Origin of the sequence: Pseudomonas sp. PDM24, assembly GCF_019218905.1 — a bacterium.
In the GTDB taxonomy this organism is placed as follows: Bacteria; Pseudomonadota; Gammaproteobacteria; order Pseudomonadales; family Pseudomonadaceae; genus Aquipseudomonas.
The window spans coordinates 398,936-514,278 of the sequence record NZ_JAHUWR010000001.1 but is presented as its reverse complement, the minus strand read 5'-3'; the positions used below and the strand labels follow the sequence as shown (position 1 = coordinate 514,278).

At 59.6% G+C, this 115,343-nt stretch carries 89 protein-coding genes and 1 other RNA gene (2 of these 90 running past the window's edge); 43 read left to right on the top strand and 47 right to left on the bottom strand.

The genetic code is table 11. The features are described from left to right. A protein-coding gene (locus KW837_RS02385; RefSeq protein ID WP_218394368.1) for a DEAD/DEAH box helicase crosses the window boundary here: on the top strand, positions 1-2,487 show its 3' portion. The gene continues 204 nt to the left of window position 1, outside the view; the window shows 2,487 of its 2,691 coding nt (coding positions 205-2,691); its start codon lies off the left edge, out of view; the stop codon is at positions 2,485-2,487. A 135-nt stretch (positions 2,488-2,622) separates the two neighbouring features. On the opposite strand, the gene KW837_RS02380 is transcribed toward KW837_RS02385, so the two are convergent. The 3 genes from KW837_RS02380 to KW837_RS02370 all read right to left on the bottom strand — a co-directional run bounded on the left by KW837_RS02380 (position 2,623) and on the right by KW837_RS02370 (position 5,248). Next, positions 2,623-3,360, bottom strand: coding sequence for an S-methyl-5'-thioinosine phosphorylase (locus tag KW837_RS02380; protein ID WP_218394367.1), 738 nt, complete (start codon positions 3,358-3,360; stop codon positions 2,623-2,625). 11 nt (positions 3,361-3,371) lie between these two features. Next, positions 3,372-4,370, bottom strand: coding sequence for a beta-N-acetylhexosaminidase (gene nagZ / locus KW837_RS02375; RefSeq protein WP_218395138.1), 999 nt, complete (start codon positions 4,368-4,370; stop codon positions 3,372-3,374). Positions 4,371-4,540: 170 nt separating this feature from the next. Next, positions 4,541-5,248, bottom strand: a complete 708-nt coding sequence (locus tag KW837_RS02370) for a TetR/AcrR family transcriptional regulator (protein WP_007907768.1) — start codon at positions 5,246-5,248, stop codon at positions 4,541-4,543. 229 nt (positions 5,249-5,477) lie between these two features. Here KW837_RS02370 and lexA point away from each other — a divergent pair, with 229 nt between their 5' ends. After that, positions 5,478-6,086, top strand: a complete 609-nt coding sequence (gene lexA / locus KW837_RS02365; RefSeq protein ID WP_007907770.1) for a transcriptional repressor LexA — start codon at positions 5,478-5,480, stop codon at positions 6,084-6,086. A 10-nt stretch (positions 6,087-6,096) separates the two neighbouring features. Continuing rightward, positions 6,097-6,570, top strand: coding sequence for an SOS-induced cell division inhibitor SulA (gene sulA / locus KW837_RS02360; protein ID WP_123496491.1), 474 nt, complete (start codon positions 6,097-6,099; stop codon positions 6,568-6,570). Positions 6,571-6,663: 93 nt separating this feature from the next. Here sulA and KW837_RS02355 read toward each other — a convergent pair whose 3' ends face one another. The 7 genes from KW837_RS02355 to KW837_RS02325 all read right to left on the bottom strand — a co-directional run bounded on the left by KW837_RS02355 (position 6,664) and on the right by KW837_RS02325 (position 15,212). Further along, positions 6,664-6,897, bottom strand: coding sequence for a hypothetical protein (locus tag KW837_RS02355; protein ID WP_007907774.1), 234 nt, complete (start codon positions 6,895-6,897; stop codon positions 6,664-6,666). Positions 6,898-7,038: 141 nt separating this feature from the next. Next, positions 7,039-7,563, bottom strand: coding sequence for a DUF6586 family protein (locus KW837_RS02350; protein WP_008073064.1), 525 nt, complete (start codon positions 7,561-7,563; stop codon positions 7,039-7,041). Between the two features lie 140 nt (positions 7,564-7,703). Continuing rightward, positions 7,704-10,331 (bottom strand): type I DNA topoisomerase, encoded by a 2,628-nt coding sequence (gene topA / locus KW837_RS02345; protein WP_218394366.1) that lies wholly within the window; start codon positions 10,329-10,331, stop codon positions 7,704-7,706. Between the two features lie 114 nt (positions 10,332-10,445). Further along, the gene (locus KW837_RS02340; protein WP_007907781.1) at positions 10,446-10,682 is read right to left on the bottom strand and encodes a DUF1653 domain-containing protein; all 237 of its coding nucleotides are present in this window, start codon (positions 10,680-10,682) and stop codon (positions 10,446-10,448) included. A gap of 98 nt (positions 10,683-10,780) precedes the next feature. Continuing rightward, positions 10,781-11,956, bottom strand: coding sequence for an acetyl-CoA C-acyltransferase FadA (gene fadA / locus KW837_RS02335; RefSeq protein ID WP_008007076.1), 1,176 nt, complete (start codon positions 11,954-11,956; stop codon positions 10,781-10,783). A 30-nt stretch (positions 11,957-11,986) separates the two neighbouring features. Next, positions 11,987-14,134: a fatty acid oxidation complex subunit alpha FadB gene (gene fadB / locus KW837_RS02330; RefSeq protein ID WP_218394365.1), complete on the bottom strand. Its 2,148-nt coding sequence runs from the start codon at positions 14,132-14,134 to the stop codon at positions 11,987-11,989. A gap of 640 nt (positions 14,135-14,774) precedes the next feature. Next, positions 14,775-15,212, bottom strand: a complete 438-nt coding sequence (locus KW837_RS02325; protein ID WP_123496483.1) for a hypothetical protein — start codon at positions 15,210-15,212, stop codon at positions 14,775-14,777. A gap of 104 nt (positions 15,213-15,316) precedes the next feature. Here KW837_RS02325 and KW837_RS02320 point away from each other — a divergent pair, with 104 nt between their 5' ends. After that, positions 15,317-15,754, top strand: coding sequence for a universal stress protein (locus KW837_RS02320; RefSeq protein ID WP_030128421.1), 438 nt, complete (start codon positions 15,317-15,319; stop codon positions 15,752-15,754). A gap of 195 nt (positions 15,755-15,949) precedes the next feature. On the opposite strand, the gene KW837_RS02315 is transcribed toward KW837_RS02320, so the two are convergent. Beyond that, positions 15,950-17,869: an ATP-binding cassette domain-containing protein gene (locus tag KW837_RS02315; RefSeq protein WP_218394364.1), complete on the bottom strand. Its 1,920-nt coding sequence runs from the start codon at positions 17,867-17,869 to the stop codon at positions 15,950-15,952. Between the two features lie 213 nt (positions 17,870-18,082). On the opposite strand from KW837_RS02315, the gene KW837_RS02310 reads away from it, so the two are divergent. Then, positions 18,083-20,011, top strand: a complete 1,929-nt coding sequence (locus KW837_RS02310) for a transglycosylase SLT domain-containing protein (RefSeq protein ID WP_218394363.1) — start codon at positions 18,083-18,085, stop codon at positions 20,009-20,011. A 55-nt stretch (positions 20,012-20,066) separates the two neighbouring features. Here KW837_RS02310 and KW837_RS02305 read toward each other — a convergent pair whose 3' ends face one another. After that, a complete protein-coding gene (locus KW837_RS02305) occupies positions 20,067-21,854 on the bottom strand; it encodes an ABC transporter transmembrane domain-containing protein (RefSeq protein ID WP_218394362.1) in 1,788 nt (595 codons plus the stop codon). Between the two features lie 257 nt (positions 21,855-22,111). On the opposite strand from KW837_RS02305, the gene KW837_RS02300 reads away from it, so the two are divergent. Then, positions 22,112-22,291 carry a PA1571 family protein gene (locus KW837_RS02300; RefSeq protein WP_095634240.1) on the top strand — a complete coding sequence of 60 codons (180 nt, stop codon included), beginning with the start codon at positions 22,112-22,114 and terminating at the stop codon, positions 22,289-22,291. A gap of 188 nt (positions 22,292-22,479) precedes the next feature. On the opposite strand, the gene pdxB is transcribed toward KW837_RS02300, so the two are convergent. Continuing rightward, positions 22,480-23,622, bottom strand: a complete 1,143-nt coding sequence (pdxB, locus tag KW837_RS02295; protein ID WP_192342550.1) for a 4-phosphoerythronate dehydrogenase PdxB — start codon at positions 23,620-23,622, stop codon at positions 22,480-22,482. A 303-nt stretch (positions 23,623-23,925) separates the two neighbouring features. Here pdxB and KW837_RS02290 point away from each other — a divergent pair, with 303 nt between their 5' ends. Beyond that, a complete protein-coding gene (locus KW837_RS02290) occupies positions 23,926-25,335 on the top strand; it encodes an MATE family efflux transporter (protein ID WP_218394361.1) in 1,410 nt (469 codons plus the stop codon). 205 nt (positions 25,336-25,540) lie between these two features. On the opposite strand, the gene tusA is transcribed toward KW837_RS02290, so the two are convergent. Then, complete coding sequence (gene tusA, locus KW837_RS02285) at positions 25,541-25,792, bottom strand: sulfurtransferase TusA (protein WP_007907805.1); 252 nt, start codon at positions 25,790-25,792, stop codon at positions 25,541-25,543. Between the two features lie 175 nt (positions 25,793-25,967). Beyond that, positions 25,968-27,041, bottom strand: a complete 1,074-nt coding sequence (gene rlmM / locus KW837_RS02280) for a 23S rRNA (cytidine(2498)-2'-O)-methyltransferase RlmM (protein WP_123496472.1) — start codon at positions 27,039-27,041, stop codon at positions 25,968-25,970. Between the two features lie 222 nt (positions 27,042-27,263). Here rlmM and acnA point away from each other — a divergent pair, with 222 nt between their 5' ends. The 3 genes from acnA to KW837_RS02265 all read left to right on the top strand — a co-directional run bounded on the left by acnA (position 27,264) and on the right by KW837_RS02265 (position 32,723). Continuing rightward, entirely contained in the window at positions 27,264-30,005 is a 2,742-nt protein-coding gene (acnA, locus tag KW837_RS02275; RefSeq protein ID WP_218394360.1) for an aconitate hydratase AcnA, read from the top strand. Positions 30,006-30,261: 256 nt separating this feature from the next. Continuing rightward, positions 30,262-31,053, top strand: coding sequence for a CPBP family intramembrane glutamic endopeptidase (locus tag KW837_RS02270; protein ID WP_192342546.1), 792 nt, complete (start codon positions 30,262-30,264; stop codon positions 31,051-31,053). A 104-nt stretch (positions 31,054-31,157) separates the two neighbouring features. Continuing rightward, a complete protein-coding gene (locus tag KW837_RS02265) occupies positions 31,158-32,723 on the top strand; it encodes a PAS domain-containing methyl-accepting chemotaxis protein (RefSeq protein WP_218394359.1) in 1,566 nt (521 codons plus the stop codon). A 176-nt stretch (positions 32,724-32,899) separates the two neighbouring features. On the opposite strand, the gene KW837_RS02260 is transcribed toward KW837_RS02265, so the two are convergent. Beyond that, positions 32,900-33,577, bottom strand: a complete 678-nt coding sequence (locus KW837_RS02260; protein WP_218394358.1) for an alpha/beta family hydrolase — start codon at positions 33,575-33,577, stop codon at positions 32,900-32,902. A 109-nt stretch (positions 33,578-33,686) separates the two neighbouring features. Here KW837_RS02260 and ccoN (KW837_RS02255) point away from each other — a divergent pair, with 109 nt between their 5' ends. The 8 genes from ccoN (KW837_RS02255) to ccoP (KW837_RS02220) all read left to right on the top strand — a co-directional run bounded on the left by ccoN (KW837_RS02255) (position 33,687) and on the right by ccoP (KW837_RS02220) (position 40,606). Next, positions 33,687-35,111 carry a cytochrome-c oxidase, cbb3-type subunit I gene (ccoN, locus tag KW837_RS02255; protein WP_074875101.1) on the top strand — a complete coding sequence of 475 codons (1,425 nt, stop codon included), beginning with the start codon at positions 33,687-33,689 and terminating at the stop codon, positions 35,109-35,111. Between the two features lie 10 nt (positions 35,112-35,121). After that, positions 35,122-35,730 carry a cytochrome-c oxidase, cbb3-type subunit II gene (gene ccoO / locus KW837_RS02250; RefSeq protein WP_074875099.1) on the top strand — a complete coding sequence of 203 codons (609 nt, stop codon included), beginning with the start codon at positions 35,122-35,124 and terminating at the stop codon, positions 35,728-35,730. A 9-nt stretch (positions 35,731-35,739) separates the two neighbouring features. Then, positions 35,740-35,952, top strand: a complete 213-nt coding sequence (locus KW837_RS02245; protein ID WP_305729659.1) for a CcoQ/FixQ family Cbb3-type cytochrome c oxidase assembly chaperone — start codon at positions 35,740-35,742, stop codon at positions 35,950-35,952. Further along, positions 35,949-36,902 carry a cytochrome-c oxidase, cbb3-type subunit III gene (ccoP, locus tag KW837_RS02240; protein WP_192342542.1) on the top strand — a complete coding sequence of 318 codons (954 nt, stop codon included), beginning with the start codon at positions 35,949-35,951 and terminating at the stop codon, positions 36,900-36,902. The genes KW837_RS02245 and ccoP (KW837_RS02240) overlap by 4 nt, the downstream gene beginning before the upstream one ends. Positions 36,903-37,384: 482 nt before the next feature. Continuing rightward, positions 37,385-38,827, top strand: a complete 1,443-nt coding sequence (gene ccoN, locus KW837_RS02235; protein WP_007905436.1) for a cytochrome-c oxidase, cbb3-type subunit I — start codon at positions 37,385-37,387, stop codon at positions 38,825-38,827. After that, entirely contained in the window at positions 38,827-39,435 is a 609-nt protein-coding gene (gene ccoO / locus KW837_RS02230; protein ID WP_009042961.1) for a cytochrome-c oxidase, cbb3-type subunit II, read from the top strand. The genes ccoN (KW837_RS02235) and ccoO (KW837_RS02230) overlap by 1 nt, the downstream gene beginning before the upstream one ends. 5 nt (positions 39,436-39,440) lie before the next feature. Next, on the top strand, positions 39,441-39,626 hold the full coding sequence (locus KW837_RS02225; RefSeq protein WP_003175465.1) for a CcoQ/FixQ family Cbb3-type cytochrome c oxidase assembly chaperone: 186 nt from the start codon (positions 39,441-39,443) through the stop codon (positions 39,624-39,626). After that, a complete protein-coding gene (ccoP, locus tag KW837_RS02220; protein WP_192342541.1) occupies positions 39,623-40,606 on the top strand; it encodes a cytochrome-c oxidase, cbb3-type subunit III in 984 nt (327 codons plus the stop codon). The genes KW837_RS02225 and ccoP (KW837_RS02220) overlap by 4 nt, the downstream gene beginning before the upstream one ends. A gap of 55 nt (positions 40,607-40,661) precedes the next feature. Here the strand turns inward: ccoP (KW837_RS02220) and KW837_RS02215 are convergent, their stop codons facing one another. Next, positions 40,662-41,666 carry a metallophosphoesterase gene (locus KW837_RS02215; protein WP_218394357.1) on the bottom strand — a complete coding sequence of 335 codons (1,005 nt, stop codon included), beginning with the start codon at positions 41,664-41,666 and terminating at the stop codon, positions 40,662-40,664. Between the two features lie 473 nt (positions 41,667-42,139). Between KW837_RS02215 and ccoG the strand changes: the two genes are divergently transcribed. From ccoG to KW837_RS02175, 8 genes are all read left to right on the top strand, one after another. Next, complete coding sequence (ccoG, locus tag KW837_RS02210; protein WP_218394356.1) at positions 42,140-43,555, top strand: cytochrome c oxidase accessory protein CcoG; 1,416 nt, start codon at positions 42,140-42,142, stop codon at positions 43,553-43,555. A gap of 11 nt (positions 43,556-43,566) precedes the next feature. Then, complete coding sequence (locus tag KW837_RS02205) at positions 43,567-44,106, top strand: FixH family protein (RefSeq protein WP_123360013.1); 540 nt, start codon at positions 43,567-43,569, stop codon at positions 44,104-44,106. A 159-nt stretch (positions 44,107-44,265) separates the two neighbouring features. Then, on the top strand, positions 44,266-46,716 hold the full coding sequence (locus KW837_RS02200) for a heavy metal translocating P-type ATPase (protein ID WP_218394355.1): 2,451 nt from the start codon (positions 44,266-44,268) through the stop codon (positions 46,714-46,716). Positions 46,717-46,738: 22 nt separating this feature from the next. Next, entirely contained in the window at positions 46,739-46,957 is a 219-nt protein-coding gene (gene ccoS, locus KW837_RS02195; protein ID WP_008075166.1) for a cbb3-type cytochrome oxidase assembly protein CcoS, read from the top strand. Further along, complete coding sequence (locus tag KW837_RS02190) at positions 46,950-47,633, top strand: sulfite exporter TauE/SafE family protein (RefSeq protein WP_007933361.1); 684 nt, start codon at positions 46,950-46,952, stop codon at positions 47,631-47,633. The genes ccoS and KW837_RS02190 overlap by 8 nt, the downstream gene beginning before the upstream one ends. Positions 47,634-47,824: 191 nt before the next feature. Further along, the gene (gene hemN / locus KW837_RS02185) at positions 47,825-49,207 is read left to right on the top strand and encodes an oxygen-independent coproporphyrinogen III oxidase (RefSeq protein WP_218394354.1); all 1,383 of its coding nucleotides are present in this window, start codon (positions 47,825-47,827) and stop codon (positions 49,205-49,207) included. A 93-nt stretch (positions 49,208-49,300) separates the two neighbouring features. Then, positions 49,301-50,035, top strand: coding sequence for a fumarate/nitrate reduction transcriptional regulator Fnr (fnr, locus tag KW837_RS02180; protein ID WP_218394353.1), 735 nt, complete (start codon positions 49,301-49,303; stop codon positions 50,033-50,035). 79 nt (positions 50,036-50,114) lie between these two features. Beyond that, positions 50,115-50,663 (top strand): adenine phosphoribosyltransferase, encoded by a 549-nt coding sequence (locus tag KW837_RS02175; RefSeq protein ID WP_008075170.1) that lies wholly within the window; start codon positions 50,115-50,117, stop codon positions 50,661-50,663. A 137-nt stretch (positions 50,664-50,800) separates the two neighbouring features. On the opposite strand, the gene KW837_RS02170 is transcribed toward KW837_RS02175, so the two are convergent. The 5 genes from KW837_RS02170 to KW837_RS02150 form a co-directional block, all read right to left on the bottom strand. Beyond that, entirely contained in the window at positions 50,801-51,949 is a 1,149-nt protein-coding gene (locus KW837_RS02170) for an acyl-CoA dehydrogenase family protein (RefSeq protein WP_218394352.1), read from the bottom strand. 189 nt (positions 51,950-52,138) lie between these two features. Next, positions 52,139-52,741, bottom strand: a complete 603-nt coding sequence (recR, locus tag KW837_RS02165; protein WP_218394351.1) for a recombination mediator RecR — start codon at positions 52,739-52,741, stop codon at positions 52,139-52,141. Between the two features lie 210 nt (positions 52,742-52,951). Continuing rightward, on the bottom strand, positions 52,952-53,290 hold the full coding sequence (locus KW837_RS02160) for a YbaB/EbfC family nucleoid-associated protein (RefSeq protein ID WP_007905413.1): 339 nt from the start codon (positions 53,288-53,290) through the stop codon (positions 52,952-52,954). A 67-nt stretch (positions 53,291-53,357) separates the two neighbouring features. Then, positions 53,358-55,445: a DNA polymerase III subunit gamma/tau gene (gene dnaX, locus KW837_RS02155; protein ID WP_218394350.1), complete on the bottom strand. Its 2,088-nt coding sequence runs from the start codon at positions 55,443-55,445 to the stop codon at positions 53,358-53,360. Positions 55,446-55,567: 122 nt separating this feature from the next. Further along, positions 55,568-57,289: a bifunctional diguanylate cyclase/phosphodiesterase gene (locus tag KW837_RS02150; RefSeq protein WP_218394349.1), complete on the bottom strand. Its 1,722-nt coding sequence runs from the start codon at positions 57,287-57,289 to the stop codon at positions 55,568-55,570. Between the two features lie 397 nt (positions 57,290-57,686). On the opposite strand from KW837_RS02150, the gene KW837_RS02145 reads away from it, so the two are divergent. Further along, positions 57,687-58,013: a helix-turn-helix domain-containing protein gene (locus KW837_RS02145; protein ID WP_007905395.1), complete on the top strand. Its 327-nt coding sequence runs from the start codon at positions 57,687-57,689 to the stop codon at positions 58,011-58,013. A gap of 169 nt (positions 58,014-58,182) precedes the next feature. Here KW837_RS02145 and ffs read toward each other — a convergent pair. The 6 genes from ffs to KW837_RS02115 form a co-directional block, all read right to left on the bottom strand. Further along, an RNA gene (ffs, locus tag KW837_RS02140) (signal recognition particle sRNA small type) lies at positions 58,183-58,279 on the bottom strand. 201 nt (positions 58,280-58,480) lie between these two features. Further along, a complete protein-coding gene (locus KW837_RS02135) occupies positions 58,481-59,644 on the bottom strand; it encodes a putative zinc-binding metallopeptidase (RefSeq protein WP_218394348.1) in 1,164 nt (387 codons plus the stop codon). A gap of 208 nt (positions 59,645-59,852) precedes the next feature. Next, the gene (gene ligA / locus KW837_RS02130; RefSeq protein ID WP_218394347.1) at positions 59,853-62,210 is read right to left on the bottom strand and encodes an NAD-dependent DNA ligase LigA; all 2,358 of its coding nucleotides are present in this window, start codon (positions 62,208-62,210) and stop codon (positions 59,853-59,855) included. Positions 62,211-62,347: 137 nt separating this feature from the next. Then, positions 62,348-63,199, bottom strand: a complete 852-nt coding sequence (gene zipA, locus KW837_RS02125) for a cell division protein ZipA (protein ID WP_008067907.1) — start codon at positions 63,197-63,199, stop codon at positions 62,348-62,350. Positions 63,200-63,457: 258 nt separating this feature from the next. After that, positions 63,458-66,946: a chromosome segregation protein SMC gene (gene smc / locus KW837_RS02120; RefSeq protein ID WP_218394346.1), complete on the bottom strand. Its 3,489-nt coding sequence runs from the start codon at positions 66,944-66,946 to the stop codon at positions 63,458-63,460. A 2-nt stretch (positions 66,947-66,948) separates the two neighbouring features. Further along, positions 66,949-67,608, bottom strand: a complete 660-nt coding sequence (locus KW837_RS02115; protein ID WP_218394345.1) for a GntR family transcriptional regulator — start codon at positions 67,606-67,608, stop codon at positions 66,949-66,951. A gap of 266 nt (positions 67,609-67,874) precedes the next feature. Here KW837_RS02115 and xdhA point away from each other — a divergent pair, with 266 nt between their 5' ends. From xdhA to guaD, 4 genes are all read left to right on the top strand, one after another. After that, entirely contained in the window at positions 67,875-69,329 is a 1,455-nt protein-coding gene (gene xdhA / locus KW837_RS02110; RefSeq protein WP_218394344.1) for a xanthine dehydrogenase small subunit, read from the top strand. Beyond that, entirely contained in the window at positions 69,322-71,721 is a 2,400-nt protein-coding gene (gene xdhB / locus KW837_RS02105) for a xanthine dehydrogenase molybdopterin binding subunit (protein WP_218394343.1), read from the top strand. The genes xdhA and xdhB overlap by 8 nt, the downstream gene beginning before the upstream one ends. Positions 71,722-71,854: 133 nt before the next feature. Continuing rightward, positions 71,855-72,700: a xanthine dehydrogenase accessory protein XdhC gene (xdhC, locus tag KW837_RS02100; protein ID WP_218394342.1), complete on the top strand. Its 846-nt coding sequence runs from the start codon at positions 71,855-71,857 to the stop codon at positions 72,698-72,700. A gap of 23 nt (positions 72,701-72,723) precedes the next feature. Then, positions 72,724-74,028: a guanine deaminase gene (gene guaD / locus KW837_RS02095; RefSeq protein ID WP_218394341.1), complete on the top strand. Its 1,305-nt coding sequence runs from the start codon at positions 72,724-72,726 to the stop codon at positions 74,026-74,028. A 153-nt stretch (positions 74,029-74,181) separates the two neighbouring features. Here the strand turns inward: guaD and KW837_RS02090 are convergent, their stop codons facing one another. Then, positions 74,182-74,946 carry a GntR family transcriptional regulator gene (locus tag KW837_RS02090; RefSeq protein ID WP_218394340.1) on the bottom strand — a complete coding sequence of 255 codons (765 nt, stop codon included), beginning with the start codon at positions 74,944-74,946 and terminating at the stop codon, positions 74,182-74,184. A 356-nt stretch (positions 74,947-75,302) separates the two neighbouring features. Here KW837_RS02090 and KW837_RS02085 point away from each other — a divergent pair, with 356 nt between their 5' ends. After that, on the top strand, positions 75,303-76,493 hold the full coding sequence (locus tag KW837_RS02085) for a benzoate/H(+) symporter BenE family transporter (protein ID WP_218394339.1): 1,191 nt from the start codon (positions 75,303-75,305) through the stop codon (positions 76,491-76,493). A 168-nt stretch (positions 76,494-76,661) separates the two neighbouring features. Here KW837_RS02085 and KW837_RS02080 read toward each other — a convergent pair whose 3' ends face one another. Continuing rightward, positions 76,662-77,006 (bottom strand): YggL family protein, encoded by a 345-nt coding sequence (locus KW837_RS02080; protein WP_007896965.1) that lies wholly within the window; start codon positions 77,004-77,006, stop codon positions 76,662-76,664. A 234-nt stretch (positions 77,007-77,240) separates the two neighbouring features. Here KW837_RS02080 and dacB point away from each other — a divergent pair, with 234 nt between their 5' ends. Then, positions 77,241-78,701, top strand: coding sequence for a D-alanyl-D-alanine carboxypeptidase/D-alanyl-D-alanine-endopeptidase (gene dacB / locus KW837_RS02075; protein WP_218394338.1), 1,461 nt, complete (start codon positions 77,241-77,243; stop codon positions 78,699-78,701). 136 nt (positions 78,702-78,837) lie between these two features. Here dacB and KW837_RS02070 read toward each other — a convergent pair whose 3' ends face one another. Beyond that, the gene (locus KW837_RS02070; RefSeq protein ID WP_218394337.1) at positions 78,838-81,228 is read right to left on the bottom strand and encodes a GGDEF domain-containing protein; all 2,391 of its coding nucleotides are present in this window, start codon (positions 81,226-81,228) and stop codon (positions 78,838-78,840) included. A gap of 142 nt (positions 81,229-81,370) precedes the next feature. Beyond that, positions 81,371-83,641 (bottom strand): bifunctional 23S rRNA (guanine(2069)-N(7))-methyltransferase RlmK/23S rRNA (guanine(2445)-N(2))-methyltransferase RlmL, encoded by a 2,271-nt coding sequence (gene rlmKL, locus KW837_RS02065; protein ID WP_063343018.1) that lies wholly within the window; start codon positions 83,639-83,641, stop codon positions 81,371-81,373. A gap of 531 nt (positions 83,642-84,172) precedes the next feature. On the opposite strand from rlmKL, the gene rmf reads away from it, so the two are divergent. After that, positions 84,173-84,388, top strand: coding sequence for a ribosome modulation factor (rmf, locus tag KW837_RS02060; RefSeq protein WP_003223300.1), 216 nt, complete (start codon positions 84,173-84,175; stop codon positions 84,386-84,388). Between the two features lie 246 nt (positions 84,389-84,634). On the opposite strand, the gene KW837_RS02055 is transcribed toward rmf, so the two are convergent. Beyond that, positions 84,635-85,654: a quinone-dependent dihydroorotate dehydrogenase gene (locus KW837_RS02055; RefSeq protein ID WP_218394336.1), complete on the bottom strand. Its 1,020-nt coding sequence runs from the start codon at positions 85,652-85,654 to the stop codon at positions 84,635-84,637. 230 nt (positions 85,655-85,884) lie between these two features. Here KW837_RS02055 and KW837_RS02050 point away from each other — a divergent pair, with 230 nt between their 5' ends. The 8 genes from KW837_RS02050 (at position 85,885) to cobA (ending at position 97,600) form a co-directional block, all read left to right on the top strand. Next, a complete protein-coding gene (locus tag KW837_RS02050) occupies positions 85,885-87,096 on the top strand; it encodes a CmpA/NrtA family ABC transporter substrate-binding protein (RefSeq protein WP_218394335.1) in 1,212 nt (403 codons plus the stop codon). A 15-nt stretch (positions 87,097-87,111) separates the two neighbouring features. Further along, on the top strand, positions 87,112-87,687 hold the full coding sequence (locus tag KW837_RS02045; protein WP_008006986.1) for an ANTAR domain-containing response regulator: 576 nt from the start codon (positions 87,112-87,114) through the stop codon (positions 87,685-87,687). A gap of 360 nt (positions 87,688-88,047) precedes the next feature. Continuing rightward, positions 88,048-89,259: a NarK/NasA family nitrate transporter gene (locus KW837_RS02040; protein WP_192342518.1), complete on the top strand. Its 1,212-nt coding sequence runs from the start codon at positions 88,048-88,050 to the stop codon at positions 89,257-89,259. A gap of 7 nt (positions 89,260-89,266) precedes the next feature. Beyond that, positions 89,267-90,937: a bifunctional protein-serine/threonine kinase/phosphatase gene (locus KW837_RS02035; protein ID WP_218394334.1), complete on the top strand. Its 1,671-nt coding sequence runs from the start codon at positions 89,267-89,269 to the stop codon at positions 90,935-90,937. A 403-nt stretch (positions 90,938-91,340) separates the two neighbouring features. Then, a complete protein-coding gene (nirB, locus tag KW837_RS02030) occupies positions 91,341-93,794 on the top strand; it encodes a nitrite reductase large subunit NirB (RefSeq protein ID WP_218394333.1) in 2,454 nt (817 codons plus the stop codon). Beyond that, entirely contained in the window at positions 93,791-94,108 is a 318-nt protein-coding gene (gene nirD / locus KW837_RS02025; protein WP_007902067.1) for a nitrite reductase small subunit NirD, read from the top strand. The genes nirB and nirD overlap by 4 nt, the downstream gene beginning before the upstream one ends. Then, complete coding sequence (locus KW837_RS02020) at positions 94,108-96,822, top strand: nitrate reductase (RefSeq protein WP_218394332.1); 2,715 nt, start codon at positions 94,108-94,110, stop codon at positions 96,820-96,822. Before nirD ends, KW837_RS02020 begins: the two co-directional genes overlap by 1 nt. A 10-nt stretch (positions 96,823-96,832) precedes the next feature. Continuing rightward, complete coding sequence (cobA, locus tag KW837_RS02015; protein ID WP_218394331.1) at positions 96,833-97,600, top strand: uroporphyrinogen-III C-methyltransferase; 768 nt, start codon at positions 96,833-96,835, stop codon at positions 97,598-97,600. Between the two features lie 170 nt (positions 97,601-97,770). Here the strand turns inward: cobA and KW837_RS02010 are convergent, their stop codons facing one another. From KW837_RS02010 to ppsA, 8 genes are all read right to left on the bottom strand, one after another. Beyond that, positions 97,771-98,805, bottom strand: a complete 1,035-nt coding sequence (locus KW837_RS02010; RefSeq protein ID WP_218394330.1) for an OmpA family protein — start codon at positions 98,803-98,805, stop codon at positions 97,771-97,773. A gap of 107 nt (positions 98,806-98,912) precedes the next feature. After that, positions 98,913-99,503 carry an RNA polymerase sigma factor SigX gene (sigX, locus tag KW837_RS02005; RefSeq protein ID WP_032830573.1) on the bottom strand — a complete coding sequence of 197 codons (591 nt, stop codon included), beginning with the start codon at positions 99,501-99,503 and terminating at the stop codon, positions 98,913-98,915. A gap of 86 nt (positions 99,504-99,589) precedes the next feature. Continuing rightward, the gene (locus KW837_RS02000) at positions 99,590-100,414 is read right to left on the bottom strand and encodes a mechanosensitive ion channel domain-containing protein (RefSeq protein ID WP_007902078.1); all 825 of its coding nucleotides are present in this window, start codon (positions 100,412-100,414) and stop codon (positions 99,590-99,592) included. Positions 100,415-100,416: 2 nt separating this feature from the next. After that, positions 100,417-100,665 (bottom strand): hypothetical protein, encoded by a 249-nt coding sequence (locus KW837_RS01995; protein WP_007902080.1) that lies wholly within the window; start codon positions 100,663-100,665, stop codon positions 100,417-100,419. Positions 100,666-100,728: 63 nt separating this feature from the next. Beyond that, positions 100,729-101,724, bottom strand: coding sequence for a zinc transporter ZntB (locus KW837_RS01990; protein ID WP_123496401.1), 996 nt, complete (start codon positions 101,722-101,724; stop codon positions 100,729-100,731). A gap of 25 nt (positions 101,725-101,749) precedes the next feature. Next, positions 101,750-102,241 carry a ribonuclease E activity regulator RraA gene (gene rraA / locus KW837_RS01985; protein ID WP_007902085.1) on the bottom strand — a complete coding sequence of 164 codons (492 nt, stop codon included), beginning with the start codon at positions 102,239-102,241 and terminating at the stop codon, positions 101,750-101,752. 174 nt (positions 102,242-102,415) lie between these two features. Beyond that, complete coding sequence (locus KW837_RS01980) at positions 102,416-103,405, bottom strand: alpha/beta fold hydrolase (RefSeq protein ID WP_192342513.1); 990 nt, start codon at positions 103,403-103,405, stop codon at positions 102,416-102,418. Between the two features lie 193 nt (positions 103,406-103,598). Further along, positions 103,599-105,974: a phosphoenolpyruvate synthase gene (gene ppsA / locus KW837_RS01975; RefSeq protein ID WP_218394329.1), complete on the bottom strand. Its 2,376-nt coding sequence runs from the start codon at positions 105,972-105,974 to the stop codon at positions 103,599-103,601. Positions 105,975-106,148: 174 nt separating this feature from the next. Between ppsA and KW837_RS01970 the strand changes: the two genes are divergently transcribed. Further along, complete coding sequence (locus KW837_RS01970) at positions 106,149-106,967, top strand: pyruvate, water dikinase regulatory protein (protein WP_123496393.1); 819 nt, start codon at positions 106,149-106,151, stop codon at positions 106,965-106,967. 135 nt (positions 106,968-107,102) lie between these two features. Here the strand turns inward: KW837_RS01970 and prpD are convergent, their stop codons facing one another. The 6 genes from prpD to KW837_RS01940 form a co-directional block, all read right to left on the bottom strand. After that, positions 107,103-108,587: a 2-methylcitrate dehydratase gene (gene prpD, locus KW837_RS01965; protein ID WP_218394328.1), complete on the bottom strand. Its 1,485-nt coding sequence runs from the start codon at positions 108,585-108,587 to the stop codon at positions 107,103-107,105. A 209-nt stretch (positions 108,588-108,796) separates the two neighbouring features. Then, positions 108,797-109,987: a 2-methylaconitate cis-trans isomerase PrpF gene (prpF, locus tag KW837_RS01960; protein ID WP_218394327.1), complete on the bottom strand. Its 1,191-nt coding sequence runs from the start codon at positions 109,985-109,987 to the stop codon at positions 108,797-108,799. Positions 109,988-110,057: 70 nt separating this feature from the next. Further along, a complete protein-coding gene (gene acnD, locus KW837_RS01955; RefSeq protein ID WP_192342509.1) occupies positions 110,058-112,652 on the bottom strand; it encodes a Fe/S-dependent 2-methylisocitrate dehydratase AcnD in 2,595 nt (864 codons plus the stop codon). Positions 112,653-112,857: 205 nt separating this feature from the next. Further along, a complete protein-coding gene (prpC, locus tag KW837_RS01950) occupies positions 112,858-113,985 on the bottom strand; it encodes a 2-methylcitrate synthase (RefSeq protein WP_218394326.1) in 1,128 nt (375 codons plus the stop codon). A gap of 138 nt (positions 113,986-114,123) precedes the next feature. After that, on the bottom strand, positions 114,124-115,014 hold the full coding sequence (gene prpB / locus KW837_RS01945) for a methylisocitrate lyase (protein ID WP_007902093.1): 891 nt from the start codon (positions 115,012-115,014) through the stop codon (positions 114,124-114,126). After that, a protein-coding gene (locus tag KW837_RS01940; RefSeq protein ID WP_177319500.1) for a GntR family transcriptional regulator crosses the window boundary here: on the bottom strand, positions 115,011-115,343 show its 3' portion. Its footprint extends 387 nt past the window's final position; 333 of the gene's 720 nt are visible here — the last part of the coding sequence; its start codon lies beyond the right edge, outside the window; the stop codon is at positions 115,011-115,013. Before KW837_RS01940 ends, prpB begins: the two co-directional genes overlap by 4 nt.

The following is a 115,343-nucleotide window of genomic DNA, read 5'->3' as shown; positions in this document are numbered from 1 at the left end:
ACGTTGCTGATAATCGACGCCACGTGCACCTGCCCGGTTCATAGCAACTGCAAACATTGCGCGGCGGTGTTGCTGCAAGTGCAGGAAACCCTCGCCTACCCGGCGGCGGCGAAAGACGCCGAACTGCTGGAAAAACTTCAGGCCGTACTGGAAAACCGTAGCCCGAAAGCGCCGCCGCAAGTGCTGGTGGATAATGTGCAACCGGTGCCGCGCCTGTGGCTGGCAAGTATCGAATTCAGTGCCTTTGAACCACGCAACGGCAAGATGCAGCGTTACATCCAGCATCGCGCGGCGCTTTCCTTCAGTTATCTGGACGAATACGTCAGCGGACAGAAAAACACTGACATCCTGATTCGTCAGGAGACACAGACGCTGCGGATAAAACGTCATCCGGAAGTCGAGCAGGCCTACAGGGAACAGCTGCGAATCCTCGGTTTCAAGATCGCCACCCGACAAAGCAAAGCCTTGCCCGAAAGTGCCGGCGAACTCTACGAGATGGTCAACGACAGCGCCTGGCTGACTTTCACCCTCAACGAGCTGCCGAAGCTGCGCACCCAAGGGTGGGAGTTGCAGATTGACGAGGACTTCGGCTTCGACCTGACCGCAGTTGAAGACTGGTACGCCACCGTCGAGCAGGCACCGGAGCGCGACTGGTTCGACCTGGAATTGGGGATCATCGTCAACGGCGAACGGCTGAGCCTGTTGCCGATCCTGTTAAACCTGATGCGCTCCCATACCGAGCTTCTCAACCCGGAACGCCTCGCCCGACGCCGCGACGACGAATTGATTCTGGTGAACATCCCGCAGCGCCGCAGCACCGACCAAGGCCCGCTGCAGGTCGCCCTGCCCTTCGGCCGCTTAAAACCGGTGCTGGCCACTCTCGGCGAGTTTTACCTGCAAGAGCCCGGTGAAACCACGCTGCGCCTGAGCAAGGCCGACGCCACGCGACTGAATCCGCTGGAAGGCCTGCCGTTGCTCTGGGAAGGTGGCGAGCAGATCCGCACCTTTGCCCAACGCCTGCGTGACATCAAAGACCACACCGCAGTGGCACCCGAAGGGTTGAATGCCACCTTGCGCCCGTATCAGCTGGAAGGCCTGAGCTGGATGCAGTCGTTGCGGCAACTGGAAGTCGGCGGGATTCTCGCGGACGACATGGGCCTGGGCAAAACCCTACAGACCCTGGCGCATATTCTCAGCGAGAAGAACGCCGGGCGCCTCGATCGGCCGTGCATGGTGGTCATGCCCACCAGCCTGATCCCCAACTGGCTCGACGAAGCCGCGCATTTCACGCCTCAGCTCAAAGTGCTGGCGCTGTACGGCGCCAGTCGCAAGAAGCACTTCGGTGATCTGGCCGACTACGACCTGATTCTGACCACTTATGCGCTGCTGCCCAAGGACGTCGAACGCCTCGCCGCGCAGCCATTGCACGTATTGGTGCTGGATGAAGCGCAGTACATCAAGAATCCCAACAGCAAGGCCGCCCACGCCGCCCGCGAGCTGAATGCTCGCCAGCGCCTGTGCCTGAGTGGCACGCCACTGGAAAATCACCTCGGTGAGCTGTGGTCGCTGTTCCACTTCCTGCTGCCCGGCTGGCTCGGTGACGTGAAAAGCTTCAACCGCGATTACCGCGTACCGATAGAAAAGCGTGCCAGCGACGTAAGACTTCAGCACCTCAACGGTCGGATAAAACCGTTCCTGCTGCGCAGAACCAAGGAACAGGTGGCCACCGAACTGCCGCCGAAAACCGAGATCGTCCATTGGGTCGAGCTCAACGAAGCGCAGCGCGACGTGTACGAAACCATGCGCCTGGCCATGGACAAGAAAGTCCGCGACGAGATCACTCGCAAAGGCGTGGCGCGCAGCCAGATCATCATTCTTGAAGCCCTGCTGAAGCTGCGCCAGGTGTGCTGTGATTTACGCCTGGTCAACGATGCTGCCCTGCCCGCGCGCGGTAGCACCTCCGGCAAGCTTGATAGCCTGATGGAAATGCTTGAAGAGTTGTTCGAGGAAGGTCGGCGGATTCTGCTGTTTTCGCAGTTCACCTCAATGCTGTCGTTGATCGAGGACGAGCTGAAAAAACGCGGCGTGGCGTATGCGATCCTGACCGGACAAACCCGCGACCGACGCACGCCGGTGAAGGAATTCCAGAGCGGCAAGCGGCAGATCTTTCTGATCAGCTTGAAGGCCGGCGGTGTGGGGCTGAACCTGACCGAAGCCGACACGGTGATTCACTACGATCCATGGTGGAACCCGGCGACGGAAAATCAGGCGACGGATCGTGCCTATCGCATTGGTCAGGAGAAGCCGGTATTCGTCTACAAGATGATTGCCAGGGGCACGGTGGAAGAGAAAATTCAGCATCTGCAGAAGGAAAAATCCGATCTGGCCGCAGGCGTGCTGGATGGGCGCAAAACCGGAGACTGGAAGTTGCAGAGCGATGATATCGAGGCGCTGTTTGCGCCGCTGCCGGAAAAAATTGATAAGTAGCAGCGACAGGTAGATCGCTTTCGCGGGCAAGCCTCGCCCCTACAGAAATGTGTGCGGTCACAATGGTGTGATCAACATAAAATGTGTAGGAGCGAGGCTTGCCCGCGAAAGGAACAACTCGGTAATGAGCCAGACTCAGCCCTTCAACACCCGCGCCAACGTCGACTTCACCTTACCCATCCCGTCACGCAATGCCTGCTCGATCTCGGCCATGGTGATCACCGCTGTCGACTTTCCCGCCGCCGGGTTCACCACCAGCGCCAGACAGGCGTAATCCAGTTCCAGCTCGCGGGCCAACGCCGCTTCCGGCATTCCGGTCATGCCGACAATGTCGCAACCGTCACGTTCCAGCCTCGCAACTTCAGCCACTGTTTCCAGACGCGGGCCCTGAGTGCAGGCGTACACGCCTTGGCTGCTGTAGCCAACGCCTTCAACCGCCAACGCCGCGATCAATTGCTGACGCAGGGGTTCGCTGTAGGGATAGCTGAAGTCGATGTGTGTGACCTGTTCCAGGTCATCGGCGAAATAGGTGTGTTCGCGGCCGCTGGTGTAGTCGATCAATTGATGTGGCACGCAGAAATGTCCGGCGCCCATCGCAGTGTGAAGCCCGCCCACGGCGTTGACCGCAAGAATCGCTTCGGCGCCGGCCTGCTTCAAGGCCCACAGGTTGGCGCGGTAGTTCACCTGATGCGGCGGGAAACGGTGTGGGTGCCCATGACGCGCGAGAAACAGCACTTCCTTGCCGGCATACTCACCGATCTGCACTTCGGCCGAAGGCGTGCCGTAAGGCGTGTCCACCGCCAATGACTGACGAATGCTCAAGCCTTCGAGTTGAGTCAGGCCGGTGCCACCGATAATCGCGTAAACCGTCATGACGAAAATCCTCAATCAATCAATTGAGCTTCTTTGAGCGCGCCGATGGCCGCTAGCCAGCGCGGGTCTTGACGGTATTCGGTGCTGGCATACGCCTGCCCGCGCATCCGCGTAATACGCGCCGAAGGTTTGACCTTCAAACGCTGGGCGGCGCTCAAGGCCAGCTCGGCAGCTGCGCGATCGTTGCACACCAGACCCATGTCACAACCGGCGGCCAATGCCGCTTCGATGCGACTGGCGGCATCGCCGACCACATGGGCACCGGCCATCGACAGGTCATCACTGAAGATCACGCCATCGAACTGCAGCTCCCCACGCAGGATATCCTGCAACCAGCGACGGGAGAAACCTGCAGGCTGGGAATCGACTTGTGGATAAATAACGTGGGCTGGCATTACGGCGGCCAGTTGCTTGCTCAATCGCGCAAACGGCACAAGATCGTTGGCGCGGATTTCGTCGAGACTGCGTTCGTCGTTGGGAATCGCGACATGAGAATCGGCCTCGGCCCAGCCATGCCCGGGGAAATGCTTGCCAGTGGCGGCCATTCCCGCGCTATTCATGCCACGGATGAACGCCCCGGCGAGCAAGGCTGCGCGCTCGGGATCACCTTCGAACGAACGGGTGCCGACCACCGCACTGCGCTGGTAATCCAGGTCCAGCACGGGGGCGAAGCTCAGGTCGAGACCGACCGCGAGCACTTCGGTCGCCATGATCCAGCCACACTGCTCGGCCAGGTCTTCGGCATTCGGGTTATCGGCGATGGCGCGCATGGCTGGCAACCGCACGAAGCCCTGACGAAGCCGTTGAACCCGACCGCCCTCTTGATCCACCGCCAGCAGCAGATCGGGACGAATGGCGCGGATCGAAGCGCTCAATTCGCGCACTTGGCGCGGGTGTTCGATGTTGCGGGCAAAAATGATCAGGCCGCCCACTTCGGGCTGGCGCAACAATTGGCGATCTTCAGCCGTCAGCCAGGTACCGGCGACGTCCACCATCAACGAGCCTTGCAGGCCAGCAGTCATAGAGATTCCTTGATTACGATAAACCCGGCTCGCACGAATTCGCCGCCATGGGCTGTGCCCGGCGGGTCGGCGATTTCAATGAGGAGCGGGTTCAGAACGAGAGTCGGCATGGGCGGCTAGCTTAGCGGATGTCAGCTGCCGCGCCCACCCGTGTGCGGTTAAACCTTGGCGGCGACCGGGGCCGATTTGCTGCGCGGACGCAACTGCGCGGTGGCCATGGCAGTGTCAGTGACGCCGGTTTCTGCCCGCATGCCAGCGGCCAGGAACGGCACCATCAGACGCATCACCTGTTCGATGGAAGTGTTGACGCCGAAGTCGGTCTCGGCAATCGCACGCAAGGCCTTGATCCCCGACATACTGAATGCCGCGGCACCCAGCATGAAGTGCACACGCCAGAACAGTTCGATCGGGGGAATGCGCGGCGCGGCCTCGTTGACCAGCATCATGTAGCGGCGGAACACCTTGCCGTACATATCTTCCAGATAACGACGCAAGTGCCCTTGGCTCTGACTGAACGCCAGCCCCAGCAAACGCATGAAGATGGACAGGTCGTTGCCGCTGCGTGGCTGCACCACCAGAGCTTGCTCGACCAGAATCTCCAGCAACTCTTCAAGGGTCGGCTTGTTCTCGGGTTTGGCCTGACGGCGCTCCAGCTCTTTATCGAGACTGAGGCAGAATGGCCCGAGAAAACGCGAGAAGACCGCCTGGATCAGCGCCTTCTTCGAGCCGAAGTGATAATTCACCGCCGCCAGATTGACACCGGCCTTGCTGGTGATCAGACGCAACGAGGTTTCAGCAAAACCTTTTTCCGCGAACAACTGCTCGGCAGCATCGAGAATGCGTTCAACGGTTTCCGACTGGGCCATGGCTACTCCGCCTGACAAACACTTGTTTGAAACATACGTTTCAGCCCTGGCATTGTCAAGTCTGGCGGTTCGTTTTGGGAATGGTCGGTCAGGTATTTAACCATACAACAGCAGCGCATCAATCAGCGAGCGAAATGACCGTCCAGCGCCCGGCGAAAAAAGGGGCATTGCCAAGACCGGTTCACTGTATATAATCCCAGTCACTGTATAAAAAGACAGAGCGATCAATATGCTAAAGCTGACGCCACGCCAAGCAGAGATTCTGGCCTTCATCAAACGTTGCCTTGAAGACAACGGCTACCCGCCGACCCGCGCGGAAATCGCTCAGGAACTGGGTTTCAAGTCGCCCAATGCGGCGGAAGAACACCTCAAGGCGCTGGCCCGCAAGGGGGCGATCGAGATGACTCCGGGTGCCTCCCGCGGCATCCGCATCCCCGGCTTCGAAGCCAAGGCCGACGAGTCCAGCTTGCCGATCATTGGCCGGGTGGCTGCCGGTGCGCCGATCCTCGCCCAGCAACACATCGAAGAATCCTGCAACATCAATCCTTCATTCTTCCATCCTCGCGCTGACTATCTGCTGCGGGTCCATGGCATGAGCATGAAAGATGTCGGCATTTTCGACGGCGACCTGCTGGCCGTTCATACCACCCGCGAAGCTCGCAACGGCCAGATCGTGGTGGCGCGAATCGGTGACGAAGTGACCGTCAAGCGCTTCAAGCGCGATGGCAGCAAGGTCTGGTTGATTGCCGAAAACCCTGAATTCGCCCCTATCGAAGTCAACCTGAAAGATCAGGAGCTGGTCATCGAAGGCTTGAGTGTCGGCGTGATTCGCCGCTAAAGGAGACTTTATGCAGTTCCCACATACTCCACAGCAAGCCCAACTGCCGTTGTTTGAGGCGTTCATGGCGCAGCCATTGGCGCCGATCCTGAAGGACGTAGTCGAATCGCCCTGGAGCGCCGAGCCCGAAGTCTTCAGCGAGCTGTCACTGCGCGGCGCGGCCGGGAACTGCCTGAACCTTCTGGCACCGATTCTCCGGGAACTGAGCCAGGATCAGGATGCACGCTGGCTGACACTCATCGCCCCGCCTGCCAGCCTGACACAAGCCTGGTTACGGGACGCCGGCCTGAACCGTGAGCGCATTCTGCTCCTGCAACCGCGCGGCACGCAGAGCGCTCAGCAGTTGACCTGCGAAGCCTTGCGACTTGGCCGCAGCCATACGGTCGTCAGCTGGCTTAACCCGCTGAGCACAACGTCGCGGCAACAGTTGATCAGCGCTGCCCGTATCGGGGATGCGCAAAGTCTGAATATTCGACTGGGTTAACTGACAAACACGGTGCGCGCTGAACAGCGCGGGGCTTCTCCAGGGATAGAGAAGCCAATCTGTAGAGGTATTCGAAGAATCCGACGGGCGGGATCAATGAAGAACCCGTGGCCCCTCTTCCTTATCAAATTCGCCTTCAACCAGGCGTCCTGCCATCTGAACACCGACGCTCAACATCGCCTTGGCGACTTCCACATGCTGGCCTTGCAGGAAAACCTTGGCATCCTCGGAGAAATCCAAAGTAACCAGAGAACCCTCGTCCTCGGCCCTGCGCAGCTCGATTCGGCCGTCTGGTAACTCGACAATTTCTAGAAAGGACGTTGGCATAAAGGTCTGTTCTCCACGAAAGGCGGGGATTATATAGGCATCAGCCAAGCTTCGCTCGGGATCTTGACCAAATGCCATCACGAAGAGAAATTTCTGACATCACTCTTCCTTGAGCGGACCCGTCCCTAAACACTCAATCTTTCAGCACTCGTTCAACCCTTCGCGAAACCGAATCGCCAGACCTTTAAGGTTCTGACGCCAGCTCTCCAGCTCTTCCCGACTCAGCTCTTCCGGCGCCTCTTCTTCATCCAGATTAACGGCCTGGATTAGCGGCTGCGTCACATCACCCTTGGGCTTATGCGGCGCGCGAGGCGGCTGAAACAGTGCGGCATGTGCCGACAGCAATTTGGCCAGCCAGGTTTCAGGGTTTTGGGCCAGTTCGACCATCTCGGCCATTTCCGGAATAGCGATGGTTTCGAGCACTTCGCGGGTCAGCAGCATCTCTGCCCGCGGCGCATTGGCCTGAGGCAGGCGATAGAAACCGGCGATTTCATGGCACAGCCCCAACAGCGCACCGTACAGGTGAAACAACGCCGATTCGCGCCCGGCCTGAATCAGCGCGAGGGAGTTCATCGCCCGGCCCTCTTCGGCTTTGGCAAGCGCTTCCAGCGACAGGCCGGCGAAATAAATCTTCTGGTTGGTACGGGTATAGAGTTCGTGGGCCATGACGGCAGCCTCCACAACGAAATAATTGCTTCACGCAGGTCAGACAGTGTCGTGGATCACCTGAGCTTCCCGCAAGCCCAAAACAAAAGGCCGCATGAAAACCCGTGGGTTGTCTCATGCGGCCTTTTGCGTACAGCCTTTTAAGCCTTGGCTGATGGACGCTTGTCTTCAACCATCCACTTGCCGCCGTCGTAATACGCCTTCCAGCCAGTCGGTTTACCGTCAACCTCAGTCTGCACGTATTGCTCTTTGGTCTTGCGGCTGTAACGAATTACCGAAGGAAGGCCGTCCGGATCTTTCTTCGGCGCTTCGCAGAGGAAATGGTACTTCGGATCGATCTCATCCTTGTGCGGCACGATCTCCATGACCAATGGAGCACGGGTCTCGCGGTTTTTCGGGAACTGGCTGGCCGCCAGGAACAAGCCGGAAGCACCGTCGCGCAAGATATAGGTGTCGTTGACCTTTTCGCATTTGAGCTCAGGCATCTTCACCGGGTCCATCTTCGGCGGCGCCGCGTCACCGCTTTTCAGCAGCTTGCGGGTGTTCTTGCAGGTGGCGTTGGTGCAACCGAAGAACTTGCCGAAACGGCCGGTCTTGAGCTGCATCTCGCTGCCGCACTTGTCGCACTCCAGGCTCGGACCTTCATAGCCTTTGATGCGATAGGTGCCCTCTTCGATTTCGTAGCCAGAGCAATCCGGGTTGTTACCGCAGATGTGCAGCTTGCGCTTCTCGTCGAGCAGGTAAGCGTCCATGGCCGTGCTGCAGATCGGGCAGCGATGCTTGCCACGCAGGACCAGCGATTCGGACTCACCCTCGTCGTCCGCGGCGATTTCATCGCCCGGCACCAGGTTGACGGTGGCCTTGCAGCGCTCTTTCGGCGGCAGGCTATAGCCCGAGCAACCGAGGAACACGCCCGTCGAAGCAGTACGGATCTGCATCGGACGACCGCACAACACGCACGGAATGTCAGTCATCACCGGCTGATTGGCGCGCATGCCGCCTTCGGCACTTTCGGCTACTTCGAGTTTCTTCTTGAAGTCGCCGTAGAACTCGTCGAGCACGTTTTTCCAGTCGCGTTCGCCCTGAGCCACGTCATCGAGGTTCTCTTCCATGCCGGCGGTGAAGCCGTAGTCCATGAGATTGGAGAAGCTCTCGGCCAGACGCTCGGTGACAATGTCGCCCATCTTTTCCGAATAGAAACGACGGTTGTGCAGCGCCACGTAGCCGCGGTCCTGGATGGTCGAAATGATCGCGGCATAGGTCGAAGGACGACCGATGCCGCGCTTTTCCATTTCTTTAACCAGGCTCGCTTCCGAGTAACGCGCCGGCGGCTTGGTGAAGTGCTGGGTCGGATCAAGCTTGATCAGCTTCATCGCGTCGCCCTGGGCCATGTCCGGCAGCACGTCGTCATCGCCAGGCTTGGCAATTTGCGGCATGACGCGGGTGTAACCGTCGAACTTCAGAATGCGCCCCTTGGCACGCAACTCGAAGTCGCCGGCACCAACGGTGACCGTGGTCGACAGGTATTGCGCCGGCAGCATCTGGCAAGCGAGGAACTGGCGCCAGATCAGCTCGTAGAGCCGTTCTGCATCACGTTCCATGCCCGATAGCTTGCTTGGCTCGGTATTGGCGTCAGACGGACGAATCGCTTCGTGAGCCTCTTGTGCGCCTTCCTTGCTGCTGTAGACGTTCGGGTTTTCCGGCAGGTATTTCTTGCCGAACTCGCCTTCAATATAGGTACGCGCCATCGTCACGGCATCGGCCGAGAGGTTGGTGGAGTCGGTACGCATATAGGTGATGTAGCCGGCTTCGTACAAACGCTGGGCCATCATCATGGTTTTCTTCACACCGAAGCCGAGGCGGTTGCTCGCGGCCTGCTGCAGGGTGGAAGTGATGAACGGTGCCGACGGCTTGCTGCTGGTCGGTTTGTCTTCACGCTTGACGATGCTGTAGCTGGAAGCCTTGAGCTTTTCCAGCGCGGCCATGGCCTGGGTTTCATTGAGCGGCTTGAAGGCTTCGCCTTTCTCGCGGGCCACGTCGAAGCGCACGGTCGCGCCCTTGGCTGTGCCGAGGTCAGCGTGGACTTCCCAGTACTCTTCCGGGTTGAACGCGCGGATTTCACGCTCACGCTCGACCACCAGCTTCACGGCAACCGATTGCACGCGACCGGCGGACAGGCCACGAGCGACCTTGGCCCACAGCAGCGGCGAAACCATGTAACCCACCACGCGGTCGAGGAAACGACGCGCTTGCTGGGCGTTTACTCGATCGATGTCCAGCTCGCCCGGTTTGGAGAAGGCTTCCTGGATCGCTTTCTTGGTGATTTCGTTGAACACCACGCGCTTGTAGCGGCTGTCGTCACCACCGATGGCTTCGCGCAGGTGCCAGGCAATGGCTTCCCCCTCGCGATCCAAGTCGGTTGCGAGATAGATGGTGTCAGCATCTTTGGCGAGCCGGCGCAGCTCTTCGATGACTTTTTCCTTGCCCGGGAGGATCTCGTACTTGGCTTTCCAGCCATGATCGGGATCGACACCCATGCGCGAGACCAGCTGCTTGCGCGCTTTCTCTTTCGGCGTGAGCACCGGACCTTCACCTGCGGCGGCCTTGCCGCGCTTGGCGGCAGGCTCTTTGCTGGCGCTAGCCGAACCGCTGGTGGGCAGGTCTCGGATATGGCCGATACTCGACTTCACCACGTATTGGTTACCCAGATACTTGTTGATGGTCTTGGCCTTAGCCGGGGATTCCACAATGACCAGCGATTTGCCCATGGATCAGAAAATTCCTGAATTCTAGAAGTGAAAGGCGGTTGGCGCCTGACGCGGCACCGCTATATATAGTGGCTACAAGGTGAGGTCAAGCGCAGGGTTCTGCGCGCACTCCCCTTATGGCTGTGGAAAAACGCTCGGTTCGGCTTGCACCAAAGCAAAGCGTGGCACCTGTTCGCCGTCAACCTCGACCGACTCCAGGAACATGCTCAAGGGACGCACCCAAAAGCCGTAATCGCCATACAGGGCTTGGTAGAAGACCACTTCCTCTTCGGTTTCCGAATGCCGCGCAACAGCGAATACGCGGTACTGCGGACCTTTGTAATGTTCGTAGAGCCCAGGTTGTATCGGCATGTTTTGGCCCTCACTGAAATTTTTTCAAAATAAAAACAAAATAAATCCGGAAAAACAAAAACCGGGGCACTTGGCCCCGGCTTCCATCAGCGAAACGCTTAAACGCGTTCGAAGACGGTGGAGATGCCTTGGCCGAGACCAATGCACATGGTGGCTACCCCGAAGGTACCGCCATTCTGCTTCATCACGTTCAGCAAAGTGCCGGAGATACGGGCACCGGAGCAACCGAACGGGTGACCCAGGGCGATCGCGCCGCCGTGCAGGTTAACCTTCTCGTTCATCTTGTCGAGCACTTTCAAATCTTTCAGCACTGGCAGCGCCTGTGCGGCGAAAGCTTCGTTGAGCTCGAAGAAGTCGATATCGTTGATACCAAGACCCGCGCGCTTCAGTGCTTTCTGCGTTGCCGGTACTGGACCATAGCCCATGATCGCCGGGTCCACACCTGCCACTGCCATCGAACGGATCACCGCCATTGGCTGGATACCCAGGTCTTGGGCACGCTGCGCCGACATCACGATCATGCACGAAGCACCGTCGGTGATCTGCGACGAAGTACCGGCTGTCACGGTGCCGCCCTTCGGGTTAAACGCTGGCTTCAGAGCCGCCAGGCTTTCCAGGGTGGTTTCCGGACGAATGGTTTCGTCGTAGTCGAACAGTTTCAGGAAACCGTTCTCGTCGTAGCCCTGCATCGGGATGATTTCGTCTTTGAACTTGCCTTCCAGAGTCGCCTTGTGGGCGAGCTGGTGGGAGCGCACGCCAAAGGCGTCCTGTTGTTCGCGAGTAATGCCGTGCATTTTGCCGAGCATTTCCGCGGTCAGGCCCATCATGCCCGAGGCTTTCGCCGCATACAGGGACATGTGCGGGTTCGGATCGACACCGTGCATCATGCTCACGTGGCCCATATGCTCGACGCCACCAACCACGAACACGTCACCGTTACCGGTCATGATCGCTTGCGCAGCGGTGTGCAGAGCACTCATCGACGAGCCACACAGACGGCTGACGGTCTGGCCGGCCGCGGTGTGAGGGATCTGCGTCATCAGGGACGCCATGCGGGCGATGTTCCAGCCCTGCTCCAGGGTCTGGTTCACACAGCCCCAGATCACGTCTTCAACTTCGCTCGGGTCGACCTTGACGTTGCGTTCCAGCAATTTGCTGATCAGGTGCGCCGACATGTCTTCGGCGCGGGTGTTGCGGTGCATGCCGCCCTTGGAGCGGCCCATCGGCGTACGACCGAAGTCGACAATCACGACGTCTCTAGGATTCAAGCTCATATACTTTCACTCTCGCTCTAGTGTGGGCGCTTAACCGAAGAAGCTCTGACCGTTCTTGGCCATTGCACGCAGCTTCGCGGTCGGGTGGTACAGCGCGCCCAAATCAGCGTACTGGTCAGCCAGGGCAACGAACTCTGCAACACCGATCGAATCGATGTAGCGCAGCGCACCGCCACGGAATGGAGGGAAACCAATACCGTAGACCAGACCCATGTCGGCTTCGGCGGCGGTTTCGACGATGCCGTCTTCCAGGCAACGCACGGTTTCCAGGCACAGCGGGATCATCATCCAGTTGATGATGTCTTCGTCAGTGACTTCGCGCTGTTCGAACACGATTGGCTTGAGCACTTCCAGTACCGAAGGATCGGCGACTTTCTTCTGCTTGCCGCGCTTGTCGGTCTCGTAGGCGTAGAAGCCTTTGCCATTCTTCTGGCCCAGGCGCTTGGCTTCATAGAGCACGTCGACGGCCGAACGGCGGTCGTCTTTCATGCGATCCGGGAAGCCTTCAGCCATAACGTCACGACCGTGGTGACCGGTGTCGATGCCGACCACATCCATCAGGTAGGCCGGGCCCATCGGCCAGCCGAATTTTTCCATGACCTTGTCGATGCGCACGAAGTCCACGCCGGCGCTGACCAGTTTGGCGAAACCGCCGAAGTACGGGAACAGCACGCGGTTGACCAGGAAGCCCGGGCAGTCATTGACGACGATCGGGTTCTTGCCCATTTTCTTGGCGTAGGCAACGGTGGTGGCAACGGCCACTTCGCTGGACTTCTCGCCACGGATCACTTCAACCAGCGGCATCATGTGTACCGGGTTGAAGAAGTGCATGCCGACGAAGTTTTCCGGACGCTTGAGGGCTTTGGCCAGCAAGGTGATGGAAATGGTCGAAGTGTTGGACGCGAGGATGGTGTCCTCTTTGACCTTGTCTTCAACTTCGGCCAGAACGGCTTGCTTGACCTTCGGGTTCTCGACAACGGCTTCGACGACCAGGTCGACGTGACCGAAATCGCCGTAGGACAGGGTCGGACGAATGCCATTGAGCACTTCGGCCATTTTTGCCGGCGTCATGCGACCTTTATCAACGCGGCCCACCAGCAGCTTGGCGGCCTCGGCCAGACCTTGCTCGATGCCGTGCTCGTTGATGTCTTTCATCAGGATCGGCGTACCTTTGGAGGCCGACTGATAAGCGATACCGCCACCCATGATGCCGGCGCCCAATACGGCGGCCTGCTTCACGTCTTTGGCGATTTCGTCGTAGGCCTTGGCCTTTTTCTTCAGCTCCTGATCGTTCAGGAACAGACCGATCAAGCTCTGCGCGGCAGAGGTCTTGGCCAGTTTGACGAAACCGGTGGCTTCGACTTCCAGCGCCTTGTCGCGACCGAAGTTCGCGGCTTTCTGGATGGTCTTGATCGCTTCGACCGGTGCCGGATAGTTCGGGCCTGCTTGACCGGCCACGAAACCTTTGGCGGTTTCGAACGACATCATTTGTTCGATGGCGTTGAGCTTGAGCTTTTCGAGCTTCGGCTGACGCTTGGCCTTGTAGTCAAATTCGCCAGAGATGGCGCCCTTGAGCAGGTTCAGAGCCGCTTCCTGCAATTTCTCCGGAGCGACCACGGCGTCGACAGCACCGACTTTCAACGCGTCTTCAGCGCGGTTTTCCTTACCGGCGGCAATCCACTCGATAGCGTTGTCAGCCCCGATGATGCGCGGCAAACGCACAGTACCGCCGAAGCCTGGGTAGATGCCCAGCTTGACTTCCGGCAGACCGATTTTGGCGGTATTGGCCATGACGCGGAAATCTGCCGCCAGGCACATTTCCAGACCGCCACCCAGTGCGATGCCATTGATCGCGGCGACAGTCGGGACGTTGAGGTCTTCGAAATCGCTGAAAATCTTGTTGGCTTCGAGGTTGCCAGCAACAAGCTCTGCATCCGGCAGCTTGAAGTTGTCGACGAATTCGGTGATGTCGGCGCCGACGATGAACACGTCCTTGCCACTGCTGACGATCACACCCTTGATCGAAGCATCTGCCTTGATGGTGTCTACAGCCTGACGCAGTTCGTTCAGGGTAAGACGGTTGAACTTGTTGACGGACTCACCCTTGAGGTCGAATTTCAATTCGACGATGCCACTTTCAAGAGCCTTAACCGTGATGGCTTTACCTTCGTAAATCATCAACTGATCTCCACGATATGGAAGCTGAACAGTACACGTCGGACGCAGGCGACTGGCTCGGCAAGGACGTTTATCGTCGATGCTACGCCAATTCACCCGGCACACCCGCCAACGCGATAGTCGGGATTCTGTAGGAGCGCTCTGTAATACAAACGCTCAATTCATACGCCCGTTTGATTTGGGTATGTCACCTTCACGGAATTTCCGGCAATTGTCAATCGCCCAAAATACTGGTTGAAACGCGACTTTCCGGTCACTTCCGTACCACGAAGCCCTGCAACACGCTGATGCATGTGAGGCCATTCATAGAATCAATAGTTAGAAAAGTCGCCCTAATTAGCGGCAGCCTGTGTTTAACAAGCTACGCTGGCGGGACCCTGAAGAAAAAAGTTTGAACGCTTTGACGAATGCCCAGCGTAAGATCAGCGCACAAAGAATTACCGGCCTGCCTGGCCAACCTCAGCCCGATGATGATGTCGGGCTTTTTATTGCCTCTGTAGCAGCTGCCGAGCCTGCGAGGCTGCGTTCGGCTGCGAAGCAGTCGTAAATCAGGCGCCGCGGTACATCAGGCTGATTGCGTGCTCAGGGTTTACGACGACTTCGCAGCCTCGCAGGCTCGGCAGCTGCTACAGGTCGGGTTTCAGGCGAGTGCTTTGAGCGTGGCATCGATCTGTTGCAGAACCTCGGCCTCGCCCTTCTCGCCCCAATACAGGGCAATCATTTGCTTGTCTGCCTCGACCTTGTAGACGTTGGCAGGCAATTTTTCGAAATGATTCAGCAGCATCCCATCCTCACAGACCTCCTGCCACTGATTGACCCACACGCCCGGCGCCTTCTGCCAATAACTCCAGCACGCCGGTCGCGTGCCACGGCGCGGCCGATGGTACTGGGCGCAAGGGCTCGGTGGCTCCTCGTTCAGCCAGTGCGGCCACTCCTGGGGCGCCAGCTGCATGGCCAGGCCAATGCGTCGCGCCTCCATACGCAGGGCCATGCGCCCGCTCTGAGTACGAGAGGGTCGCAACCAGGCCAGCGGGCTCAAGACCACCAGCAGGATTGACACCACTATCCAGACCGTCATATGTGTACTCCCGATTCTTGATGAGCCCATTGAGTCACTTTGAAACCAATGCGCTTGAAACCAGCCATACTTACCAATATTGCAATCCTCAGGAGGAGCACCTCATGCCCTACCACCACATTCTGGTCGCTGTAGACCTAACGGAAGAGTGCGATCCTGTCATCCACCGAGCTCGCGAGCTCTCGGTGAGCAATGGCGCAAAGCTGTCCCTGGTGCATATTGTCGAACCGATGGCGATGGCCTTTGGCGGCGACGTGCCGATGGACCTTTCCCAGTTGCAACAGCAACAGTTCGATCAGGCCAAGGAGCGCCTTGAGCGATTGATCGTGAAATACCCGGAACTCTCCAAGGAATACAGTCACTTGACCTACGGCCAGCCGCGCCAGGAGATTCACCACCTCGCCAAGGAGCAAACGTGCGACCTGATCGTGGTGGGCAGTCATGGCCGACATGGTCTGGCACTGTTGCTCGGCTCCACCGCCAATGACGTACTGCACGGTGCGCCTTGCGATGTGCTGGCGGTGCGCCTGATCAAAAGCTGATAACACGGAACAACAATGTGGGAGCGGGCTTGCTCGCGAAAGCGGCGTGACAGTCGACATCTTTATTGAATGTTAAGCAGCTTTCGCGAGCAAGCCCGCTCCCACAGTGAATCTATGTCGGTCAGTAGACCGCCTTCCATACGAAAAGCCCGGCATTCACGTGAGTGAAGCCGGGCTTTTTTATCGCCGGATCAATCAGGCATCCAGCTCGGCCCAGCGCTCGACCATCACGTCGAGTTCAGCCTGCAACTGCTCAAGCTGAGCGATCACCGCAGCTGTCTCGGCAACAGGACGCTGATAGAAGCCGGCATCCGCCATCTGCGCTTCAACCACCACGATCTGTTGCTCCATGGCTTCGATCTGACTTGGCAACATTTCCAGCTCACGTTGCAACTTGTAGCTGAGCTTCTTCTTTGCCACCGGCGCCTCTACTGCCGCAGCGACTGGCACTGGTTCAGCAGTGACGACAGCCGAGTTCAGGTCGGCCTTGCCGGACTTGCTCTCGGTCACGCCCAACAGTCGCGGCGAGCCGCCCTGACGCAGCCAGTCCTGATAACCACCGACGTATTCGCGAACCTTGCCTTCGCCTTCGAAGACCAGGGTGCTGGTGACCACGTTGTCGAGGAATGCCCGGTCGTGGCTGACCATCAGCACGGTGCCGTTGAAGGTCAGCAAGACCTCTTCCAGCAGCTCGAGGGTTTCCACGTCCAGGTCGTTGGTCGGTTCGTCGAGTACCAGCAGGTTCGCTGGCTTGCTGAACAGTTTGGCCAGCAACAGACGGGCACGCTCACCACCGGACAGCGCCTTGACCGGCGTGCGGGCACGCTGCGGGCTGAACAGGAAGTCGCCGAGGTAGCTCAGCACGTGGCGGCTCTGACCATCGATATCGATGAAATCGCGACCTTCGGCCACGTTGTCGATCACGGTTTTTTCCAGGTCCAACTGATGGCGCAACTGGTCGAAGTAGGCCACGTCGATGCGCGTCCCCTCTTCCACCTTGCCGCTGGTCGGTTGCAGACCGCTGAGCATCAGTTTCAGCAACGTGGTCTTGCCGGTACCGTTGGCGCCGAGCAGGCCGATACGGTCGCCGCGCGTCAGGACCATCGAGAAATCCTTGATCAGGAACGGGCCACCCGGGTGAGCGAAGCTCACGTTCTCGAGGACCATCACCTGCTTGCCGGACTTGTCGGCGGTATCCAGCTGAATATTGGCCTTACCGGTGCGTTCACGACGCTCGCTGCGTTCGACGCGCAGGGCTTTCAATGCGCGAACACGGCCTTCGTTACGGGTGCGACGAGCCTTGATGCCCTGGCGGATCCAGACTTCTTCCTGGGCCAGTTTCTTGTCGAACAGCGCATTGGCGGTTTCTTCAGCAGCCAGAGTCGCCTCTTTGTGCACGAGGAAACTGGCGTAGTCGCCGTTCCAGTCGATCAGGCCGCCACGATCCAGTTCCAGGATGCGGGTCGCGAGGTTTTGCAGGAAGGAACGGTCGTGCGTGATGAACAGCACGGCGCCCTGGAAATCCTTCAGCGCTTCTTCGAGCCAGGCAATGGCGCCGATGTCCAGGTGGTTGGTCGGTTCGTCGAGCAGCAGCAGATCCGGTTCGGAAACCAGGGCCTGAGCCAGCAGGACGCGGCGACGCCAGCCGCCGGACAATTCGGCGAGGGTCTTGTCGGCCGGCAGTTGCAAACGGCTCAAGGTGCTGTCGACCAATTGCTGCAAACGCCAGCCGTCGCGGGCTTCGAGGTCATGCTGGACATGCATCAGTTTGTCCAGATCGGCGTCGGTGACGATGTTCTGGCTCAGGTGGTGATACTGGGCGAGCAGCTCGCCGACACCGTCCAGGCCTTCGGCAACCACGTCGAACACGGTCCGCTCGTCGGCTACCGGCAATTCTTGGGGCAATTCGCCAATCTTTAGGCCAGGTGCGCGCCAAACAGAGCCGTCATCAGGCTTCTGGTCGCCCTTGACGAGCTTCATCATGCTGGACTTGCCAGTGCCGTTGCGGCCGATGATGCACACCCGCTCACCACGGGCGATCTGCCAGGACACCTTGTCCAACAACGGCATAGCGCCGAAAGCAAGGGACACATCGCTGAATTTGAGCAGGGTCATGAGCTTCTCCAAAAACCGGGCGCGCATTCTACCTGACTTGAGGCTTCAGAAGGCCGGCAATTTCAATGTCGAAGCACTCTGCACAACAATTGTTGCGAACTTGTGCCGACAGCTCGGCAAAGCTTTCGCCCGCTGCTGGCAAAAGGCTAAGCTACAGATAATTCAGTGCCGCTCTCGTCGGCACTTGTCATGATTTCTCTGCCCGGACGTCTCATGCGCAGTCGCCTTTTCAATCTTTTTTCGTGTTTGCTTCTTACAGCCGCTGCCGCTCAATCCGCCCAGGCGGTGGACCTGTCCACCCAACGCCAGTATTACGATGAAGCCAAGCGTGCCTTGGCCAAAGGCGATTCCGGCCCTTATTTCCGTTATAGCCAGGCCCTGCGCGATTATCCGCTGGAGCCCTATCTGGCATATGACGAATTGACCGCGCGTCTGAAAACCGCGAGCAACGCCGAAATCGAGAAATTCCTCGCTGAACACGGTGACCTGCCCCAAGCCAACTGGATGAAGTTGCGCTGGCTGCGCTGGCTGGCCGAACGCGGCGACTGGGCAACCTTCGTCAAATATTATGACCCCAAACTCAATTTCACCGAACTGGACTGCCTGAACGCGCAGTATCAGATCAGCCATAACCGCAAGGCCGAAGGCTACGCCAACGCCGATAAACTCTGGCTGACCGGCAAAACCCAACCCGACGCTTGCGATGGTGTGTTCGGCATGTGGGCCGCCGAGGGTCAACTGACTGAGCAGAAACGCTGGGAACGCACCAAGCTCGCCGCCCAGGCACGCAACTATCCGCTGGCCAACAGCCTGATCAATGGCCTGACAACACTCGCCCCACGCGGTCGACTGCTGGTGGATGTGGCGCAGAATCCCGAGTTGCTCAATCAGCCGTCGCGCTTCACCCCGGCGGATGAACCGATGTCCGACATCGTCAGCCTCGGCCTGCGCCGTCTGGCTCGTCAGGATCCGGACAAGGCCATGGCCCTGCTCGACGGTTACGCCAACAGCATGCACTTCTCCCGTGACGAAAAAGTCGCGATTGCGCGGGAAATCGGGCTGACCCTTGCTCGTCGTTTCGACGGCCGCGCGCTGGACGTAATGACCAAATACGACCCGGAACTACGGGACAACACCGTTTCCGAATGGCGTTTGCGCCTGCTGTTGCGCCTGGCCCGTTGGGAAGATGCCTATGAGCTGACCCGTCGCCTGCCTCAGGACCTGGCCACCACCAACCGCTGGCGTTACTGGCAGGCTCGCAGCCTGGAGCTGGCGCAGCCACAGAATCCGCAAGCGCAGACGCTTTACAAGGGCCTGGCTCGCGAGCGCGACTTCTACGGTTTCCTGGCGGCCGATCGCTCTCAATCCCCTTATTCGCTGAACAACAAACCGCTGGTGCTCAGCCAGGCGCTGATCAACAAGGTGCGCAATACCCCGGGCGTGCGACGCGCCCTGGAATTCCATGCCCGCGGGCAGATTGTCGACGGTCGTCGCGAGTGGTACCACGTCAGCCGGCACTTCAGCCGTGACGAAATGGTCGCCCAGGCGAAACTGGCTTACGACCTGAAGTGGTATTTCCCGGCGATCCGCACCATCAGTCAGGCGAAGTACTGGGACGACCTGGATATCCGCTTCCCGATGGCCCACCGCGAAACCCTGGTCCGTGAAGCCAAGGTCCGTGGCCTGCACTCGAGCTGGGTATTCGCCATCACCCGCCAGGAAAGCGCCTTCATGGCCGATGCGCGCTCCGGCGTCGGCGCCAGCGGCCTGATGCAACTGATGCCCGGCACCGCCAAGGAAACCGCGCGCAAGTTCAGCATTCCCCTCGCTTCGCCGCAGCAAGTGTTCGATCCGGACAAGAACATTCAGCTCGGCGCCGCTTACCTGAGCCAGGTCCACAGCCAGTTCAACGGCAACCGCGTCCTCGCCTCCGCCGCCTACAACGCCGGCCCCGGCCGCGTACGGCAATGGCTGCGTGGCGCCGATCACCTGAGCTTCGATGTGTGGGTGGAAAGCATTCCGTTCGACGAAACCCGCCAATATGTGCAAAACGTGCTGTCGTACTCGGTGATCTACGGCCAGAAGCTCAACTCACCACAACCGTTGGTGGATTGGCATGAGCGGTATTTTGACGATCAATAAGCGGTAATGCCGGATATGCCGGATAAGTGTAGGAGCCATAGCTCCTACACAGTTCCTACAGGTGAAGATCGGTTTCAACCTTGCCGTCATTGAACTGCAACGCCGCCAGCCGTGCATACAGTGCATTACTTGCAATCAACTCCTGATGCGTCCCCACCGCCACCAGTTTCCCCTGATCCATCACCGCGATCCTGTCGGCGTTTTTCACCGTGGCCAGTCGGTGGGCAATGACCAGTGTGGTGCGATTTTTCATCAGGCTGGGCAGGGCTTGCTGGATCAGGTGCTCGCTCTGGGCGTCGAGGGCGCTGGTGGCTTCGTCCAGCAGCAGGATCGGCGCGTCCACCAGCAGCGCCCGGGCGATGGCCAGGCGCTGGCGTTGCCCGCCGGATAAACCGAGACCCGCGTCGCCGAGGTGAGTCTGGTAGCCGTTGGGCATTTGCTCGATGAAGTCGTGGGCGTAGGCGATTTTCGCGGCTTCCTGGACCTGGGCCAAAGTCGCCGTCGGGCGGCCGTAGCGAATGTTCTCTTCGATGCTGCCGAAGAATAGCGCCGGGGATTGCGAGACGAGGGCGAAGCAGCGACGCAGGTCCAGAGGGTCGAGCTGGGTCAGCGGCACGTCGTCCAGCAGGATGTGTCCTTCGATGGGGTCGTAAAAGCGCAACAACAGGTCATACACAGTCGACTTGCCAGCGCCGGACGGCCCGACCAATGCAAGGGTTTCGCCGGCGTTGATCGTCAGATTAAGGCCATCGACAGCATAGCTTTGCGGACGCGACGGGTAGGAAAAGCGCACATCTTGTAGCACCAGATCGCCCTTCACCCGTTCAGGCAACGTCACCAGCCCCTGGGTCGGTGGCTGGATGATGTTTTCCGAACGCAACAACTCGGCAATCCGTTCCGCCGCCCCTGCTGCACGCTGCAGTTCGCCGATCACTTCACTCAGTGTGCCGAAGGCACCGCCGACGATCAGGCTGTAAAAGACGAACGCTGCCAACTCACCCGCGGAAATCCGCCCGGCGATGACATCCATGCCGCCGACCCAGAGCATCACCCCGACCGCGCCCAACACCAACAGGATCACCAGGGTAATCAGCCAGGCGCGCTGGAAAATGCGCTTGCGGGCAGTGTTGAAAGCCTCTTCCACCGTCGTGGCAAAACGCTGCTCGTCCTGAACCTGATGGTTGTAGGCCTGCACGGTTTTGATCTGGCTCAGGGTTTCGGAGACATAGCTGCCGATATCGGCAATCCGGTCCTGGCTCAGACGCGACAGGGTGCGCACCCGGCGACCAAAAATCAGGATCGGCGCGACCACCAGCGGCAACGCGACCACCACGATGCTGGTGAGTTTGGGGTTGGTGATAAACAGCAAGACAATCCCGCCGATCACCATCAGCCCGTTACGCAGGAACAGCGACAGCGAAGAGCCGATCACCGATTGCAGCAGCGTGGTGTCGGCGGTCAGCCGCGACTGGATTTCGGAGCTGCGGTTATCTTCATAGAACCCCGGGTGCAGGTAAACCAGATGATTGAATACCCGTCGGCGGATGTCGGCGACAACGCGCTCGCCGATCCAGGACACCAGGTAAAACCGTGCAAAGGTGCCAATCGCCAGACCGACCACCAGCAGCATGAACACGCCGATGGATCGGTTGAGCAAATGCGGCGACTGGGTCATGAAACCCTGATCCACCAACAGGCGAATCCCCTGCCCCATGGACAAGGTGATGCCGGCAGTGACGATCAGCGCCAGCAAGGCACCCAAAGCCGGCCAACGATAAGGCGCGAGGAAACGGCTGGCCAGACGAATGGCGCGGCGGTGACGGGAAGAGAGCATGAAGATCATCCGATGGCGCAACCAATGGTTTTAACTCGACCAAGCCTACACCGGTCAATGGGGTTGAACGCTGTAAATCATAATGAGTCAGGTTAATTATGACCGCCAAGACTAGTGGCTAGAGATTATTGGTCTAAAGTCCGGGTGGAAACATCAGGGTATTTCTGATGGACTGAGGATGCCGACCTGAAGATCGCAGGGAGTTGTCACAGCCCGGTCACCTGGCGGTTCTACAGTAAGCACACAACCTGAAGAGGAGACAGGCCATGTCCTTGCAAAACAGCAGCGATGACAAGATTCCAGTGATCCGCACGCAGCCAGACCAGTCTCTGGGTTGCTCGATTATTGATAAGGATGGGCGCGAAGTACCGATCACTGAAAACATGATCCAGGACGCTTGCCGCGAACTGGAAAAGCGATTGGTCAAGCCTGCCGAACAAGAGTGATATAGCCACCGTCTTCTTGACCCGGCTCTTTTAGCCGGGTTTTTTATGGGTGTTTATCGAAGAATTGCGGTGCCGCCATTCGCGAGCAAGCCCGCTCCCACATTTGATCTCTGCCGTACACAACACGTGTGTTCGCTGAAGATCAAATGTGGGAGCGGGCTTGCTCGCGAAAGGGCCAACTCGGTCTCTTATAGAACCGAAGCACCCAACGCCGCCACGATCCGCTGCAACGCCGGCGAATCCCCCTCGATTCGCACCTTCAACCCATCGATCTCACGCCGCAGCGGATAATGCTTGCGCAGTGCATCGAACGCCGCACGCTGCTCGCTCACATGACCTACAAGGCTGCGACGGAAATTCGCATCGTCACGGCGCGGGTCGTACACGCCACGGCACAACATCGCCAGCGCCCAGGCCGGATCGCTGTCGGCGTTCAACGTCACCGCCGACAACCATGGTGCCGGCAGCAAATCGTTCAGGCGGACCTGTTCCGGTTGCCCAAGGAACTCGCAAAGCGCCTGATAGATCTGCGCCGTCCCGCGCTGTCTGCCGTCGAGGCTGTAACCGGCAATGTGCGGTGTCGCCAGCACACACAACTCGGCCAATGCCACATCGACCTCAGGTTCCCCCTCCCAGACATCCAGCACCGCTTGCAGGTCTTCACGCTCCAACAGCACCTGGCGCAAGGCGGTATTGTCGATGACCGGGCCACGACTGGCGTTGATCAGCCAGGCGCCGGGCTTGAGTTGGTTCAAGCGGTTTTTATCGAACAGATGCCAGGTCGACTGAGGGCCTTGCTTGTCCAGCGGAGTGTGCAGACTGATGACGTCGCATTGCTCGATGATCTGCTCGAGGCTGACATAATCGCCCCCTTCGGCCGCTTGCCTTGGGGGATCGCAGACCAGCACGTTCCAGCCCAGACCTTGCAAAACCTTGACCAGCCGCCCGCCCACTTCACCGGCGCCGACCACACCGTAGGTGCGTTGAGTCAGGTCGGCACCTTCGATTTCGGCCAGGGTCAGCAGGCTGCCCAGCACGTAATCGACCACACCCCGGGCATTGCAGCCTGGCGCGCTGGACCAGGTAATGCCGGCCTGTCGGAAGTAATCCAGATCCAGGTGATCGGTGCCGATGGTGCACGTGCCGACAAAGCGCACCTTGCTGCCTTCGAGCAATGCGCGGTTGACGTTGGTCACCGAGCGCACCAACAGCACATCGGCCTGCTCGACAGTGGCGCGGTCGATGGCACGTCCCGGCACCCGGCGGATTTCACCGAAACCTGCGAAGAAGGCATCGAGTAGCGGGATATTTTCGTCGGCAACAATCAGCATGGCAGGCTCCTTTGGCGGATCGGCAGTTTAGGCGCAGATGAGGGTGTGGGCCAGCGGGCATTGTTCACCTTCAATGTGAAGGGACCACTCATCCTGTGGGAGCGGGCTTGCTCGCGAAAGCGGCGTGTCAGGCAACATTGATGTCAACTGACACTCCCCCTTCGCGAGCAAGCCCGCTCCCACAGGGGATATCGCAACGTCCGAAAACCATTTACAAATCCCTAACACAGGACTTTTCCTGACCACTGCGTCAAGGCGTAGAATGCGCCGTCTCGCGCATCAAAATCTTTTGGACGTTTCGCCTTGAATTCCGTGACTGACCGCCCCGCCGCTATTTCTCTCAACCGCCCGGCCCGGGTTCGCCTGGAGCTGAAAAACCTGCTTGGCCTGGCGTTGCCGATCATGATCGCGCAACTGGCGACCACCGCCATGGGCTTCGTCGATGCGGTAATGGCCGGTCGTGTCGGGCCTCGAGATCTGGCGGCCGTCGCGCTGGGCAACTCGATCTGGGTGCCGGTGTTTCTGCTGATGACCGGCACACTGCTGGCCACTACCCCGAAAGTCGCCCAACGCTTCGGCGCCGGCACCCACAGCGAGATTGGCCCGATCGTGCGTCAGGCCCTGTGGCTGGCGCTGGTGGTGGGCTTGATGGCGACCGGCATGCTGTTCAGCGCCGAACCGATCCTGCATATCATGAAGGTCGACCCCGAATTGATCGGCCCGTGCATGCAGTATCTGCACGGCATCGCCAGCGGTTTGCCTGCCGTCGCGGTCTATCACGTGCTGCGCTGTTTCAGCGATGGTCTGGGGCGCACCCGCCCGGCCATGGTCCTTGGCCTGTGCGGGCTGGCGCTGAATATTCCACTCAATTACATCTTCATCTACGGCCACTTCGGTGTGCCGGCCATGGGCGGTGTCGGCTGCGGGTGGGCCACGGCGATCGTGATGTGGGTGATGGCGCTAGGCATGGCCGGCTGGGAGCGCTGGGCGCCGGCCTATCAGTCGAGTGAGTTGTTCATCCGTTTCGACTGGCCGCAGTGGTCGGTGATCAAGCGTTTGTTGAGCATCGGCCTGCCAATCGGCATCGCGGTGTTCGCCGAGTCGAGCATCTTCGCCGTGATCGCCCTGCTGATCGGCAGCCTCGGCGCCACCGTGGTCGCCGGGCACCAGATTGCGCTGAACTTCAGCTCGCTGGTGTTCATGATCCCCTACTCCCTGGGCATGGCCGTGACCGTGCGTGTCGGCCAGGCACTGGGCCGTGAGGAACCACGCGAAGCCCGCTTCGCCGCCGGTGTCGGCATGGGCACTGCCCTGGCTTATGCGTGCTTGTCGGCGAGCCTGATGCTATTGCTGCGTGAACCCATCGCTGCGATTTACACCGCCGACCCGACGGTGATTCAGGTGGCCGCGATGTTGATCGTGTATTCGGCGCTGTTCCAGTTTTCCGATGCGATCCAGGTGACGGCGGCGGGCGCATTGCGCGGCTATCAGGACACGCGGGTGACGATGATCCTGACACTGTTCGCGTACTGGGGAATCGGTTTACCGGTGGGTTACGCCCTGGGCCTGACCAACTGGCTCGGCGCGCCGAGTGGCCCGAGCGGGCTGTGGCAGGGTTTGATCGTCGGCTTGAGTTGCGCAGCGCTGATGCTGTCGATCCGCCTGACGCGCAGTGCACGCAAGCGGATCCGCATCAGTCGTTCGGCGGGTTAAGCGAGCGCAAAAAAGGGCCGGCAGATGCAGGTAATGCCAGTCAGTTAAGGTGCGAAACCTGTGGGAGCGGGCTTGCTCGCGAAAGCGGTGTATCAGGCGACATCAATGTTGACTGTGCTGCCGTCTTCGCGAGCAAGCCCGCTCCCACAGGGATTCGGGCTTAACTGACTGCCATTGTGCATATGCAGGCTCTTTTTTTGGCCCGTTAAGCGAGTTTCTTGCGGATCCAGTAGAGGTAGGTGCCTGCTTCTTCGTGCTGCGCGACCAGTTCGTGGTCGAGAAACACGCAAAACTTGGGAATGTCGCGACGGGTCGACGGGTCGGTGGCGATCACCTTCAGCAGGCCGCCAGGCACCAGGTCACGGATGTGCTGGTGCAGCATCATCACCGGTTCCGGGCAATTGAGGCCGGTGGCGTCGAGGGTGCCGTCTACCGGCGTATCGATCATTTCACTCATGATTTACTCCTGAAACTTGCCGGCATTGTCGCGCATTGCCGGGTGTTCGGTCATCTATGGCAGAACGCCGCCCCCCGTAGGAGCGAGGCTTGCCCGCGAAGGCCGCGCTGCGGTGTATCTATGGGACCGCGCTGCAGCCTTCGCGGGCAAGCCTCGCTCCTACAGGGGGTGTAGCTTAACGGGACTTGGGTTTCTTCACGTCCAATCGGCGAAGATGGCAGGTCACTTCTTCACGGTCGTGATACAGCTGCTTACAGCCGATCTCGACCCGAATACCTCGTGCTTTGAACCCGTCGGCAATACGTTCCAGCAAGCGCTTCACTTCGGCATAGCGCTGTTTCATCGGCAGCTTGAGGTTGACCACCGCTTCGCGGCAATGCCCCTCGCCAATCCACTCTTCCAGCATTGCCGCGTTGCGCGCAGGTTTCTCGACGATGTCGCAGACCATCCAGTCGACCGGTTGCTTGGGCTTGAAGGTGAAACCGTCAGCCATCAGATGCTGCACCAAACCGGTGTCCATCAGGCTTTCGGCCATCGGGCCGTTGTCTATGGCGGTCACCAACATGCCGCGATTGACCAGTTGCCAGGTCCAGCCACCGGGTGCAGCGCCGAGGTCGACACCGGTCATGTCACTGTGCAAGCGCTCGTCCCACTGGTCGCGGGGAATGAAATGGTGCCAGGCTTCTTCCAGCTTGAGGGTCGAACGGCTCGGCGCTTCACGCGGGAATTTAAGGCGTGGAATGCCCATTGGCCACATCGCCGAATTGTTCGATTCCGCCAGGCCCATGAACACTTCGCGACCACTTTTGAAGGTCAGCAACAACCGCGGTTTGTTGGCGTCTTCCACCAGTTTGCCAGCGGCCATCAGCGCCTTGCGCAGGTGGCCTTCGAACTTCTTGCAGAAGTTCGACAGTTCCTTGCCATCGTTGGTGTCGACCATTTCCAGCCACAGGCTGCCGCACAGCGGGAAGTCCGCCATGTGCGCAAGGATCACGCTGATGCGATCGGTTTCCGGCAGATCGATGAAGATCCCGCGAGCCCACTGGCGAGGGAAGATCAGATCGGCGAAACGCTGGCCACGCATCAGGCGCTCGGCGCCGTCTTCTTCGGTGCAGATAAATTCGGCGCAGGCGCTGGCGGTTTTGGCCTTGGCATAACCGGCCACGTTCAGCCGCGCGGCATGTTCGGAAATCTCGGAACAGACTTCGCTTTCGAAGCCCGGCCGGCAATGCATAAAGAGGGTGTTCATTCTTACTCCTGGGCAGTTGGCGAAGAATTCAGCCACTGCGCGATGCCCAGACTTGCGTTGAAGCAAAGCCTGTCACGAAAACCGGCGCATGATAGCCGAGATCGGAACCTTGGACTTGCCCGTAGAGTCCAGTTATTAGCCTTAACGTATAAACAGGGCTAGGTTTAGAGCTCTGTCCTTCCCGTCAGTCCGTAGCCGTGCGGATTTAAAGGAGTCATTTCAATGCCATCCCTCGATAGCCTGAAAACCCTTAAAACCTTACAAGTCGACGACAAGACCTATCACTATTTCAGCCTGCCCGAAGCCGCCAAAAGCCTGGGCGATCTGGACAAGCTGCCGATGTCGTTGAAAGTGCTTCTGGAAAACCTGCTGCGCTGGGAGGACGAGAAAACCGTCACCGGCGCTGATCTCAAGGCGATTGCCGCCTGGCTCAAGGAGCGCCGCTCCGATCGCGAAATCCAGTACCGGCCCGCGCGGGTATTGATGCAGGACTTTACCGGCGTCCCCGCCGTGGTCGACCTGGCCGCCATGCGTGCTGCGATGGCCAAGGCCGGTGGCGACCCGCAGCGAATCAATCCGCTGTCGCCGGTGGACCTGGTGATCGACCACTCGGTGATGGTCGACAAATACGCCAGTGCAAGCGCCTTCGAACAAAACGTCGACATCGAAATGCAGCGCAACCACGAGCGTTATGCCTTTCTGCGCTGGGGTCAGAGCGCCTTTAACAATTTCAGCGTGGTGCCACCGGGCACCGGCATTTGCCACCAGGTCAACCTCGAGTATCTGGGCCGCACGGTCTGGACCAAGGACGAGGACGGGCGCACCTATGCCTTCCCGGACACTTTGGTCGGCACCGATTCCCATACCACCATGATCAACGGTCTCGGCGTGCTCGGCTGGGGCGTCGGCGGGATCGAAGCGGAAGCAGCGATGCTCGGCCAACCGGTGTCGATGCTGATTCCGGAAGTGATAGGTTTCAAACTCACCGGCAAACTCAAGGAAGGCATTACCGCCACCGACCTGGTGCTGACGGTCACCCAGATGCTGCGCAAGAAAGGTGTGGTGGGGAAATTTGTCGAGTTCTACGGCGACGGTCTCGCCGATTTGCCGCTGGCCGATCGCGCGACCATCGCCAACATGGCCCCGGAATATGGCGCCACCTGCGGTTTCTTCCCGGTGGACGAGGTGACACTGGAGTACTTGCGTTTGTCCGGTCGCACTCCGCAAACCGTGAAACTGGTGGAGGCCTATAGCAAGATCCAGGGCCTGTGGCGCCTGCCCGGCAAGGAGCCGGTGTTCACCGACAGCCTGGCCCTGGACATGGGCAGCGTCGAAGCCAGCCTCGCCGGGCCGAAACGTCCTCAGGACCGTGTCTCGTTACCGAATGTCGCGCAAGCGTTCACTGACTTTCTCGGCCTGCAGTTCAAACCCTCCAGCAAGGAAGAAGGTCGCCTCGAAAGTGAGGGTGGCGGTGGCGTCGCGGTGGGTAACGCTGATCTGGTCGGCGAAGCGGATTACCACCACGAAGGGAGTACTTATCGGCTGAAAAACGGTGCGGTGGTGATCGCCGCCATCACGTCCTGCACCAACACCTCCAACCCCAGCGTGATGATGGCGGCCGGGCTGGTGGCGAAAAAAGCCGTGGAGAAAGGCCTGAAGCGCAAACCGTGGGTCAAGAGCTCGCTGGCTCCCGGTTCGAAAGTGGTCACCGACTACTACAAGGCTGCAGGTCTGACCCAATACCTTGATCAGCTCGGTTTTGCCCTAGTCGGTTATGGCTGCACCACCTGCATCGGCAACTCCGGGCCGTTGCCGGAGCCGATCGAAAAAGCCATTCAGAAAGCCGACCTGACTGTCGCCTCGGTGCTCTCGGGCAACCGCAACTTCGAAGGTCGCGTGCATCCGCTGGTAAAAACCAACTGGCTGGCCTCCCCGCCTCTGGTCGTCGCCTATGCATTGGCTGGCACGGTGCGCATCGACATCAGCAGCGAGCCATTGGGTAACGACAAGGACGGCCAGCCGGTTTATCTGCGAGACATTTGGCCGAGCACTAAAGAAATCGCCGACGCGGTAACTCAGGTAAACACCGCGATGTTCCACAAGGAGTACGCCGAAGTGTTTGCCGGCGACGAACAGTGGCAGGCGATCGAAGTGCCGCAGGCGGCGACTTATGTGTGGGACAACGATTCAACGTATATCCAGCATCCGCCCTTCTTCGATGACATCGGCGGCCCTGCGCCGGTGGTCAAGGACGTCGAAGGGGCGAAAGTCCTCGCGTTGCTTGGCGATTCAGTGACCACCGACCACATTTCCCCGGCCGGTAACATCAAGGCGGACAGCCCTGCCGGCCAGTACCTGCGCGAGCAAGGGGTGGAACCGCGTGACTTCAACTCCTACGGCTCCCGTCGCGGTAACCATCAAGTGATGATGCGCGGCACCTTCGCCAACATCCGCATTCGCAACGAGATGCTTGGCGGCGAAGAAGGCGGCAACACGATTTATATTCCGACCGGGGAGAAGCTGCCGATCTACGACGCGGCCATGCGGTACCAGGCGTCGGGGACACCGCTGGTGGTGATCGCCGGGCAAGAATACGGCACAGGCTCGAGCCGCGACTGGGCAGCCAAGGGCACCAATCTGCTGGGCGTGAAAGCAGTCATCGCCGAGAGCTTCGAGCGAATTCACCGTTCCAACCTGGTCGGCATGGGTGTGTTGCCGTTGCAGTTCAAGCTGGATCAGAACCGCAAGAGCCTGAACCTCACCGGCAAGGAAACCGTGGACATCCTTGGCCTGACCGGCGTCGAACTGACTCCGCGGATGAACCTGACCCTGGTTGTCTCCCGTGAAGACGGCAGCAAGGAAAAGATTGAGGTGTTGTGCCGGATCGATACCCTCAACGAGGTGGAGTACTTCAAGGCCGGGGGGATTTTGCATTACGTGTTGCGGCAATTGATTGCCTCGTAACAGCCTGCTGATAAAACACCGCCTTCGGGCGGTGTTTTTGTTTACGTGGTGTGCGTCTCTATAATCGCCCCGCTCATTGAATCGGCGTCGTTCACCCTTTTTGTGTCCGGCCGAGATCCCTTGTGGGAGCGGGCTTGCTCGCGAAAGCGGCGTAGCAGTCAACATTGATGTTGGATGTGATGGCCTCTTCGCGAGCAAGCCCGCTCCCACAGGGGGACCGAGGCACATTGCAGAATCTCTGAAACAAGGACTTAACATGATCGCTCTGCCATGGACTTATCTGGCACTTCTCTCCATTGGCTACGGCCTGGCTTTGATCTACGGCCATCTCGGCTGGCTCGCTGCTATCTCTTTCGCGCTGCTGCTGATTGCCGGTTTCGCCGTTCGCCAACAACAGATCCCCATTGGCCGCTACCTCGGCCACGGCTTGTTCATCGTCCTGGCGGTAGCGCTGGCAATGCACTGGCTTCCCGGCTTCTTCAACGGTCGCGCGATTGATCCCCAGCGTTTCACCGACGATGCCGTGCCGTTTGCGATGTACCTGAATCAGGACAAACCGCTGATCGGTTTCTGGCTGTTGCTGATTTGCCCATGGATTGTCGGCCGGCGCTCGTTGCGGCTGTCCGTTTATGCCACCGCCCTCGCCCTGACCGTAAGTGCCGTGCTGGCCTTGGGTGGCGCGCTGTTGCTGGGCGTGATCAGTTGGGCACCGAAGTGGCCGGATCAGGCCTGGTTGTGGGTGTTGAACAATCTGCTACTGGTGACGCTGGTGGAGGAAGCGTTGTTTCGCGGCTACATCCAAGGCGGTCTGAGCCGGCAGTTCAAACACCTGTCTTACGGCGACAACCTCGCGTTATTGCTCGCCTCAATGCTGTTCGGCCTCGCTCATCTGGGTGCCGGTTGGCAATGGGTGTTGTTGGCGGGCCTCGCGGGGGTCGGTTATGGCCTGGCCTACCGTTTCGGCGGATTGGGCGCGGCCATCGCCACCCACTTTGGTTTGAATCTGCTGCATTTCGGGCTGTTCACTTATCCGATGCTCGCTGGCTGACGCAATGGTCGTTTTGCGACGCGTCACTGATTTATGAAAAAAACACTTCAATAAATGCCTGACGATGCCGACAACCTCTCAAAGCCTTGCGGATTGAAAAAGCCATGCGTAACAACCAGCCCATTACCCAACGCGAACGGACCTTCCCGGCTCAGCAACGGTTGATTTCCACCACCGATGCCAAGGGCGTGATCACCTACTGCAACGACGCTTTCGTCGACATCAGCGGGTTTTCTCGTGAGGAACTGCTCCGTGCACCGCATAACCTGGTCCGTCACCCCGACGTCCCGGCTGCGGTGTTCGCGCACATGTGGGGCACACTGAAACAAGGCTTGCCATGGATGGGCATTGTCAAGAATCGCTGCAAGACCGGTGACCACTACTGGGTTAACGCCTATGTCACACCGGTGTTCGACGGCAATCAGCTGGTCGGTTACGAGTCGGTGCGGGTCAAACCCACCGCCGAGCAGATCCGCCGTGCCGAAGCGCTCTACCAACGCATCAACCAGGGCAAGTCAGCCATTCCTCAAAGCGACAAATGGCTGCCGGTGCTTCAGGACTGGCTGCCGTTCATTCTGGTCAGCCAGTTGAGCTTCATGATCGGCGCCACTCTGACGTCTCAATGGGGCTTCGCCCTCGCCGCCGGCCTTTCGGTGCCGTTGGGCTTGATGGGCTTGAGCTGGCAACAGCGCGGTATCAAGCGTTTGCTGCGCCTGGCCGAGCAGACCACGTCCGACCCGCTGATCGCGCAGATGTATACCGACAGCCGTGGCGCCCAGGCGCGTCTGGAGATGTCGATCCTCAGCCAGGAAGCACGCCTGAAAACCTGCCTGACCCGCCTGCAGGACACCGCCGAACACCTGACCGAGCAAGCGAAACAATCCGACACCCTGGCGCACAACAGCTCCACCGGCCTGGAACGTCAACGCGTGGAAACCGAGCAAGTGGCGACCGCTGTGAATCAGATGGCGGCCACCACTCAGGAAGTCGCCAGCCACGTGCAGCGCACTGCTGACGCCACTCAGGAAGCCAATCGCCTGACCGGTCGCGGTCGCGACATCGCCGGGGAAACCCGCGAAGCCATTCAACGCCTGTCGGTGGTGGTCGGTGAAACCGGCCTGACGGTCACGCAACTGGCCAAGGACAGCGACGAAATCGGCGGCGTGGTCGATGTGATCAAAGGCATCGCCGACCAGACCAACCTGCTGGCCTTGAACGCTGCGATTGAAGCCGCGCGTGCCGGCGAGATGGGCCGTGGTTTTGCGGTGGTGGCCGACGAAGTGCGTCAGCTGGCACAACGCACCAGCGAATCCACCGGGCAGATTCACGCGCTGATCGCCAAGCTGCAGCAAACCGCCAGCACCGCGGTGCAAACGATGGAAGCCGGGCATCGCCAGGCCGAAGAAGGTGTGGCGCGGGTATTGGAAGCGGATCAGGCGCTGGTGGGCATCAGCGAAGCGGTGGCCAACATCACTGACATGACCACCCAGATCGCTGCCGCCACCGAAGAGCAAAGTGCAGTGGCCGAAGAAATCAGCCGCAACATCAGCAACATCTCGCAATTGGCTGACCAGACCTCGGAACAGGCACAGCACTCGGCGCTATTGAGCGAAGAACTGACCAAGACCGCGAATACCCAGTATTCGTTGGTGGAGCGGTTTAACCGCTGATTGCTGCGGGAAAGACAAAAACCCGGAAGGTGAAAGCTTCCGGGGTTTTTGTTGCCTGGCAGATCGCTTTCGCGGGCAAGCCTCGCTCCTACAGGTCATGCGTCGATCATGCGAGCACTGATTACCTGTAGGAGCGAGGCTTGCCCGCGAAGAGGCCCTGAATGCAGGCGAAAATCTCACTGAAGAAACGCAGCCACCTTCCCCGCCGCAGCCGCCAAATGCTGCTCATGACTAAACCCCGAAGCCTTCAACGGCTTCAAATCATGATCCGCTGCCTCCAGCCAGATCACCTCGATTCCCGGCGCCAACTCATACCCTTCGACCGCAGCCCGATTACCCAGCGCATCGCGCTCACCCTGCACAATCAACGTACGAGTCTTCAGCGCCGCCAAATGCTCGACCCGCGGTTTTTCCGGTTTGCCGACGGCGTAAAACGGGTACCCCAGGCACACCAGCGCATCCGCTCCCAACTCATCGGCCAACAAACTCGCCATCCGCCCGCCCATGGACTTGCCGCCAATGGCCAGGCGTCCAGCGACATGGCGTCGCACCACGGCATACACCTCACGCCAGCATTCCTGCAATTTGGGCGCCGGGTTCGGGGGACGTTTACCGCCATCAATACGCCGCTGCGCCATGTAGGGAAACTCGAAACGCAACACGTTGACCCCATGCGCGGCAAGGCGCTCAGCCATGTCGCTCATCCAGCCGCTGTCCATCGGCGCACCGGCGCCGTGAGCGAGAATCAGCGTCGCCGAGGCCGGCGCCGTGGCGGCATTCCACAACCATCCATGATCTCGCACACACTGCGCCCATTGATCCCCGTCAATACTGGCCTTGTGCTCTTTGTCCATGCTTGCCTCGCTTTTAGTCTGCCTATAACTCCAGGCGAAGGGAGCGTCTGCCGTGCGGCTTACTCGCAAAGGCAGGCCCTCACTTCGGCTGAACCGTGGATGGGGAACCATGAACACTTCTATCAGTACCGCCTACAACTACAAGGTGGTCCGCCAATTCGCCATTATGACGGTGGTGTGGGGCATCGTCGGCATGGGGCTCGGGGTTTTTCTCGCCGCCCAATTGGTCTGGCCTGAACTCAACTTCAACCTGCCGTGGACCAGCTTCGGCCGTCTGCGCCCGCTGCACACTAACGCGGTGATCTTCGCCTTCGGCGGTTGCGCCCTGTTCGCCAGTTCGTTTTATTCGGTACAACGCACCTGCCAGACCCGATTGTTCGCGCCGAAAATCGCCGCGTTCTGCTTCTGGGGCTGGCAACTGGTGATCTTGCTGGCGGCCATCAGCCTGCCACTGGGTTACACCAGTTCCAAGGAATACGCCGAACTGGAATGGCCGATCGACATCCTGATCACCATCGTCTGGGTGGCTTATGCCGTGGTGTTCTTCGGCACGATCATGCAGCGCAAGACCAAACACATTTATGTCGGTAACTGGTTCTTCGGTGGCTTCATCATCACCGTGGCGATCCTGCATATCGTCAACAACCTGGAATTGCCGGTGAGTTTCACCAAGTCCTACTCGCTGTACGCCGGTGCGACCGACGCCATGGTGCAGTGGTGGTACGGACACAACGCCGTAGGCTTTTTCCTCACCGCCGGTTTCCTCGGGATGATGTACTACTTCGTGCCGAAACAGGCCGAGCGTCCGGTGTATTCCTATCGCTTGTCGATCGTGCACTTCTGGGCGCTGATCACCCTGTACATCTGGGCCGGCCCGCACCACTTGCACTACACCGCGCTGCCGGACTGGGCGCAATCGTTGGGCATGGTGATGTCGCTGATCCTGTTGGCACCGAGCTGGGGCGGGATGATCAACGGCATGATGACGCTGTCGGGCGCCTGGCATAAGTTGCGCAGCGACCCGATCCTGCGCTTCCTCGTGGTGTCGCTGGCGTTCTACGGCATGTCGACCTTCGAAGGGCCGATGATGGCGATCAAAACCGTGAACGCCCTCTCCCACTACACCGACTGGACCATCGGCCACGTTCACGCCGGCGCCCTCGGTTGGGTAGCGATGATCTCCATTGGCGCGCTGTACCACATGATCCCGAAAATCTTCGGCCGCACACAGATGCACAGCATCGGCCTGATCAACGCGCACTTCTGGCTCGCCACCATCGGCACCGTGTTGTACATCGCTTCGATGTGGGTCAACGGCATCGCCCAGGGCCTCATGTGGCGCGCTGTCAACGAAGACGGCACGCTGACCTACTCCTTCGTCGAAACCCTGGTGGCCAGCCACCCAGGCTTCGTCGTGCGTCTGGTAGGCGGTGCGATTTTCTTCAGCGGCATGTTGCTGATGGCCTACAACACCTGGCGCACCGTGCGGGCCTCGCAGCCTGCCGAAGCCGCCGCTGCCGCGCAGATCGCCTGAGGAGGCCGCCATGAAACACGAAACAATCGAGAAAAACGTCGGCCTGCTGATGTTGCTGATGGTGCTGGCCGTGAGCATCGGCGGCCTGACCCAGATCGTCCCGCTGTTCTTCCAGGACGTGACCAATAAACCGGTGGAAGGCATGAAGCCCTACACCGCGCTGCAACTGGAAGGTCGTGACATCTACATCCGCGAAGGCTGCGTCGGTTGCCATTCGCAGATGATCCGTCCGTTCCGCGCCGAGACCGAACGCTACGGCCACTACTCGGTGGCCGGTGAAAGCGTCTGGGATCACCCGTTCCTGTGGGGCTCGAAACGTACCGGCCCGGACCTCGCCCGGGTCGGTGGTCGCTACTCCGAAGACTGGCACCGCGCGCACTTGTACAACCCGCGCAACGTGGTGCCTGAATCGAAGATGCCGGCCTACCCGTGGCTGGTGGACAACAAGGTAGATAGCAGCCACACCGAAACCAAGATCCGCGCCATGCGCACCCTCGGCGTGCCGTACACCGATGAAGACATCACAGGTTCAGTCGCCTCACTCCAGGGCAAAACCGAAATGGACGCATTGGTCGCTTACCTGCAAGTGCTCGGCACATCCATCAAGAGCAAGAGGTGAGCCATGGCCATGCCCTTTGAAATCGTAAGCGTAATGAGCAGTGGAATGATCCGCGGCCTGGGCACGGTCGTGGTGTTCGTGGCCTTTGTCGGCCTGACGCTGTGGGTGTTCAACCGCAAGCGCAATCCGGAATTCGCCGAAGCACGCCTGCTGCCGTTCGCCGATGAACCGCTACCCGAAGTCGCCACCCAAGAACCTGAAACAAGGAGTACCCGGCCATGACCACCTTCTGGAGTACGTGGATCTGCGTACTGACCATTGGCAGCCTGATCGGCCTGACCTGGCTGCTGATCGGCACCCGCAAGGGCGAAACCAAGGGCAGCGTCGACCAGACCATGGGCCACAGCTTCGACGGCATCGAGGAGTACGACAACCCGCTGCCGCAGTGGTGGTTCATGCTGTTCGCCGCAACCTTGGTGTTTGCCGTCGGTTATCTGGTGCTTTACCCGGGCCTGGGCAACTGGAAAGGCATCTTGCCCGGTTATGAAAACGGCTGGACCGGAGTCCACGAATGGGAAAAGGAGATGAACAAGGCTGACGCGAAGTTCGGGCCGATCTTCGCCAAATTTGCTGCCATGCCAGTTGAAGAAGTGGCCAAGGACCCGCAAGCGCTGAAAATGGGCGGTCGTCTGTTTGCGTCCAATTGCTCGGTGTGCCACGGCTCGGATGCCAAGGGCGCGTTCGGTTTCCCCAACCTGGCGGACAACAACTGGCGCTGGGGCGGCGATGCCGAAATGATCAAAACGACTATCATGGGCGGTCGCATGGCCGCGATGCCCGCCTGGGGAGAAATCCTCGGTGACGCCGGCGTGAAGAACGTCGCCGCCTATGTACGTCATGAACTGGCCGGCCTGCCTTTGCCTGCAGACAACAGTGCCGACCTGCATGCCGGACAGCAAGCGTTCAGCACTATGTGCGTAGCCTGTCATGGGGCAAACGGCAAGGGCACTGAAGCCATGGGGGCGCCGAACCTGACGCAACCGGCCGGATTTATCTACGGTACAAGCCTGGCGCAACTGCAACAAACAATTCGTCATGGCCGCCAGGGCCATATGCCGGCGCAGAACGAACTGCTCGGCAACGACAAGGTGCAATTGCTGGCCGCTTACGTATACAGCCTGTCTCAAGGTCTGAGCACCGAGCGTTTACAGGCTGAAGGCAAAAGCGAATAAATCTCGTCCGCGCAACGCCGCATTCACCCGGATGCGGCAGTTCCCTGCCCCTTTGCGACGCATTGTCGCACCCTCCCTTGGTCTTCCTTTCGGTTCGCCGGATTCGGGTCTAAGCTTCCCTGCGATGCGGACTGGCCAGCGCCGGTTCCAGGTCGATTCAACCCGATGTGTTCGACGAATTTGCTCGATGACAGGCCGCAAAGGCTGGTAGACACCGGCTATCGTCCCCGTTGCCCTCTGTTACCCGATCGTCGTGTTTGAACATACCCCGTTACAACTGACCTGAACCCCTCGCCTCTTTGATCCGTTGCGACATTTTGTCCGAGGGCAATTTTGTCCTTACGCAGCGCATGGAAAGGCCGCAGAATCAGCTTTTGAAAGCATTGACCTACGTCATGGCGCGTTGCAATGACCCCCCGCTTTCTACATACTTGCGGCCGATTTTTACTCCTAATAAAACACCCAAACCGTGGAACCTTAGAATGAGCACAGCAATCAGTCCGACTGCTTATAACTATAAGGTAGTCCGCCAGTTCGCCATCATGACGGTGGTCTGGGGGATCCTTGGCATGGGGCTCGGTGTCTTCATCGCCTCGCAACTGGTCTGGCCGGAGTTGAACTTCGGTCTGGCATGGACGAGCTTTGGACGCCTGCGCCCGCTGCACACCAACCTGGTGATTTTCGCCTTCGGTGGGTGCGCTCTGTTTGCCACTTCCTATTACGTCGTGCAGCGAACCTGCCAAACGCGACTGATTTCCGACAGCCTCGCGGCCTTCACCTTCTGGGGTTGGCAAGCGGTGATAGTCGGCGCGATCGTTACCTTGCCGATGGGTTTCACGACCACCAAGGAATACGCGGAACTTGAATGGCCTCTGGCTATTCTGCTGGCCATCGTCTGGGTCACCTACGGTCTGGTGTTCTTCGGCACCATCGTCAAGCGCAAGACCAAGCACATCTATGTCGGTAACTGGTTCTACGGTGCCTTCATCGTCGTGACCGCGATGCTGCACATCGTCAACCACGCGTCCCTGCCGGTCAGTTTCTTCAAGTCCTACTCGGCTTACTCGGGTGCGACTGATGCGATGATCCAGTGGTGGTACGGCCACAACGCGGTAGGTTTCTTCCTGACCACCGGCTTCCTGGGGATGATGTACTACTTCGTTCCGAAGCAGGCCGAGCGTCCGATCTACTCCTATCGTCTGTCGATCGTGCACTTCTGGGCGCTGATTACCCTGTATATCTGGGCCGGCCCGCACCACCTGCATTACACCGCACTGCCGGACTGGGCTCAGTCCCTGGGCATGGCGATGTCGATCATCCTGCTGGCACCCAGCTGGGGCGGCATGATCAACGGCATGATGACCCTGTCGGGCGCCTGGCATAAGCTGCGCACCGACCCGATCCTGCGCTTCCTCGTGGTATCGCTGGCGTTCTACGGCATGTCGACCTTCGAAGGCCCGATGATGGCCATCAAGACCGTCAACTCGCTGTCGCACTACACCGACTGGACCATCGGCCACGTACACGCCGGCGCTCTTGGCTGGGTAGCGATGATTTCGATCGGCGCGATCTACCACATGATCCCGAAACTGTTCGGTCGTACGCAGATGCACAGCATCGGCCTGATCAACACGCACTTCTGGCTCGCGACCATCGGCACCGTGCTGTACATCGCGTCGATGTGGGTCAACGGCATCACCCAAGGTCTGATGTGGCGTGCAATCAACGACGACGGCACCCTCACCTACTCGTTCGTTGAAGCGCTGCAAGCCAGCCACCCAGGTTTCATCGTTCGCGCCCTGGGCGGTGCGTTCTTTGCCAGCGGCATGCTGTTCATGGCTTACAACGTATGGCGTACCGTACGTGCCTCGAACCCGGCTGAAGCCAAAGCTGCTGAACAGATTGCTGTAGTTGGAGCTCACTGATGAAGCATGAAGCAGTCGAGAAGAATATTGGCCTGCTGGCCTTCTTCATGGTTATCGCCGTCAGCATCGGCGGCCTGACTCAAATCGTTCCGCTGTTTTTCCAGGACGTCACCAACAAGCCGGTCGAGGGCATGAAGCCGCGTACCGCCCTTGAGCTGGAAGGCCGCGACGTGTACATCGCCAACGGTTGTGTCGGCTGCCACTCGCAGATGATCCGCCCGTTCCGTGCTGAAACCGAACGTTACGGCCACTATTCGGTCGCCGGTGAAAGCGTTTGGGACCACCCGTTCCTGTGGGGTTCCAAGCGTACCGGTCCGGACCTGGCCCGTGTCGGTGGTCGTTACTCCGATGACTGGCAGCGTGCGCACTTGTACAACCCGCGCAACGTGGTGCCTGAGTCGAAAATGCCGGCCTACCCGTTCCTCGTGGAAAACAAGCTCGACGGCAAAGACACCGCCAAGAAAATGGAAGTCTTGCGCACGCTCGGCGTCCCTTACACCGACGAAGACATCGCCGGTGCCAAGGATGCTGTGAAGGGCAAAACCGAAATGGACGCGCTGGTGGCCTATCTGCAAGGCCTGGGCACCATCATCAAAAGCAAACGGTGATTTAGATGGATATCGGGATGATTCGTGGCCTGGGCACCGTTGTTGTGATGGTGGCCTTCATCGGTCTGGCGCTGTGGGTGTTCAGCCCCAAGCGCAAGTCGGAGTTTGAAGACGCGACCTTGCTGCCTTTCGCGGATGATCCCGAAGCCATCAAGCACGTCGAGCAAGCTTCTAGGAGTAACAAAGAATGACTACGTTCTGGAGTCTGTACGTCACAGTCCTCAGTCTCGGCACCATCTTCGCCCTGACCTGGCTGCTGCTGTCCACCCGCAAGGGCCAGCGCAGCGAATCCACCGATGAAACGGTCGGCCACTCCTTCGACGGGATCGAGGAGTATGACAACCCGCTGCCAAAATGGTGGTTCATGCTGTTCGTGGGCACCATCATCTTCGCCCTCGGCTACCTGGTGCTGTACCCGGGCCTGGGTAACTGGAAAGGCCTGTTGCCGGGTTATAACTACCTCGATAACGAGAAGCAGACCGCGTTCGCCAACGGCCAGACTGGCTGGACCGGCGTTCACGAATGGGAAAAGGAAATGCTCAGGTCGGACGCCAAGTTTGGCCCGATCTTCGCCAAGTTCGCTTCCATGCCAATCGAAGAAGTTGCCAAAGACCCACAAGCCCTGAAGATGGGTGGCCGCCTGTTCGCCTCCAACTGCTCGGTCTGCCACGGTTCCGACGCCAAAGGCGCCTATGGTTTTCCTAACCTGACCGACGCCGACTGGCGCTGGGGCGGTGAAGCGCAAACCATCAAGACCACCATCATGGGCGGTCGTCACGCCGTGATGCCGGCTTGGGCTGAAGTGATCGGCGAGCAAGGCGTTGCTGACGTTGCCGCGTTCGTACTGACCAACCTGGATGGCCGCAAGCTGCCTGAAGGCGCCAAGGCTGACCCGGTTGCCGGGCAGAAACTGTTCGCCGCCAACTGCGTGGCGTGCCACGGCCCGGCCGGCAAAGGTACGCCAGCCATGGGCGCCCCTGACCTGACCCACCCGGCGGCGTTTATCTACGGTTCGAGCTTCGCTCAACTGCAGCAGACCATCCGTTACGGTCGTCAGGGCCAGATGCCTGCGCAAGAACAGCTGCAAGGCAACGACAAGGTTCACCTGCTGGCCGCTTACGTCTACAGCCTCTCTCACGGTGAGAAAGCGCCGGAAGCGGACGCCCAGTAAGGCAAACGCTTGATACAATAAAAAAAGCCCCGCCAGTGATCTGGCGGGGCTTTTTTTATGGGCGATTAGCGAAAATTGATTTCACAGGAATCGTATCGATCAGCGTCCGGCTCTGCCATTGATTATCCTTCACCAGATAGATCTGCAACTGCTTGCGATCCTCGGTAAAGCTGGTGATCAGGTAGGTTTGCTGAGAGGTACTGCCGCTCAGATACATCGGCACATTTCCCAACCAATAGGAATCACCTCCGTTTTTGTGCAAATGACCGGCAAATATTGCAGTCACTTGATACTTGCTGATCATTTCGCGAAAGCGCTTTTGTTGCTCAGCGTCCCCCTTCATCTCGAACGGCTTATGCATATTGATGATGATGGCGTAGCCCTGAGCTCTAGCCAGCCTAAGATCGGTCTCAAGCCAGTCCAATGCGCTGGTGATGTCGAACGTCGTCGGGTTCAACTCGTGGGAAATTTTCGTCGTGTAAGTGGGCTCGTTATTGAGCTGCACCATGTGAACTTCACCGATATTCTTTGAATAAGCGAGGCTGCCCGAATACAGCGTATCAAGGAACCAGCCCGTAACTTTCAAATCAAAGCTATCCACCTTACCCGCATGATGCTTATTAAACTCGACTATACTGCCCGCCGCACAGTTATTACTAAAACAATCATCCACGTTATTTTCATAATCGTGATTACCCAAACCGTACAGATAATCACCCTTGAAGTGCTTCTCTAATGCCGACTTCATATACGATCGTTGCCAGCCATGGCCGAAAGCGGTTATGTCACCGTTGATCATCAGTGGCACTTGTGATTGCGCCCCCTGATTGTTTCGAAAGTCAGCAATACTTGCAAGCTGGGTTTCCACCAACCATTTGGAACGTACAGCGAAGTCCGCATCGGATTCAGGCGCCCTGATATCTGTTTTGTCTGTCCACGGATATTGCGTATCAGAGGCAAACACCATATGCCGAGGAGTACCCTGTATCGCATGAGCTAAAGTAACCGAAGACAACAAACACACTCCCAGCAAAAACCTTACAACTTTATTAGAAACCACAGCATTAAAACTCCATTTAAATTAGACATATCCAAGCGATATCAATATCGCGGAACAACAACATATTTGAAAAAATAAAAAACTTCAAAGACACAACCAGCGCCAATTAAATAAATATATTTCAACCACACAAAAAATCGAAGCCAACTTTAACTTTAGCTAACCTGGATTTATTAATATTTCATCTCGGACAACTACACACGCAGAGGTTGAAACCTTGCCGTTTCAGACGCTACGGCAGCGCAAAGGCTATGAATCGCCTAGACTCTAATCTGCAAAGCGAAAAATCGACGAAACCCACAAGTCAATTGATTCAAGTCACTACACCATCAATTGAATTTGCCCAACGCGACTAAAGGTCGCACCCTTGATCTAGAGCGACAGGCGTATCATTGCGCCACTGCAACACCTCTTTTTGACCGCGGTCGGCATGTACTGACCGAGGCATTTTTCCACTGCCGTGGGATGCAACGATGAGCAATCAGATTCCGGTACACGACGTCACTCCGCCTGCCAAGAACGCGAACAACAGCGTCGACCTCTACGCCTCTCGAGAAAAGATCTACACTCGCGCCTTCACCGGCCTGTTCCGCAATTTGCGGATGATCGGCGGGGCCGGGCTGTTTCTGCTGTATTTCGGCACGGTGTGGCTGAACTGGGGCGGTCATCAGGCCGTCTGGTGGAACCTGCCGGAGCGTAAATTCTTCATTTTTGGCGCGACCTTCTGGCCTCAGGATTTCATCCTGCTCTCGGGCATTCTGATCATCAGTGCCTTCGGCCTGTTTTTCATTACCGTGTATGCCGGTCGGGTCTGGTGTGGCTATACCTGCCCGCAAAGCGTCTGGACCTGGATCTTCATGTGGTGCGAAAAGGTCACCGAAGGCGACCGCAACCAGCGTATCAAGCTCGACAAGGCGCCGATGAGCGCCAACAAATTCCTGCGCAAGTTCGGCAAGCACACAATGTGGCTGCTGATCGGTTTCGTGACCGGCATGACCTTTGTCGGTTACTTCTCGCCGATTCGCGAACTGGTGATCGAGTTCTTCACCGGCCAGGCGGATGGCTGGTCGTATTTCTGGGTCGGCTTCTTCACCCTCGCCACTTACGGCAACGCCGGCTGGTTGCGCGAGCAGGTGTGCATCTACATGTGCCCGTACGCACGCTTCCAGAGCGTGATGTTCGACAAGGACACGCTGATCGTTTCCTACGACCCGCGCCGTGGCGAAAGCCGTGGCCCGCGCAAGAAAGGCATCGACTACAAGGCTCAGGGTCTTGGCGATTGCATCGACTGCACGATGTGCGTCCAGGTCTGCCCCACCGGTATCGACATTCGTGACGGCCTGCAAGTCGAATGCATCGGCTGCGCGGCGTGCATTGACGCCTGCGACAGCATCATGGACAAGATGGATTACCCGCGCGGCCTGATCAGCTACACCACCGAGCACAACCTGTCCGGGCAAAAAACCCATAAACTGCGCCCACGCCTGATCGGCTATGCCACGGTGCTGCTGGCGATGATCGCATTGCTGGTGACTGCATTTTTCATGCGCTCGCTGGTTGGCTTCGATGTCAGTAAAGACCGCGTGTTGTACCGCGAGAACGCCGAAGGCCGGATCGAAAACGTCTACAGCCTGAAGATCATGAACAAGGACCAGCACGACCATACCTATGTGCTCGAAGCTACCGGCCTGCCGGACCTCAAGCTGCAAGGCAAGCGCGAGATCAAAGTCGCCGCCGGGGAGATTTTCAGCCAGCCGGTGGAACTGTCCAGCGCACCGGAACAACTGCCGTCGAGCACCAACGAGGTGACATTCATCCTCAAGGATGCCGACGACGCCAACGTCCACGTTGAAGCCAAGAGCCGATTCATCGGCCCACAAACTCGTTGAGAGAAATGACCATGCCCGCTGCAACTGCCGCAAGTCCCTGGTACAAGCACCTTTGGCCGTGGATCATCATCGCCATCCTGGCTTGCTCGGTGACCTTGACCCTGTCGATGGTGACCATCGCGGTGAACAACCCGGACAACCTGGTCAACGACAACTATTACGAGGCCGGCAAGGGCATCAACCGTTCACTGGACCGTGAACTGCTGGCCCAGACCCTGCAACTGCGTGCCAGCGTGCATCTGGATGACGTGACCGGCGAAGTCGACCTGCGCCTGAGCGGCAACAGCCAGCCGAAAACCCTTGAACTGAACCTGATTTCACCCACCCAGCCGGAGAAGGATCGCAAGATCACCCTGGCCCGCAGTGAAACCGAACAGGGCCGTTACATTGGCCAGTTGAGTGACAAAATTGAAGGTCGTCGCTTCGTCGAGTTGCTGGGTGTTCAGGATGACAAGATCTGGCGCATGTTCGAAGAAGAACAGGTCAGCCATGCCAAGGATCTGTTGCTGGGCGATGAGCCGCTGCAGGGCGCGGAAGACCTGAAAAAATAAAAACCTGCGCTTCGCGCATTCGCGAGCAAGCCCGCTCCCACATTGGATTATTGGTGTACTCAAAACTCGGTGCACGACACAGAACCAATGTGGGAGCGGGCTTGCTCGCGAAGAGGCCCTACCTGACGACAGAGATTCAGCGGCACCAGTGAAAACCTCATGACCAATCCAACCCCCTGCTACCACTGCGCCCTGCCCGTCCCGGCCGGCAGCCGCTTCACCGCCGCCGTCCTCGGGGATACCCGCGAGTTCTGCTGCCCGGGTTGCCAGGCAGTGGCCGAGGCCATCGTGGCCGGTGGGCTGGAAAGCTATTACCAGCATCGCAGCGAAGCCTCGGCCAACCCCGAAGCCTTGCCGGTACAGTTGGTGGATGAGCTGGCGCTGTACGACCGCGCCGACGTGCAGCAACCCTTTGTCCGCCACGAAGGCGAACTCGCCGAAACCACCCTGTTGATGGAAGGCATCAGTTGCGCCGCCTGCGGCTGGTTGATCGAGAAACACCTGCGCGCCTTGCCGGCGGTGGCCGAAGCACGCTTGAACCTGTCCAACCACCGCCTGCATGTGCGCTGGGCCGATGCGCAATTGCCATTGAGTCAAGTGCTCAGTGAATTGCGCCACATCGGTTACGCCGCCCACCCTTATCAGGCCGACCGCGCCAGTGAACAACTGGCCAGCGAAAACCGTCTGGCGCTACGTCAACTCGGCGTTGCCGGACTGCTGTGGTTCCAGGCGATGATGGCAACCATGGCCACCTGGCCGGAATTCAACATTGACCTCAGCCCCGAGCTCCACACCATCCTGCGCTGGGTCGCGCTGTTTCTGACCACGCCGATCGTGTTCTACAGCTGCGCGCCGTTCTTCAAAGGGGCGATGCGCGACTTGCGCACCCGTCACCTGACCATGGACGTCTCGGTGTCGCTGGCGATCGGCAGTGCCTATATCGCCGGGATCTGGACCTCGATCACCGGGGTAGGCGAGCTGTATTTCGATGCAGTAGGGATGTTTGCACTGTTCCTGCTGGCCGGGCGTTATCTGGAACGTCGAGCCCGGGAACGCACCGCCGCCGCTACCGCACAGCTGGTCAATCTGTTACCCGCCTCCTGCCTGCGGCTGAGTGCCGACGGCCAGAGCGAACGGATTCTGCTCAGCGAATTGCGCGTGGGCGATCAGGTGCTGGTGCATCCCGGAGCAATTCTGCCGGCCGATGGCAAGATCCTCGACGGTCAATCGAGCATCGACGAATCCCTGCTGACCGGCGAATACCTGCCACAACCACGGACCCCGGGCGATGCTGTCACCGCCGGCACCTTGAACGTTGAAGGTGCGCTGACCGTGGAAGTCCTGGCGCTGGGACAGGACACGCGACTGTCGGCCATCGTCCGCCTGCTGGATCGCGCCCAGGCCGAAAAGCCACGACTGGCGGAAATCGCCGACCGCGCCGCGCAATGGTTTTTGCTGTTGTCGCTTATCGCGGTGGCTGCCATCGGCCTGCTGTGGTGGGAACTGGATTCTTCGCGGGCGTTCTGGATCGTCCTGGCGATGCTGGTTGCGACGTGCCCGTGCGCCTTGTCGCTGGCCACGCCAACCGCCCTCACCGCCGCCACCGGCACGCTGCACAAGCTCGGTCTTTTGTTGACGCGCGGCCATGTGCTGGAAGGCCTGAACCAGATCGACACGGTGATTTTCGACAAGACCGGCACCCTCACCGAAGGTCGCTTGGCCTTGCGTTCGATCCGGCCACTTGGAGCCTTGACCAGCGATCAATGCCTGAGCCTCGCCGCCGCCCTGGAAAACCGCTCCGAGCACCCGATTGCCCGGGCTTTTGGCCGCGCGCCGCTGGCCGCCGAAGAAGTTCACAGCACGCCGGGCCTGGGCCTTGAGGGGTTGGTCGGCGCACAACGCCTGCGCATTGGCCAACCGGGGTTTGTCTGCGAACTCAGCGGCGCTCAAACGCCTGTAATGCCCGATGAGCCCGGCCAATGGCTGTTGCTCGGCGACAGTCAGGGGCCGCTGGCCTGGTTCGTACTCGATGACCGTTTACGTGCCGACGCGCCTGCCCTGCTGGCGGCCTGCAAGGCTCGTGGCTGGCGCACACTGCTGCTGTCCGGCGACAGCTCGCCGATGGTTGCCAGCGTCGCTGCCGAGTTGGGCATCGACGAGGCCCGAGGCGGTTTGCGTCCGGACGATAAATTGCAGGTGCTGCAACAACTGCACAAGGAAGGTCGCAAGGTGTTGATGCTCGGTGACGGGGTCAATGATGTGCCGGTGCTGGCCGCCGCCGACATCAGCGTGGCGATGGGTTCGGCCACCGATCTGGCGAAAACCAGTGCCGATGCGGTGCTGTTGTCGAACCGCCTCGACGCGCTGGTGCAAGCCTTCAGCCTGGCCCGCCGCACCCGTCGGGTCATCATCGAGAATTTGCTGTGGGCAGCGCTGTACAATGGCCTCATGTTGCCGTTCGCCGCCCTCGGCTGGATCACTCCGGTATGGGCAGCGGTTGGCATGTCGATCAGTTCGTTGACCGTGGTATTGAATGCCCTGCGCCTGACTCGCCTGCCGAGCGCGCCGGCTGCCGGCACCACGCCAGAAACCCGTCCGCTGCCGGCCTGAGCCGCGCGGGCATGGAGTCCAGATGCCAGCTCTCTACGTGATGATCCCGGCCGCGCTGCTGATCGTGGCCATCGCTATCTACATCTTCTTCTGGGCAGTCGATAGCGGTCAGTACGACGATCTCGACGGCCCGGCCCACAGCATCCTGTTCGACGATCAGGACCCGAACCACAAGGCAGCGGTCGACGAGGCCGGCGGCCATCCGGCCAAACCGGACGATAAGGCGCCGCCCCATGCTTGAGTTGGCGCCACTGTTGGTGTCTGCGCTGATCCTCGGCTTGCTCGGCGGCGGGCATTGCCTGGGCATGTGCGGCGGCTTGATGGGCGCGTTGACCCTGGCGATCCCCAAAGAACAACGCAGCCGACGCTTTCGACTATTGCTGGCCTACAACCTGGGGCGCATTCTCAGCTACGCCGCGGCCGGCCTGCTGATCGGCCTGGCCGGTTGGGCCGTGGCCAATAGCCCGGCGGCGATGTTCATGCGCATTCTCGCCGGGCTGCTGCTGATCGCCATGGGCCTGTACCTGGCCGGCTGGTGGAGCGGCCTGACCCGCATCGAAAGCCTCGGCCGTGGCCTGTGGCGGCATATCCAGCCGGTGGCCAACACATTATTACCCGTGTCGAACCTGCCCCGCGCCCTGCTGCTGGGCGCGCTATGGGGCTGGCTGCCGTGCGGGCTGGTTTACAGCACATTGCTGTGGTCGGCGAGCCAGGGCAATGCGCTGGACAGTGCATTGCTGATGCTGGCATTCGGGCTGGGCACCTGGCCGGTGCTGCTCGCCACAGGGCTTGCCGCCGAGCGCGTCACGGCATTGTTGCGCAAACGCAGCGTACGCATGACCGGTGGCTTGCTGGTGATGGTGTTCGGTATCTGGACCTTGCCAGGGCCGCATCAGCATTGGCTGATGGGGCATTAGCTCGGCGGCGCGCCCTTCGCGGGCAAGCCTCGCTCCTACAGGCGTCCGCGACCCCTTGTAGGAGCGAGGCTTGCCCGCGAAGAGGCCCTCACTGACAACACAAATCCCGACCCTTGATGCAAATCAAGATGCCTTTGCGCACTTCTCCCTAGACTCGCCGACATTGCCAGCCTATCCGGGGGAATGCCCGCATGCTCGACGCCATTCGTTGGGACACAGATCTGATCCGCCGTTACGACCTGGCGGGACCGCGCTATACCTCGTACCCGACCGCCGTGCAATTCGACAGCCAGGTTGGCACCTTCGACCTGTTTCATGCCCTTCGCGACAGCCGTAAAGCCCTGCGGCCGCTATCGCTGTATGTGCACGTGCCGTTCTGCGCGAATATTTGCTACTACTGCGCCTGCAACAAAGTCATCACCAAGGACCGTGGACGCGCCCAGCCCTATTTGCAGCGCCTGGAACAGGAAATCCAGCTGATTGCCTGCCACCTCGACCCGACGCAAAAAGTCGAGCAACTGCATTTCGGCGGCGGCACACCCACTTTCCTCAGCCACGACGAACTGCGCCAGTTGATGGCTCAGCTGCGCAAGCATTTCAATCTGATGGACGACGATTCCGGCGACTACGGCATCGAAATCGACCCTCGCGAAGCTGATTGGTCGACCATGGGCCTGCTCCGGGAACTGGGTTTCAACCGGGTCAGCATTGGCGTTCAAGACCTCGATCCGGCGGTACAACGGGCGGTCAATCGCCTGCAAAGCCTGGAAGAAACCCGTGCGGTGATCGACGCTGCCCGGACCCTGCAATTTCGCTCGATCAACATCGATCTGATCTACGGCCTGCCCAAGCAGACGCCCGAGAACTTCGCCCGCACCGTCGACGAAGTCATCAGCCTGCAACCGGACCGGCTCTCGGTGTTCAACTACGCCCATCTGCCGGAACGCTTCATGCCGCAACGGCGGATCAATGGCAACGATCTACCGGCACCGGCACAGAAGCTGGAAATGCTCCAGCGCACCATCGAACAACTGACGGCTGCCGGTTACCGCTACATCGGCATGGACCATTTCGCCCTGCCTGACGATGACTTGGCGATTGCTCAGGAAGAATCGACGCTGCAACGTAACTTCCAGGGCTACACCACGCATGGTCATTGCGATTTGATCGGCTTGGGGGTATCGGCAATCAGCCAGATCGGCGATTTGTACTGCCAGAACAGCAGCGACCTGAACCAGTACCAGAACGCATTGGCGTCCGCTCAACTGGCCACCAGCCGTGGCCTGATATGCACCGCTGACGATCGCTTGCGCAGAGCCGTGATTCAGCAGTTGATTTGCCATTTCAGCCTGGAATTCCTGGAAATCGAGCGAGTCTTCAATATCGATTTTCGTGGTTATTTCGCCGAGCTTTGGCCACAGCTATTGGATATGGCCGAAGATGGGCTGATCGAGTTGGACAACGAGCGGATCACCGTACAGCCCGCAGGCCGGCTGCTGGTGCGTTCGGTGTGCATGGTTTTCGATGCGTATCTGGAACACACCAATCGTCAACGCTTTTCACGAGTGATCTAAGGCCTTGCGGTTAAATTGTCGCAGGCTGGCCCGAATGTCCTCCCGTGAGTTACCCTTACGGCTTATGTGTGTTTTCCCACAAGGATTAAAGAAATGTCCGAGCCAGTAAAGCTGCGCGCTCATAGCCAGGCCCATTGCAAGGATTGCAGCCTGGCACCTCTCTGCCTGCCACTTTCTTTGAATCTGGAAGACATGGATGCGCTGGACGAAATCGTCAAACGAGGTCGCCCGCTGAAAAAAAACGAATTCCTGTTTCGTCAGGGCGACACGTTCGATTCCGTTTATGCAGTACGCTCCGGCGCCCTCAAGACCTTCAGCCTGAGCGATGGCGGCGAAGAACAGCTCACTGGCTTCCATTTGCCGAGTGAACTGGTCGGCCTGTCGGGCATGGACACTGAAAAGCACCCCGTCTCGGCGCAAGCCCTGGAAACCACTTCGGTGTGCGAAATCCCTTTCGAACGCCTCGATGAACTGGCTCTGCAACTGCCGCAACTGCGCCGTCAGTTGATGCGGGTGATGAGCCGCGAGATTCGTGATGATCAGCAAATGATGTTGCTGCTGTCGAAGAAAACTGCCGACGAGCGCATCGCCACGTTCCTGGTCAACCTGTCGGCCCGTTTCCGCGCTCGGGGCTTCTCGGCCAACCAGTTCCGGTTGAGCATGTCGCGCAACGAAATCGGCAATTACCTGGGCCTGGCGGTGGAAACCGTGTCGCGGGTGTTCACCCGCTTCCAGCAAAACGAACTCATCGCCGCCGAGGGCAAGGAAATACATATCCTCGACCCGATCCAGCTCTGCGCCCTGGCCGGCGGCTCGCTCGACGGCTGATCCTGGCAATGGCGGCTGAGCGAAACGGTTCAGCCGCCGTTATACTGCGACGTTTGCAGCCTGCCAGGACACTTCGACGATGGTCTTCGACTCCTTCGACATCAAATCCCTGATCCGTCCCGTGATCGACTTCCCCAAGCCGGGCGTGATCTTTCGCGACATCACTCCGTTGTTCCAGTCACCCACGGCCCTGCGCCTGGTGATGGACAGCTTCGCCCATCGTTACGTCGAAGCCGACTTCACCCACATCGGCGCCATGGATGCCCGTGGCTTCCTGATCGGTTCAATCCTGGCCTATCAGTTGAACAAACCGCTGGTGCTATTCCGCAAGCAGGGCAAACTGCCGGCCGACGTGTTGGCCGAGGGTTATCAGACCGAGTACGGCGAAGCCTTTCTCGAAGTCCACGCCGACAGCCTGTGCGAGGGTGACTCGGTAGTGATGTTCGATGACCTGATCGCCACCGGCGGCACGCTGATCGCGGCGGCGAACCTGATTCGGCGCATGGGCGCGCGGGTGCATGAAGCGGCGGCGATCATTGACTTGCCGGAACTGGGTGGTTCGCAGCGTTTGGAAGACATGGGGATTCCTACGTTTTGCCTGACGCAGTTTGCGTTGAGCGATAAGTAAGGCGGCGTCTGCACTGACACTTTCGCGAGCAAGCCCGCTCCCACATTGGATCTCTTGCGTACACAAATTCTGTGAACGACAGAGGCCCAATGTGGGAGCGGGCTTGCTCGCGAAAACGCCAGTCGCCACACCGCAGATTAGAGCCCCATCTGCTTGCTGATGATCTCATTCATCACTTCCCGCGTTCCCCCACCAATCGACAAAATCCGATTATCGCGATACAGCCGCTCCACCAGGCTCTCGCGCATATAACCCAGGCCGCCGAGGATCTGCACGGCGTCGTTGGTAATGCGATCAGCCGTGTCAGTAGCAAAATTCTTGGCCATGGAGATTTCCTTGATCACGCTCTGCCCGGCGGCCATTTTCGCTGCCTGGCGGTAGGTGAACTCCCGTGACACCTCCAGCGCCGTGGCCATTTCCGCGAGACGGTGCTTGAGCACCTGGAACTTGCCGATGGGTTTACCGAAGGCTTCACGCTGACGAGCCCATTTCAGGCTCTCCTCCAGCGCCAACTGCGCGGTCATGTTGGCCATCAACGCCAGGGCCAGGCGCTCACTCTGGAAGTTGCCCATGATGCAGGCGAAGCCCATGTTCTCGGCCCCAATCAGATGGCTCACCGGCACCCGGCAATCATCGAAAAACAGTTCGGCGGTGTCTGACGCCCACCAGCCCATTTTCTTCAACTGACGACCGACGGTGAAACCGGGTGTGCCCTTCTCGATCAGCAGCAAACTGATGCCGCCAAAACCCGGCTCGCCAGTGCGCACCGCGACGGTGTAGAAATCCGCGCGAACGCCGCTGGTAATGAAGGTTTTGCTGCCGCTGACCCGGTAAAAGTCGCCGTCTCGCACGGCGCGGGTTTGCAGGTTGGCGACGTCGGAGCCGCCGCTGGGCTCGGTGACAGCCAGGGCGCTGATCTTCTCGCCCGCCAGCACCTGAGGCACAACGCGATCGCGGACTTCGGGCCTGGCCCACTTGAGGATCGGCGGCAGACCAATGTCCAGCGAGCCCAGCCCCGCGACCAGACCACCGGAACCACAGCGCATCAGCTCTTCACTGGCAGCGATCTTGGCAAACAGGTCCCCTTCATGGCTACCGCCCAAGGCTTCGGGATAACCAATACCCAGAATCCCCGCCGCACCGGCCTTTAGGTAGAGTTCACGAGGGAAGCTTTCGGCTTCTTCCCACTGGTCGATGTCCGGAAGAATCTCACGCTCGACGAAACGTCTGACGCTGTCGCGGACCAATTGGTGGCTGGGGTCGAAGTATTCCTGAAAGGCAGGCATCGGCGAGCTCCACTGAAGGTTCAGCGAAGTTAACCGAGCGCTTGCTTGGTTTTCAAGGGGGCTGTGTGAATCAAGGAAACCGAGGCGAGCCATTCGCGAGCAAGCCCGCTCCCACAGGGGATTTGCGGCGTACACAAATCAAATGTGGGAGCGGGCTTGCTCGCGAAGGCGTCAGTCCAGACAGCACCGTTACAGCGAGATCGGCTTACGCCCGGCAAACGAATGCGCCAATGTCCCGCCGTCCACCAGTTCCAGCTCGCCACCCAACGGTACGCCATGGGCTATGCGCGAGGCGATCAGGCCTTTGTTGCTCAGCAACTGGGCGATGTAATGCGCCGTGGCCTCGCCTTCCACCGTCGGGTTGGTGGCGAGGATGACTTCGGCAAACGTGCCCGCTTCTTCGATCCGCGTCATCAGTTGTGGAATGCCGATGGCTTCCGGCCCTAGCCCGTCGAGCGGCGATAGGTGGCCCTTGAGCACGAAGTAGCGACCACGGAAACCGGTCTGCTCCACCGCGTACACATCCATCGGGCCTTCCACCACACACAGCAAAGTGTCGTCGCGGCGTGGATCGGCGCATTGCGGGCACAGATCGTCTTCGGTCAGCGTGCGGCACAAGCGGCAGTGGCCCACTCCTTCCATGGCCTGGCTCAGCGCCTGGGCCAGTCGCAAACCGCCGCTGCGATCACGCTCAAGCAGTTGCAACGCCATGCGCTGGGCAGTTTTCTGACCCACGCCCGGCAAAATTCGCAGGGCGTCGATCAGTTGGCGAATCAAAGGGCTGAAGCTCATGGGGAAAAGTCCGACATAACAACGAGACGCGGTTTATACCCGCGCCTCGAATGAGCGTCAATTACTCACCTGTTTTCGATGTTTTTTGCGATGGATCGAGTCGATCTTCTTCGCGGGCAAGCCTCGCTCCTACAAAGGGAGCCCAGAAACAAAAATGCCAGGCGCGATGCCTGGCATTTTTTTGTAACCCATCCGACGCGCGTTGGCGAATCAGAATGGCAGTTTCATACCCGGTGGCAATTGCATGCCAGCGGTCACGCCGGACATTTTGTCCTGGCTGTTGGCTTCGATCTTGCGCACGGCGTCGTTGACGGCTGCGGCGAATACCGCTTCCAGCATTTCCTTGTCGTCTTCGCTCAGGCCTTCGACCAGGCTTGGGTCGATGGTTACGCGCTTGACGTCGTGACGACCGGTCATCACCACGGTGACCATGTCGCCGCCGGCTTTACCGGTGACTTCGGCGTTGGCCAGCTCTTCCTGCATCTTGGCCATTTTTTCCTGCATCTGCTGCGCCTGCTTCATCAGGCCGGCCATGCCACCTTTCATCATGGGAATCACCTCAAAAGTACTTGGATAAAAACAGCGCCCGGCGAATGTGGCCAAGCGCCTTCAGTTATTAGCCCTGACTGACCAGGGCCTCGACAGGTTCAATAGTATCGTGACGGACCACCGCCTCGAACTGCTGCATCATTTGCTGGATGAACGGATCGCCGTGGATCGATTCTTCGGCCTCACGCTGACGGTTGGCACGACGACGGGACGAGGCCTGAGCCGGGGTTTCCTGCTCAGGCTTGATCAGCTCCATATTCAAGGTCAGCGCGCGCCCGTGAAACTGGTTCAATGCATCGTTGAGCCGACGTTGTTGCGTCGCGTTGAACAAGGCGCTGTGGGCCGGGTCCAGGTGCAACAACCAATTGTCGCCATCGACGGCGATCAGCGTGCAGTTGGCGGCGATACTGGCGGTCATGCCGGACACCGGCAGTTTCGGGAATATCTCCAGCCATTGCAGGGCAAGGCCGGTGGCCGGCATCGCGGCCGGTTCTGGCTCGGGTTCCGGCGCAGGTTCGGCAGTGTGCTCGCTGGCCAGTTCATCGAGGTAGCTGTAGGCCGAGTCCATGTCCGGCTCGATGTAGTCCTCGTCCAGCGGCGGCTCGTCGTCCTGATCCAGGCCTGGCGTGGCGGCATCGACTTCAGCCATGGACGGTTCCGGGATCGGCGCAGCGGCCCATTCCGGCGCATCCGGCACCACACTGTCCGGCGTCGGCATGGGCATCGGTGGCAATTCGGGTTGTTCACCAGCCGTTTCCAGCACCGGCTCGATGGCAGGCTGCTGGACAACTTCGGGCTCTACCGGGTCGTTCCACGGCAGATCGACGACCTCTTCGACCGCTACGGGTTCGACAACAGGCTCAGGCTCGGGCGCGATCACGGGCGCGACCGGCTCAGGCGCAGCTACCGGGACAGGGGCTGGTGCAACCACAGGCGCAACCGGAGGCGGTGCAACGGCCGTAGCGACTACCGGCGCAACAACTGACGCGGCAGCCACTGAGTTTGCGGAATCAACTGTGGCCTGGCTGATCCCCACTGGCTTTAGCGGTTGCCTCGGCGCGTCCGCAGTGTCTGCCGGCCGGAACGCGAGCATTCGCAGCAGGACCATTTCGAAGCCACCGCGCGGGTCCGGCGCCAGCGGCAAATCCCGCCGACCGATCAGGCCCATCTGGTAATAGAACTGCACATCTTCGGCCGGCAATGCCTGGGCCAAAGCCAATACGCGATCACGGTCGCCATGGCCGTTGTCGACGCCTTCAGGCAGGGCCTGGGCGATGGCGACACGGTGCAGCACATTGAGAATTTCCGAGAGCACGCCGTTCCAGTCAGGGCCTTGTTCGGCCAGATGACGCACGGCTTCAAGCAACGCCTTGGCGTCGCCTTCGATCAGCGCATGCAAAACGTCGTAGACCTGGCCGTGATCGAGCGTACCGAGCATGGCTCGCACGTCGGCGGCCATGACCTTGCCTTCACCGAAAGCGATGGCCTGATCGGTCAGGCTCATGGCGTCGCGCATCGAACCGTCAGCGGCGCGGCCCAGCAGCCACAGCGCGTCGTCTTCGAACGGCACGTTCTCGACGCTCAGCACGTGGGTCAAATGCTCGACCACCCGCTCCGGGGTCATGTTCTTCAGGGAGAACTGCAGGCACCGAGAAAGAATCGTTGCAGGAAGTTTCTGCGGATCGGTGGTGGCCAGGATGAATTTGACGTAGGGCGGCGGCTCTTCAAGGGTTTTCAACAGCGCATTGAAGGAATGGCTGGAGAGCATGTGCACTTCGTCGATCAGGTAAACCTTGAAGCGCCCGCGGCTCGGCGCGTACTGCACGTTGTCGAGCAGCTCGCGGGTGTCTTCGACCTTGGTCCGGCTCGCGGCGTCGATCTCGATCAGGTCGACGAAGCGGCCTTCATCGATTTCGCGGCACACCGAACACTCGCCGCAGGGGGTCGAAGTGATACCTGTTTCACAGTTCAGGCATTTGGCGATGATCCGCGCGATGGTGGTCTTGCCGACCCCGCGGGTACCGGTAAACAGGTACGCGTGGTGCAGCCGCTGGCTGTCCAAGGCATTGATCAGAGCCTTGAGCACATGGGTCTGGCCGACCATTTCGCCGAACGAGCGCGGACGCCATTTACGTGCAAGAACCTGATAACTCATCGAAAACCGTCGCAACGAAGGAACAGAAGCGGCTAATGCTAGCGGAGCAAGGCCAAAATTGCATCCGGTGCGCTCGTCTATTCTGGCTAAGCTGCACTTTGAGGGGCTTTTATTGGCTCAGGTTAGAGCCGTACCGGAGCGTTTAAGGCTGTCTGGCCGAGCGTCTGCCATTGCGACGGGGCGACAAAACCCGCCACCCAGGCCGGCACCTCACCGGGCGGCATGGGGCGCGCGATGAAATAGCCTTGAGCGACTTCGCATCCCAGCCGCAACAGCAATTCACCGTGCTCAACGCTTTCCAGTCCCTCGGCAATCACCTGCCGACCGAACGCCCGGGCCAGGCCAATCACCGCAGTGGTCAGGGCCAGGTCGTCACGATCATTCAGAATATCGCGCACGAACGACTTATCGATTTTGATGGTTTGGGTGCGTAAACGCTTGAGGTAACTCAAGGACGAGTAACCCGTGCCGAAATCCCCCAGGGAAAACTGCACCCCCAACGCCTGACAGGCCTGCAAACAGGCACTGACATGCTGGATATTCTCGATCGCCACCGACTCGACGATTTCCAGATCGAGCATCTGCGGGGCGACCTGGGCATGTCGAGCGAGTACCTGCCTGAGCCGCTCGACGAAATCGGCGCGCTGAAAATGTCGCGCCGCGATATTGATACTGACCGGCCAGCCCTGCCCCGCTTGCTGCCAACGGTGCAATTGCGACAGAACCTGATCCATCACCCATTCACCGATATCGATGATCAGGTCGGTGTCCTCCACCAGCGGCAAAAATTCCCGAGGTGGCACCATGCCGTTTTGCGGATGTTCCCAACGCAACAACGCCTCGAACCCGACGACCACGCCACGGCGCATGTTCACCTTGGGCTGGAAATGCAGGCGTAACTCACCGGCGGCCAGCGCCTGACGCACCCGTTCTACGGTCTGGTGAGTGACCTTGACCTCCTGATCCCGAGAAACATCGAATAGATGAAAGCGGTTTCGCCCGCGCTGCTTGGCCACGTACATCGCCTGATCAGCGTGGCGCAGCAGGGTTTCGGCATCTTCGTTGTCATGGGGAAACAGGGTGACGCCGATACTGGCGAACACATTGATGGCTTTGCCATGCAGCGTGTAAGGCGCCGAAATCGCCCCCAACACGCGATTCAGCGCTGCGCACAATTCCGGCAGATCACGCACATAACGCAGCACCAGTACGAACTCGTCACCGGCCAGTCGCGCCACGACGTCTTCGCCGCGCACAATGTCGCGTAAACGCTTGGCCACTTCCACCAGCAACATATCGCCACTGGCGTGACCGTAACCGTCGTTGACCGCCTTGAACCCATCGAGGTCAAGCATGCACACCGCCAACGGAATGTTTTCATGCCGGGAGAATTCCAGCGCCTGATCCAGCAAGTCCGACAGGAATGCGCGGTTGGGCAGCCCGGTCAGCACGTCATGCCCGACCCGCCATTGCAAGGATTGCAGGAGTTGGCGTTTTTCGCTGATGTCGAAACGAATCGACAGGTATCGGTGAACGCGCCCGGTGGCATCGTCGAGCACCGGCACCATGGTGCTGTCGACCCAATACAGGCTGCCATCCTTGGCGCGATTACAGATTTCGCCCTTCCAGATATTGCCCAAGGCGATGGTGCGCCACATGGCGGCGAAGAAATCGGCGGAATGCAGACCGGAGTTCAGCAGGCGATGGTTCTGCCCCAGCAGTTCCTCGCGGCTGTAGCCGGACACGGCGCAGAATTGATCGTTGACATAGGTAATCCGGCCGTCCAGATCGGTCTCGGAAAAAATGGCGGCTGCATCCACGGCCCTGCGGTATTTCTCATCCATGAGTCAGGCTCACTGTCGCTAGCGGTGGTACCGCTCGACCAGCGCAGGATGCCCGGAAGAGGTGTTTTGAGACGTACTGCGCAGAGACACGTTATCACTCCATGAACAGCATTTGATGACCCCGGACCGCCGAAGATCCAGGGCATAGTAGCAACACCGACTCTGGTAATATTTCGCGAGGCTTCAGACCGTCAGCGGCCTTTGTGCATACCCGGCAGGGAACGCAATGCTGGCTTTTTCATATCGCCTAAACTTCAGAAAGCAGATCACCCCAAAACCCTTCGAAGCGGCGATTCTACGAAATGCATCACATTTTGCAAAGCAAGGTGATGGATCATGCAGTTGCCTAATGCAAAAATCTATCGTTAAGTTCTTGATTCTAAATGGGAATTGAGCGATGCAAATTTCAAGTTTGGGTCCGGCCATCCGACGCTACCGTAAGGTCGCAGGGCTTACTCAGGCTGAACTCGGCGAAAAAACCGGTTTTGACCCCAAAACCATCAGTCGCTTCGAAACAGGCACCTATACTCCCAGCGTGGAAGCATTGTTTTTGCTTGCCGACGTGCTGGGCGTGAAGCTGAAAGCCTTTTTCGCAGATCTGGAAGACGAAGATGAACAGCGGGCATACCTGTTCAGCGTCATACACAAAGCCACCCCGAAGGATCTGGGAAAGCTGATCGCAGCGGTTGACCAGGCCTTGTCCAAGCCTAGTGCCAGTAAATGAAAAAAGGAGGCCGATCTGTCGAATGCGACAGATCGGCCTCCTTTTTTGTATCCCGCGCTTTAATTCGGAAACGACGAAACACCGCCCTGGATGAGCTCCATGGCAGGGGAAAAACAGTATTTTTAGATAGAAAACACGAAAGAGGGTTCGTGCTGCGTTATGGAGGCAACCCCACCAGCCACACCCCGGCACACAATGTTCCCGCTGTGGCTGCTTCCTTCCGGATCTGACCAGGTTCACGGGTAATCGTTGCGGGGGGACCGATGGGGTCACCATAACGACGCTCACCTGACGGCGAGCCGCGCCATTGTACCTATCTGAGACGAAGTTACAACCGTTCGCGGAGATTAAAAAATATGAGTCCGGTCAAGGACATGCGCTGACCTTTAAAGATCGCAGCCTGCGGCAGCTCCTACATGGATCGGCGTACACCTGTAGGAGTTGCCGAAGGCTGCGATCTTTTGATCCTATTGCGCCAACACCTCATCCGCCCTGCCGCCCTCTTGCTGGATCACCAGATGAATGAAGTGCAGCTTGGCAATCACCGCCGTCGGCAGGGCGAACGGATAAAAATCCGGCTGACCCATGCTGCGCGACAATTCGTTGAGCATGCCGGCCAGTTCGATCCATGCGTTGACGAACGACAGGAACGCCGGGCCGCCAGGGTGTTGCGGGTCGAATAGCGTACTGGGCGGAAACGGCTGGTAATCGAAATCCATTTCCTGCGCACTCATGCCAAACCCCAGGGCAGTGTCCACTGCATCCATCATGTGCAGGTAGTGAGCCCAGGTTTCCGCCCAGTCTTCCCAGGGGTGCATGGTGGCGTAGGCACTGACGTAATGTTGCTGCCAGTCAAGCGGCGCGCCTTGCTGATAATGCCGCTCAAGGGCCTCGGCGTAGCTTGCTCGTTCGTCGCCGAACAGACCGCGAAACGGTTCCAGCCAATGACTGTTGGCGACCAGGCGGTCCCAGTAGTAATGCCCCACCTCGTGACGAAAGTGACCGAGCAGCGTGCGATAAGGTTCGTGCATCTGCACGCGGACCTGCTCGCGATGGGCATCGTCGGCTTCCTTTATATCGAGGGTGATCAGACCGTTGGCGTGCCCGGTGGTCGGTGGTTTGCCTTCGAGGTCGATACCGATGAAATCGAAGGCCAGACCGATTTCTTCGTCCACGGTTTTCGGAATGACCGACAAGCCCAGGCTGATCAGCTGCGCCACCAGACGACGCTTGGCGATTTCCACTTTGCGCCAGCGCTCGTGATTCTCGGGGATCGACAGGTCGGGGATGGTGCGATTCAGGCTACAGGCAATGCACAAGGCATCGTGATCGTTGGCCGGCAGCAGCCAGTTGCATGCGGCTGGAGAATCGAGATTGGCGCAGCGACGGAACACACCCGCATCGGGATCGGCGTCGAGCAACCAGGTATCCGCTTGCGGGCCGGGCTGCAACGATGACAAGCGACTCTGCTGCGGCTGATAGCCCAGCGCTGCCGAACAGGCCAGGCACTGGCTGTTGCGAAAGAACAGCGACTGCCCACAGCGGCAATGCCAGACCTTGCTGTTGCGCGAACGCTCGCCCATGAAGGGTGCGGCGATGCGTGAACTGAGCTGTTCGAAGAAGCGGTACATGGCGATCTCTCCCTTGGGGCCTGCCAAGACTAGATCATTCCTCCAACATGATCGTTCCACGTTCTTTGTGGCGAGGGGGCTTGCCCCCGTTCGGCGGCGAAGCCGTCGCAAAACCTGCTTGCACGGTATGTCTGACAGATCGCGGTTGCTTGTTTTAGGGCCGCTACGCAGCCCAACGGGGGCAAGCCCCCTCGCCACAGATCCTGCACTAGATCGAGATGTTGTATTCCTTCAGACGCGCCACAAACGCCTCTTCATCCAGCACCTTCAACCCCAGCTCATTGGCCTTGGCCAACTTCGAGCCCGCGCCCGGACCGGCGACCACGCAATGGGTCTTGGCCGACACGGAACCGGCCACCTTGGCACCGAGGCTTTCAAGTTTGTCCTTGGCGACATCGCGACTCATCAGCTCAAGCGAACCGGTCAGCACCCAGGTCTGCCCGGCCAGCGGCAACCCTTCAACGACTTTCTTTTCACTCTGCCAATGCATACCGAAATCGCGCAGCTGCTTTTCGGCAGCTTCGGCGAGCTGACGATTTTCCGTGCCCGCAAAGAACTCGCGAACCGAAGTCGCCTGTTTTTCCGGCAGTGCCTGACGCATGTCCAGCCAATCAGCACTCATCACCGCTTCGAGCGAGCCGAACTTGTCCGCAAGCTTCTGCGCCCCGCCCGGCCCGACCGATGGAATGTGCAATTTATCGAGGAAGCCGCCCAACGTGGTACTGGCGGAAAACTCAGCACCCAGCTCGCCCTGATCCTGAATCTGCATGCCGTGCTTGAGCAGATCCGCGATCACCTGCCGGTTATGTGCATCTTCAAAGAAGCTGTGAATCTCGTGGGCCACTTCCAGCCCGACATCCGGCAGGTACGTGAGCACTTGCGGCAATGCCTGCTGAACCCGCTCCAGCGAGCCGAGAGAACGCGCGAGGACCTTGGCCGTCTCTTCGCCGACATCGGGAATGCCCAAGGCGTAGATGAACCGCGCCAGACTCGGCTGCTTGCTGTCTTCGATGGCGCCGAGCAGGTTCTTGCTCGACAGTTCGGCAAAGCCTTCCAGGTCGACAATCTGCTCGAACGTCAGGGCATAGAGATCGGCCGGCGAACTCACCAGGCCTTCGTCCACCAATTGCTCGACGCTCTTCTCGCCCAGCCCTTCGATGTCCATGGCGCGGCGCGAAACGAAGTGAATGATCGCTTGCTTGAGTTGCGCACCGCAGGCCAGTCGGCCGACACAGCGATACACCGCGCCTTCGCTGATGGTCTCGCGACCCTTGCTGCGCTTGACCAGTTGCGTGCGCTCGACATGGGAACCGCAAACCGGGCACTGCTCGGGAATCTGCACCGGCCGGGCATTCTCCGGACGGCGCTCGGTGACCACTTGCACCACTTGCGGGATCACGTCACCGGCGCGGCGGATGATCACCGTGTCACCGATCATCAGGCCCAGCCGCGCCACTTCATCCATGTTGTGCAAGGTCGCGTTGGCCACGGTGACACCCGCGACCCTGACCGGTTTCAAGCGTGCCACCGGCGTCACGGCACCGGTGCGACCGACCTGGAATTCCACGTCGAGCAGCTCGGTGAGTTCTTCCATGGCCGGAAATTTGTGGGCAATCGCCCAACGCGGTTCGCGAGCGCGGAAACCTAGCTCACGCTGGGACGCAATGCTGTTGACCTTGAACACCACGCCGTCGATTTCATACTGGAGCGCATTGCGACGCTCACCGATGTCGCGGTAGTAATCCAAGCATTCTTCGATGCCATGCGCCAGTTTCAACTCATGACTGATCGGCAGGCCCCAGGCTTTGAGTTGCTGCAGGTTGCCAATGTGCGTGTCGGCAATATCCGCCGAAATCTGGCCAATGCCGTAGCAGCAGAATTCCAGTGGGCGATTGGCGGTGATCTTCGAATCCAGCTGCCGCAAGCTGCCCGCCGCCGCGTTACGCGGGTTGGCGAAGGTCTTGCCGCCGACTTCCAGTTGCGTGGCGTTGAGCCGCTCGAAACCGGCCTTGGACATGAACACTTCACCCCGCACCTCCAGGGTCGCCGGCCAACCGGTGCCATGCAGCTTGAGCGGAATATTGCGCACGGTGCGCACGTTGACGCTGATGTCTTCACCGGTGGTGCCATCGCCGCGAGTGGCGCCACGCACCAGCACACCGTCCTGGTACAGCAGACTGACCGCCAGGCCATCGAGCTTGGGTTCGCAGCTGTACTCCACCGCCGCGCCAGCGCCGAACAAGTCGCCGACCGGCAGGTCCAGCCCTTCCGTCACCCGGCGATCGAATTCGCGCATGTCGGTTTCTTCGAAGGCGTTGCCCAGGCTGAGCATTGGCACTTCGTGACGCACCTGAGTGAACGCCGACAGCGCTGCGCTGCCGACACGCTGAGTCGGCGAGTCGCTGGTGATCAATTCGGGATGGGCCGCTTCGAGGGCCTTGAGCTCGTGGAACAAGCGATCGTATTCGGCATCCGGAATGCTGGGCTCATCCAGCACGTGGTAACGATAGTTGTGCTGATCGAGCTCGGCGCGCAGCTCTAGAATGCGGTTTTTGGCGGCGGTCATGGGTGTTCTCTCATAAAGCAAAAGAGCAGCCGAGGCTGCTCAATCTGTTGATGCTGTACAAATCATTGTAGGAGCCAGGCTTGCCGGCGAAGGCATACATGAGATCGCCTTCGCCGGCAAGCCTGGCTCCTACAAGATCAGCGCTTCTGGGTCAAAGCGCGACGCTCGAACTCGACGATACGCTGACGGTAGTGCTCAATCGTTTGGGCGGTCAGCACGCTGCGCTGGTCGTCTTTCAGTTCGCCGTTCAGCTCCTGGGACAGTTTGCGAGCCGCAGCCACCATCACGTCGAAGGCTTGCTTGGGATGACGCGGGCCTGGCAGACCGAGGAAGAAGCTCACCGCCGGGGTGCTGAAATGATCGATATCATCCAGATCGAAGACACCCGGCTTGACCGCGTTGGCCATGGAGAACAGGACTTCGCCGTTACCGGCCATGCTTTCATGACGGTGGAAAATGTCCATCTCGCCGAAACGCAGACCGCTTTCCAGAATGTTCTGCAGCAGTGCCGGGCCCTTGAAGCCAGCCGGGTCGCGGCAGATCACGCTGATCACCAGCACTTCTTCGGCTTGCGGCTGATCTTTCTCGGCCGAGCTGGCAGGCTTGGTGTCATCCGGGAAATCGTCGTCACGGCTGTTGAAGCTCGGGCCGCCGTCCAGATCCAGATTGAGATTCAAGTCGCCTTGCGACGGCTCGCCATGGCCACGCTTGCCGCGCTTGGAACCCGACTCGCGAGGTTCACGGGCAGGCATGCTCACCGACGGCAGATCATGCTCGTCCAGTTGCGGTTCTTTATGGGTATCCAGCACGCGGGGCGGGCCCAACAGCTCGGCGCTGGTGTCCTCATCCGGCAAATTGGACAAACTTCGGTCAAGACGGAATTTCAGTTTTCCCTTGCCGCCGCGCATGCGACGCCAGCCATCGAAAAGAATACCGGCAATGACAATAATGCCGATGACGATCAGCCACTCGCGCAGACCGATTTCCATGTAATCCCGTGCCTCTATAAAAAATGCTGAAAAATAAGGGGTTTACATTGTGTAAACCGCTTTAAAACGTGGCGCCAACTCTATGTTCTGACAGGCGTTTTGCCCACGTATACGAAAAATTGACATTAAACTAGCACGACCAAAGGCAACTTTACACCGTCTCTCACAGTGGCTTGCGCGAATTATGTCGATTGGCCAGCAAGTCAAGGCAGGTAAAAAGCCCTACAGCTCAAAAATACTTGCCCTACACGCAATGACTCAGGCGTCCACCATGGCCATCGCCTCCTCCACATCCACTGCCACCAGACGCGAGCAACCGGGCTCGTGCATCGTCACCCCCATTAATTGATCGGCCATTTCCATAGCGATCTTGTTGTGGGTGATGTAGATGAACTGCACCGTCTGCGACATTTCTTTGACCAGCCGTGCGTAGCGTCCAACGTTAGCGTCATCCAATGGCGCGTCAACCTCATCGAGCATGCAGAACGGCGCCGGATTCAACTTGAAGATGGCAAAAACCAGGGCCAATGCGGTCAGGGCTTTTTCGCCACCGGAGAGCAAATGGATGGTGCTGTTCTTCTTTCCTGGCGGCTGCGCCATGATCGTTACCCCTGTATCGAGTAGATCTTCGCCCGTCAGTTCCAAATACGCGCGTCCTCCACCGAAAACTTTTGGGAAAAGGGCCTGTAAACCGCCATTGATCTGATCAAAGGTATCTTTGAAGCGGTTTCGGGTTTCCTTGTCGATCTTGCGAATGACGTTCTCGAGCGTGTCCAGCGCTTCCACCAGATCGTCGTTCTGAGCATCCAGATAACGCTTACGCTCGGATTGTTGCTGGTATTCGTCGATGGCTGCGAGGTTGATCGCCCCGAGGCGCTGAATCCGCGCGGCAATGCGCTCGAGTTCTTCTTCGGCGTCTTTCTCGTTGGCCCCGGCCAGCAGCGTGGCGAGCACGCCGTTGAGATCGTAGCCGTCTTCGAGCAATTGATCCTGCAAAGTCTTGCGCCGCACCGTCAGCGCTTGCCATTCCATGCGCTGCTGCTCGAGCTGGCTGCGAATCAACTGCGATTGCTGCTCGGCCTGAGTGCGGCGCTTCTCGGCATCGCGCAGTTCGCGGTCGGCATCTTCCATGGCCATTTGCGCGGTCTTGAGTTCTTCGTCAACCGTCATGCGCTTGTCGAGCAGCTCTTCGAGTTTCAGCCGCAGCTCTTCCAGCGGCGCCTCGCCCTCTTCCAGATTGAGGCTGAGCTGTTCACGCTTCTCGGTCAGGCGCTCGGACTGCATTTCCAGCCGTTCAAGGGCCTGACGAGTGGAGTCATGTTGTGCCTTCAGCGAACCGAGGCGCACGGCCAGTTGATGCGCATGATCCTTGTGCTGTCGGGCTTCCTGACGCACCCGGTCGAGGCGTTCGCGCAGGCTGTCGCGCTGGGCCAACAGCAACTCACGCTGCTCGGTGTCCAGCGCCATGCTGTCGAGAGCCTCCTGCAATTGCAGGCGCGCTTCGCCGATGTTCTCGTGTTCCAGGGCGCGCTGTTCACTCAACTCGGTGAGTTCTTCATCGAGACGGGTACGGCGCAACGTCAACTGCTCGACCTTGGCTTTGCCGGCGGACAGCTGGGCTTTCAATTCGCCTTGCTGACGGGCTTCGTCTTGCAGCAAACGGCGCAAATGTTCGCGGCCGTTTTCCTGCTGACGCTGTTGTGCCCTGAGATTCTGAAGTTGGGTTTCCAGGGTTTCGACCGTGGCTTCGCGCTCTTCGCGTTCAAGGCCCAAGCGCTGGATTTCCTGGCCACGGGCGAGTACGCCGCTTTCCGCTTCGCTGGCCCGGCGCACACGTAAAAAGTGTCGGCCGACCCAGTAACCGTCGCGGCTGATCAGGCTTTGCCCGGCCGCCAATTGCCCGCGCAAGGCCAAGGCTTGCTCAAGGCTGTCGACCGGTTTGACCTGTCCCAGCCATGGCGACAAATCAATCTGCGCCTCGACCTTGTCGAGCAAACTGCCGGGCACTCGCACGCCATCGGTGGCCGGGCTGAGCAGGCGCAAATCGCCTTGGGCAAACCCGGCCAGATCGAAGTCACCGAAGTCATCCACCAGAACCGCTTGCAGATCGGCGCCGAGCACGGTTTCCACCGCCAGTTCCCAACCGGCCTCGACCTTCAGGCCTTCGGCCAGACGCGGACGATCGGCCAGATGCTGTTCGCGCAGCCATTCGGCGGTGCCGGTGCCGGGATCGAGCGCGGCTTGCTGCAAGGCTTCCAGCGACGCCAATCGCCCGTTGAGCCGCTGCAAATCACCTTGGGCTTGCTGCTGCGCCGAAAGCGCTTGCTGCAACTCCTGACGCAGTTGCTCAAGGCGTTCGACCTGAGCTTCTTCGCTGGCCTGCAAGTCTTCGAGCGTGGCCTCGGACGCAGCCAATTGCTCGCTGAGTTCCATGATCGCCGCGTCTTCCGGGTCCGCCGATAGCAACGCACGCTCTTCACCAAGACGCTTCTGACGATCGGCCAAACGTTCCAGGCTGGTTTCCAGCTGCTGGATCCGCGACTGCTGAACTTCAGCCTGACGGCGTGGTTCGGCGGCGGTGAGGTTGAACGTGTCCCACTGCTCCTGCCAACCGTGCATGGTGGTTTCGGACTCTTCCAATGCCGCAGCAGCTTCTTCGGCGGCGGCGCTGGTGACTTCCTGTTCCGGCGTGAGCATGTCCAGCTCTTCGCCCAAGGTCAGCAGCAAGGTGCGGTCGTGGCCCAGGTGAGACTCTGTTTCCAGCCGCGCGCGCTCGGCTTCCTTCAGGTCGTCCTGTAGCTGACGCAAACGTTGCTGACCGTGCTGAATACTCTGCTCGACCCGGGCGATGTCGCCGCCGACCGAATAGAAACGCCCCTGCACCAGATTGAAGCGTTCGGACAGATCGTGATGACCGTCGCGCAGGCGTTCGATGGCCGCGTCGGCATTGCGTTGCTCAGCCACAAGGGCTTCAAAGGTAATTTCCTGGGTGCCAATGATCGACTCGCGCTGGCCGACCTGTTCGTTCAACGCCTGCCAGCGCAGGGCCGATAGCTGGGCCTTGAGCTGACGCTCCTCGCCTTTGTATTCCTGATACTTCTTGGCGGCTTCGGCCTGGCGGTGCAAGCGTTCAAGCTGACGCTCGAGCTCTTCGCGCAGGTCGGTCAGGCGGGCAAGGTTTTCGTGGGTGCGGCGGATACGGTTTTCAGTCTCGCGCCGACGTTCCTTGTACTTGGAAATACCAGCGGCTTCTTCGATGAAATTGCGCAGGTCTTCGGGCTTGGACTCGATCAGCTTGGAGATCATGCCCTGTTCGATGATCGAATAACTGCGCGGGCCCAGACCGGTGCCGAGGAAGATATCGGTGATATCGCGGCGGCGGCATTTGGTGCCGTTGAGGTAGTAAGTGGTCTGGCTGTCGCGGGTCACTTTGCGGCGAATGGAAATTTCCGCATAGGCCGCCCATTCGCCGAGCAGCGTGCCGTCGGAGTTATCGAATACCAGCTCAATGCTCGCCTGACTCACCGGTTTACGGCTGGTCGAGCCGTTGAAGATGACGTCGGTCATCGACTCGCCGCGCAAGTTCTTGGCCGAGCTCTCGCCCATCACCCAACGCACGGCGTCGATGATGTTCGACTTGCCGCAACCATTGGGGCCGACCACCGCCGCCATGTTACTGGGGAAGTTTACCGTGGTCGGGTCGACGAAGGATTTGAACCCCGCCAGTTTGATGCACTTGAGCCGCACGCTTAAGCGACCGTCAGGGCAGAGACCACCAGATCGCAGCTGCGCTGGGCATACGCCGTCAGCACCACGCGGATCTGAGGAAGGTCACGAGCCAGCACGGCAGCGAGCAAGCGTTCGAACAGCTCGAGGAACTCGCTCATCGAGGCCTTGCGCTGATCCAGCGCGAGGAAATACGCGCGGCTCATGGCCGGCTGCAAATTCTCGACGGTTTCCTGCAAGTACGGGTTGTTGGCAAACGGATAGGCGGCGCGCATCACGCTGAAGCTGTCGTCGACGAACGTGCGGATGTCCTGACGTTCGTAGCTGGCGGTCAGGCGCTGCTGGATCTGCACGAACGGCGCCATGTCGGCCTGGACTTGCCAGCCGCTGGCCACGGCATTGCCGAGCAGAATGTACAACTCGCTCATCAGCGTGCACAGGCTTTGTACCTTGTGCGCCGTCAATTCGGTCACGTGGGCGCCACGTCGCGGCAAAATCGCGATCAAGTGGCGGCGCTCAAGGATCAGCAAGGCTTCACGGACTGAACCGCGGCTGACATTGAGCGCCAGCGTGACCTTCTGTTCCTGGATGCGCTCCCCCGGCTTCATTTCGCCGCGAATGATACGTTCGGCGAGGTGGTGAGCGATTTGCTCGGCGAGGCTGTCCGGCGCCTTGAACGTCATGGTTGTCCTTCAAACTCTTCGATCTGCACAAGCGGCGCAGTGTAGCGCAATTGATGGGTCATGGCGGAGTGCCCACCCAGCGGTTTTTGGCACGATTCAAGCAAACAGCAAGCTATCCCGTGAGGGTCAATAATGAAGGAACGAGTCGTTGATCGACAAAACGCCATTTCCTGACCTTTAAGTCAGAAAATCATTGACCGAAAAGTCAGACCTGATAAATTCGGCTCATGTCGGTTAACAACAATAATGAGTTTGCGAGGCCTTCCGTGATCCAGTTTTTACTAAACCAGGAACTCCGTAGCGAGCACGCCCTGGACCCGAACCTGACCGTGCTCAATTACCTGCGCGAACATGTGGGCAAACCCGGCACCAAAGAAGGCTGCGCCAGCGGTGACTGTGGCGCCTGCACCGTGGTGGTTGGCGAGTTGCAGACGGACGACGATGGCCGCGAACACATTCGCTATCGCAGCCTCAACTCGTGCCTGACGTTCGTCTCCTCCTTGCACGGCAAGCAACTGATCAGCGTCGAAGACCTCAAGCACCAGGGCGAGCTGCACAGCGTGCAAAAAGCCATGGTTGAGTGCCACGGTTCGCAGTGCGGCTTCTGCACGCCGGGCTTCGTGATGTCGCTGTTCGCGCTGCAAAAGAACAGCGACGCACCCGATTCTCATAAAGCCCACGAAGCCCTGGCCGGCAACCTCTGCCGCTGCACCGGTTATCGGCCGATCCTGGCCGCTGCCGAGCAATCTTGCTGCGGCAAACAACCCGACCAATTCGATGCTCGCGAAGCGGAAACTATCGCTCGCCTGAAAGCCATCGCCCCCACCGATATCGGCGAACTCAATAGTGGCGACAAGCGCTGCCTGGTGCCGTTGACCGTGGCCGATCTGGCCGACCTCTATGACGCTTATCCACAAGCTCGCTTGCTGGCCGGTGGGACGGATCTGGCGCTGGAAGTCACCCAGTTTCACCGCACTTTGCCGGTGATGATCTACGTCGGCAACGTCGCTGAAATGAAACGCATCGAACGCTTCGACGATCGCCTGGAAATCGGCGCCGCCACCGCCCTCTCCGACTGCTACGACGCCTTGAAGGCCGAGTACCCGGACTTCGGCGAATTGCTGCAACGTTTCGCTTCCTTGCAAATCCGCAACCAGGGCACCCTCGGCGGCAACATCGGCAACGCCTCGCCAATCGGTGACTCACCACCGCTGCTGATTGCCCTCGGCGCGCAGATCGTCCTGTGCAAGGGCGAAACTCACCGCACCATGGCCCTGGAAGATTACTTCATCGATTACCGGGTGACCGCGCGCCAGGAAAGCGAGTTCATCGAAAAGATCATCGTGCCGCGGGCCAGCGTTGAACAACTGTTCCGCGCCTACAAGGTTTCCAAGCGTCTGGACGATGACATTTCCGCCGTTTGTGCCGCGTTCAACCTGCGCATCGACACTGGCGTGATCGCCGACGCCCGCGTTGCTTTCGGCGGCATGGCGGCCATTCCAAAACGCGCCAAGCACTGCGAAGCCGTTCTGCTCGGCGCGCCGTTCAACAACGCCACCCTCGAACGCGCCTGCGCTGCATTGGCCGAAGACTTCACGCCACTCTCGGACTTCCGCGCCAGCAAGGAATACCGCCTGCTCAGCGCGCAGAACCTGCTGCGTAAATACTTCATCGAACTGCAAACACCGCACATCGAGACTCGGGTGACCGCTTATGTCTAATCATCACGCTGTAGAGAAGACCCAAGCCGAACTGGCTGAATTGTTCGCCAAGGACCTGACCACCGGTGTCGGCCGCAGCGTCAAGCACGACAGCGCCGACAAGCATGTGTCCGGCGAAGCGCAGTACATCGACGATCGGCTGGAATTCCCCAATCAGCTGCACGTTTACGCACGGCTGTCAGACCGAGCCCACGCAAAAATCATCAGCATCGACACCAAGCCTTGCTACGCCTTCGAAGGCGTGCGCATCGCCATTACTCACGAAGATGTGCCTGGCCTGAAAGACATCGGCCCACTGCTGCCGGGCGACCCATTGCTGGCCATCGATGACGTGCAATTCGTCGGTCAACCGGTACTGGCCGTTGCGGCGAAAGACCTGGAAACCGCGCGCAAAGCAGCGATGGCCGCGATCATCGAATACGAAGATCTGGAACCGGTTCTGGACGTGGTAGAAGCCCTGCGCAAACGCCATTTCGTCCTCGACAGCCACACACATCAGCGTGGCGATTCGGCCACTGCGCTTTCTACTGCCGAACATCGCATCCAGGGCACGCTGCACATCGGCGGCCAGGAACACTTTTATCTGGAAACCCAGATCTCTTCGGTGATGCCGACTGAAGACGGCGGCATGATCGTTTACTGCTCGACCCAGAACCCCACCGAAGTGCAGAAACTGGTGGCGGAAGTGCTGGACGTGTCGATGAACAAAATCGTCGTCGACATGCGCCGCATGGGTGGTGGTTTCGGCGGCAAGGAAACTCAAGCGGCAAGCCCGGCGTGCCTGTGCGCGGTGATCGCGCACCTGACCGGCCAGCCGACCAAAATGCGCCTGCCGCGTGTTGAAGACATGCTGATGACCGGCAAGCGTCACCCGTTCTACGTCGAGTACGACGTGGGCTTTGACAGCACCGGTCGCTTGCATGGCATTGCGCTGGAACTGGCCGGTAACTGCGGTTGCTCACCGGATTTGTCGGCGTCAATTGTCGACCGCGCGATGTTCCATGCCGACAACTCTTATTACCTGGGCGACGCGACCATCAACGGTCACCGCTGCAAGACCAACACTGCGTCGAACACCGCTTACCGTGGTTTCGGCGGCCCGCAAGGCATGGTCGCCATCGAAGAAGTGATGGACGCGATTGCTCGGCATCTGGGCCTCGATCCGCTGGCCGTGCGCAAGGCCAACTACTACGGCAAGACCGAGCGCAACGTCACCCATTACTACCAGACCGTCGAGCACAACATGCTCGAGGAAATGACCGCCGAACTGGAAGAAAGCAGCCAGTACGCCGAGCGTCGCGAAGCGATCCGTCGCTACAACGCCAACAGCCCGATCCTGAAAAAAGGCCTGGCGCTGACGCCGGTGAAATTCGGTATTTCCTTCACCGCCAGCTTCCTCAATCAGGCCGGTGCATTGATCCACATCTACACCGACGGCAGCATCCACCTGAACCACGGCGGCACCGAAATGGGCCAGGGTCTGAACACCAAGGTTGCGCAAGTCGTGGCTGAAGTGTTCCAGGTGGAAATGGACCGCGTACAGATCACCGCGACCAACACCGACAAGGTCCCGAACACTTCGCCAACCGCGGCTTCCAGCGGTGCCGACTTGAACGGTAAGGCGGCGCAGAACGCGGCGGAAATTATCAAGAAACGCCTGGTGGAATTCGCCGCGCGGCAATACAAGGTCAGCGAAGAAGACGTGGAATTCCACAACGGTCACGTGCGGGTTCGCGATCACATCCTGACGTTTGAATCGCTGATCCAGCAGGCGTATTTCGCCCAGGTCTCGCTGTCGAGCACCGGCTTCTACAAGACCCCGAAAATCTACTACGACCGCAGTCAGGCACGGGGGCGGCCGTTCTACTACTACGCCTTCGGTGCAGCCTGCGCCGAGGTGATCGTCGACACCCTGACCGGCGAATACAAGATGCTGCGCACCGACATTCTTCACGACGTCGGCGACTCGCTGAACCCGGCGATCGACATCGGTCAGGTCGAGGGTGGTTTCATCCAGGGCATGGGTTGGCTGACCATGGAAGAACTGGTGTGGAACAACAAGGGCAAACTGATGACCAACGGCCCGGCCAGCTACAAGATCCCGGCGGTGGCGGACATGCCGCTGGACCTGCGGGTGAAGCTGGTGGAAAACCGCAAGAACCCGGAAGACACGGTGTTCCATTCCAAGGCCGTGGGTGAGCCGCCATTCATGCTCGGCATCGCCGCATGGTGCGCGATCAAGGACGCCGTGGCCAGTTTGGGTGACTACCGGCATCAACCGAAAATCGACGCACCGGCGACCCCGGAGCGGGTGTTGTGGGGCTGTGAGCAGATGCGGCAGTTGAAGGTGGCCAAGGCTGCCGAAGCCGAGGCCGAGTTGGCTCCGCTCTAAACCGCGGCGGGGCCTTCGCGGGCAAGCCTCGCTCCTACAGGTCAGGTGGCAGATCGCGAACGACGCGAAACCTGTAGGAGCGAGGCTTGCCCGCGAAGAGGCCCAAACAGACAACAGAGATGTTGAGGTGAATATGTACAACTGGATCGACGCCCTCGCCGAGCTGCAAACCCGGGGCGAACCCTGTGTGTTGGTGACCATCATCGAAGAACTCGGCTCGACGCCGCGCAATGCCGGCTCGAAGATGGTCATCAGCGCCACGCAAACGTTCGACACCATCGGTGGTGGGCATCTGGAGTACAAGGCCATGCAGATCGGCCGCGAAATGCTGGCCAGCGGTCGGCAGGACACTCATCTGGAGCGTTTCAGCCTCGGTGCCAGCCTGGGCCAGTGCTGCGGTGGTGTGACCGTATTGCTGTTCGAACCTATGGGCCAGGTCCAGGCGCAGATCGCGGTGTTCGGCGCCGGTCACGTCGGTCGGGCGCTGGTGCCGCTGCTCGCCAGCCTGCCCTGCCGGGTGCGCTGGATCGACTCGCGGGAAGCGGAATTCCCCGAACAGATCCCCCATGGCGTGCGCAAAATCGTCACCGAAGAACCGCTGGATGAAGTGGATAATCTGCCCGCCGGCAGCTACTGCATCGTCATGACCCACAATCACCAGCTCGACCTCGAACTCACCGCCGCGATCCTCAAGCGCAACGACTTCGCCTACTTCGGCCTGATCGGTTCGAAGACCAAACGGGTGAAGTTCGAACACCGCCTGCGTGACCGCGGTTTCGACAGCGCCGTGCTGCAACGCATGCGCTGCCCGATGGGCATCGGCGAAGTCAAAGGCAAGTTGCCTGTGGAAATCGCCATCTCCATCGCCGGCGAAATCATCGCCACCTATAACGCGAATTTCGGCCAGCACACCGCCAGCGCCGGATCATCGATCGCCAAACTGCTGCCTGCTTCACGCCGCAGCCAAGCTTCAAACTAAAAAGCCACGAATTGAGAACGACAATGCCTCTGACTCGCAAAGCCTACCGCGCCGCCATTCTGCACAGCATCGCCGACCCAGCCGAAGTGGGTATCGAAGCCTCGTATGAGTATTTCGAAGACGGTTTGCTGGTGGTCGATAACGGCCAGATCAGCGCCATCGGCCACGCCAGCGAATTGCTGCCGAGCCTGCCGGCCGACATCGAGATCACCCATTATCAGGACGCGCTGATCACTCCGGGCTTCATCGATACCCACATCCACTTGCCGCAAACCGGCATGGTCGGCGCCTACGGCGAACAGCTTCTGGATTGGCTGAATACCTACACCTTCCCCTGTGAAAGCCAGTTCGCCGACAAGAACCATGCGGACGAAGTCGCGGACATTTTCATCAAGGAACTGCTGCGCAACGGTACCACCACGGCGCTGGTGTTCGGCAGCGTGCATCCGCAGTCGGTGAACTCGTTCTTCGAGGCCGCCGAACAGCTGGACCTGCGAATGATTGCCGGCAAGGTGATGATGGACCGCAACGCGCCGGACTACCTGACCGACACCGCCGAATCGAGCTACGTCGAAAGCAAGGCGCTGATCGAGCGCTGGCACGGCAAGGGTCGCTTGCACTACGCGGTCACTCCGCGTTTTGCACCGACCAGCACCCCGGAACAACTGACCCTCGCCGGCCAGTTGCTCAGCGAATATCCGGATCTGTACATGCAGACCCACATCAGCGAAAACCTCAAGGAAGTCGAGTGGGTCAAGGCGCTGTTCCCGGAGCGCAAAGGCTACCTGGACGTCTACGATCACTACCAATTGCTCGGTGAGCGCTCGGTGTTCGCCCACGGCGTGCACCTGTGCGACGACGAGTGCGCGCGGCTGGCGGAAACCGGGTCGGCCATCGCCTTCTGCCCGACCTCGAACTTCTTCCTCGGCAGCGGCTTGTTCAATCTGCCGATGGCCGAGAAGCACAAACTCAATGTCGGTCTCGGTACCGACGTCGGTGGCGGCACCAGCTTCTCGCTGCTGCAAACCCTGAACGAAGCCTACAAAGTCATGCAACTGCAAGGCGCGCGGCTGAGCCCGTTCAAGTCGCTGTACCTGGCCACCCTCGGCGGCGCCCGCGCGCTACGTCTGGAAGACAAGATCGGTACCTTGCAACCGGGCACCGACGCGGACTTCCTGGTGCTGGACTACAACGCCACGCCACTGCTCAGCTATCGCCTGAAACAGGCCAATAACATTGCCGAGACGTTGTTTGTATTGATGACGCTGGGGGATGACCGGACTGTTCTGCAGACGTATGCGGCGGGGAGTCTGGTGCATCAGCGCTAGTTTTCTCCAAGCATAAAAAATCCCCCGTCGCTTTACAGCCCGGGGGATTTTTATTGCCAGTCAGAAAGCCTTCGCGGGCAAGCCTCGCTCCTACAAGGGCCACGCTGTACCTGTAGGAGCGTGGCTTGCCCGCGAAGGCTGCACCTCGGTCTATCAGAGTTTCGCGACCGGCCGCCCTGGCTTCTTGGTCTGCAACAAATGCGAAAACACCGCATGCAAATCATCCGACGCGCTTTCTTCGTCGAGGTTGAGCTTGCTGTCGATGTGATCCATGTGATGCATCATCAAATCCACCGCCAGCGTCGCGTCCCGCGCTTCGATCGCGTCGATCAACTGAGTGTGTTCATCGTAGGAACAGTGAGAACGGTTGCCGCTCTCGTACTGGGCGATGATCAACGAAGTCTGCGACACCAGGCTGCGCTGGAAGCTGATCAGCGGGGCATTTTTCGCCGCTTCGGCCAGTTTCAAGTGGAACTCGCCGGACAGACGGATACCGGCACCACGATCGCCACGGGAAAAACTGTCGCGCTCGTCGTTGACCATCTGCCGCAGTTCGAGAAGTTGCTCGGCGGTGGCGTGCTGAACCGCCAACTCAGTGATCGCCCGCTCCACCAGACGCCGCGCCAGAAACACCTGACGGGCCTCTTCGACACTCGGGCTGGCGACGACAGCACCGCGATTCGGTCGCAGCAACACCACGCCTTCATGGGCCAGGCGCGACAGCGCGCGGCGAATGATGGTGCGGCTGACCCCGAAAATTTCCCCCAGCGCTTCTTCGCTCAACTTGGTGCCGGGCGCCAGACGCTGTTCGAGGATGGCCTCGAAGATATGCGCGTAGACCATATCGTCCTGGGTACCGCTGCGCCCGGCTTTGCCTGCTCGCGGTTGTTTCTTGAGGGGTTGCAACTGTTCGTTCATGGGCACTCGAGTCGGGAGAACTGCGGCGAATTGACCGTGACTGTAATACGGCACAGTGGGTCGCTGGCAAGTATCGCGTAAAAAACACCGCGATTGTACACAATGGAAGGTGGCAACACGACTGTACGGCTGTTTGTCGCCCTCGCTGTATCGCAACGACCGGTTACTTTTCAGTTTAGGCTTGAACGCAGAATCCGCAGCTCAACGCGATGCCCTGTAGGAGCGAGGCTTGCCCGCGAAGGCGTCGTGTCATTCAACATTGATATCGACTGACACGACGCCTTCGCGGGCAAGCCTCGCTCCTACAGGGTTCAGCGGCTACGGACATCTTTATCAGAACAAGGAACACCGATGTCATGACCGACGCCACGCACACGCAGCTTCGCCCTCTGACTGACACATCACCTTCGGCCATCGTCGCCGGGTTCATTGCCATGATGACCGGCTATACCAGCTCACTGGTGCTGATGTTCCAGGCCGGGCAAGCAGCGGGCCTGACCAGTGGGCAGATTTCGTCGTGGATCTGGGCGATCTCTATCGGCATGGCGGTATGCTCGATCGGCTTGTCCTTGCGCTACCGCACCCCGATCACCATCGCCTGGTCGACCCCCGGCGCGGCGTTGCTGATCACCAGCCTTGGCGGTGTCAGCTACGGCGAGGCGATTGGCGCCTATATAACTTGCGCGGTGCTGGTGACCCTCTGCGGCCTGACCGGCAGTTTCGAACGGCTGGTGAAAAAGATTCCGGCCTCATTGGCGGCGGCGTTGCTGGCGGGGATTCTGTTCAAGATCGGCAGCGAGATTTTCGTCGCCGCCCAGCACCGCACTGCGCTGGTCCTGGGAATGTTCTTCACCTATCTGGTGGTTAAACGCCTGTCGCCGCGCTACGCCGTGCTCGCCGCGCTGTTGATCGGCACTGTGCTGTCAGGGTTCATGGGGTTGCTGGATTTCAGTGGCTTCCATCTGGAAGTCGCGACACCGGTCTGGACTACACCGCATTTCTCCCTGGCCGCGACCATCAGCATTGGCATTCCGCTGTTCGTGGTGGCGATGACCTCGCAGAACATGCCGGGTATCGCCGTATTGCGCGCCGATGGCTACAACGTGCCGGCCTCACCGCTGATCACCACCACCGGCATTGCCTCGTTGCTGTTGGCCCCCTTCGGCTCCCATGGGATCAACCTGGCTGCCATCAGCGCGGCGATCTGCACCGGGCCGCATGCCCATGAAGATCGCAACAAACGCTACACGGCCGCCGTCTGGTGCGGGATTTTCTACGGGATTGCCGGGGTGTTCGGCGCGACGCTGGCGGCGTTGTTTGCCGCACTGCCTAAAGAATTGGTGCTGTCGATTGCCGCGCTGGCACTGTTCGGCTCGATCATCAATGGGTTGAGCATTGCCATGGCGCAAGTGCAGGAACGGGAAGCAGCGCTGATTACCTTTATGGTCACGGCGTCGGGGTTGACGCTGTTTTCCATCGGTTCGGCGTTCTGGGGGATTGTGGCGGGGGTGTTGACGCTGGTGATTCTGAACTGGCGCAAGGCCTGAGGGCGTCTTCGCGGGCAAGCCTCGCTCCTACAGGTTCAGCGTGAAGCCTTGTAGGAGCGAGGCTTGCCCGCGAAAGCATCCCCGAGATCAACATTGCAGGCCAAGCCATGCGCTACAAAAAGCAGGCATAAAAAAACGGCGACCCTTGGGTCGCCGTTTTTTAGAACATCAAGCTACCGGATTGATCGGCTTTTCCGGGTACCAGACGTCGATCAGCGGGCTGACGGTTGCTTCGGTCAGTTCGCTGCGGCCTTTGAGCCAGGCTTCAACAGCGGCACGCTGCTCTTCGGAGACCGAGCCACGCTTCTGCAGGCAAACCAGACCGAAGTCGTCGCCGCCAACATAGCCCAGACCGTTGGCTTCCATGGCTTCTTTCAGGAACGCGTCGAGGAAAGCATCAATGGCTTCATCAGCCAAATCTTCTTTGAAATCCAGGTTCAGTTCGAAACCCAGCTCTTGAAATTCATCGACGCACAGTTTTTTGCGCAGACGCTGGGAACGGTTAGTCGCCATTGGAACAATCCTCATAAGTATTAACGGGCCGCACTTTAGCAGTTTAAGGCGCCGATTGCCCGTCCCAGAATGCCGCTACACCTACCGTCGGTAAAAAAATAGCGGATTAGACGACCGGGGTACGGCACAAGCTGTTGCACCTTGGGGCATAATGCCGACACTTTCATGACCGCTGAGGGAATTTATCTCCATGCCCTCGTCTTTTTTCCCCTCGGCTGTAGGGTTTTATTTCAAATGATCAAATCTTTGCGTCCATTGCTGCTGGCCAGCCTTCTTCTGCCCCTGGCCCTCCCCGTTTCCGCCGCCTCGATCAACACCGCCCTGTCGCCCAACGTCGAAAAGGCCCTCAAGGCCAGCAAACTGCAAGACAGTGCCCTGTCGCTGGTAATGATCCCGCTCAACGGCCCGGGCACCGCAACCATTCATAACGCTGATGTTTCGGTCAACCCGGCCTCGACCATGAAGCTGGTGACCACGTACGCCGCGCTGGAAATGCTCGGCCCGAACCACCAGTGGAAAACCGAGTTCTACACCGACGGCACCCTCAGCGGCGGCATCCTCAACGGCAACCTCTACCTCAAGGGTGGCGGCGATCCGAAGCTCAACATGGAAAAACTCTGGCTGCTGATGCGCGATTTGCGCGCCAACGGCGTGACCCAGGTCACCGGCGACCTGGTGCTGGACCGCGGCTTCTTCGTGCAACCACAACTGCCTGAATTCAACGACGACGGCAACGACGAGAACAAACCGTTCCTGGTCAAACCCGACGCGCTGCTGGTCAACCTCAAGGCCCTGCGCTTCGTGGCCCGCAACGACTCGGGCAAGGTCCTGGTGTCGGTCGAGCCGCCGATTGCCAGCATCCGCATCGACAATCAGGTCAAGGCGCTCAACTCCAAGCAATGCACCGGTGGCGTGCGTTACAACCCGGTGCCCCAGGCTGATGGCAGCGTCACCGTGACCGTTGGCGGCCAGTTGGGCGAAGGCTGCAGCTCCCAGACCTACCTGTCGCTGCTTGATCACGCGACTTACACCGCTGGCGCTGTGCGGGCGATCTGGAAGGAACTGGGCGGCAGCATCCAGGGCCAGGATCGTCTGGCACCGACGCCGAGCAACGCCAAGGTGCTGGCCCGGGCCTACTCGCCAGACCTGGCGGAAATCATTCGCGACATCAACAAATACAGTAACAACACCATGGCTCAGCAGTTGTTCCTGAGCCTGGGCCAGAAGTTCCGCACGGATGCCGACGGTGACGACGCCAAGGCAGCCCAGCGCGTGGTGCGTCAGTGGCTGGCGAGAAAAGGCATCACTGCGCCGCACCTGGTGATGGAGAACGGCTCCGGCCTGTCCCGCGCCGAGCGAGTGAGTGCCCGTGAAATGGCCGCGATGCTGCAAGCCGCCTGGCGCAGCCCGTATTCCGCCGAGTTCATCAGCTCGATGCCCATTGCCGGCACCGACGGCACCATGCGCAAACGCCTGAAGACCACCGCGATGCGCGGTGAAGCCCACGTCAAGACCGGCACCCTGAACACCGTGCGCGCCATCTCCGGCTACAGCCGCGACATCAATGGCAATACCTGGGCGGTGGTGGCGATCCTCAACGACAAGGCACCATTTGGCGCCTCCTCGGTACTGGATCAGGTTCTGCTGGACCTGTATCGCCAGCCGAAACTGCCGGAAACGGCTTCGGTGTTGTAACCCGATCGTCCAGACACTGGAGATCAAAAATGTGGGAGCGGGCTTGCTCGCGAATGCGGTGTGTCATTCAGCATTAATGTCGACTTGATACACGCATTCGCGAGCAAGCCCGCTCCCACAGGGTCCGCATGCTGTCCTAGCTCATCTGCCCCTCAACCCGATCCCTTCCCGCCTGCTTCGCCGCATATACCCCTGAGTCCGCCCGCAACAGCAGCGCATCCGCGCCCTCTCCGGCCCGCCAACTGGCAATCCCGAAACTCGCGGTGACGATCCCGACCTCGTCGATCGGCGCACTGCGCAACCCTTGCCACAACTCCACGGCCAGCACGTGGGCCTGTTCGCCGTTGATATCCGGACAGAGCACCATGAACTCTTCGCCGCCCAGGCGACAAAACACATCAGTGCACCGCAGGCGACCGCCAATGCGCTCGCACACGGCCTGCAATACCCGATCACCCACGGCATGACCGTGCTGATCATTGATGCGCTTGAAGTGATCGATGTCGAGCATGATCACTGACAACTCGCCACCGCCGCGCTCGACCCGCGCCATTTCGGTGGTCAGGCGCTCCTGGAAGTAACGACGGTTATGGATCCCGGTCAGGGAGTCGGTCACTGACAGTGCGCGCAACTCCTCCTCCACGCGCTTGAGGTCGGAAATATCCGAGATGAAACCATGCCATAGCACACCGCCACCGGGCAGTTCTTCAGGAGTCGCTTCACCGCGGACCCAGCGCAGACCACGCTGGGGCAATTGCACGCGGTACTCTTCTCGCCAAGGGCTGAGGGTGTCAGCCGAGGCCAGGATCGAAGCGCGGACCCGACGCGCGTCCTGAGGATGAATCCGCGCGAACACCGCTTCGGCGTTGAGCAACAGCACGTCCGGCTCGAGTTCGTAGATATCGCGCATACCGTCGCTGGCGTAGATCACGCTGAAGCGCCCATCGAATTCCATCTTGAACTGGTAGATCCCGCCGGGCACATGGGCGCTGAGTTTCTTCAACAACAGGTCACGTGCCGCCAGGGCTTCGTGGACGCGCTTGCGCTCGGTGATGTCGATACAAATCGCCAGGTGCCCGACCCACAAGCCTTGCTCGTCGAGTACCGGGGTCGCCAGCATGTTCACCGTCAAGTGACTGCCGTCGTGACGCACCAGCGTCCACTCACGGGCTTCGTGACCGCCCTCTTCCCCGCCTTCGACCAGCATCGCCTGACACGTCGGGATGGGCTTGCCATAGCGCGCGCTCAACTCGGCCGAGCGCGCTTCGAGTTCCCGGGGCAGATGCAGGCTTTCCAGGGTCATATGGCCTATCACCTGCGCACTGCAATAGCCGAGCATTTGCTCTGCACCGGCGTTGAAGGTGCTAATCACCCCGCGCAAGTCGGTGGCGATGATCGCCACCTGAGTCGCGGCATCCAGCACACCGCGCAACTGGCCATGGGTGCCGCGCAACTCTTGCTCACGGTCGTGAAGTTCCTGGGTCCGCTGCTCCACCATTTTCAGCGCTCGCTGACGCTGGCTGACCAACACATAGAGAAACACACTGAGCAGCAGGCTGAGCAAACCGCCGAGTACCACCAGGCTGGCCACCGAGGAATGGTTGGCTTTCAGGAACGCGGCGCTGGGACGCATATCCACTTGATAGTCATGGTCGGCCAGACGTAGCAAACGTGTGGAGGACAAGTCACTGGCCCCCGCCGTGTTGGTCGACTCATACAACACTTCATGCTGATCATCGGTGGACAAGTCGAGGATACGCACCGAGAGAGAGTCATGATTCTCTTCCGGCAGCCCGTCCGCCAACAACTGACGCATGCTGATCACCGCCATGACATAGCCGGCGGGCGCAGCATTGGGGATGTTCTGATGGATGACCGGAGCCACTAGCAACACGCCCCGCGAATAGGCGGGCTCGATGCCTACCAGATGCAACGGTTGCGACACGGCCATGCGGCCATTGCGATCGGCGCGTTCCAGGGTCGAACGGCGCAGGGGCTGGGCCAGCAGGTCGTAACCCAGCGGCGTGGGCAGTCGGCTTTGGGTTTGGGTGTAGAGCACGGGCACGTACTCATCTCGCAAGCCGGCTGGTTGCAACTGACCATCGGCGTTGAGTTCGCGAAAGGTGAAATCGCTCAATCCCTCTGCGCTCACCGCGCGTTCAAGTAGCGGTCGTTCAGTGCGGGAAACCCGAGGGGCCCAGGAGTAAGCCTGGGTGCGACGCAAAAGAGGTTTGGCATAACCGTCGAATTCCTCGCGGGACACCGATTCGGAATTGACGAAGAACCGACGCAGGCCGTCAAGGCGCTGCTCCTGATCTTCGAAACGTTCTTCGATACGGCTGTAACGTTCACTGGCGAGCAGCTGGAAACGTTGCCGCAATTGCTGATGAAATTGATTGAACGTCGCCCAGGCCAGCAATCCCGTGAGAATCCCGCCGACAAGCAATGCCAACAGTGCGACCAGCCAGGCCGAAACATCTTCGCGGATAAAACCCAGGATCTTGGGGCGCACGGCGTGCAGCGACATAGATACAACTCAAAACGCCAGGTGCCGGAAAAGCCCATTGGCCATGTGTTGAGTTATAGCTATTAGCCACTAATTTGACCAGCACTGAAAGAACCCAAGAGCCTTTAAAAATCAAGGCTCTGGATCCAATCAGGCTCAAGCGTCAGCGAGCAGTGATCTTCCACGCACGGTGGATCTTGCCATTACGGGCGAAATCCGGATCGATGGTCTGGGCGGTGATTTCTTCAACGGCATAACGCTCGGTGAGGTTTTCCTCGAGCTGGAACTTGCGGAAGTTGTTGGAGAAGTACAACACCCCGCCCGGCGCCAGACGTGCCATCGCCAAGTCGATCAACTGCACCTGATCACGCTGCACGTCGAAGATCCCTTCCATGCGCTTGGAGTTGGAGAAGGTCGGCGGGTCGATGAAGATCAGGTCGTATTCGTCACGGCAGGCATCGAGCCAGACCATCACATCGCCCTGTTCCAGACGGTTCTTGTCGGAAAAACCGTTCAGCGACAGGTTGCGCCGCGCCCAATCCAGATAGGTTTTCGACAGATCGACGCTGGTGGTGCTGCGCGCACCGCCCTTGGCTGCATGAACGCTGGCGGTCGCTGTATAGCAATACAGGTTGAGGAAGCGCTTGCCGGCCGCCTCTTTCTGGATTCGCATGCGCATCGGCCGGTGGTCGAGGAACAGCCCGGTGTCGAGGTAGTCGGTGAGGTTCACCAGCAGCTTCACGCCGCCTTCGTTGACCTCGTTGAACTTGCCCTGTGCGCTCTGGCGTTCGTACTGCTTGGTGCCGCTCTGACGCTCGCGACGTTTGACCACCACGCGGTTCTTGTCGATGTTCAGCGCCTGCGGGATCGCCGCCAGGGCATCGAACATCCGTGCCGAGGCTTTTTCCGGATCAATGGATTTCGGTGCAGCGTATTCCTGAACGTGGACCCAGTCGTGATACAGGTCGATGGCCATGGAATATTCCGGCATGTCGGCATCGTAGACGCGGTAGCAGTCGATACCTTCACGCTTGACCCACTTACCGAGGGCCTTGAGGTTTTTTTGCAGACGGTTGGCAAACATCTGCCCGCCTTCGCTCAAGCGCGGTTGCTCGATCACCACCGGGGCCGGTTTGATCGGGTTGCCGTTCTTGTTGTACTTCTCGTATTTGCCCGGCGCTTCGATGTTGGATGGAGCGTCGGATTCGGCCTGTTCGCGCTCGATCTGGCGCTGTTCCGGAGTGCGACGCTCGCCGGTGACAAACTGGTCCGGCGTGACCTTGATCAGCAGCAACTTGCACGGCAGGGCGCCGTTCCAGAACGAATACTGTTTGTGGCTGCGGATGCCCATGCGCTTGCCCAGGTCCGGGGCGCCGGTGAACACCGCCGCTTCCCAGTTCAAGCAGGCCTGACGCAGACGTTCGCCGAGGTTCTGGTAGAGGTAGAGCAGGCTCGCCTCATCGCCCAGACGCTCGCCGTACGGAGGGTTGCAGATCACCAGGCCTTTCTGGTTCTGGTCCGGGCGCGGCTCGAACGTCGCGACTTCGCCCTGGTAGATCTTGATCCACTCGCTCAGGCCGGCACGCTCGACGTTATTGCGGCCCGGTTGAATCAGGCGCGGGTCAGCTTCGTAACCGCGAATCCACAGCGGTGGCTTGGCCAGACCGGCTGCGGCGCGTTCGGTGGCTTCTTCGTGGAGCTTTTTCCACAGCGCCGGCACGTGACCGAGCCAGGCGGTGAAGCCCCACTGCTCACGACGCAGGTTCGGCGCCATGTCGGCGGCGATCATCGCGGCTTCGACCAGGAACGTACCGACACCGCACATCGGGTCAGCCAGTGCGCCGCCATCGGCGGCAATCCGTGGCCAGCCGGAACGGATCAGAATCGCCGCCGCGAGGTTTTCCTTCAGCGGCGCAGCGCCCTGCTGCAAGCGGTAACCACGCTGGTGCAAGCTATGGCCGGAAAGGTCGAGAGACAAAATCGCTTCGCCACGGTCCAGGCGCAGGTGAATGCGCAGGTCCGGGTTGAGCTTGTCGATGGACGGACGATCGCCCTGGGGGGTGCGCAGTTTGTCGACGATCGCATCCTTGACCTTCAAAGCGCCGAAGTGCGTGTTATCGATGCCCGAACCGTGACCGCTGAATTCGACGGCCAGGGTACCATCGTTGAGCATGTGGTCTTGCCACTCGATATCCAGCACACCGTGGTAGAGGTCTTCGGCGTCCTTCATCGGGAAGCGCTTGAGCACCAGCAGCACACGGTTCGCCAGACGCGACCACAGGCACAGGCGATAGGCGGTTTCCATGGTGGCCATGCCGCGCACAGCCGAGGTGTGCTCACGTGCTTCCTCAAGGCCAAGCCCGACGGCTTCCTCGATGAGCAGGCCTTCAAGGCCTTTGGGGCAAGTGAGGAAGAGTTCGAAACGATCGGACATGGTAATTCCAGAGCCTTTAGCTAAGTGAACCGGCAACGCATTGCCGATCCGGTTTTCAATCAGGCGCTTTTCTAACAGAACGCCCGCGTGGCACGAAGGTGTGCCGTCCCCACCCTGACTGCTCGGGTTAAAAGAGCTTAGATGCCAGGGCAGATATAAAAGTTGATGCAACAAAATGTCATAAGTCGACCCTTCGTCGAATAGTCCCCAAGTGAACGGGTGTCATTCTCGTTAAAGGCCTCAACCCTCTCATCCCGCGCAGGGCCGATCATACCGGGGTTTGGCCAACAAACACGGGACAAATATCGTGTTACTTATGGCCATACCATCTTTATGGTTACGTTCTTATGACAAAACGATCATTCCCTCGATGTGACGCATTGGTTAGAACTCAACTCAGGTTGACGTCGCAACGGCGTCAACACCTTGGCTCGCGACGCCGGCAGCGAGCCGCCAACGGCAGGATTTTTCTGCCTGACCTCGATTGAGGTCGACGCGATAAATACAGTCAACAAGTGAGGGAAACACCCTATGAGAAGACTTAAGCGTGATCCGTTGGAAAGAGCATTTTTGCGCGGATATCAATATGGCGTTGGTGGTAAATCCCGTGAGCTTTGCCCATTTACTCTACCGTCGGTACGCCAAGCCTGGATCAATGGCTGGCGCGAAGGACGCGGCGACAACTGGGACGGTATGACCGGCACTGCGGGAATCCACAGACTCAACGAACTTCACGCCGTCGGCTAATACAGGGCACACACTCCGACACGACAATCTGATTACGCAACGACTTAACCACGCACGTCCCATCCGGACGGCGGGCTTCGGCCCAGGGGCTCCTTCGAGGAGCCCTTTTTTATGCCTGCCAGAAACTCAATCTCGAGCTGCAAACACATTACCTGTGGGAGCGGGCTTGCTCGCGAAAGCGATTTAACATTCAAGATGATGTTGACTGACCCAACGCTTTCGCGAGCAAGCCCGCTCCCACAAGGTTCAGCGCAGGGCCGCTATGGCATCCACCGATTCACGAATCAGCGCCGGGCCTTTATAGATAAAGCCGGAGTAGAGCTGCACCAAACTCGCACCCGCGGCAATTTTCTCAGCCGCGTGCTTGCCTTCAGTGATGCCGCCCACGGCAATGATCGGCAAGCGACCGGCCAGTTCCGCCGCCAGCACTTTAACGGTGTGCGTGCTCTTGTCGCGAACCGGTGCGCCGGACAACCCGCCCGCCTCGTCACCATGCTCCATGCCTTCGACGCCAACGCGGCTCAGGGTGGTGTTGGTGGCAATCACCGCGTCCATCCCGGTTTCGATCAACGCTTGGGCGACTTGAACGGTTTCTTCATCAGTCATGTCCGGCGCGATCTTGATCGCCAACGGAACATGCTTGCCGTGACGCAGGGCCAGTTCCGCCCGGCGGGTGGCCAGGTCGGCGAGCAATTGCTTGAGCGAATCGCCGAATTGCAGGCTGCGCAGGCCCGGGGTGTTCGGCGAACTGACGTTGACCGTCACGTAGCTGGCGTGGGCATAGACCTTGTCCAGGCAGATCAGGTAGTCATCGACCGCACGCTCAACCGGCGTATCGAAATTTTTGCCGATGTTGATGCCCAGCACGCCCTTGTATTTGGCCGCCGCCACGCGAGCGAGCAAGTGATCGACGCCGAGGTTGTTGAAGCCCATGCGGTTGATGATCGCCTCGGCGTCCGGCAAGCGGAAAATCCGTGGTTTCGGGTTGCCCGGTTGCGGACGCGGCGTGATGGTGCCGATTTCGACAAAACCGAAACCCAATTGGGCAAATCCATCGATCGCTGCGCCGTTTTTGTCCAAACCGGCCGCCAAACCCACCGGGTTCGGGAACTCCAGGCCCATGACCGTCACCGGCAGTTTCGCCGGCGCCTTGCACAGCAAGCCGTTAAGGCCCAAACGCCCGCCCGCGCCGATCAGGTCCAGGGACAGATCGTGGGAGGTTTCCGGGGAAAGTTTGAACAACAGCTGACGGGCCAGGGTGTACATGGGCAGGCTTGACTCGGTTGGCGATGAGAGGCGGCGATTATAGCCGTGCATCGGGTCCACAGGCGAGGCGCGCAACAAAATCAGCCAGCGATGGCATATGCCTTGCACCAATCACAGGCATCAGCACTCATGCCAACGGCGGGATGAGTGGAAGGACAATGGCGTCGTCACCCGGCTTTGCCCACGCAAAGGCCTTGGGACGACGCTTTTTTTTGGAAGGTGCGAAATCGATGAACGAACCATCAGCCGGCCCACTGGCCTGGGTCAACGGCAGCGATGCCCCGGAAAAGACTGAAATCAACCTCGGCTTCATGGCCCTGAGCGACTGCGCCTCAGTGGTGGTCGCCGCCACTCAGGGCTTTGCCCAACCCTACGGCCTGACCCTGAACCTCAAGCGCCAATCGTCCTGGGCCAACCTGCGGGACAAACTGGTCAGCGGCGAACTCGACGCCGCCCACAGCCTGTACGGCCTGATCTACGCCGTGCACCTGGGGATCGGCGGCGTAGCCTCCACCGACATGGCCGTGCTGATGGGCCTGAACCAGAACGGCCAAAGCATCAACCTTTCCCACGGCTTGCAGGCCCTGGGCGTGACCAGTCCTGAAGCACTGGACCGGCACGTGCACCAAAGTCGCCCAAAACTGACCTTCGCTCAGACTTTTCCCACGGGCACCCACGCCATGTGGCTGTATTACTGGCTCGCGAGTCAGGGCATTCATCCGTTGCAGGATGTCGACAGTGTGGTGGTGCCGCCGCCGCAAATGGTCGCGCACCTGCAAGCCGGGCGCATCGACGGTTTCTGCGTCGGCGAGCCGTGGGCGGCCAGTGCGGTGCAGCAGAATCTCGGGTTTACCATGGCCACCAGCCAGACCCTGTGGCCCGATCACCCGGAAAAAGTCCTCGGCTGCACCCGAACCTTTGTCGAGCAATACCCCAACACCGCACGGGCATTGGTGATGGCGATCCTCGAAGCCAGCCGATTCATCGAAGCCAGCCACGAAAATCGCCGCAGCACCGCGCAACTGTTGAGTGCGCCTGAGTATCTGGATGCACCGCTCGACTGCATCGAACCACGGTTGCTCGGTGACTACGCCGACGGCCTGGGTAATCGCTGGCAAGACCCACACGCCATGGGTTTTCACGGTGGTGGCGAGGTCAATTTTCCGTATTTGTCCGACGGTATGTGGTTCATGACCCAGTTTCGTCGCTGGGGTTTGTTGCGTGACGACCCGGATTACCTCGACGTGGCGCGTCAGGTCCAACAACTAGACTTATACCGTGAGGCCGCCACTGCTGTCGGTGTGCCTGCCCGGAGTCAGGAAATGCGCAGCAGTCAACTGATCGACGGCAAAATCTGGGACGGCTCGGACCCGGCCGGCTATGCCCGCAGCTTCACGCTGCACGCCATGAGCGACAACGCTCCCCTTCTCGCCAGCCGCTGACAGGAGCCTACGAATATGTTGCGTATCCTGCTGATCAATGACACTGCGAAAAAAGTCGGGCGCCTGAAGGCGGCTCTGACCGAGGCCGGGTTCGAGGTCATCGACGAGTCCGGCCTGACCATTGACCTGCCCGCGCGCGTCGAAACGGTGCGTCCGGACGTGATTTTGATCGATACCGAGTCACCGAGCCGCGATGTGATGGAGCAAGTGGTGCTGGTGACCCGTGACCAACCACGTCCGATTGTGATGTTCACCGACGAGCACGACCCCGACGTGATGCGCCGGGCGATCAAGTCCGGCGTCAGTGCCTACATCGTCGAAGGCATTCACGCACAACGCTTGCAGCCGATTCTCGACGTGGCCATGGCGCGCTTTGAAAGCGACCAGGCCCTGCGCGCGCAACTGCACGCCCGCGACCAGCAACTGGCCGAGCGCAAGCGCATCGAGCTGGCCAAGGGGCTGTTGATGAAGATGAAGGACTGCAACGAAGAAGAGGCCTACACCCTGATGCGCCGCCAGGCCATGAGCCGCCAGCAGAAGCTGATACAGGTGGCGGAGCAGATCATTGCCATGAGTGAGTTGCTTGGCTGAAGCCCTGCTGTGAATGATCGATCGCCTTCGCGAGCAAGCCCGCTCCCACATTTGATTCGTGTCGAACTTCAATGTCGTGAACGACACAATTCCCCTGTGGGAGCGGGCTTGCTCGCGAATGGCCGCGACTCGGTCTCCCTTGTTGGCACAGATCTCGCTAGGTAATCCCTGCAAGGTAACCAACGGCGGTTGCCCCACCTACGACGAAGACGTCGCTCACCTCATTCGCCCCCTGGCGGATCGGGTAGCGGCGTTTTTCCGTTTTGGCCCCAGAGACCGGGGCTGGTGGTGCGGCCGTTGCGGCGCCCCACCTGCAAGCTCATGACTCCTTCTTGATACGCCTGACAGCTGAGGTGCGCGATGAATTCAAGCTTCTGGAAATCCGGCCATACCCCGACACTGTTCGCAGCCTTCCTCTATTTCGATCTGAGCTTCATGGTCTGGTACCTGCTCGGCCCTTTGGCAGTGCAGATCGCCGCTGATCTGCACCTGACCACCCAACAACGCGGGCTGGTGGTGGCCACGCCGATTCTGGCCGGGGCCATATTGCGCTTTTTGATGGGCCTGCTGGCTGATCGTTTGTCGCCAAAAATCGCCGGGTTGATCGGCCAGGTGATCGTCATCTGCGCCCTGTTCGTCGCCTGGAAAGTCGGCATCCACAGTTACGAACAAGCGTTGTTGCTAGGCCTGTTCCTTGGCGTGGCAGGTGCGTCATTCGCCGTCGCCCTGCCATTGGCCTCGCAATGGTATCCGCCCCAGCACCAAGGCAAAGCCATGGGCATCGCCGGTGCCGGTAACTCGGGCACCGTCCTCGCTGCCTTGATCGCCCCGGTACTGGCCGCTGCATTTGGCTGGAGCAACGTGTTCGGCTTCGCCCTGATCCCGTTGGTCCTGACCCTGATCGTCTTCGCCTGGCTGGCCAAAAATGCACCGGAGCGCCCGAAACCCAAGTCCGTGTCAGACTATTTCAAGGCCCTGGGTGATCGCGACAGCTGGTGGTTCATGTTTTTCTACAGCGTGACCTTTGGCGGTTTCATCGGCCTGGCCAGCGCCCTGCCCGGCTACTTCAACGACCAGTACGGCCTGAGCCCGGTGACTGCCGGCTACTACACTGCTGCTTGTGTGTTCGGTGGCAGCCTGATGCGTCCATTGGGCGGCGCGCTGGCGGATCGCTTCGGCGGGATTCGCACCTTGCTGGCGATGTACACCGTGGCAGCGATCTGCATTGCAACGGTAGGTTTCAATCTGCCGAGTTCCTACGCCGCGTTGGCGCTTTTCGTGTGCACTATGCTCGGTTTGGGTGCAGGCAACGGTGCCGTATTCCAGTTGGTCCCGCAGCGTTTTCGTCGGGAGATCGGTGTGATGACCGGGCTGATCGGCATGGCCGGCGGTATCGGTGGCTTCGCACTGGCCGCCGGCATGGGCGCGATCAAGCAAAGCACCGGCAGCTATCAAATGGCCTTGTGGTTGTTCGCCAGCCTCGGCGTACTCGCCTGGTTTGGTCTGCATGGTGTGAAACGTCGCTGGAGAACCACTTGGGGTTCGGCAGCCGTTACCGCAGCACGGGTGTGAGGACTGAATGAGCCTGCAACTGAGCTTCGCCGAACACAGCGCCATCGGCCCCCGCGAGGAGAACCAGGACGCTGTGCGCCTGGTCACTCCGGCCCCGGCGCTGGCGGCAAGCAAGGGTTACCTGTTCGCCATCGCCGACGGTGTCAGCCAATGTGCCGATGGCGGGCTCGCAGCCCGTTCGACCTTGCAGGCCTTGGCGCTGGACTACTACGCCACCCCGGAAACCTGGGGCGTCGCCCAGGCATTGGACCGTCTGCTACTGGCGCAAAACCGCTGGTTGCAGGCGAACGGCGGCGGGCAACCGCTGCTGACTACCGTCAGTGCCTTGGTGATGCGCGGCAGGCGTTTCACTCTGGCTCATGTGGGTGATTGCCGGGTTTATCGCTGGCACGCCGACACACTGCAACGGGTGAGTGAGGATCACGTCTGGGACCAGCCGGGCATGCAGCATGTGCTCAAACGTGCCCTTGGGCTGGATCAACACCTGGTGCTGGACTTTCTCGATGGTGAACTGCGCCTGAACGAGAGTTTCGTGCTGCTCAGCGACGGCATCTGGGCCGTGCTGGGCGACACGGCCATTGCCGCGATTCTGCGCGATCAACCCGACCTGAACAGTGCCGCGCAGACCCTGGTCAACGCTGCACATCTGGCCGGCAGTCAGGACAACGCCAGCGCCCTGTTGGTGCGGGTCGATGCCCTCGGTGAAACCAGCATTGGCGACGCGCTGATTCATCTGCAGCAATGGCCACTCCCGCCTGCGCTGAAACCGGGCCAGACGTTCGAAGGCTGGCAGGTCGAAGGGATCCTCGGCCAGAGCCAGCAATCGCTGCTCTACCGGGTGCGCGACGCACAACAACAGCCCTGGCTGCTGAAAACCTTGCCCAGTGCGCTCCGTGACGATCACCAGGCCGGGCAGGCGTTGTTGTCAGAGGAATGGTTTCTCAAACGTGTGGCCGGGCGGCATTTTCCTGAAGTCCATGCCGCCAGTCAGCGTCAGCATTTGTACTACGTGATGCGTGAATATTCCGGGTCTACCTTGGCAGAGCTGCATGAGCGTGTCGCTACGCTGCCATTGGCTCAATGGCTGGATCTGGCCGAACGCCTGCTGCGAGCCGTCGGCATACTGCATCGACGGCAAATTCTGCATCGCGATATCAAACCGGAGAACCTGCTGCAGGGGGACGACGGTGAGCTGCGCTTGCTGGATTTCGGCCTCGCCTACTGCCCCGGGCTGTCCGAAGATCAAGCCTGCGCCCTGCCCGGAACGCCCAGCTATATCGCGCCGGAAGCCTTTCGAGGTGATCCTCCTACACCACAACAGGATTTGTATGCGGTGGGCGTGACCTTGTATTACCTGCTGACCGGGCATTATCCCTACGGCGAAATCGAAGCATTCCAGCGCCCTCGGTTTGGTGTGCCTGTCAGCGCCAGTCGCTACCGGCCCGACCTGCCGGAATGGATCGCGCAAAGTCTGGAGCGCGCGGTGGCGGCGGCTCCGGATCAGCGTTTTGAAACGGCGGAAGAATGGTTGTTGCTACTGGAACAGGGAGAACGCCGCAGTTTGAGCGTGCGCCCCAGACCGTTGCTGGAGCGCGAACCGCTGAAAGTCTGGCGGACGTTGGCGCTGGTGTCGTTGCTGGTGAATCTGGTGCTGCTGTTTTTGCTGTTTCATGGTTGAGTTTTTCACTTCACCCAAAAGATCAAAAGATCGCAGCCTGCGGCAGCTCCTACGGGTGCCCACGATCTCCTGCGGGAGCTGCCGTAGGCTGCGATCTTTTGACTTTTCTGCTTCAAAACCGGGCATAGCGCATTGAACCGGTGCACACAAACACCCTCCTCCCGTGCTGAGAGCCCATAAATTCCGCATTTGTGCGACTTGGCACAACCACTGCATTACCTTTCCCAACATACATAAAGCCCAACCTTCAACGTAGAAGGCTGCGCTGCCCGAGAGAACGGGACAAGGACAAAGGCGTCCTCGCTAGTTAACTAGCGGGACGCCTTTTTTTGTTTGCGCAAAATTTTGTCGAGCAAGGCCTGAATGCCCTGATGAGGCAGGCCCGAGCTCCCCGGAGAACCTGATGAAAAAACTAAAACTGGTGATGATCGGCAACGGCATGGCCGGGGTACGTACCCTGGAAGAACTGCTCAAGCTGAGTAATGAGCTGTACGACATCACGGTCTTCGGCGCCGAACCCCATACCAACTACAACCGCATCCTGCTGTCGCCCGTATTGGCTGGCGAACAGACCTTCGAAGAGATCGTGCTCAACGATCTGGACTGGTACCTGGAAAACAACATCAAGCTACTGCTCAACCGTAAAGTGGTGGAGATCGACCGGGTCAAACGTCGGGTCATCGCTGAAGACGGCACCGAGGCCGAATACGACCGCCTGCTGATTGCCACCGGTTCGACCCCGTTCATCCTGCCGATCCCCGGTAATACCTTGCAGGGCGTGATCGGCTACCGCGACATTGCCGACACCCAGGCGATGATCGACACCGCCAAGACCCACAAGCACGCCGTGGTCATCGGCGGCGGTCTGCTGGGCCTTGAAGCCGCCAACGGCCTGATGCTGCGTGGCATGCACGTCACCGTGGTGCACATCGGCGAATGGCTGCTGGAGCGGCAACTGGACAAAACCAGCGGCCAACTCCTGCAAACCGCCCTGGAAGCCCGAGGCCTGCATTTCCGTCTGTGCGAACAGACCCAGGCCCTGCACGACGCCGGCAATGGCCGGGTTGGCTCGGTTGAGTTCAAGAACGGCGACATCATCCCTGCCGACCTGGTGGTGATGGCCGCCGGTATTCGTCCCAACACCGAACTCGCGGAAAAGTCCGGCATCCCGTGCAATCGCGGGATTCTGGTCAACGACACGATGCAAACCTACGACCCTCGGGTCTACGCCATCGGCGAATGCGCCAGCCACCGTGGCATCGCCTACGGCCTGGTCGCGCCGCTGTTCGAACAGGCCAAGGTCTGCGCCAACCACCTCGCCCAACTGGGTTTCGCCACCTACAAGGGTTCGGTGACGTCGACCAAATTGAAAGTCACCGGCATCGACCTGTTTTCCGCCGGCGACTTCATGGGCGGCGAAGGCACCGAGACCATCACCCTCTCCGACCCGATCGGCGGGGTCTACAAGAAACTGGTGATCAAGGATGACGTGCTGGTCGGGGCTTGTCTGTACGGCGATACGGCTGATGGCGGTTGGTATTTCCGGCAGATCCGTGAGAACCATGGCATCGGCGAGATCCGCGATCACCTTATGTTTGGAGAAAACGCTTTAGGTGATGTAGGACACCAGGGCCAGGACAAAGCCATGAGCATGGCCGACACCGCCGAAGTCTGCGGCTGCAATGGCGTGTGCAAAGGCACCATCGTCAAAGCCATTCAGGAACACGGGCTATTCAGCGTCGATGATGTGAAGAAACACACCAAGGCCGCCAGCTCCTGCGGTTCCTGCGCGGGCCTCGTCGAACAGATACTGATCAACACCGTGGGCGGCGCGGCAGACGTCAAGCCGAAAAGCGAGAAAGCCATCTGCGGTTGCAGTGACCTCAACCACGGGCAAATCCGCCAGGCCATCCGCGACCAGCACCTGCTGACCATCGCCGGCACCATGAGCTACTTGAACTGGCGCACCCCGAACGGTTGCGCCACGTGCCGTCCGGCGCTCAACTACTACCTGATTTCCACCTGGCCAGGCGAAGCCAAGGACGATCCACAATCGCGCCTGATCAACGAACGCGCCCACGCCAACATTCAGAAAGACGGCACTTACTCTGTAGTCCCGCGGATGTGGGGCGGTGTGACCAATCCTTCAGAGCTGCGGCGCATTGCCGACGTGGCCGACAAGTACAACGTGCCGATGGTCAAGGTCACTGGCGGCCAGCGTATCGACTTGCTGGGGATCAAAAAGCAGGACCTGCCGGGCGTCTGGAAAGACCTGGACATGCCGTCCGGCCACGCCTACGGCAAATCCATCCGCACGGTAAAAACCTGTGTCGGCAGCGAGTTCTGCCGCTTCGGCACCCAGAATTCCACGCAACTGGGCATCGAGCTTGAGCATGACCTGTTCAACATGTGGTCGCCGCACAAAGTGAAACTGGCCGTCTCCGGTTGCCCACGCAACTGCTCGGAAGCGGGGATCAAGGACGTCGGAATTATCGGCGTGGATTCCGGCTGGGAGATGTACATCGGTGGCAACGGCGGGATCAAAACCGAAGTCGCGGAATTCTTCGTCAAACTGAAAACCGCCGAAGAAGTGCGCGAATACAACGGCGCTTTCCTGCAGCTATATCGCGAAGAAGCCTTCTACCTCGAACGCACCGTGCATTACCTACAACGGGTCGGCATGGAACACATCAAGAAAGCCGTGCTGGAAGACCCGGAACGGCGCAAGGCACTGAACGATCGCCTGCAATTTTCCCTGTCGTTCGAACAGGACCCTTGGAAGGAACGCCTCGAACAACCGCTGCTGAAAAAAGAATTCGAGGTCATTCCCGTGAAGGACCTGGAGGTGTCGGTATGAACTGGCTGGATATCTGCGCACTGGAAGAGATCAATACCCTTGGCTCGCGGATCATCGCGGGCCCGAAAGGCGACATCGCGATTTTTCGTACGAGCGACGATGAGGTTTTCGCCCTCGACGACCGCTGCCCGCACAAGGGCGGGCCGTTGTCCCAGGGTTTGATCTACGGCAAACGAGTGGCCTGCCCGCTGCACAACTGGCAGATCGACCTGGAAACCGGCGAGGCCCAGGCCCCTGATATTGGCTGCGCCCACCATCATTCGGCACGGGTCGAGAACGGCCGGGTGCTGCTCGCCCTGCGGGAAGCAAGCTGATGAACCAGATCACCGCCTCCACCTGCTGCTACTGCGGGGTCGGCTGTGGTGTGCTGATCGAGCACGACGGCGAGCGCATCCTCGGCGTCAGCGGCGATCCGGCACACCCGGCCAACTTCGGCAAATTGTGCAGTAAAGGTTCGACCCTGCACCTGACCGGCGACTTGACGGCACGGGCGTTGTACCCGGAACTGCGCTTGGGCAAAGGCTTGGCCCGCAGCCGCACCGACTGGGACACGGCGCTCGATCACGCCGCCAGCGTCTTCGCCGAAACCATCGCCGAGCATGGCCCGGACAGCGTTGCGTTCTATATCTCCGGGCAGTTGCTGACCGAGGATTACTACGCCTTCAACAAACTGGCGCGGGCGCTGGTGGGCACCAACAACATCGACAGTAATTCACGGCTGTGCATGTCTTCAGCGGTGGTCGGCTACAAGCGCAGCCTCGGCGCCGATGCTCCGCCCTGCAACTACGAAGACCTGGAACTGAGCGACTGCGTGATGATCGTCGGCAGCAACATGGCCTACGCCCACCCGGTACTGTTTCGTCGCCTGGAAGAAGCCAAATCCCGCCGCCCACAGATGAAAGTCATCGTCATCGACCCACGGCGCACCGACACCTGCGATTTGGCTGACCTGCACCTGGCGATTCTGCCCGGCACCGATGTCGCCCTGTTCCATGGGATTTTGCACCTGTTGCTGTGGGAAGACTGGGTCGACCGCGACTTCATCAAGGCCCATACCGAAGGCCTGGCCGAGCTGAAAAACCTGGTGCGCGATTACACCCCGACAATGGTGTCGCAACTCTGTGGCATCAGCGTCGAGCAACTGCATCAATGCGCGCAATGGGTCGGCACTTCACCGAGCTTTCTATCGCTGTGGTGCATGGGGCTGAATCAGTCCACTGCCGGCAGCGCGAAGAACAGCGCGTTGATCAACCTGCACCTGGCCACCGGACAAATCGGCCGGCCCGGTGCAGGACCTTTCTCGCTGACTGGTCAGCCAAATGCCATGGGCGGCCGGGAAACCGGCAGTTTGTCGAACCTGCTGCCAGGCCATCGCGAAGCAGCCAATGCCGACCACCGCGCGCAAGTGGCTGACTACTGGGGCGTTGATCAACTGCCCGCGACCACCGGCCTGACGGCCATCGAGCTGTTCGAGCAGATGCGCAGCGGCAAGATCAAAGCGCTGTGGATCGCCTGCACCAACCCTGCACAATCGCTGCCGGACCAGACCGCTGTGCGCGAGGCACTGCAAGCCTGTCCGTTCGTGGTGTTGCAGGAAGCCTTTCGCACCACCGAAACCGCCGCGTTCGCCGACCTGCTGTTGCCCGCCGCCAGTTGGGGTGAAAAGGACGGCACGGTCACCAACTCCGAACGGCGCATTTCCCACGTCCGTCAGGCCATCGGCGCACCCGGTGAAGCACGGCCCGACTGGTCGATCACCGTGGATTTCGCACAGCGCCTGGAAAAACATCTGCGCCCTGGAGCCACCAGCCTGTTTGCCTTTGAAACCCCGGCGCAGGTCTTCGACGAATACAAACACCTGACTCGCGGCCGCGACCTCGACCTCTCCGGAATCAGCCATGCGCTGATCGACCAGCTCGGCCCGCAGCAATGGCCCTTCCCCGCCGGGGCCCGCGAAGGCACGGCGCGGCTGTATCTCGACGGAGTTTTCCCGACCGCCAGCGGGCGTGCACAGTTCATCACCGACCCGTATCGCGCCGCCAAGGAGCAACGCGATGCGCGCTTCCCCCTGACCCTGATCACCGGCCGGCTGCGCGATCAATGGCACGGCATGAGCCGCACCGGCACCGCCGCGCAGCTATTCGGCCATGTCAGCGAAGCCGTGTTGAGCCTGCACCCGGATGAACTGCGTCGGCATCGCCTGCAACCTGGCGACCTGATCAATCTGAAAAGTCGCCGGGGCTCGGTGATCTTGCCAGTCAGCAGCGATGACAGCGTACGTCCGGGCCAGGCATTTCTGCCGATGCATTGGGGCGACCGCTTTCTCAAGGGCGGCGTGAATACCCTCACCCTCCCCGCCTTCGACCCATTGTCGAAACAACCGGAACTCAAACACAGCGGTGTGCGACTCGAGCCTGTGCAATTGCCCTGGCAGCTTTTCGCTCTGATAGAGGGTGATGTTCAACAGCATTTGGAGACGCTACGACCGCTCTGCGAGGCGTTTTCCTACGCAAGCCTCAGCCTGACCGGCCGTGAGCGTCCTGCACTGCTGATACGCGCTGCCAGCGCCACCGCGCCAGACCCGCAGTTGTTGCGTGATATCGATCAGTGCCTGGGGCTCAACGACGGCCCGGTATTGGCCTACGACGATCCTCGGCGCTCGATCGGCAAGCGGGTACGGATCGAGAACGGTCGGATCACCGCGATTCGCCTGGCCGGTGAAACGTTGGCCCAACACTGGCTGCAAAGTCTGTGGCTCGAAGGTCGCGCCGACGAACAGCTACGCCGTTGGCTGCTGGCGCCCTTGAGTGCGCCACCGGGCACCGCTGGCGGACCGGCATCGGGCACCAAAACCCTGTGCAACTGCATGAACGTCAGCCAGAACGCGGTGTGTGCCGGCATTGGGCGTGGCCTGGACTTGCAGGGTTTGAAACAAGAACTGGGCTGTGGCACGCAATGCGGCTCCTGCGTCCCGGAAATCAAGCGTTTGCTGGCCGCCACCGCGCAGCCAGTCGCCGTCATCTCGTGAGGAAAACACTATGAGCGCAAAAGTCTGGCTGGTGGGTGCGGGTCCTGGCGACCCTGAATTGCTGACCCTCAAGGCGGTTCGAGCGTTGCGCGAAGCGGACGTGGTGCTGATCGACGATCTGGTCAATGAGGCGGTGCTGGAGCATTGCCCGAATGCGCGAATCATTCCTGTGGGTAAGCGTGGTGGCTGTCGCTCCACGCCTCAAGCCTTTATTCATCGCCTGATGTTGCGTTATACCCGCCACGGCAAATGCGTGGTGCGGCTCAAGGGCGGTGATCCGTGCATCTTCGGGCGCGGCGGTGAAGAAGCGCAGTGGCTGCGTGAGCGTGGCGTCGAGGTTGAACTGGTCAATGGCATCACCGCTGGCCTTGCCGGCGCGACCCAATGCGATATTCCGCTGACGCTGCGGGGCGTCGCGCGTGGCGTGACACTGGTCACCGCGCACACTCAAGATGACAGCAGCCTGAACTGGCAAGCCTTGGCACAAGGGGGCACAACACTGGTGATTTATATGGGCGTGGCAAAACTCAGTGAAATTCGTGAGCAACTGCTGGCCGGCGGAATGGCTGCCGATACGCCTGTGGCGATGATCGAAAATGCTTCCCTGCCGCACCAACGGGAATGTCGGAGCGACTTGGCAGCCATGGAAGACGATGCCAGTGACTTCCAGCTCAAAAGCCCGGCGATTCTGGTGATCGGTGCAGTGGCGGCCTGCGATGAGATCAAAAGATCGCAACCTGCGGCAGCTCCTGCATTGGCTCGGTGTTTATCTTTGTAGAGATCAAAAAGATCGCAGTCTGCGGCGGCTCCTACATGGATTTGGCATTTATCCCTGGAGCTGCCGCAGGCTGCGATCTTTTAGAAACAACGCAAAACCAACGCTGAAACCCAAATCGCAGACAAAGAAAAGCCCGGCCTAAGCCGGGCTTTTCCAGAGCTGCGAGCTAATTACTTAGCGCTAGCTTCAACCTGCGCTTCTACGCGACGGTTTACAGCGCGACCAGCGTCAGTTTTGTTGTCAGCAACTGGGCGGGATTCGCCGTAGCCAACAGACTGAACGCGGGACGATTCAACACCGTACTGGTTGGTCAGAACTTGCTTAACGGCGTTTGCACGACGCTCGGACAGTTTCTGGTTGTAAGCGTCAGGACCGACGGAGTCAGTGTGACCTTCAACAGTAGTAGTGGTGGATGGGTACTGCTTCATGAAGTCAGCCAGGTTTTTGATGTCGCCGTAGCTGTTAGGCTTGACTACCGACTTGTCGAAGTCGAACTTCACGTCCAGCTCAACACGAACAACTTCAGCAACTGCTGGGCAGCCATCAGCGTCAACAGTTACGTTGGCTGGGGTGTCCGGGCACTTGTCAACGTTGTCGCAAACGCCATCGTTGTCGCTGTCAGCGCAAACTTCAGCTGGTGCTGGAACTGGAGCAGCAGCAGGCTTGGAGCCGCCACCGAAGTTCACACCGATACCGACGCTAGGAGCCCACTCGGTGTCGCCCTGGTCGATGTTGTATTGAGCTTCAACGCCAGCACGGGCGTAGAAGTTGTCGGTGAAGTACAGCTTGGCACCGCCGCCAACGTTGGCGAAGGTGGAACCGTTACGACCACCGGAACCGTTCTGACCGATGCTCTGGTCGGAGAAGCCAGCCGATACGTACGGACGCAGCATGTCGCCCGGGTTGTTGAAGTGGTACAGGGCGTCCAGAGCGGTGTTAGCGCCCTTGATGTTACGACCGTCGTCGGAACGCACGTTGTGCACTTCGTCGTAGGCCAGACGCAGTTCAACGTCGTCGGTCAGGAAGTAACCGATCGAACCGCCGAACAGGTTGCCGTTGTTCTTGAAGTTACGAGCGCTGTCGAATTGTTCTTTCTTAGCGAAGCCTTCGATTTCAACTGCGCCTTGGCCTTGTGCCAGAGCGCCGAACGAAGTGGCAGCAATAAGAGAACCAATGGCCAAGCCCAAGGTGTTTTTCAGTTTCATCCGTTAAATCCCCATCTGGTGATTGTGAAGCAGTCCCGCAAACCGGGGGACAACTCGGCGGCAAGTCTATCAGAACTTGCCTACACGTAAGAGATATTTGCGCCGAACTAAGTTTCAGCAATGCCTGCAAATTTCTCACGCAATTTGTCTAGAGCGCGTTTGTAACGCATTTTTGTTGCACTCAAACCCATGTGCATTATGTCTGCGATCTCCTGAAATTCCAGCTCTGCGACAAATCGTAGCACCAGAATTTCCCGGTCGATCGGGTTCACATACACCAGCCAGCGATCAAGTCCACCCTTTTCCTCGGGTTTCGGCATCTTTTCTTCAGATGCTTCCTCGAGGGGGTCCAGACTCAAAGCGTCCATCAAGCGACGCTTTCGCCGTTCTTTCCGATACTGCGTGATGCACTCGTTGTACGTGATGCTATATAGCCACGTCTTGAACTTCGATTTCCCCTCGAAGTTCTTCAGGCCGTAGAGCACCTTCAACATCACTTCCTGACAGACATCGTCTGCATCACGATCGTTCCCAAGATACCGTGCACAAACGTTAAATAATGTTCGCTGGTAACGCCGCATCAGTTCTTCATAAGCGCGCGTTACGTGAAACAGCTCGGTATGCGAGCGCGCGACCAACTCCTCATCAGAGAGCTCGCGGGGGTCGTAGCGCGTGGAGAGCGATTGAGCTTTATTCAAAACAAGTCTGGCCGACAGTCAGGTCAATGTCCGCCGCAGTCCTTCAGGACATTTTGCGGCGGCATACATTAGCAGGATTTGCCGGGTTAGCGGCTACTCACATGCTGCTCCAAGAGAATCCGATTCGAGAGAGAGACTAGCTCACCCTCGTCGGTCAGCACGGTGGTTTTAACCGTGCCGATCTCTTCGATCTGACCTTCGACCTCGCCAACTCGCACTTGTTGCCCAACCTGATACAACTCACGCACATAGATTCCCGCAAGAATCTGACCGGCAATTTCCCGGCTTCCCAACCCCATGGCCAGCGCAACCGCCAGACCAACGGTAATCAAGACGATCACGATCACATGGTTGAGCAGGTCAGTCTTGACCTCCAACTGGCTGATCGCAACCGAAATACTGATGATGATCACCAGGCCCTGGGCAATTCGCCCCAGGCCCGCGGCGTAATCAAGCCCTACGCCTTCAGCCGCGCCACGCACCAGCCCATTGGCCAGTTGCGCCAGCAAGACACCCACCAGCAGTACCAGCGCAGCGCCGAATACTTTCGGCAAATACAGCGCCAACATGTCCAGCGTAGCCGAAACTCGCTCAAGTCCAAGGGATTCTGCGGCCGAAACCAGAAAAATCAGCAGGACGAACCAATACACGATTTTGCCGATCAACGTCGAGATAGGCACCTGAAGGCCTGCTCGGGATAGCAATTTGGTCAGCCCGGTGCCGCCCATCAGGCGATCGAGGCCCAGTTTGGCGAGCAATTTGGAGAGCAGTGTGTCCAGCAGTTTGGCCACGACAAAACCCAGCAGCAGCACAACCAGTGCGCCAAACAGGTTCGGAATGAAGTTTGCAACCTTGGTCCATAACGCAGTCATTGCAGTGACGAGGCTCTGAGTCCAGAGATCAAGTTCCATATTCAATCAGCCTTATCAGCAGTGCGAGCGGTAGGTTTACGAAGACGGGAAACCGGCGAGATATGGGCCGATCCGTTATTCAGGGCGATCATCAGCGCGGGCAACCAGCGGCCCAGCAGGCTGAACAGATCGCCGGCACCGACCTGGCGGTTGGCGGTTTTCAGCACGCGGCCCAGGCAGGCATCGTCGTCACGGCTGGACGGCGAAGCTTTGAGCATGTCACGCAAAGACTGTTCAAACGGATCGTGCATACGCACCTCTCGTGATATCTGTGAAAGACGCGGTCAAATTTGGTCGGGTCACATGACTCATCATCAGAACCAGCGCAAACGTCGGAATAGCCACCACTGCCCCAGCGCTACCGAGCCTGCCAGCAAGCAGGCGATCAGGAAGCCATAAGGGCTGGTGGAGAACGGAATACCGCCGACGTTGATGCCCAAAAGACCGGTCAAAAAACTCATCGGCAAAAAGATCCCGGTGATGATCCCGAAGCGGTACATCGTGCGATTCATGCGCACGCTCAGACGCCGGTCTTCGGCCTCCAGGACCAGCCCCACGCGCTCTCGGGTCAATTCCAGCTCCTCGAGATAACGGGTCAGGCTGTTGTTCAATTCGTTCCAGTAATCGCCATCGTCTTCAACGAACCACGGTAGTTTTATTCGCGTCAACTGACCGAAAATATCCCGCTGCGGTGCCAGAAAACGTTTCAGTGCGGCCGCTCTGCGACGGATCTGCAAAACAGCCCCATGCTCCGGCGTATACCGTTCGTCGGTATCCAGTTTTTCTTCTTCCTCATCGACGATTTCCGAGAGGCAGCTGACCAGATCCTGCACTTTGTTAGTGAGGTACTGCGCCATATAAAGAATGAGTTCGGAGGCGGTTCTCGGCCCTTTGCCTTCAGCCAGTTGCGCCAGCAACTCATCGGTGGCGCGCAATGGCCGCAGACGCAGCGAGATCACCCGCTGGGCCGCCCCGAAGATCCGCACCGAGACCATGTCTTCCGGCTCGGCACCTGGATTGAGGTTGATTCCGCGCAGAAACAGCAACAGCTCGGAGTCCGGCAGCGGCAAAAGACGCGGCCGGGTGTTCTCTTCCAGCAACAAGTCGCAACTAAATTCACTCAGACCGCTGTATTTACGCAACCAGGTCTGGGTTTGAGGATGACTGCGATCCCAGTGCAGCCACAGGCTTTCATGGGCCTGCAGCTGCAAGTCATCGAGTTCAGTCCGGGCTATCGAACGCGCACCGCCTTTACCATCCAGCACCAGGGCATGCACCAGCCCCCACTGCGCGTTTTCTTCCTCGAACATCCTCACCCCTTTAATGAAACGCGCTTTATTCAGGCATCTTCAGCGGGCTTGGCGAAATGATCACGCCGTTGTTATCCGCATAAACATAGTGACCCGGGTGGAAAGTCACACCCGCGAAGGTCACGGCAATATTGAGTTCACCAACGCCGCGCCGGTCGGTTTTCATCGGGTGACTGGCCAGGGCTTGAACCCCCAGATCGGTTTGCGCTATGACGTCGACGTCGCGAATGCAACCGTAGATCACCAGCCCTTCCCAACCGTTACTGGCGGCTTTCTCGGCCAGCAGGTCACCCAACAGCGCGCGGCGCAGGGAACCTCCACCGTCGACCACCAGCACTTTACCGTTCCCCTTGAGCGCTACTTGCTCCTTGACCAGCGAATTATCTTCGAAACATTTGATGGTCACGATTTCGCCGCCGAAAGAATCACGGCCACCGAAATTGCTGAACATCGGTTCCAGCACCTGCACCAGCTCCGGGTAGGCATCGCAAAGATCAGGCGTGAGGTAATGGTTCATCGAGAAACTCCTGTGAAAAGGAAGACAATCGAGTAGGCAGCATACGCGGACCAAGGCTCAACGGCTGCAAACGCGCCGATCGAGTCAATCACTAAAAGTGACCAGAACCGCTTAATGCGTCATATCTTAGCCGCAAGCCGTTCCGAGCGAAATGCCCTTGTTAGAGCATCAGGCTCAAATTGCCGCGGCCAAATCCGGCTTTCCACCCAGCAAAGGCGTCTGTTGATCTGCCAGCCAACGCGCCACCAAAGGCCAGACTTCCGTCTGCGCAGCCTTGCTGACAAGCATTTCCACATGACCGAAATTATCGCCAAAGCCTTGCTCGCGGCCAAGGGTGATGAATTGCTTGTGCTCGGAGCCGACCTGATCGAACAGCTTGCGGCAGGCCCAGGTCGGGTCCTGATGATCGCCCGCGGCGCTCACGGCCAACACCGGTAACTGAACCTCGGCCAAACCCGCCCACCAGTCCTTGTCGGCATCACCAAAACGCCCGAACAGCCCGTACCAGCGCATGCTTTCCAGGGCCAGGCCAATCGGCTCGTCCTCCGGGCCGCGCTTGAGGCGTGAACCTGACAGTTGGGCAAACCGCTTGAGGATGAAGCGCCCGCTCCACTCCACCGGTGGAAACTTCAACGGCCAGTAGGTACGGCTGACCTGCGTACCGAAGAACGCCGCAGACGCGACGACAGGCTCGCCGATGTATTCCCCACCCAGCGCCGCCGCCAGCGTAATGCCACCCAGCGAGTGACCGATCCAGTGTGGGACCTGGCCGCTTTGCTCGCGAACGAATGCGCCAATGGCCGGCAAATCGTAACGCGCGTAGTCGGCGACGCGGTTTTTGCGATAGTCCTGATTGCGCTGAGACAGACCATGACCGCGCATTTCCGGAATCCATACATCGAACCCCAGGCGCGTCAGATAAGCCCCCAGCCCCAAACCTTTGGGAGAGAACCAGAACCGTCGATTGGAAAAGCTGCCGTGCAACAGAATCACCGGCACGCCACGCACCGCCGGCTCATCGGCCAGGCCGAGGCGCGTCACAGCCAGTTCGACGGTGCCGTCGGGGCTGTTGCCGGGTTTCAAACGATAGACGTCTTCGCTCAAATCACCGCGTCGTTCGGCGCTGATCAGGGCGACAGGAAATAGGTTGCTGCTGCTTTGCATAATGCTCTTGCACAAAAAAGGGCGGCATCCAGAGGAGCCCGCCCTACTTGAATATCTAAGAGAGCCGGCCAATGTGGGAGCGAGCCTGCTCGCGAAGGACGCCAGAACAACGCGTTTATCCAGCAAGTACGCGTTATCGTTTACGACCATCGCGAGCAGGCTCGCTCCCACAGAGAGCGGCCCGTCCACACCATCAGGCCGAAGCCTGACCCTCAGCCAGGAAGAACCAGGTTTCCAGCACGGAATCGGGGTTCAGCGAAACGCTTTCGATGCCCTGCTCCATCAGCCATTTGGCCAGATCAGGGTGGTCCGAAGGGCCCTGACCGCAGATGCCGATGTACTTGCCCGCCTTGTTGCAGGCCTGAATAGCATTGGCCAGCAACTTCTTGACCGCAGGATTACGCTCGTCGAACAGGTGCGCGATGATCCCGGAGTCACGGTCCAGACCCAGTGTCAGCTGGGTCAGGTCGTTGGAGCCGATGGAAAAGCCGTCGAAGAACTCAAGGAATTCTTCAGCCAGGATCGCGTTGGACGGCAGCTCGCACATCATGATGATGCGCAGACCATTCTCGCCGCGAGCCAGGCCATTTTCGGCCAACAGATCGATCACTTGGCTGGCTTCGCCGAGGGTACGAACGAACGGAACCATGATTTCAACGTTGGTCAGGCCCATCTCGTTGCGCACGCGCTTAAGAGCACGGCACTCGAGTTCGAAGCAGTCACGGAACGATTCGCTGATGTAACGCGAAGCGCCACGGAAGCCCAGCATCGGGTTTTCTTCTTCCGGCTCGTAGAGCTTGCCACCGATCAGGTTGGCGTATTCGTTGGACTTGAAGTCCGACAGACGCACGATGACCTTTTTCGGGGTGAACGCAGCGGCCAGGGTGCTGATGCCTTCAACCAGTTTGTCGACATAGAAGCCAACAGGATCGTCATAACCGGCGATGCGCTTGTCGACACTGTCCTTGATTTCTTGCGGCAGGCCGTCGTAGTTCAACAGCGCCTTGGGGTGCACGCCGATCATGCGGTTGATGATGAATTCCAGACGGGCCAGGCCCACACCGGCGTTCGGCAGCTGCGCGAAGTCGAAGGCGCGGTCCGGGTTGCCGACGTTCATCATGATCTTGAACGGCAGATCCGGCATGGCATCCACGGAGTTTTTCTTGATGTCGAAGCCCAGCTCACCTTCGAAGATGTAACCGGTGTCGCCTTCAGCGCAGGAAACGGTCACGCCCTGGCCGTCTTGCAACAGTTGGGTGGCGTTGCCGCAACCGACCACGGCCGGGATGCCCAGCTCACGGGCGATGATTGCCGCGTGGCAGGTACGACCGCCACGGTTGGTGACGATGGCGCTGGCGCGCTTCATCACCGGTTCCCAGTCCGGGTCGGTCATGTCGGAGACCAGTACGTCGCCGGGCTGGACTTTGTCCATCTCGGACACGTCCTTGATGATGCGGACCTTGCCGGCGCCGATGCGCTGGCCGATGGCGCGACCTTCCACCAGCACGGTGCCGGTTTCTTTCAACAGGTAGCGTTCCATGACATTGGCCGAAGTGCGGCTCTTCACGGTTTCAGGACGGGCCTGAACGATGTAGAGCTTGCCGTCGTCGCCGTCTTTGGCCCATTCGATGTCCATCGGGCACTTGTAGTGCTTCTCGATGATCATCGCTTGTTTGGCCAGCTCGCTGACTTCAGCGTCGCTCAGACAGAAACGGGCACGATCGGCCTTGTCCACGTCGATGGTCTTGACCGATTTACCGGCCGTGGCGACTTCGCCGTAGATCATCTTGATGGCTTTGCTGCCCAGATTGCGACGCAGGATGGCCGGACGACCGGCTGCCAGCGTGCCTTTGTGGACGTAGAACTCATCCGGGTTCACCGCGCCTTGCACGACGGTTTCACCCAGGCCGTAAGCGCCGGTGATGAACACCACGTCACGGAAGCCCGATTCGGTATCGAGGGTGAACATCACGCCGGCGGTGCCGGTTTCGGAGCGGACCATGCGCTGCACGCCGGCCGACAGGGCAACCAGCTTGTGGTCGAAGCCCTGGTGGACGCGGTAGGAAATCGCACGATCGTTGAACAGGGAAGCGAACACCTCTTTAGCGGCGCGAATAACGTTTTCGACACCACGGATGTTCAGGAAGGTTTCCTGCTGACCGGCGAAGGAAGCGTCCGGCAAGTCTTCGGCGGTAGCGGAAGAGCGCACGGCAACGGCCATGTCAGGGTTACCGGCCGACAGCGTGGCGAACGCGGTGCGGATCTCGGTATTGAGCTTCTCTGGGAATTCGGCTTCCATGATCCATTGACGGATCTGGGCGCCGGTTTTGGCCAGGGCGTTGACATCGTCGACATCCAGCGCGTCGAGGGCTGCGTGGATCTGATCGTTCAGACCGCTCAGTTCCAGGAAATCACGATACGCCTGAGCTGTCGTGGCGAAGCCACCGGGCACCGATACACCGGCACCTGCAAGGTTACTGATCATCTCGCCCAGGGATGCGTTCTTGCCCCCCACATGCTCTACATCATGGACGCCGAGCTTATCGAGGGAAACTACGTACTCTACCAAGGTGATCTCTCCACTAACTGTGTTGGAAAAGCTCAGAAGCCGGCGACTCGGGGGAGCATTTGCCGGCTGTATGGCCTGGACCTGGAAAATAAGTGAGAATGCTGGCCACTGGCGGCCGACAAATCGCGCCTACTATATCCAAGAATCGAAACTAGCTTAAGGCCCAAGGTGCAAATGAAACGATCTGCTTTCTTTATCTCCGATGGCACGGGCATTACGGCCGAAACCCTCGGTCAAAGCCTGTTGGCGCAGTTCGAAAACATTGCCTTCAGCAAAATCACGCGGCCCTACATCGACAACGCGGATAAAGCGCGGGCCATGGTACAACAAATCAACAAAGCCGCCGAAAACGATGGTTTTCGTCCGATTATTTTCGACACCATCGTCAATCAGGACATTCGTGAGATCCTCGCGACATCGAATGGTTTCATGATCGACATTTTCTCGACCTTCCTGGCGCCACTGGAACAGGAACTGACCGAGCATTCTTCCTACACCGTCGGCAAATCCCACTCCATCGGTGGCAACTCCAATTACATGGAGCGCATCGAGGCTGTGAACTTCGCCCTCGACAACGACGACGGCGCCCGCACCCACTATTACGACAAAGCTGACCTGATACTAGTGGGTGTGTCGCGCTGTGGTAAAACCCCGACGTGTTTGTACATGGCCATGCAATTCGGCATCCGCGCGGCCAATTACCCGCTGACCGAAGACGACATGGAGCGCCTGCAACTGCCAACCGCCCTGCGCGCCCATCATCACAAGCTGTTCGGCCTGACCATCGACCCGGACCGCCTCACGGCGATCCGCAATGAACGCAAGCCCAACAGCCGCTATTCGAGCTACGCGCAGTGCGAATTCGAAGTGCGCGAGGTGGAGAATCTGTTTCGCCGCGAGAACATTGCCCACATCAATTCCACGCATTTCTCCGTGGAAGAAATCTCTGCGAAGATTCTGGTAGAGAAAGGTGTGGAGCGGCGGTTCAAGTAGTTCTTCAGCGCCTGCCAGGCCGCCTTCGCGAGCAAGCCCGCTCCCACATTTGATCTTCAGCGAACACAGATTTTGTGTACGACAAAGATCCAATGTGGGAGCGGGCTTGCTCGCGAAGAACGATAACTCGGTCTCCTAGATCACAAACAAATCCACAAACCGGTTCACCGGAGTCGCTTCAAGCGCAGCCTGGTCCTTGCACAATGCAAAGATCTCGGCACTGCGCTGAGCCGTGAAGCGCGTCGCCAGATTGGCTTTGAACTTGTCTTCCAGCAGCGGAATACCATCGATGCGGCGACGGCGATGGCCGATCGGGTACTCCACTATCACGTTCTCGGTGCTGGAGCCGTCCTTGAAGAACACCTGCACCGCATTAGCGATGGAGCGTTTATCCGGCTCCAGGTATTCGCGGGTGAAACGCGGGTCTTCGACGATGACCATTTTGTCGCGCAGCACGTCGATGATCGGATGTACGGCGTGGAAATCGTCTTCATATTGCTCGGCCACCAGATTACCGAACACCAAGGGTACGGCGATCATGTACTGGATGCAGTGGTCGCGGTCCGCAGCGTTGGCCAGCGGACCGACCTTGGAGATGATGCGGATCGCCGATTCGTGGGTGGTGATGACGATCTTGTCGATTTCGTGCAGGCGATTCCTGACCAATGGGTGCAAGGTGACGGCGGCCTCGCAGGCCGTTTGCGCATGAAACTCGGCGGGAAAGCTGATCTTGAACAGCACGTTTTCCATCACGTAACTGCCGAACGGCCGGGAGAAGCTGAAGCCACGTTTATCTTCAGGCTTGAGCGCCAGATCGTTGTTGGTGTGGCTGAACAACACGTCGTAGAACCCCCATTGTCTGGCGGTCAGCACACCGGGAATACCCATCTCCCCACGCATCGCAATGTCCGCCAGACGCACGCCACGACTGGACGCATCCCCCGCTGCCCAGGATTTACGCGACCCGGCATTGGGTGCATGCCGGTAAGTACGCAGCGCCTGGCCGTCGGCAAAGGCATGGGACAACGCCGACAGCAATTGCTCGCGATTGGCGCCCATGAGCTTGGCGGTGACGGCGGTCGAGGCGACCTTCACCAGGATGACGTGATCGATACCGACACGATTGAAGGAATTTTCCAGCGCAATCACGCCTTGAATCTCATGGGCCATGATCATCGCTTCCAACACCACACGAATGGTCAGCGGTGCATCGCCATTGGCCAGGCGTTTTTGCGACAGGTGGTCAGCCACCGCGAGAATGGCACCGAGGTTATCGGACGGATGACCCCATTCGGCGGCGAGCCAGGTGTCGTTGTAATCGAGCCAGCGAACGATGCAACCGATGTCCCACGCCGCTTTGACCGGATCGAGACGGTAACTGGTGCCCGGCACGCGAGCGCCAAAAGGGACGACCGTGCCTTCGACGATGGGTCCCAGGTGTTTGGTGCATTCGGGAAAACGCAGCGCCAGCAGACCGCAGCCGAGGGTGTCCATCAGGCAATTGCGGGCGGTATCAAGCGCCTCGGTAGAGTCGATTTTGAAGTTGAGGACGTAGTCAGCGATGTCCTGCAGGACCGTGTCGTAGTCGGGGCGGTTGTTCAGGTCGACGTTGGCGCTCATGTTCGATTCACTCGGTCAGTGGTTCGCTGATGGGACCTCGGTTCAGGATCAATCTTAGTTGGTGACGCCATTCTTGTTATTGAAATGCAATTAACTGTGGGAGCGGGCTTGCCCGCGATAGCGGTGTATCAGCCAACATAGATGTTGAATGTGAAGGCCTCATCGCGGACAAGTCCGCTCCCACAGGGTTTTGGGTGACTTCTAAATTGTCAGAAAGAGTCCCCCGGCACGCGGACATAACCTTCCATCAACACCCGCGCACTGCGGCTCATGATGGCTTTTTTCACGCTCCATTCACCGTTGACCTGACCGGCCTCGGCGCCCACGCGCAAAGTGCCGGAGGGATGACCGAAGCGCACAGCGTTGCGTTCGATGCCGCCCGCCGCCAGGTTCACCAACGTGCCGGAAATTGCCGCCGCTGTGCCGATGGCCACCGCTGCCGTGCCCATCATCGCGTGGTGCAGTTTGCCCATGGACAGCGCGCGCACCAGCAAATCAATGTCGGTGGCGGCGATCTTTTTGCCGCTGGAGGCAATGTAATCCGCCGGTTTGGCGACGAACGCCACCTTCGGTGTGTGCTGACGCTTGGCCGCTTCGTCCAGATGCTCAATCAGCCCCATGCGCAACGCGCCGTAAGCGCGGATGGTTTCGAACATCGCCAGGGCCTTCAGGTCGCCGTTGATCGCGCCCTGCAACTCGGTGCCGGTGTAGCCGATGTCTTCAGCATTGATGAAAATGGTCGGGATGCCAGCGTTGATCAGGGTCGCCTTGAGCGTACCGACGCCCGGCACTTCGAGGTCATCCACCAGATTGCCGGTGGGGAACATCGAACCACCGCCACCCTCTTCTTCCGCCGCTGGGTCGATGAATTCGAGCTGCACTTCGGCCGCCGGAAAGGTCACGCCATCGAGTTCGAAATCACCTGTTTCCTGCACCTCACCGTTGGTGATCGGTACGTGGGCGATGATGGTCTTGCCGATATTGGCCTGCCACACGCGCACCACCGCCACGCCGTTGTGCGGAATGCGGCTGGCGTCCACCAGGCCATTGCTGACCGCGAACGAACCGACTGCCGCCGACAAGTTGCCGCAGTTGCCACTCCAGTCGACGAAAGGCTTGTCGATGGAGACCTGACCGAACAGGTAATCGACGTCATGGTCGGCCTTGAGGCTTTTCGACAGGATCACGGTTTTGCTGGTGCTGGACGTCGCACCGCCCATGCCGTCGATTTGCTTGTCGTATGGGTCGGGACTGCCGATCACTCGCAGCAATAACGCATCGCGAGCCGGGCCGGGAATCTGTGCCGCTTCGGGCAGGTCTTTCAGGCTGAAGAACACGCCTTTGCTGGTGCCGCCACGCATATAGGTGGCGGGGATTTTAATTTGAGGTGCGTGAGCCATTGGTGCTCCTACTCCTTATCGTAAAGGCAGGCGGACACAGGCCTGAAACCCCGTGTCCGCACTTCGTGATTTAGACGGCGACCGCCGATTCTTCGAGGAAGTCCTGGGCGAAACGCTGCAACACGCCGCCGGCCTCGTAGATCGACACTTCTTCGGCGGTGTCGAGGCGGCAGGTCACCGGCACTTCGACGCGTTCGCCATTCTTGCGATTGATCACCAGCGTCAGCGTCGCACGCGGAGTGCGGTCGCCGATCACGTCGTAGGTTTCGCTGCCGTCGATGGCCAGGGTGTGACGGTCGGTGCCCGACTGGAACTCCAGCGGCAACACGCCCATGCCCACCAGGTTGGTGCGGTGGATGCGCTCGAAACCTTCAGCGGCAATCGCTTCCACACCCGCCAGACGCACACCTTTGGCTGCCCAGTCCCGGGACGAACCCTGGCCGTAGTCGGCACCGGCGATGATGATCAGCGGCTGCTTGCGCTCCATGTAGGTTTCGATGGCTTCCCACATGCGCATCACTTGGCCTTCGGGCTCGACCCGCGCCAGGGAACCCTGCTTGACCTTGCCGTTTTCCCGGACCATTTCGTTGAACAGTTTCGGGTTGGCGAACGTCGCGCGCTGCGCGGTCAAGTGGTCGCCGCGGTGGGTGGCGTAGGAGTTGAAGTCTTCTTCCGGCAGGCCCATTTTCGCCAGGTATTCACCGGCGGCGCTGTCGAGCATGATCGCGTTGGAAGGCGACAGGTGATCGGTGGTGATGTTGTCCGGCAGCACCGCCAGCGGGCGCATGCCCTTGAGCGGACGCGCGCCGGCCAGCGCACCTTCCCAGTAAGGCGGACGACGGATGTAGGTGCTCATTTCGCGCCAGTCATACAGCGGCGCGACCTTCGGACCGGTGTCTTCGTGGATGGCGAACATCGGGATGTACACCTGACGGAACTGCTCCGGTTTCACCGAGGCCTTGACCACCGCGTCGATTTCTTCGTCGCTCGGCCAGATGTCTTTCAGACGGATTTCCTTGCCATCGACCACGCCCAACACATCTTTTTCGATGTCGAAACGGATGGTCCCGGCAATGGCGTAAGCCACCACCAATGGCGGCGAAGCCAGGAACGCGTTTTTCGCGTACGGGTGAATCCGCCCGTCGAAGTTACGGTTACCGGAGAGTACGGCCGTGGCGTACAGATCGCGGTCGATGATTTCCTGCTGGATCACCGGGTCCAGCGCGCCGGACATGCCGTTGCACGTGGTGCAGGCGAAGGCCACGACGCCGAAGCCCAGTTGCTCCAGTTCTGTAGTCAGCCCGGCTTCATCCAGATACAGCGCCACGGTCTTCGAACCCGGCGCCAGCGAGGATTTGACCCATGGCTTGCGGGTCAGCCCGAGCTTGTTGGCGTTGCGCGCCAGCAGGCCAGCGGCAATCACGTTGCGTGGATTGCTGGTGTTGGTGCAACTGGTGATGGCGGCGATGATCACCGCGCCATCCGGCATCTGGCCAGGCACGTCGTCCCACTGGCCGGAGATACCTTTGGCGGCCAGATCCGAAACCGCCACACGGGCATGCGGATTGCTCGGGCCGGCCATGTTGCGCACGACGGTGGACAGGTCAAACGTCAAGCCGCGCTCGTATTGCGCCCCCTTGAGGCTGTCAGCCCACAGGCCGGTGGTCTTGGCGTAATTCTCGACCAACTGCACTTGCTCGTCTTCACGGCCGGTGAGTTTCAGGTAGTCGATGGTCTGCTGGTCGATGTAGAACATTGCCGCCGTGGCGCCGTATTCCGGGGCCATGTTGGAAATGGTCGCGCGGTCGCCCAAGGTCAGAGCCGAAGCCCCTTCACCGAAGAATTCCAGCCACGCGCCGACAACTTTTTGTTTGCGCAGGTATTCGGTCAGCGCCAGCACCATGTCGGTGGCGGTGATGCCCGGTTGCAGCTTACCGGTCAGCTCGACACCGACGCTTTCCGGCAGACGCATCCACGATGCGCGACCCAGCATCACGCTCTCCGCTTCCAGGCCACCAACACCAATGGCGATCACGCCCAGCGCATCGACGTGTGGGGTGTGACTGTCGGTGCCGACACAGGTATCGGGGAAGGCCACGCCGTCGCGCACCTGAATCACCGGCGACATTTTCTCCAGGTTGATCTGGTGCATGATCCCGTTGCCCGGCGGGATCACGTCGACGTTCTTGAAGGCTTTTTTGGTCCAGTTGATGAAGTGGAAACGGTCTTCGTTGCGACGGTCTTCGATGGCGCGGTTCTTCTCGAACGCTTCCGGGTCGAAGCCGCCGCGCTCGACGGCCAGCGAGTGGTCGACGATCAACTGAGTCGGCACTACCGGGTTCACTTGCGCCGGATCGCCGCCTTGCAGGGCGATGGCATCGCGCAGGCCGGCGAGGTCGACCAAGGCAGTCTGGCCAAGAATGTCATGGCACACCACGCGGGCGGGGAACCATGGGAAGTCGAGGTCGCGTTTGCGCTCGATGAATTGTTTGAGCGATTCGGTGAGCGTGGCCGGGTCGCAGCGACGCACAAGGTTTTCCGCCAGCACGCGGGAGGTGTACGGCAGGGTGTCATAGGCGCCAGGCGAAATGGCCTCGACCGCCGCGCGGACGTCGAAATAATCCAGATGGCTGCCGGGCAGCGGTTTGCGGAATTTTGTGTTCATCGTCAGGACTCGGTCACGGTGGTTTCAAAAGGTGGGGCCTGGCGCGGCTACTGAACTGAACCCAATCTAATGTGGGAGCGGGCTTGCTCGCGAAAGCGGAGTGTCAGTCGACATCAATGTTGGATGCCAGTCCGTCTTCGCGAGCAAGCCCGCTCCCACACTGGTTCCCGGTTCATTCAGTAACCAGCGCGGTAGCCCCCACCATTCAGCGTTGTTCGATTGGCACGAACTTGCGCTGTTCGACGCCGACGTATTCGGCGCTCGGGCGGATGATGCGGTTATTGGCGCGTTGTTCGAACACGTGCGCAGCCCAGCCGGTCAGGCGCGAGCAGACGAAGATTGGCGTGAACAACTTGGTCGGAATGCCCATGAAATGGTACGTCGACGCATGGTAGAAGTCGGCGTTCGGGAACAGTTTCTTCTGCTCCCACATGGTTGCGTCGATGGCTTCGGACACCGGGAACAACACCGTGTCGCCCACTTCGTCAGCGAGCTTTTTCGACCAGGCCTTGATCACCTCGTTGCGTGGATCGTTGTCCTTATAGATCGCGTGGCCGAAGCCCATGATCTTGTCCTTGCGCGCAAGCATGCCGAGGGTGCCTTCGACGGCCTCTTCCGGCGACGAAAAGCGCTCGATCATTTCCATCGCCGCTTCGTTGGCGCCGCCGTGCAGCGGGCCGCGCAGGGAGCCGATGGCCGCCGTGATGCAGGAATACAGATCCGACAGCGTCGAGGCGCACACCCGGGCGGTGAAGGTCGACGCATTGAACTCGTGTTCGGCGTAGAGGATTAGCGAAACGTTCATCACCTTGACGTGCAACTCGCTCGGTTTCTTGTCGTGCAGCAGGTGCAGGAAATGGCCGCCGATGCAGGCTTCGTCGGTCACGCAATTGATGCGTTTACCGTCGTGGCTGAAGCGATACCAGTAGCACATGATCGCCGGGAACGCGGCCAACAGGCGGTCGGTTTTGTCGTGTTGTTCGGAGAAGTCCTGCTCCGGCTCGATATTGCCCAGAAACGAGCAACCGGTGCGCATCACGTCCATCGGATGAGCGTCGGCGGGGATGCGTTCCAGCACTTCTTTCAGCGCTTGCGGCAGGTCACGCAGCTTGCTCAGTTTTTGGGTATAGGCAGCGAGTTGTGCCTTGGTCGGCAGTTCGCCGTACAGCAGCAGGTAAGCCACTTCTTCGAATTGTGCGTCTGCCGCCAGTTCGCGAACGTCATAGCCGCGATAGGTCAAGCCTGCGCCCGACTGGCCCACGGTGGACAGTGCGGTTTGCCCGGCAACCTGGCCACGGAGCCCGGCGCCACTGAGTACTTTTGCTTCGGCCATTGCTGTCTCCAATTTTTTTGAATTTGTCAGGGAAACTTGTAGGAGCGGAGCTTGCTCGCGAAAGCGGTGTCTCAGACGACATTGATTTTGAATGTCAGTCCGTCTTCGCGAGCAAGCTTCGCTCCTACAGGGCTTTCATTACTTCTTCGCGGCAAACAACGCATCGAGCTTCTGCTCAAAGGTGTGGTAATCGATGCGATCGTAGAGCTCCATGCGCGTCTGCATGGTGTCGATCACGTTCTGTTGCGTGCCGTCGCGGCGGATCGCGGTGTAGACGTTTTCCGCGGCTTTGTTCATGGCGCGGAACGCCGACAGCGGGTACAGCACCAGCGACACGTCGGCGGCGGCGAGTTGCTCGGTGGTATACAGCGGCGTCGCGCCGAATTCGGTGATGTTGGCCAGGATCGGCGCTTTCACGCGGCTGGCGAACAGTTTGTACATCTCAAGCTCGGTGATCGCTTCCGGGAACACCATGTCGGCGCCAGCTTCGATGCACGCCGCGGCGCGATCCAGCGCAGATTCAAGACCTTCCACCGCCAGCGCATCAGTGCGCGCCATGATCACGAAGCTGTCATCGGTGCGGGCATCGACGGCCGCTTTGATGCGGTCGACCATTTCCTGCTGCGAGACGATCTCTTTATTAGGACGGTGACCGCAGCGCTTGGCGCCGACCTGGTCTTCGATGTGGATCGCCGCTGCGCCAAACTTGATCATCGACTTCACGGTACGGGCAACGTTGAACGCCGAGGAGCCGAAACCGGTGTCCACGTCCACCAACAGTGGCAAATCGCAAACGTCAGTGATGCGGCGCACGTCGGTCAGCACGTCATCCAGACCGGTAATCCCCAGGTCCGGCACGCCGAGGGAGCCGGCAGCCACCCCGCCACCCGACAGGTAAATAGCCTTGAAACCGGCGCGCTTGGCCAGCAATGCGTGGTTGGCGTTGATCGTGCCAACCACTTGCAGCGGATGTTCGCTGGCGACCGCATCGCGGAAACGCTGGCCTGGAGTGCTCTTGTTGGAACTCATGACTCACCTCGTTCAGTGGCTGTCGGGTTAGCGCCGTCCTGGTAGTGACGGGCGATATTGCGTTTGGAGGCGCCGATGTGACGGCGCATCAACAACTCGGCCAATTCACCGTCACGGTCGGCGATGGCATCGAGAATTCGGTGGTGTTCGGCAAACGCCTGGCGCGGCCGATTGGGCGTGGTGGAAAACTGGATGCGGTACATGCGCACCAGCTGATAGAGCTCACCGCAAAGCATCTGGGTCAGGGTGCGGTTGCCGCTGCCCTGGATGATCCGGTAATGAAAGTCGAAATCGCCTTCCTGCTGGTAGTAACCGACACCGGCCTGAAA

Coding starts and splice junctions, on each gene's coding strand:
- KW837_RS02380 (WP_218394367.1), bottom strand. CDS start 3,360: ATGACGGTTTACGCGATTATCGGTGGCACCGGCCTGACTCAACTCGAA.
- KW837_RS02370 (WP_007907768.1), bottom strand. CDS start 5,248: ATGGCCCAGTCGGAAACCGTTGAACGCATTCTCGATGCTGCCGAGCAG.
- lexA (WP_007907770.1), top strand. CDS start 5,478: ATGCTAAAGCTGACGCCACGCCAAGCAGAGATTCTGGCCTTCATCAAA.
- sulA (WP_123496491.1), top strand. CDS start 6,097: ATGCAGTTCCCACATACTCCACAGCAAGCCCAACTGCCGTTGTTTGAG.
- KW837_RS02355 (WP_007907774.1), bottom strand. CDS start 6,897: ATGCCAACGTCCTTTCTAGAAATTGTCGAGTTACCAGACGGCCGAATC.
- KW837_RS02350 (WP_008073064.1), bottom strand. CDS start 7,563: ATGGCCCACGAACTCTATACCCGTACCAACCAGAAGATTTATTTCGCC.
- topA (WP_218394366.1), bottom strand. CDS start 10,331: ATGGGCAAATCGCTGGTCATTGTGGAATCCCCGGCTAAGGCCAAGACC.
- KW837_RS02340 (WP_007907781.1), bottom strand. CDS start 10,682: ATGCCGATACAACCTGGGCTCTACGAACATTACAAAGGTCCGCAGTAC.
- fadA (WP_008007076.1), bottom strand. CDS start 11,956: ATGAGCTTGAATCCTAGAGACGTCGTGATTGTCGACTTCGGTCGTACG.
- fadB (WP_218394365.1), bottom strand. CDS start 14,134: ATGATTTACGAAGGTAAAGCCATCACGGTTAAGGCTCTTGAAAGTGGC.
- KW837_RS02325 (WP_123496483.1), bottom strand. CDS start 15,212: ATGACGGTCTGGATAGTGGTGTCAATCCTGCTGGTGGTCTTGAGCCCG.
- KW837_RS02320 (WP_030128421.1), top strand. CDS start 15,317: ATGCCCTACCACCACATTCTGGTCGCTGTAGACCTAACGGAAGAGTGC.
- KW837_RS02315 (WP_218394364.1), bottom strand. CDS start 17,869: ATGACCCTGCTCAAATTCAGCGATGTGTCCCTTGCTTTCGGCGCTATG.
- KW837_RS02310 (WP_218394363.1), top strand. CDS start 18,083: ATGCGCAGTCGCCTTTTCAATCTTTTTTCGTGTTTGCTTCTTACAGCC.
- KW837_RS02305 (WP_218394362.1), bottom strand. CDS start 21,854: ATGATCTTCATGCTCTCTTCCCGTCACCGCCGCGCCATTCGTCTGGCC.
- KW837_RS02300 (WP_095634240.1), top strand. CDS start 22,112: ATGTCCTTGCAAAACAGCAGCGATGACAAGATTCCAGTGATCCGCACG.
- pdxB (WP_192342550.1), bottom strand. CDS start 23,622: ATGCTGATTGTTGCCGACGAAAATATCCCGCTACTCGATGCCTTCTTC.
- tusA (WP_007907805.1), bottom strand. CDS start 25,792: ATGAGTGAAATGATCGATACGCCGGTAGACGGCACCCTCGACGCCACC.
- rlmM (WP_123496472.1), bottom strand. CDS start 27,041: ATGAACACCCTCTTTATGCATTGCCGGCCGGGCTTCGAAAGCGAAGTC.
- acnA (WP_218394360.1), top strand. CDS start 27,264: ATGCCATCCCTCGATAGCCTGAAAACCCTTAAAACCTTACAAGTCGAC.
- KW837_RS02270 (WP_192342546.1), top strand. CDS start 30,262: ATGATCGCTCTGCCATGGACTTATCTGGCACTTCTCTCCATTGGCTAC.
- KW837_RS02265 (WP_218394359.1), top strand. CDS start 31,158: ATGCGTAACAACCAGCCCATTACCCAACGCGAACGGACCTTCCCGGCT.
- KW837_RS02260 (WP_218394358.1), bottom strand. CDS start 33,577: ATGGACAAAGAGCACAAGGCCAGTATTGACGGGGATCAATGGGCGCAG.
- ccoN (WP_074875101.1), top strand. CDS start 33,687: ATGAACACTTCTATCAGTACCGCCTACAACTACAAGGTGGTCCGCCAA.
- ccoO (WP_074875099.1), top strand. CDS start 35,122: ATGAAACACGAAACAATCGAGAAAAACGTCGGCCTGCTGATGTTGCTG.
- KW837_RS02245 (WP_305729659.1), top strand. CDS start 35,740: ATGCCCTTTGAAATCGTAAGCGTAATGAGCAGTGGAATGATCCGCGGC.
- ccoP (WP_192342542.1), top strand. CDS start 35,949: ATGACCACCTTCTGGAGTACGTGGATCTGCGTACTGACCATTGGCAGC.
- ccoN (WP_007905436.1), top strand. CDS start 37,385: ATGAGCACAGCAATCAGTCCGACTGCTTATAACTATAAGGTAGTCCGC.
- ccoO (WP_009042961.1), top strand. CDS start 38,827: ATGAAGCATGAAGCAGTCGAGAAGAATATTGGCCTGCTGGCCTTCTTC.
- KW837_RS02225 (WP_003175465.1), top strand. CDS start 39,441: ATGGATATCGGGATGATTCGTGGCCTGGGCACCGTTGTTGTGATGGTG.
- ccoP (WP_192342541.1), top strand. CDS start 39,623: ATGACTACGTTCTGGAGTCTGTACGTCACAGTCCTCAGTCTCGGCACC.
- ccoG (WP_218394356.1), top strand. CDS start 42,140: ATGAGCAATCAGATTCCGGTACACGACGTCACTCCGCCTGCCAAGAAC.
- KW837_RS02205 (WP_123360013.1), top strand. CDS start 43,567: ATGCCCGCTGCAACTGCCGCAAGTCCCTGGTACAAGCACCTTTGGCCG.
- KW837_RS02200 (WP_218394355.1), top strand. CDS start 44,266: ATGACCAATCCAACCCCCTGCTACCACTGCGCCCTGCCCGTCCCGGCC.
- ccoS (WP_008075166.1), top strand. CDS start 46,739: ATGCCAGCTCTCTACGTGATGATCCCGGCCGCGCTGCTGATCGTGGCC.
- KW837_RS02190 (WP_007933361.1), top strand. CDS start 46,950: ATGCTTGAGTTGGCGCCACTGTTGGTGTCTGCGCTGATCCTCGGCTTG.
- hemN (WP_218394354.1), top strand. CDS start 47,825: ATGCTCGACGCCATTCGTTGGGACACAGATCTGATCCGCCGTTACGAC.
- fnr (WP_218394353.1), top strand. CDS start 49,301: ATGTCCGAGCCAGTAAAGCTGCGCGCTCATAGCCAGGCCCATTGCAAG.
- KW837_RS02175 (WP_008075170.1), top strand. CDS start 50,115: ATGGTCTTCGACTCCTTCGACATCAAATCCCTGATCCGTCCCGTGATC.
- KW837_RS02170 (WP_218394352.1), bottom strand. CDS start 51,949: ATGCCTGCCTTTCAGGAATACTTCGACCCCAGCCACCAATTGGTCCGC.
- recR (WP_218394351.1), bottom strand. CDS start 52,741: ATGAGCTTCAGCCCTTTGATTCGCCAACTGATCGACGCCCTGCGAATT.
- KW837_RS02160 (WP_007905413.1), bottom strand. CDS start 53,290: ATGATGAAAGGTGGCATGGCCGGCCTGATGAAGCAGGCGCAGCAGATG.
- dnaX (WP_218394350.1), bottom strand. CDS start 55,445: ATGAGTTATCAGGTTCTTGCACGTAAATGGCGTCCGCGCTCGTTCGGC.
- KW837_RS02150 (WP_218394349.1), bottom strand. CDS start 57,289: ATGGATGAGAAATACCGCAGGGCCGTGGATGCAGCCGCCATTTTTTCC.
- KW837_RS02145 (WP_007905395.1), top strand. CDS start 57,687: ATGCAAATTTCAAGTTTGGGTCCGGCCATCCGACGCTACCGTAAGGTC.
- KW837_RS02135 (WP_218394348.1), bottom strand. CDS start 59,644: ATGTACCGCTTCTTCGAACAGCTCAGTTCACGCATCGCCGCACCCTTC.
- ligA (WP_218394347.1), bottom strand. CDS start 62,210: ATGACCGCCGCCAAAAACCGCATTCTAGAGCTGCGCGCCGAGCTCGAT.
- zipA (WP_008067907.1), bottom strand. CDS start 63,199: ATGGAAATCGGTCTGCGCGAGTGGCTGATCGTCATCGGCATTATTGTC.
- KW837_RS02115 (WP_218394345.1), bottom strand. CDS start 67,608: ATGACGTTCAAGGCGCCGGACAGCCTCGCCGAGCAAATCGCTCACCAC.
- xdhB (WP_218394343.1), top strand. CDS start 69,322: ATGTCTAATCATCACGCTGTAGAGAAGACCCAAGCCGAACTGGCTGAA.
- xdhC (WP_218394342.1), top strand. CDS start 71,855: ATGTACAACTGGATCGACGCCCTCGCCGAGCTGCAAACCCGGGGCGAA.
- guaD (WP_218394341.1), top strand. CDS start 72,724: ATGCCTCTGACTCGCAAAGCCTACCGCGCCGCCATTCTGCACAGCATC.
- KW837_RS02090 (WP_218394340.1), bottom strand. CDS start 74,946: ATGAACGAACAGTTGCAACCCCTCAAGAAACAACCGCGAGCAGGCAAA.
- KW837_RS02085 (WP_218394339.1), top strand. CDS start 75,303: ATGACCGACGCCACGCACACGCAGCTTCGCCCTCTGACTGACACATCA.
- KW837_RS02080 (WP_007896965.1), bottom strand. CDS start 77,006: ATGGCGACTAACCGTTCCCAGCGTCTGCGCAAAAAACTGTGCGTCGAT.
- dacB (WP_218394338.1), top strand. CDS start 77,241: ATGATCAAATCTTTGCGTCCATTGCTGCTGGCCAGCCTTCTTCTGCCC.
- KW837_RS02070 (WP_218394337.1), bottom strand. CDS start 81,228: ATGTCGCTGCACGCCGTGCGCCCCAAGATCCTGGGTTTTATCCGCGAA.
- rlmKL (WP_063343018.1), bottom strand. CDS start 83,641: ATGTCCGATCGTTTCGAACTCTTCCTCACTTGCCCCAAAGGCCTTGAA.
- rmf (WP_003223300.1), top strand. CDS start 84,173: ATGAGAAGACTTAAGCGTGATCCGTTGGAAAGAGCATTTTTGCGCGGA.
- KW837_RS02055 (WP_218394336.1), bottom strand. CDS start 85,654: ATGTACACCCTGGCCCGTCAGCTGTTGTTCAAACTTTCCCCGGAAACC.
- KW837_RS02050 (WP_218394335.1), top strand. CDS start 85,885: ATGAACGAACCATCAGCCGGCCCACTGGCCTGGGTCAACGGCAGCGAT.
- KW837_RS02045 (WP_008006986.1), top strand. CDS start 87,112: ATGTTGCGTATCCTGCTGATCAATGACACTGCGAAAAAAGTCGGGCGC.
- KW837_RS02040 (WP_192342518.1), top strand. CDS start 88,048: ATGAATTCAAGCTTCTGGAAATCCGGCCATACCCCGACACTGTTCGCA.
- KW837_RS02035 (WP_218394334.1), top strand. CDS start 89,267: ATGAGCCTGCAACTGAGCTTCGCCGAACACAGCGCCATCGGCCCCCGC.
- nirB (WP_218394333.1), top strand. CDS start 91,341: ATGAAAAAACTAAAACTGGTGATGATCGGCAACGGCATGGCCGGGGTA.
- nirD (WP_007902067.1), top strand. CDS start 93,791: ATGAACTGGCTGGATATCTGCGCACTGGAAGAGATCAATACCCTTGGC.
- KW837_RS02020 (WP_218394332.1), top strand. CDS start 94,108: ATGAACCAGATCACCGCCTCCACCTGCTGCTACTGCGGGGTCGGCTGT.
- cobA (WP_218394331.1), top strand. CDS start 96,833: ATGAGCGCAAAAGTCTGGCTGGTGGGTGCGGGTCCTGGCGACCCTGAA.
- KW837_RS02010 (WP_218394330.1), bottom strand. CDS start 98,805: ATGAAACTGAAAAACACCTTGGGCTTGGCCATTGGTTCTCTTATTGCT.
- KW837_RS02000 (WP_007902078.1), bottom strand. CDS start 100,414: ATGGAACTTGATCTCTGGACTCAGAGCCTCGTCACTGCAATGACTGCG.
- KW837_RS01995 (WP_007902080.1), bottom strand. CDS start 100,665: ATGCACGATCCGTTTGAACAGTCTTTGCGTGACATGCTCAAAGCTTCG.
- KW837_RS01990 (WP_123496401.1), bottom strand. CDS start 101,724: ATGTTCGAGGAAGAAAACGCGCAGTGGGGGCTGGTGCATGCCCTGGTG.
- rraA (WP_007902085.1), bottom strand. CDS start 102,241: ATGAACCATTACCTCACGCCTGATCTTTGCGATGCCTACCCGGAGCTG.
- KW837_RS01980 (WP_192342513.1), bottom strand. CDS start 103,405: ATGCAAAGCAGCAGCAACCTATTTCCTGTCGCCCTGATCAGCGCCGAA.
- KW837_RS01970 (WP_123496393.1), top strand. CDS start 106,149: ATGAAACGATCTGCTTTCTTTATCTCCGATGGCACGGGCATTACGGCC.
- prpD (WP_218394328.1), bottom strand. CDS start 108,587: ATGAGCGCCAACGTCGACCTGAACAACCGCCCCGACTACGACACGGTC.
- prpF (WP_218394327.1), bottom strand. CDS start 109,987: ATGGCTCACGCACCTCAAATTAAAATCCCCGCCACCTATATGCGTGGC.
- acnD (WP_192342509.1), bottom strand. CDS start 112,652: ATGAACACAAAATTCCGCAAACCGCTGCCCGGCAGCCATCTGGATTAT.
- prpC (WP_218394326.1), bottom strand. CDS start 113,985: ATGGCCGAAGCAAAAGTACTCAGTGGCGCCGGGCTCCGTGGCCAGGTT.
- prpB (WP_007902093.1), bottom strand. CDS start 115,014: ATGAGTTCCAACAAGAGCACTCCAGGCCAGCGTTTCCGCGATGCGGTC.